102 protein-coding genes (2 of these 102 running past the window's edge) are annotated in these 112,877 nt (G+C 67.3%); 61 read left to right on the top strand and 41 right to left on the bottom strand.

Annotation, left to right across the window (positions count from 1 at the left end; genetic code table 11):
* The 16 genes from ACFJGT_RS20110 to ACFJGT_RS20035 all read left to right on the top strand — a co-directional run.
* Positions 1-854, top strand: partial view of a thiamine pyrophosphate-binding protein gene (locus ACFJGT_RS20110; RefSeq protein ID WP_377841553.1) — the 3' portion only. It extends 802 nt beyond the left edge of the window; 854 of the gene's 1,656 nt are visible here — the last part of the coding sequence; the start codon falls outside the window, past its left edge; it ends in the stop codon at positions 852-854.
* Positions 854-2,050 (top strand): OpgC family protein, encoded by a 1,197-nt coding sequence (locus ACFJGT_RS20105; protein ID WP_377841551.1) that lies wholly within the window; start codon positions 854-856, stop codon positions 2,048-2,050. The genes ACFJGT_RS20110 and ACFJGT_RS20105 overlap by 1 nt, the downstream gene beginning before the upstream one ends.
* Before the next feature lie 69 nt (positions 2,051-2,119).
* Complete coding sequence (locus ACFJGT_RS20100; protein WP_377841549.1) at positions 2,120-3,517, top strand: tetratricopeptide repeat protein; 1,398 nt, start codon at positions 2,120-2,122, stop codon at positions 3,515-3,517.
* A 21-nt stretch (positions 3,518-3,538) separates the two neighbouring features.
* Positions 3,539-4,024 carry a hypothetical protein gene (locus ACFJGT_RS20095; RefSeq protein ID WP_377841547.1) on the top strand — a complete coding sequence of 162 codons (486 nt, stop codon included), beginning with the start codon at positions 3,539-3,541 and terminating at the stop codon, positions 4,022-4,024.
* Positions 4,025-4,038: 14 nt separating this feature from the next.
* Entirely contained in the window at positions 4,039-4,515 is a 477-nt protein-coding gene (locus tag ACFJGT_RS20090) for a YHS domain-containing (seleno)protein (protein WP_377841544.1), read from the top strand.
* 423 nt (positions 4,516-4,938) lie between these two features.
* A complete protein-coding gene (locus tag ACFJGT_RS20085; RefSeq protein ID WP_377841541.1) occupies positions 4,939-6,549 on the top strand; it encodes an AMP-binding protein in 1,611 nt (536 codons plus the stop codon).
* Between the two features lie 14 nt (positions 6,550-6,563).
* Positions 6,564-6,812 (top strand): phosphopantetheine-binding protein, encoded by a 249-nt coding sequence (locus ACFJGT_RS20080; protein WP_377841539.1) that lies wholly within the window; start codon positions 6,564-6,566, stop codon positions 6,810-6,812.
* Entirely contained in the window at positions 6,812-7,723 is a 912-nt protein-coding gene (locus tag ACFJGT_RS20075) for a hypothetical protein (protein ID WP_377841537.1), read from the top strand. Before ACFJGT_RS20080 ends, ACFJGT_RS20075 begins: the two co-directional genes overlap by 1 nt.
* Before the next feature lie 24 nt (positions 7,724-7,747).
* A complete protein-coding gene (locus ACFJGT_RS20070) occupies positions 7,748-9,187 on the top strand; it encodes a lipopolysaccharide biosynthesis protein (protein WP_377841535.1) in 1,440 nt (479 codons plus the stop codon).
* A gap of 309 nt (positions 9,188-9,496) precedes the next feature.
* Entirely contained in the window at positions 9,497-10,390 is an 894-nt protein-coding gene (locus ACFJGT_RS20065) for a hypothetical protein (protein WP_377841533.1), read from the top strand.
* 59 nt (positions 10,391-10,449) lie between these two features.
* Positions 10,450-11,721 (top strand): extracellular solute-binding protein, encoded by a 1,272-nt coding sequence (locus ACFJGT_RS20060; protein ID WP_377841531.1) that lies wholly within the window; start codon positions 10,450-10,452, stop codon positions 11,719-11,721.
* Positions 11,722-11,912: 191 nt separating this feature from the next.
* On the top strand, positions 11,913-12,845 hold the full coding sequence (locus ACFJGT_RS20055; RefSeq protein WP_377841529.1) for a carbohydrate ABC transporter permease: 933 nt from the start codon (positions 11,913-11,915) through the stop codon (positions 12,843-12,845).
* Positions 12,842-13,699 carry a carbohydrate ABC transporter permease gene (locus ACFJGT_RS20050; protein ID WP_377841526.1) on the top strand — a complete coding sequence of 286 codons (858 nt, stop codon included), beginning with the start codon at positions 12,842-12,844 and terminating at the stop codon, positions 13,697-13,699. The genes ACFJGT_RS20055 and ACFJGT_RS20050 overlap by 4 nt, the downstream gene beginning before the upstream one ends.
* Positions 13,696-14,385, top strand: a complete 690-nt coding sequence (locus ACFJGT_RS20045) for an N-acetylmannosamine-6-phosphate 2-epimerase (protein ID WP_377841524.1) — start codon at positions 13,696-13,698, stop codon at positions 14,383-14,385. The genes ACFJGT_RS20050 and ACFJGT_RS20045 overlap by 4 nt, the downstream gene beginning before the upstream one ends.
* Positions 14,372-15,310, top strand: a complete 939-nt coding sequence (locus tag ACFJGT_RS20040) for an N-acetylglucosamine kinase (RefSeq protein WP_377841521.1) — start codon at positions 14,372-14,374, stop codon at positions 15,308-15,310. The genes ACFJGT_RS20045 and ACFJGT_RS20040 overlap by 14 nt, the downstream gene beginning before the upstream one ends.
* Positions 15,311-15,317: 7 nt before the next feature.
* Complete coding sequence (locus ACFJGT_RS20035) at positions 15,318-15,917, top strand: histidine phosphatase family protein (RefSeq protein WP_377841519.1); 600 nt, start codon at positions 15,318-15,320, stop codon at positions 15,915-15,917.
* A gap of 10 nt (positions 15,918-15,927) precedes the next feature.
* Here the strand turns inward: ACFJGT_RS20035 and ACFJGT_RS20030 are convergent, their stop codons facing one another.
* Genes ACFJGT_RS20030 through ACFJGT_RS20005 form a run of 6 tightly spaced genes read right to left on the bottom strand, consistent with a single transcriptional unit; the run spans position 15,928 to position 21,818 of the window.
* Positions 15,928-16,800 (bottom strand): BadF/BadG/BcrA/BcrD ATPase family protein, encoded by an 873-nt coding sequence (locus tag ACFJGT_RS20030; protein WP_377841515.1) that lies wholly within the window; start codon positions 16,798-16,800, stop codon positions 15,928-15,930.
* Entirely contained in the window at positions 16,797-18,056 is a 1,260-nt protein-coding gene (gene murA / locus ACFJGT_RS20025; protein ID WP_377841511.1) for a UDP-N-acetylglucosamine 1-carboxyvinyltransferase, read from the bottom strand. Before murA ends, ACFJGT_RS20030 begins: the two co-directional genes overlap by 4 nt.
* Positions 18,056-18,505 (bottom strand): GNAT family N-acetyltransferase, encoded by a 450-nt coding sequence (locus tag ACFJGT_RS20020; protein ID WP_377841507.1) that lies wholly within the window; start codon positions 18,503-18,505, stop codon positions 18,056-18,058. The genes murA and ACFJGT_RS20020 overlap by 1 nt, the downstream gene beginning before the upstream one ends.
* Positions 18,502-19,320 (bottom strand): ABC transporter permease, encoded by an 819-nt coding sequence (locus tag ACFJGT_RS20015; RefSeq protein WP_377841504.1) that lies wholly within the window; start codon positions 19,318-19,320, stop codon positions 18,502-18,504. Before ACFJGT_RS20015 ends, ACFJGT_RS20020 begins: the two co-directional genes overlap by 4 nt.
* Positions 19,317-20,270: an ABC transporter permease gene (locus tag ACFJGT_RS20010; RefSeq protein ID WP_377841502.1), complete on the bottom strand. Its 954-nt coding sequence runs from the start codon at positions 20,268-20,270 to the stop codon at positions 19,317-19,319. The genes ACFJGT_RS20015 and ACFJGT_RS20010 overlap by 4 nt, the downstream gene beginning before the upstream one ends.
* An 18-nt stretch (positions 20,271-20,288) precedes the next feature.
* Entirely contained in the window at positions 20,289-21,818 is a 1,530-nt protein-coding gene (locus tag ACFJGT_RS20005; RefSeq protein WP_377841499.1) for an ABC transporter substrate-binding protein, read from the bottom strand.
* A 157-nt stretch (positions 21,819-21,975) separates the two neighbouring features.
* Between ACFJGT_RS20005 and ACFJGT_RS20000 the strand changes: the two genes are divergently transcribed.
* Positions 21,976-23,085: an anhydro-N-acetylmuramic acid kinase gene (locus ACFJGT_RS20000; RefSeq protein ID WP_377841497.1), complete on the top strand. Its 1,110-nt coding sequence runs from the start codon at positions 21,976-21,978 to the stop codon at positions 23,083-23,085.
* A 211-nt stretch (positions 23,086-23,296) separates the two neighbouring features.
* Here the strand turns inward: ACFJGT_RS20000 and ACFJGT_RS19995 are convergent, their stop codons facing one another.
* Entirely contained in the window at positions 23,297-24,187 is an 891-nt protein-coding gene (locus ACFJGT_RS19995; protein ID WP_377841495.1) for a DMT family transporter, read from the bottom strand.
* Between the two features lie 74 nt (positions 24,188-24,261).
* Between ACFJGT_RS19995 and ACFJGT_RS19990 the strand changes: the two genes are divergently transcribed.
* The 5 genes from ACFJGT_RS19990 to ACFJGT_RS19970 all read left to right on the top strand — a co-directional run bounded on the left by ACFJGT_RS19990 (position 24,262) and on the right by ACFJGT_RS19970 (position 29,230).
* Positions 24,262-25,188, top strand: coding sequence for an N-acetylmuramic acid 6-phosphate etherase (locus ACFJGT_RS19990; protein WP_377841493.1), 927 nt, complete (start codon positions 24,262-24,264; stop codon positions 25,186-25,188).
* Positions 25,185-26,018 carry a GntR family transcriptional regulator gene (locus tag ACFJGT_RS19985; protein WP_377841491.1) on the top strand — a complete coding sequence of 278 codons (834 nt, stop codon included), beginning with the start codon at positions 25,185-25,187 and terminating at the stop codon, positions 26,016-26,018. Before ACFJGT_RS19990 ends, ACFJGT_RS19985 begins: the two co-directional genes overlap by 4 nt.
* Positions 26,015-27,046, top strand: coding sequence for an SIS domain-containing protein (locus ACFJGT_RS19980; protein ID WP_377841489.1), 1,032 nt, complete (start codon positions 26,015-26,017; stop codon positions 27,044-27,046). Before ACFJGT_RS19985 ends, ACFJGT_RS19980 begins: the two co-directional genes overlap by 4 nt.
* Positions 27,046-28,170: an N-acetylglucosamine-6-phosphate deacetylase gene (gene nagA / locus ACFJGT_RS19975; protein WP_377841486.1), complete on the top strand. Its 1,125-nt coding sequence runs from the start codon at positions 27,046-27,048 to the stop codon at positions 28,168-28,170. Before ACFJGT_RS19980 ends, nagA begins: the two co-directional genes overlap by 1 nt.
* 100 nt (positions 28,171-28,270) lie before the next feature.
* Positions 28,271-29,230, top strand: a complete 960-nt coding sequence (locus tag ACFJGT_RS19970) for a carbohydrate kinase (RefSeq protein ID WP_377841483.1) — start codon at positions 28,271-28,273, stop codon at positions 29,228-29,230.
* A 13-nt stretch (positions 29,231-29,243) separates the two neighbouring features.
* On the opposite strand, the gene ACFJGT_RS19965 is transcribed toward ACFJGT_RS19970, so the two are convergent.
* The 7 genes from ACFJGT_RS19965 to ACFJGT_RS19935 all read right to left on the bottom strand — a co-directional run bounded on the left by ACFJGT_RS19965 (position 29,244) and on the right by ACFJGT_RS19935 (position 38,905).
* Positions 29,244-29,900, bottom strand: a complete 657-nt coding sequence (locus ACFJGT_RS19965; protein WP_377841480.1) for an invasion associated locus B family protein — start codon at positions 29,898-29,900, stop codon at positions 29,244-29,246.
* Complete coding sequence (locus ACFJGT_RS19960; RefSeq protein WP_377841477.1) at positions 29,897-30,325, bottom strand: hypothetical protein; 429 nt, start codon at positions 30,323-30,325, stop codon at positions 29,897-29,899. Before ACFJGT_RS19960 ends, ACFJGT_RS19965 begins: the two co-directional genes overlap by 4 nt.
* Positions 30,326-30,332: 7 nt before the next feature.
* On the bottom strand, positions 30,333-34,682 hold the full coding sequence (locus ACFJGT_RS19955) for an autotransporter domain-containing protein (RefSeq protein ID WP_377841475.1): 4,350 nt from the start codon (positions 34,680-34,682) through the stop codon (positions 30,333-30,335).
* An 81-nt stretch (positions 34,683-34,763) separates the two neighbouring features.
* The gene (locus ACFJGT_RS19950) at positions 34,764-35,324 is read right to left on the bottom strand and encodes a hypothetical protein (protein ID WP_377841473.1); all 561 of its coding nucleotides are present in this window, start codon (positions 35,322-35,324) and stop codon (positions 34,764-34,766) included.
* Between the two features lie 175 nt (positions 35,325-35,499).
* Positions 35,500-36,504 (bottom strand): helix-turn-helix transcriptional regulator, encoded by a 1,005-nt coding sequence (locus ACFJGT_RS19945; RefSeq protein WP_377841471.1) that lies wholly within the window; start codon positions 36,502-36,504, stop codon positions 35,500-35,502.
* A gap of 196 nt (positions 36,505-36,700) precedes the next feature.
* Positions 36,701-37,675: an AraC family transcriptional regulator gene (locus tag ACFJGT_RS19940; protein ID WP_377841468.1), complete on the bottom strand. Its 975-nt coding sequence runs from the start codon at positions 37,673-37,675 to the stop codon at positions 36,701-36,703.
* 159 nt (positions 37,676-37,834) lie between these two features.
* Complete coding sequence (locus tag ACFJGT_RS19935) at positions 37,835-38,905, bottom strand: NAD/NADP octopine/nopaline dehydrogenase family protein (RefSeq protein WP_377841466.1); 1,071 nt, start codon at positions 38,903-38,905, stop codon at positions 37,835-37,837.
* Positions 38,906-39,074: 169 nt separating this feature from the next.
* On the opposite strand from ACFJGT_RS19935, the gene ACFJGT_RS19930 reads away from it, so the two are divergent.
* Positions 39,075-40,001 (top strand): LysR substrate-binding domain-containing protein, encoded by a 927-nt coding sequence (locus ACFJGT_RS19930; protein ID WP_377841464.1) that lies wholly within the window; start codon positions 39,075-39,077, stop codon positions 39,999-40,001.
* Here the strand turns inward: ACFJGT_RS19930 and ACFJGT_RS19925 are convergent.
* From ACFJGT_RS19925 to ACFJGT_RS19915, 3 genes are read right to left on the bottom strand one after another with little or no spacing between them, the layout of a single operon-like run.
* Positions 39,979-41,538: an ABC transporter substrate-binding protein gene (locus ACFJGT_RS19925; protein ID WP_377841461.1), complete on the bottom strand. Its 1,560-nt coding sequence runs from the start codon at positions 41,536-41,538 to the stop codon at positions 39,979-39,981. The two genes, ACFJGT_RS19930 and ACFJGT_RS19925, sit on opposite strands and share 23 nt — an antisense overlap.
* Positions 41,539-41,581: 43 nt before the next feature.
* Positions 41,582-42,451 (bottom strand): ABC transporter permease, encoded by an 870-nt coding sequence (locus ACFJGT_RS19920; protein ID WP_377841459.1) that lies wholly within the window; start codon positions 42,449-42,451, stop codon positions 41,582-41,584.
* Positions 42,448-43,392, bottom strand: coding sequence for an ABC transporter permease (locus ACFJGT_RS19915; protein ID WP_377841456.1), 945 nt, complete (start codon positions 43,390-43,392; stop codon positions 42,448-42,450). The genes ACFJGT_RS19920 and ACFJGT_RS19915 overlap by 4 nt, the downstream gene beginning before the upstream one ends.
* A 135-nt stretch (positions 43,393-43,527) precedes the next feature.
* Here ACFJGT_RS19915 and ACFJGT_RS19910 point away from each other — a divergent pair, with 135 nt between their 5' ends.
* Positions 43,528-43,887 carry a hypothetical protein gene (locus ACFJGT_RS19910; protein WP_377841453.1) on the top strand — a complete coding sequence of 120 codons (360 nt, stop codon included), beginning with the start codon at positions 43,528-43,530 and terminating at the stop codon, positions 43,885-43,887.
* Between the two features lie 295 nt (positions 43,888-44,182).
* Here ACFJGT_RS19910 and ACFJGT_RS19905 read toward each other — a convergent pair whose 3' ends face one another.
* Both ACFJGT_RS19905 and ACFJGT_RS19900 read right to left on the bottom strand, forming a co-directional pair.
* The gene (locus tag ACFJGT_RS19905; protein WP_377841450.1) at positions 44,183-45,367 is read right to left on the bottom strand and encodes a hypothetical protein; all 1,185 of its coding nucleotides are present in this window, start codon (positions 45,365-45,367) and stop codon (positions 44,183-44,185) included.
* 238 nt (positions 45,368-45,605) lie between these two features.
* The gene (locus ACFJGT_RS19900; RefSeq protein ID WP_377841448.1) at positions 45,606-47,228 is read right to left on the bottom strand and encodes a PucR family transcriptional regulator; all 1,623 of its coding nucleotides are present in this window, start codon (positions 47,226-47,228) and stop codon (positions 45,606-45,608) included.
* A gap of 242 nt (positions 47,229-47,470) precedes the next feature.
* Between ACFJGT_RS19900 and ACFJGT_RS19895 the strand changes: the two genes are divergently transcribed.
* The 6 genes from ACFJGT_RS19895 (at position 47,471) to arcC (ending at position 55,360) form a co-directional block, all read left to right on the top strand.
* Positions 47,471-49,045 carry a regulator gene (locus tag ACFJGT_RS19895; protein WP_377841446.1) on the top strand — a complete coding sequence of 525 codons (1,575 nt, stop codon included), beginning with the start codon at positions 47,471-47,473 and terminating at the stop codon, positions 49,043-49,045.
* A 103-nt stretch (positions 49,046-49,148) separates the two neighbouring features.
* On the top strand, positions 49,149-50,381 hold the full coding sequence (locus ACFJGT_RS19890) for a tetratricopeptide repeat protein (protein ID WP_377841443.1): 1,233 nt from the start codon (positions 49,149-49,151) through the stop codon (positions 50,379-50,381).
* Positions 50,382-50,402: 21 nt separating this feature from the next.
* Complete coding sequence (locus ACFJGT_RS19885) at positions 50,403-51,323, top strand: DUF2877 domain-containing protein (protein WP_377841439.1); 921 nt, start codon at positions 50,403-50,405, stop codon at positions 51,321-51,323.
* Positions 51,301-52,845 carry an acyl-CoA synthetase FdrA gene (fdrA, locus tag ACFJGT_RS19880; protein WP_377841437.1) on the top strand — a complete coding sequence of 515 codons (1,545 nt, stop codon included), beginning with the start codon at positions 51,301-51,303 and terminating at the stop codon, positions 52,843-52,845. The genes ACFJGT_RS19885 and fdrA overlap by 23 nt, the downstream gene beginning before the upstream one ends.
* A 2-nt stretch (positions 52,846-52,847) precedes the next feature.
* Positions 52,848-54,278, top strand: coding sequence for a DUF1116 domain-containing protein (locus tag ACFJGT_RS19875; protein WP_377841435.1), 1,431 nt, complete (start codon positions 52,848-52,850; stop codon positions 54,276-54,278).
* A gap of 98 nt (positions 54,279-54,376) precedes the next feature.
* Entirely contained in the window at positions 54,377-55,360 is a 984-nt protein-coding gene (gene arcC / locus ACFJGT_RS19870) for a carbamate kinase (RefSeq protein ID WP_377841433.1), read from the top strand.
* 260 nt (positions 55,361-55,620) lie between these two features.
* Here arcC and ACFJGT_RS19865 read toward each other — a convergent pair whose 3' ends face one another.
* Positions 55,621-56,814, bottom strand: coding sequence for an amidohydrolase family protein (locus ACFJGT_RS19865; RefSeq protein WP_377841430.1), 1,194 nt, complete (start codon positions 56,812-56,814; stop codon positions 55,621-55,623).
* A gap of 143 nt (positions 56,815-56,957) precedes the next feature.
* The gene (locus tag ACFJGT_RS19860) at positions 56,958-57,506 is read right to left on the bottom strand and encodes a cupin domain-containing protein (RefSeq protein ID WP_377841427.1); all 549 of its coding nucleotides are present in this window, start codon (positions 57,504-57,506) and stop codon (positions 56,958-56,960) included.
* 140 nt (positions 57,507-57,646) lie between these two features.
* Here ACFJGT_RS19860 and ACFJGT_RS19855 point away from each other — a divergent pair, with 140 nt between their 5' ends.
* From ACFJGT_RS19855 to ACFJGT_RS19845, 3 genes are all read left to right on the top strand, one after another.
* Positions 57,647-58,996 (top strand): aspartate aminotransferase family protein, encoded by a 1,350-nt coding sequence (locus tag ACFJGT_RS19855; protein WP_377841424.1) that lies wholly within the window; start codon positions 57,647-57,649, stop codon positions 58,994-58,996.
* Between the two features lie 54 nt (positions 58,997-59,050).
* Positions 59,051-59,596, top strand: a complete 546-nt coding sequence (locus ACFJGT_RS19850) for a carboxymuconolactone decarboxylase family protein (RefSeq protein WP_377841422.1) — start codon at positions 59,051-59,053, stop codon at positions 59,594-59,596.
* Positions 59,597-59,682: 86 nt separating this feature from the next.
* The gene (locus tag ACFJGT_RS19845) at positions 59,683-59,982 is read left to right on the top strand and encodes an alkylphosphonate utilization protein (protein WP_377841420.1); all 300 of its coding nucleotides are present in this window, start codon (positions 59,683-59,685) and stop codon (positions 59,980-59,982) included.
* 15 nt (positions 59,983-59,997) lie between these two features.
* Here the strand turns inward: ACFJGT_RS19845 and ACFJGT_RS19840 are convergent, their stop codons facing one another.
* From ACFJGT_RS19840 to ACFJGT_RS19830, 3 genes are all read right to left on the bottom strand, one after another.
* Positions 59,998-60,402: an AtzH-like domain-containing protein gene (locus tag ACFJGT_RS19840; RefSeq protein WP_377841417.1), complete on the bottom strand. Its 405-nt coding sequence runs from the start codon at positions 60,400-60,402 to the stop codon at positions 59,998-60,000.
* Complete coding sequence (locus tag ACFJGT_RS19835) at positions 60,399-61,574, bottom strand: amidase (RefSeq protein WP_377841415.1); 1,176 nt, start codon at positions 61,572-61,574, stop codon at positions 60,399-60,401. Before ACFJGT_RS19835 ends, ACFJGT_RS19840 begins: the two co-directional genes overlap by 4 nt.
* Before the next feature lie 192 nt (positions 61,575-61,766).
* Positions 61,767-62,360: a protein-tyrosine phosphatase family protein gene (locus tag ACFJGT_RS19830; RefSeq protein ID WP_377841413.1), complete on the bottom strand. Its 594-nt coding sequence runs from the start codon at positions 62,358-62,360 to the stop codon at positions 61,767-61,769.
* Between the two features lie 88 nt (positions 62,361-62,448).
* Here ACFJGT_RS19830 and ACFJGT_RS19825 point away from each other — a divergent pair, with 88 nt between their 5' ends.
* The 3 genes from ACFJGT_RS19825 (at position 62,449) to ACFJGT_RS19815 (ending at position 65,578) form a co-directional block, all read left to right on the top strand.
* Positions 62,449-63,717 (top strand): amino acid ABC transporter permease, encoded by a 1,269-nt coding sequence (locus ACFJGT_RS19825; protein WP_377841410.1) that lies wholly within the window; start codon positions 62,449-62,451, stop codon positions 63,715-63,717.
* A 1-nt stretch (position 63,718) separates the two neighbouring features.
* On the top strand, positions 63,719-64,816 hold the full coding sequence (locus ACFJGT_RS19820) for an amino acid ABC transporter permease (protein WP_377841407.1): 1,098 nt from the start codon (positions 63,719-63,721) through the stop codon (positions 64,814-64,816).
* A 75-nt stretch (positions 64,817-64,891) separates the two neighbouring features.
* Entirely contained in the window at positions 64,892-65,578 is a 687-nt protein-coding gene (locus ACFJGT_RS19815; protein WP_377841404.1) for a GntR family transcriptional regulator, read from the top strand.
* Here ACFJGT_RS19815 and ACFJGT_RS19810 read toward each other — a convergent pair.
* Together ACFJGT_RS19810 and ACFJGT_RS19805 are read right to left on the bottom strand one after the other, a co-directional pair.
* A complete protein-coding gene (locus ACFJGT_RS19810; RefSeq protein ID WP_377841401.1) occupies positions 65,554-66,072 on the bottom strand; it encodes a hypothetical protein in 519 nt (172 codons plus the stop codon). The genes ACFJGT_RS19815 and ACFJGT_RS19810 overlap by 25 nt on opposite strands.
* Positions 66,073-66,249: 177 nt before the next feature.
* Complete coding sequence (locus ACFJGT_RS19805; RefSeq protein WP_377841398.1) at positions 66,250-67,293, bottom strand: transporter substrate-binding domain-containing protein; 1,044 nt, start codon at positions 67,291-67,293, stop codon at positions 66,250-66,252.
* 252 nt (positions 67,294-67,545) lie between these two features.
* Here ACFJGT_RS19805 and pip point away from each other — a divergent pair, with 252 nt between their 5' ends.
* From pip to ACFJGT_RS19760, 9 genes are all read left to right on the top strand, one after another.
* A complete protein-coding gene (gene pip / locus ACFJGT_RS19800) occupies positions 67,546-68,523 on the top strand; it encodes a prolyl aminopeptidase (RefSeq protein ID WP_377841396.1) in 978 nt (325 codons plus the stop codon).
* 10 nt (positions 68,524-68,533) lie between these two features.
* Positions 68,534-70,348, top strand: coding sequence for a S9 family peptidase (locus ACFJGT_RS19795; protein WP_377841393.1), 1,815 nt, complete (start codon positions 68,534-68,536; stop codon positions 70,346-70,348).
* A gap of 15 nt (positions 70,349-70,363) precedes the next feature.
* Positions 70,364-71,791 carry a M20 family metallopeptidase gene (locus ACFJGT_RS19790; protein ID WP_377841390.1) on the top strand — a complete coding sequence of 476 codons (1,428 nt, stop codon included), beginning with the start codon at positions 70,364-70,366 and terminating at the stop codon, positions 71,789-71,791.
* A gap of 89 nt (positions 71,792-71,880) precedes the next feature.
* Positions 71,881-73,518, top strand: coding sequence for an ABC transporter substrate-binding protein (locus ACFJGT_RS19785; protein ID WP_377841387.1), 1,638 nt, complete (start codon positions 71,881-71,883; stop codon positions 73,516-73,518).
* 26 nt (positions 73,519-73,544) lie between these two features.
* Positions 73,545-74,615 (top strand): ABC transporter permease, encoded by a 1,071-nt coding sequence (locus tag ACFJGT_RS19780; RefSeq protein WP_377841384.1) that lies wholly within the window; start codon positions 73,545-73,547, stop codon positions 74,613-74,615.
* Between the two features lie 9 nt (positions 74,616-74,624).
* The gene (locus ACFJGT_RS19775) at positions 74,625-75,551 is read left to right on the top strand and encodes an ABC transporter permease (RefSeq protein ID WP_377841382.1); all 927 of its coding nucleotides are present in this window, start codon (positions 74,625-74,627) and stop codon (positions 75,549-75,551) included.
* A complete protein-coding gene (locus ACFJGT_RS19770; protein ID WP_377841378.1) occupies positions 75,544-76,410 on the top strand; it encodes an ABC transporter ATP-binding protein in 867 nt (288 codons plus the stop codon). Before ACFJGT_RS19775 ends, ACFJGT_RS19770 begins: the two co-directional genes overlap by 8 nt.
* Complete coding sequence (locus ACFJGT_RS19765) at positions 76,407-77,201, top strand: ABC transporter ATP-binding protein (protein ID WP_377841375.1); 795 nt, start codon at positions 76,407-76,409, stop codon at positions 77,199-77,201. Before ACFJGT_RS19770 ends, ACFJGT_RS19765 begins: the two co-directional genes overlap by 4 nt.
* A gap of 23 nt (positions 77,202-77,224) precedes the next feature.
* Positions 77,225-78,253: a serine hydrolase domain-containing protein gene (locus tag ACFJGT_RS19760; protein ID WP_377841373.1), complete on the top strand. Its 1,029-nt coding sequence runs from the start codon at positions 77,225-77,227 to the stop codon at positions 78,251-78,253.
* Between the two features lie 7 nt (positions 78,254-78,260).
* On the opposite strand, the gene ACFJGT_RS19755 is transcribed toward ACFJGT_RS19760, so the two are convergent.
* From ACFJGT_RS19755 to argH, 3 genes are all read right to left on the bottom strand, one after another.
* Positions 78,261-79,271: a LysR family transcriptional regulator gene (locus ACFJGT_RS19755; RefSeq protein WP_377841371.1), complete on the bottom strand. Its 1,011-nt coding sequence runs from the start codon at positions 79,269-79,271 to the stop codon at positions 78,261-78,263.
* A 79-nt stretch (positions 79,272-79,350) separates the two neighbouring features.
* A complete protein-coding gene (locus ACFJGT_RS19750; protein ID WP_377841369.1) occupies positions 79,351-82,359 on the bottom strand; it encodes an aminotransferase class III-fold pyridoxal phosphate-dependent enzyme in 3,009 nt (1,002 codons plus the stop codon).
* A gap of 324 nt (positions 82,360-82,683) precedes the next feature.
* Positions 82,684-84,096: an argininosuccinate lyase gene (gene argH, locus ACFJGT_RS19745; protein WP_377841366.1), complete on the bottom strand. Its 1,413-nt coding sequence runs from the start codon at positions 84,094-84,096 to the stop codon at positions 82,684-82,686.
* 150 nt (positions 84,097-84,246) lie between these two features.
* Between argH and ACFJGT_RS19740 the strand changes: the two genes are divergently transcribed.
* From ACFJGT_RS19740 to ACFJGT_RS19730, 3 genes are read left to right on the top strand one after another with little or no spacing between them, the layout of a single operon-like run.
* Positions 84,247-85,362, top strand: coding sequence for an aminotransferase class I/II-fold pyridoxal phosphate-dependent enzyme (locus ACFJGT_RS19740; protein WP_377841364.1), 1,116 nt, complete (start codon positions 84,247-84,249; stop codon positions 85,360-85,362).
* Positions 85,363-85,370: 8 nt separating this feature from the next.
* Positions 85,371-85,988: a transcriptional regulator gene (locus ACFJGT_RS19735; RefSeq protein WP_377841361.1), complete on the top strand. Its 618-nt coding sequence runs from the start codon at positions 85,371-85,373 to the stop codon at positions 85,986-85,988.
* The gene (locus ACFJGT_RS19730; RefSeq protein ID WP_377841358.1) at positions 85,981-86,937 is read left to right on the top strand and encodes an ornithine cyclodeaminase family protein; all 957 of its coding nucleotides are present in this window, start codon (positions 85,981-85,983) and stop codon (positions 86,935-86,937) included. Before ACFJGT_RS19735 ends, ACFJGT_RS19730 begins: the two co-directional genes overlap by 8 nt.
* A gap of 175 nt (positions 86,938-87,112) precedes the next feature.
* Here the strand turns inward: ACFJGT_RS19730 and ACFJGT_RS19725 are convergent, their stop codons facing one another.
* Positions 87,113-88,222 (bottom strand): aminotransferase class I/II-fold pyridoxal phosphate-dependent enzyme, encoded by a 1,110-nt coding sequence (locus tag ACFJGT_RS19725; RefSeq protein ID WP_377841356.1) that lies wholly within the window; start codon positions 88,220-88,222, stop codon positions 87,113-87,115.
* A 278-nt stretch (positions 88,223-88,500) separates the two neighbouring features.
* On the opposite strand from ACFJGT_RS19725, the gene ACFJGT_RS19720 reads away from it, so the two are divergent.
* Positions 88,501-88,779, top strand: a complete 279-nt coding sequence (locus tag ACFJGT_RS19720; RefSeq protein ID WP_377841354.1) for a hypothetical protein — start codon at positions 88,501-88,503, stop codon at positions 88,777-88,779.
* Positions 88,780-88,985: 206 nt separating this feature from the next.
* Here ACFJGT_RS19720 and ACFJGT_RS19715 read toward each other — a convergent pair whose 3' ends face one another.
* Positions 88,986-90,407: an amidohydrolase gene (locus tag ACFJGT_RS19715; protein ID WP_377841352.1), complete on the bottom strand. Its 1,422-nt coding sequence runs from the start codon at positions 90,405-90,407 to the stop codon at positions 88,986-88,988.
* A gap of 386 nt (positions 90,408-90,793) precedes the next feature.
* Here ACFJGT_RS19715 and ACFJGT_RS19710 point away from each other — a divergent pair, with 386 nt between their 5' ends.
* Positions 90,794-93,193, top strand: a complete 2,400-nt coding sequence (locus ACFJGT_RS19710) for a transketolase (protein WP_377841350.1) — start codon at positions 90,794-90,796, stop codon at positions 93,191-93,193.
* Between the two features lie 183 nt (positions 93,194-93,376).
* Here the strand turns inward: ACFJGT_RS19710 and ACFJGT_RS19705 are convergent, their stop codons facing one another.
* Positions 93,377-93,682, bottom strand: coding sequence for a hypothetical protein (locus ACFJGT_RS19705; protein ID WP_377841348.1), 306 nt, complete (start codon positions 93,680-93,682; stop codon positions 93,377-93,379).
* A gap of 89 nt (positions 93,683-93,771) precedes the next feature.
* Positions 93,772-94,860, bottom strand: coding sequence for a hypothetical protein (locus ACFJGT_RS19700; protein WP_377841346.1), 1,089 nt, complete (start codon positions 94,858-94,860; stop codon positions 93,772-93,774).
* 482 nt (positions 94,861-95,342) lie between these two features.
* On the opposite strand from ACFJGT_RS19700, the gene ACFJGT_RS19695 reads away from it, so the two are divergent.
* The 3 genes from ACFJGT_RS19695 (at position 95,343) to ACFJGT_RS19685 (ending at position 98,075) form a co-directional block, all read left to right on the top strand.
* Positions 95,343-96,377: an aspartate-semialdehyde dehydrogenase gene (locus tag ACFJGT_RS19695; RefSeq protein ID WP_377841344.1), complete on the top strand. Its 1,035-nt coding sequence runs from the start codon at positions 95,343-95,345 to the stop codon at positions 96,375-96,377.
* 147 nt (positions 96,378-96,524) lie between these two features.
* Entirely contained in the window at positions 96,525-97,457 is a 933-nt protein-coding gene (locus ACFJGT_RS19690) for a DMT family transporter (protein ID WP_377841340.1), read from the top strand.
* 117 nt (positions 97,458-97,574) lie between these two features.
* Positions 97,575-98,075, top strand: a complete 501-nt coding sequence (locus ACFJGT_RS19685; RefSeq protein ID WP_377841337.1) for a histidine kinase — start codon at positions 97,575-97,577, stop codon at positions 98,073-98,075.
* 10 nt (positions 98,076-98,085) lie between these two features.
* Here ACFJGT_RS19685 and ACFJGT_RS19680 read toward each other — a convergent pair whose 3' ends face one another.
* Positions 98,086-98,769 carry a TetR/AcrR family transcriptional regulator gene (locus ACFJGT_RS19680; protein ID WP_377841335.1) on the bottom strand — a complete coding sequence of 228 codons (684 nt, stop codon included), beginning with the start codon at positions 98,767-98,769 and terminating at the stop codon, positions 98,086-98,088.
* Positions 98,770-98,918: 149 nt separating this feature from the next.
* Here ACFJGT_RS19680 and ACFJGT_RS19675 point away from each other — a divergent pair, with 149 nt between their 5' ends.
* The 5 genes from ACFJGT_RS19675 (at position 98,919) to bfr (ending at position 103,557) form a co-directional block, all read left to right on the top strand.
* Positions 98,919-100,121 (top strand): HlyD family secretion protein, encoded by a 1,203-nt coding sequence (locus tag ACFJGT_RS19675; RefSeq protein WP_377841331.1) that lies wholly within the window; start codon positions 98,919-98,921, stop codon positions 100,119-100,121.
* Positions 100,122-100,308: 187 nt separating this feature from the next.
* The gene (locus ACFJGT_RS19670) at positions 100,309-101,898 is read left to right on the top strand and encodes a DHA2 family efflux MFS transporter permease subunit (RefSeq protein ID WP_377841328.1); all 1,590 of its coding nucleotides are present in this window, start codon (positions 100,309-100,311) and stop codon (positions 101,896-101,898) included.
* A 228-nt stretch (positions 101,899-102,126) separates the two neighbouring features.
* The gene (gene irrA, locus ACFJGT_RS19665; RefSeq protein ID WP_377841326.1) at positions 102,127-102,660 is read left to right on the top strand and encodes an iron response transcriptional regulator IrrA; all 534 of its coding nucleotides are present in this window, start codon (positions 102,127-102,129) and stop codon (positions 102,658-102,660) included.
* Positions 102,657-102,944, top strand: a complete 288-nt coding sequence (locus tag ACFJGT_RS19660) for a bacterioferritin-associated ferredoxin (protein WP_377841324.1) — start codon at positions 102,657-102,659, stop codon at positions 102,942-102,944. The genes irrA and ACFJGT_RS19660 overlap by 4 nt, the downstream gene beginning before the upstream one ends.
* Positions 102,945-103,062: 118 nt before the next feature.
* Entirely contained in the window at positions 103,063-103,557 is a 495-nt protein-coding gene (gene bfr / locus ACFJGT_RS19655; RefSeq protein ID WP_377841322.1) for a bacterioferritin, read from the top strand.
* A gap of 111 nt (positions 103,558-103,668) precedes the next feature.
* Here the strand turns inward: bfr and ACFJGT_RS19650 are convergent, their stop codons facing one another.
* Positions 103,669-104,355, bottom strand: a complete 687-nt coding sequence (locus ACFJGT_RS19650) for a cold-shock protein (protein ID WP_377841318.1) — start codon at positions 104,353-104,355, stop codon at positions 103,669-103,671.
* A gap of 328 nt (positions 104,356-104,683) precedes the next feature.
* Between ACFJGT_RS19650 and ACFJGT_RS19645 the strand changes: the two genes are divergently transcribed.
* Complete coding sequence (locus tag ACFJGT_RS19645) at positions 104,684-105,298, top strand: GNAT family N-acetyltransferase (RefSeq protein WP_377841314.1); 615 nt, start codon at positions 104,684-104,686, stop codon at positions 105,296-105,298.
* Positions 105,299-105,375: 77 nt separating this feature from the next.
* Here ACFJGT_RS19645 and ACFJGT_RS19640 read toward each other — a convergent pair whose 3' ends face one another.
* Both ACFJGT_RS19640 and acs read right to left on the bottom strand, forming a co-directional pair.
* Positions 105,376-106,095 (bottom strand): AprI/Inh family metalloprotease inhibitor, encoded by a 720-nt coding sequence (locus tag ACFJGT_RS19640; protein WP_377841311.1) that lies wholly within the window; start codon positions 106,093-106,095, stop codon positions 105,376-105,378.
* 223 nt (positions 106,096-106,318) lie between these two features.
* A complete protein-coding gene (gene acs / locus ACFJGT_RS19635; RefSeq protein WP_377841309.1) occupies positions 106,319-108,271 on the bottom strand; it encodes an acetate--CoA ligase in 1,953 nt (650 codons plus the stop codon).
* 289 nt (positions 108,272-108,560) lie between these two features.
* Between acs and ACFJGT_RS19630 the strand changes: the two genes are divergently transcribed.
* Positions 108,561-109,634: a DUF2235 domain-containing protein gene (locus tag ACFJGT_RS19630; protein ID WP_377849020.1), complete on the top strand. Its 1,074-nt coding sequence runs from the start codon at positions 108,561-108,563 to the stop codon at positions 109,632-109,634.
* Positions 109,635-109,638: 4 nt separating this feature from the next.
* Here the strand turns inward: ACFJGT_RS19630 and ACFJGT_RS19625 are convergent, their stop codons facing one another.
* The 4 genes from ACFJGT_RS19625 to tsaD are packed head-to-tail and all read right to left on the bottom strand — an operon-like array spanning position 109,639 to position 112,431.
* Positions 109,639-110,046, bottom strand: a complete 408-nt coding sequence (locus tag ACFJGT_RS19625) for an EVE domain-containing protein (protein ID WP_377841306.1) — start codon at positions 110,044-110,046, stop codon at positions 109,639-109,641.
* Complete coding sequence (locus tag ACFJGT_RS19620) at positions 110,046-110,387, bottom strand: hypothetical protein (protein ID WP_377841303.1); 342 nt, start codon at positions 110,385-110,387, stop codon at positions 110,046-110,048. Before ACFJGT_RS19620 ends, ACFJGT_RS19625 begins: the two co-directional genes overlap by 1 nt.
* Positions 110,384-111,379 (bottom strand): NAD(P)H-dependent glycerol-3-phosphate dehydrogenase, encoded by a 996-nt coding sequence (locus ACFJGT_RS19615; protein ID WP_377841301.1) that lies wholly within the window; start codon positions 111,377-111,379, stop codon positions 110,384-110,386. Before ACFJGT_RS19615 ends, ACFJGT_RS19620 begins: the two co-directional genes overlap by 4 nt.
* On the bottom strand, positions 111,376-112,431 hold the full coding sequence (gene tsaD, locus ACFJGT_RS19610; RefSeq protein WP_377841299.1) for a tRNA (adenosine(37)-N6)-threonylcarbamoyltransferase complex transferase subunit TsaD: 1,056 nt from the start codon (positions 112,429-112,431) through the stop codon (positions 111,376-111,378). The genes ACFJGT_RS19615 and tsaD overlap by 4 nt, the downstream gene beginning before the upstream one ends.
* Before the next feature lie 256 nt (positions 112,432-112,687).
* Here tsaD and ACFJGT_RS19605 point away from each other — a divergent pair, with 256 nt between their 5' ends.
* Positions 112,688-112,877: the beginning of a uroporphyrinogen-III synthase gene (locus ACFJGT_RS19605; protein ID WP_377841297.1), read on the top strand. Its footprint extends 1,664 nt past the window's final position; 190 of the gene's 1,854 nt are visible here — the first part of the coding sequence; its start codon is at positions 112,688-112,690; its stop codon lies off the right edge, out of view.

Below are 112,877 nucleotides of genomic sequence, written 5' to 3'. Positions count from 1 at the left end.
GCCTCTCGCCCAAGGCCGACGCGCTCGTTCGTCCGCTGATCGAGGCGGCCGACCTGATCGTGCTCGCCGGCTATGACCCGATCGAGATGCGCCAGGGCTGGCGGAACCCCTGGCCCGCCGGCAAGCCCGTCATCGACATCGTCGCGGAGCCGCTCCAGCACGGCATGCACTCTTCCAGCCTGGTGTTGGAAGGCCATGTCGCCATGACGCTGACGAAGCTCTCGGAAGGGCAGGCGACGAGGACAGGCTGGCCGGGGGGCGAGCCTGCGGCGGTCCGCGAAGCGCTCCACGCCGCCTTTGCCGGTCCCGGCGCATGGGGGCCGCATGCCGTCTTCGAGACGCTGCGCCGCATTGCGCCGGCCGGCACGATCGCGACCGCCGATTCCGGCGCGCATCGCATCCTGCTCAGCCAGATGTGGAATTGCGACGGGCCGCGCCGCCTGCTGCAGTCGAGCGGGCTCTGCACCATGGGCTGCGCCCTGCCGCTGGCGACGGGCGCGGCGCTCGGTTCCGGCCGGCCGACCTTGTGCTTTGTCGGCGATGCCGGGCTCGAGATGGTGTTGGGCGAACTGGCGACGCTGCGCGATCTCGACCTGCCGGTGATCGTCGTCGTGCTCGTGGATCAGGCGCTCGGGCTGATCGCGCTGAAGCAGCGCCAGCTCGGCCTGGCCCGCGCCGGTGTCGATATCGGCGAGACCGATTTTGCCGCCGTCGCTCGCGCGATGGGCGGGCATGGCGCGACGATCGACGACCGCGACACGCTGGCGCGCGAGGCGGAAGCGGCCTCCCGGCGGACGGGTTTCACTGTGCTCGCCTGCCGCATCGATGCTTCCAGCTACGAGGGAGCGTTCTGATGGACGCAGCTTCCACCGCCCCCGCGAAGCGCCCCCGCGACGAGCGGCTCGACCTTTTTCGCGGCCTGACGATGCTGATCATCTTCGTGGCGCATCTGCCGGAAAATAGCTGGAACGCCTGGATTCCCGCCCGCTTCGGCTTTTCGTCCGGCGCCGAGCTCTTCGTCTTCTGCTCCGGCATCGCCAGCGCGCTCGCCTTTGGCAGCGTCTTCTCGCGTCGCGGGCTGTGGCTCGGGACCGCGCGCATCGCCTACCGGATCTGGCAGGTCTATTGGGCGCAGATCGGCCTCGTCCTGGCGCTGATCGCGCTCGCCGCCGCGCTCGACCGGCTCTTCGGCCTCGCCGTGCTGGCGCAGCAGTTCCAGCCGCTGCTCGCCGATCCCGAGAATGCCCTGCTCGGCTTGGCCACGCTCAGCTGGCAGCCCGACTATCTCGACATCCTGCCGATGTATCTCGTCATCCTCGCGCTCGTGCCGGTGATGATGCTGGCGCGCCGGCTCCATGCCGTCTTGCCCTTCCTGATCGCAGGAACGCTCTATGCGGCGGTCTGGGCGAGCGGCCTCAACCTGTCGGGCAATCCCTGGACCGGCGCCGGCTGGTTCCTCAATCCCTTCGCCTGGCAGTTCATCTTCTTCATCGGCTTCTTCATCGCCATGAAATGGCTGCCGGTACCCGCGCTTGGTGACCGGCGATTGATGATCGGAGCCGCGCTCTTCCTCGTGCTCTCGGTGCCGCTGTCCTTCTGGGGCATCCTGGAGCACTGGCCTCTGGCGCAGGCGGCCCGTGATCTCGTCATCCCCGCCAGCGAGAAGACCGATCTGCATATCCTGCGCGTGCTGCACTTCCTGGCGCTCGCCTATCTCGCGCTCAGCCTGATCGAGCCCTGGCGGGACCGGCTTGATCGCGGCGCAGGCCATCTGCTCATCCTGATCGGGCGGCAGTCGCTCGCCTGCTTCCTGGCAAGCGTCGTGCTGGCGCGGCTCCTGGGCACGATCGCCGACATGGCCGGGCGCGGCGAGGTCGTGGTGGCTCTGCTCAATCTCGCGGGCTTCGCGCTGATCCTCGCCACCGCATGCGTGGTCGGTTGGTTCAAGAGCGCGCCCTGGGCCGGCGGGGGGCGTAAGCCCGCAAGCGCGGCGCAGAGCGCGCCGCCCGCAAGCGCTCCGCTGACAACACGGGTCCGTGAAGCGAGTTGAACGCCCCTTGATCGAGCCGTTGCGAACTCCCTGACAAGCGCCCTTCACGGCGCGGCAATGGAGCAGCCCATGTCTTACGCCGTTCATCACGATCTCTCCGGCGACCCGATCACCGCCTCCAGCGATGCCGCGCGCCTCGCCTGGAACGACATGCTCGAGGCGCTGCTGGCCCATGCCGCCGCGACGCCCGAGCATCTCGCCCGGGTGCTCGCCGCCGATCCCGACTTCGCGCTGGCCCATGCCGCCAAGGGGCTGATGCTGCTCTCGCTGGCCCGCGCCGAGCTCGTCGCCCCGGCTCGCGATTGCCTCGCCAAGGCGCGCATGGCCGCGCTGCTGCGGCCGGTGACGCGGCGCGAAGCGATGATCGTCGAAGCCTTGGCGCTCTGGCTCGACGACGCCCCGCGGCGGGCGGCCGAGCGATTGGAGGCGATCCTCCTCGCCCATCCCTTCGATGTTCTGGCGCTCAAGCTCGCACATGGCCTGCGCTTCATGCTCGGTGACCAGGCCGAGATGCTGGCGACGCTCAACCGCTTCGCGCCGGGTTTCGCCGAGAGCCATCCGCTCGCCGGCTTCGTCCATGGCTGCCATGCCTTCGCGCTGGAGGAGCGCGGTTTCTATGCGCAGGCCGAGCGTGTCGGCCGCCGGGCGGTGGCCCTGAGCCCCCGCGACGCCTGGGGCCGCCATGCCGTCGCCCATGTGCTGGAGATGACCGGCCGCACTGAGGAAGGCATCGCCTGGCTTGGCGACGGGCGCGACATCGCCCATGCCAACAACCTGCGCTTCCACATCTTCTGGCACCTCGCGCTGTTCCGGCTGGAGCGCGGCGAGACCGGCGAGGTGCTGCGGCTCTATGACGAGGAGATCCGGGCCGAACCGACCGACGATTACCGCGACATCGCCAATGGCGCCTCGCTGCTGGCGCGGCTCGACTATGCCGGCGTCGATGTCGGCGAGCGCTGGGAAGAGCTCGCCGCCAGGGCCGAGGGGCGCGTCCATGACGGCCGTCTCGTCTTCGCCGATCTGCACTATGCCCTGTCTCTGCTCGGCGCCGGCCATGCCGACGGCGCCGAGGCCATCGCCCGCGGCCTGATCGAGGATGCCAAGGCCCACCCCAGCATCGAGCGGCGCGCCGCCGCCCGCCACGGCGCTTTCGCCGCCTTCGGGCTGATCGCCTTCCACGAGGGCGACTATGACGAGGCCGCCCGCCTGCTCGGCTCGGCCCGCAACGGCTTGATCGCGATCGGCGGCAGCCATGCCCAGCGCGACCTGTTCGAGCAAGCCTATGCCGAGAGCCTGATCCGGGCCGGCGAGCAAGAACGCGCCGCCGAGATTCTCGGCGAAAGGCTGCGGCGGCGCGGCGGCTCCAATCTCTTCGCGGCCCGCCGGCTGGCGCAATTGCGCGGTCGCGGCGCCGGACGGCTCGCCGCGCTCGCCATCGCTTCCACCCCGCTCGCCATTGCCCACTGACATCCGGAAAGGCCCGCTGCCATGACCACCGCGACCATGACCCGCAGCTTCGCGCTGCCTTCCACCCGCACCGTGATCAATCTTGCGCTCGGCGGCTTCGCCGGCCTCGGCTTCTGGGAACTGTTCTCGGCCGTGCCGACCGCCTGGTTCGCCGAATATCCGCTGGAGCCGCCGGAGCTGGTGAAGTCGCTCTTCTACCATCAGCTCGGCCTGACGATCTCGACGCCGACCGCCAAGCTGCTGCATTTCACCACCGGCTTCCTGTTCTATCCCCTCGGCTATTGGGGGCTGACGCGCTGGGTGAAGAGCTTCGGCATGCCGGCCGATGGCTGGATCTGGGGCGTGATCACCTATTTCATCGCGCTCGGCTTTTTCGCACCTCTGGCCGGGCAGCATTTCCTGCTGAACGACGTGCCGCGCCTGTCCTTCATGAGCCTCATCGGTCATGCGATCTACGGCTATCTCGCCGCCTATGTCTTCGAGGCGCTCGAAGCGCGCCAGGCTTGAGCGGGGGATCGGTCATGCTCGACAGACGCGCCTGCATCGGTCTCGCCGCGGCAGCGCTGGCTGCCGGAAACGAGGTCAGGGCCAAGACCGAGGTGCCGCGCCCCGTCAACACGCTTGGCTCGCGCGATGGTCTCGCTATCCGCGGCTATGATCCGGTCGCCTATTTCCGCGACGGTGGCCCGCGGCTGGGCAAGCCCGAGTTCTCGGTTCACCATGGCGGTGCGCTCTGGCGTTTTGCCAGCGCCGAGCACAAGGCGTTGTTCGAGGCCGATCCGGAGCGCTACCTGCCGGCCTATGGCGGCTTCTGCGCCTACGGCACCTCGCGCGGCTACCTCGTGAAGATCGAGCCCGAGGCCTGGTCGATCGTCGACGGCCGGCTCTACCTGAACTACGACCTGGGTGTGCGGGATACCTGGCTTGCCCGGACGAAGACCTATATCGCCCGCGCCGACGGCAGCTGGCCGCGCTTGATGGCGAAGGATATCCGGTAGAAGCGCAGACACTAATCGAGCGCCTCAATCCCTCGCATCCTCCCCTGCGGTGCCGCCGGCGGCCATGGTGCGCGCCATGACGTCGTGCGTGCTCGCTCCGATCTGCAGGATGATATCGGCGGCTGCTTCCGGCTCGGGCGACCTATGGCGACGGCGGAGTTGTTGGCGTCAGGGTCGACAGCCCAGGCGAGGCGGGGCAAACCCCCGGGATGCCGCGCCATTCGTCGCATCAATCCTTGTGGGCCGTCCAGCGAGCGCCTCTGCGGCCTTAAGATTAATTCAGATTATTATTATATTCTGAAGAATAAGATTCCTTGTCCCGATAGGGCTTGTTGAATTAACCAGCAGCTCGATTGCGTTTTGTCGAGATTGCAACAAGATAAGGAAATTCTATTCGCTTTTTGATTGTGGCTGGGGGAAGAGTTGGGGGGCTGTTTCAATCTGGCGCGTGAATTGGCGCGGCAGGCGAGGGTCCGGCCGGACGCATTGGCGCTCCATGCCGGCGGTCGGGAGCTCAGCTATGGCGCGCTCGCGCGACAGGTGGCGGAGCTGGCCGGGCTGTTCGCGAGTCGTCGTCGTTCGCGCCGCGTTGGCGTTCTCGGCACGCGCAGCACCGAAGCCTATATCGGTATCCTTGCAGCCTGCTGGGCCGGCAGCGCCTATGTTCCACTCAACCTCAAATGGCCGGCCGAGCGCCTGATCGCCCTGTTCGGCCAGTTGCAGCTTGATGCCCTGATCACCGACGAGAATGGTGTGGGCCTCCTGACGCCGGAGGTTCTCGCTCACGCACCGGATCTCGTCGTGATTCCGCCCGGACGCGCACTCGTAGCCGTCCGGCCGGCGCAATCCGTGATCCCGCGCGGTACGGTGACGGCCGCGCCGCTCGACGAGCCGGCTCCCGTTGCTTCCGACGATACGGGCTACATCATCTTCACCTCCGGCACGACCGGGTTGCCGAAGGGCGTGATGATCTCGGCCGGTTCGTTGGCTCATTATCTCGACCAGAGCGAGCCCTGGACGCAGTACGGGCCTGCCGACCGGATCGGCGAGGCCTGCGACGTCACCTTCGATCTCTCGGTCCACAACCTGTTCCTCTGCCTGCGCGCCGGCGCGTCGCTGCATGTGATGTCGCAGCTCGAGATGCTGGCTCCGGCGCGCTTCATCCGCGGCCAAGAACTCACGGCCTGGATGTCGGTGCCGACGGTGATCGCGCTGATGCGGCAGAGCGGCGCGCTCAAGCCGGGCATCTTTCCAAGTCTGCGGCTGTCGATCTTCTGCGGCGAGCCGCTGCCGGTCTCGGCTGCGCAGGCCTGGGCGCTGGCAACGCCCAACGGTGTCGTCGAAAATATCTACGGGCCGACCGAGGCGACGGTGATCGGTCTGCGCCAGTCATTGACGGAGCCGCCGGTCGTGACCGAAGGGCGGGATGTCCTCGCCATCGGCCGGCCCTATCCGACCATGAAAGTGGCCATTCTCGATCAGCGGCAGCAGCCGGTCGCGGCGGGCGAGGCCGGCGAGATCGCGCTGGCGGGACCGCAGCTCGGCATCGGGTATTTCGGTCTGCCGGAGCTGACAGACGATCGCTTCCGCACCATTCGCGGCGAGCGCTGGTACCTGACCGGCGACCTCGGACGCATGGATGCGCAAGGGGTTTTCCACCATCTCGGCCGGGTCGACAATCAGGTCAAGCTGAAGGGCAACCGCGTCGAGCTGGAGGAGATCGATACGCATCTGCGCCGGGCGGCCGGCACGGATCTCGTCGCCACCGTGGCCTGGCCGGTCGCCCATGGTTCGGCCGATGGGCTCGTCGCCTTCGTCGGTGGCGGCCATGGCGATGTCGAGGCGATCCGGCAGGATCTGGTGCGTCGGCTGCCGCGCTATCTCGTGCCCGGCCGGATCGTCATCTGCCCGGAGCTGCCGCGCAACATCAACGGCAAGATCGACCGCAGCGCGCTCGCCCGCGGGCTCGATCGAGATGCCCGTCCCGCCCCGGCTCCGTCCGGAGGCATTCGCTCTGCGGAGCCCGTTTCCTGATGCAAGGAGGATCTGTGAACGCCGATACGCAAGGCCTGCGCCGAACCGTTGTCGCATTGCTCGCCGAGGCCGGACATGCCGGCCCGATCGATGACACCGAGTCGCTGTTCCTGAGCGGACGGCTCGATTCCCTCGCGGCGGCCGAAATTCTCGCGCTGCTCGAACGCGATCACGGGCTCGATCTGGCCGATGCCGATTTCGACATCACCCGGATCGATACTCTCGCCCAGCTCGAGGCGCTGGCAGGCCAGCAGCCGGCGTGATGCGGGATACGAGCGCGGAAACCTGTGCGGAAGTCCGGCCCGAGGTTGCGACGCCTGTCCGTACGCGTCCGCGCTTCCTGCGCCCGTTCGGGCCTTCTCGGTGCAACGAGGCCGTGGCGCTGCTGATGGATGGCTTTCCCGCGACCAGCCGCGCCTTCTGGGAGCAGGGGCTGGAGCGACAGGCCCTGCTGCAGGACGACAATCTCGGTTATTTCCTGGAGATGGGCGGCCAGGCCGTCGGCGTCATGTTGACGCTGCGCAGCACGCGCAGCCGTCCTGATGGCATGCTCTACCCGGTGATCAACCTGTCGAGCTGGTACATCCAGCCGGCGCATCGCTGGCGCGCCGTGCCGATGCTGCGCGCCATTGTCGATGAGAGCGATGGGCTGGTCACCGATCTCACCGCGTCCGAGTCGATCTACAGGATGAATGCGGCTGTCGGCCTGTCGCCCTGGAGCAACGGCATGATCCTCGCGGGCATCCTGCCCTGGGCCGCGCTGCCGGCCCGGCGCGGCACCAGCATGCTGTCTCTGGCGCAGGCGGCCGCCCTGCTCGGCCCGGCCGAGGCCGCCATGCTGGAGTGGCATGAGCGGGACGGGCTGATCGCCGCCGTACTCTGCGAGGAAGCCGGGACCTGCCCGCTGCTCTTCCGGCCGATCCGGCGCAAGGGTGTGCGCTTCGCACAGTTGATCTTCGCCGGCAGCCGCAAGGCGGTGATCCGGAACCTGCCGGCGGTGATGCGCTTTCTCGCCGGCCGCGGCATCCTGTTCCTGTCGATCGACGCCTGCCGCGAGGATTGCCCGCGGGGCGCCTTCTTCCGGCCCGGACGGCAGCGCTTCTGGCGTGGCGTGGTCGACCGCGACCGGCTCGACTACGCCTATTCCGAGCTCGTCCTGTTCGGCGTTTCCTAGGCAGCCGCAGACAGGCGCACAGCAATGCTCTTCCGCAAGACGCTGCTCTATATGCCGGCGGGAACACTCGGCCCGCTGATCCAGCTCGCCACCATCGTGGTGCTGACCCATTGGCTGCCGCCGGCCGAGCTCGGCCTCTATGCGCTGGTGGTGGCGCTGCAGGATCTCGCGCAGATCGCGACGCTGTCCTGGTGGTCGCAATATGTGCTGCGCTATCTCGACGAGCATGATCCGGCCCTGCGCGCGCGGCAGGATCGCACCGAGATCGGCGTGATCGCCCTGGCCGGGATCGTGCAGGCCCTGCTGGTTGCGGGCTGCGCCGTGGCGCTGGCGGAGGGACCGGTGGAGCCCGGCCTCGTCGCCAGCGCGGCATTGGCCGGCGTGATGCGCGCGCTCGTCATGCATGCGAGCGTGCGGGCCCGGGCGCAGCAGCAGATCGGTCTGCATGCCTTCGCGCAGATGGCCGCGCCGAGCCTGAGCCTCGGCTTGAGCCTGGCCGGCTTTGCCCTGTTCGGGGCCAATCTGACGGTCGCATTCCTCGCCATGGCGCTCGGCCATTTTCTGGCTGCGCTCCCTCTGGGACTGAAGCTCGATTATCGCCGTGTCTGCGGCGGCATCGACCGTCCCACGCTGCGGAGGGCCTTCCGCTACGGCGTCTTCACCGCGATGGGCGCAGGTCTGGCCTGGGGCTCGATGCAGAGCATGCGGTTCGTGACCGACCTGATGTTCGGCGCGGCGGCGGTGGGACTGATCCATGTCGGCTGGGGCATCGGCCAGCGCATCGCGACCCAGCTCTCGGTGCTGGCGACGACGGCGCTGTTTCCGATGGCGGCCAGCCGGGCCCGGACCGAAGGCATCGCAGCCGGCGTCAGCCAGTTGCTGATTGCCGGGCCGATCCTGCTGGCCGTGCTGGCGCCTGCGACGATCGGGCTCGCCTTCGTCGCGGAGCCGGCCGCGCGGCTCCTGACCGCGCCGGCCTATCAGGAGATGACGGCGGCGATCCTGCCCGTGGCCATGCTGGCCGGCGCGGTGCGGGCCTTCCGCAATCACTATCTCGATGAAATCCTGCAATTGACCGACCGCTCGCGCTTGATGACGGCGCTGGATGGCGTCGAGGCGGTGGCCACGGTGCTGCTGTGTGGCGCCGGTGCACTGCTTCATGGCATCCTGGGCGCCGTGATCGGCTGCCTGGTCGCCGCCATGCTGGCCACGGCACTGGCCGTCGTCCTGGTCGCGCGGCACCATGGGGCCCTGCTGCGAGGGCGTGCCGTGCTCGTGACGGGGGCGGCCTGCCTGGCGATGGCCGCGGTCCTCGCAGCTCTGCCGAAGCCCGAGGGGCTCCTCGGCCTGATCGCCATCTGCTGCGCCGGTGGAATTGCTTATCTCGCAACCTATGCTCTGTTCGAGCACCGCGCGCTCACGCAACTGGCGCGCGACACGTTCTTTCGGAAGCGCGACAGCTAGGCGCGCTTGCGCTGGAAAGCATCCTTCCGGCCGCAGGCGGTGGTGCCGCGCTGCCGACGGTCGCCTTCTTCCCGGTGATCCAGCCCCATGTCGCGTCCGGCCTGACATCCGGCGCCGTCAAGGGGGCTCCATCCGACGACGAGTCGTACCGGCGCGTCGAGGCTGGTCAGCGCCCAGGTTGCTGAAGCGCCAGATTCCGGCTTGTGCCCGCGAAACTGGTTCTATATTGGTCTATGTGGTGATCGCGGCTCACGTAAGGCGCGGCTGATGGGAGCGTCCGGAACGGTGCAAGGCGAGGGGTTCGTTTCAGTGTCGATCGACCGCTCCGCGCCGGCTGCAGGCGAGGCCGGGCCGGGCTGGCGCGTGATCTCGCAGGCCAGCGAGAAGGGCAGCGCCGCTCATAACGAGGACATGTCCGGCGCGACCGGCTCCTGCGCCTGGATCATCGACGGCTCGGCGTTCTTTTCCGGCGCCGCCCGAACCACCGGGGAATCGGAGGGAGCCTGGCTCGTCCGGCGCATCGACGCGATTCTCCGGGCGAACCCGCCTGAGGACCTGGCTTTCACGGCCTGGGCCGAAGGGCTGGAGCGGCAGTTGCACCAGGATTACGCGGCGCTGGGTGAAGGCCATCCGGAGCGCGAGGCGGGCGAGGGGCCTTCCGCCGTGCTCGGCCTCATCCGCCTGCGGTGCGACGGCGATGCTTGTCGCATCGAGGGCGCGGTGATCGGCGACGTCTCGATCCTGATCCAGGATGGAGACCGGGTCGAACGCTGGACCGACCCGTCGAGCAACCCGTTCGAGGCCCGAACCATCGCGGCGGCGACTGCCGACGGACATCTTCCCGGCGAGGTGATCTCGCCGAAGGCGCTGGCGCAGATCCTGAGCAATCGGCGCTGGCTCAATCGGGCGGGCGGCTACTGGGCGGTCAATCCCGGCCTCGCCTGGACGGCCGGCCTGCGCCTGTTTTCCGGAGCCATCTCTCCGACCGCGACCGTTCTGCTCGCATCCGACGGCTTCATGCGCCTTGTCGATGTGATCGCGCATCGTGACGATCGCGGGCTGGTCGAGGAGGCGAAGCGCATCGGAGCCGCAGGCGTCATCACCGAGCTGCGGCGGCTGGAAAGCGCGGACGCGCAGGCGGAGCGCTACAGGCGGGTCAAGATCCATGACGATGCCACGGCGCTGCTGGTGACGCCGGGCTGACGCGACAACCAGATCGAAAAGCCGTCATAAGGCGGCAGGGACAAGCAGGGAGAGTGAAGATGTCTGCGGGAATCGAGACCAAATCCATCGTCAGGCGCACGCTTGGCAAGCTGGCGCTGACGCTGTTCGCCGCCGCGACCGCCTTCGCCGCGCCGGCAAAGGCGGAAGACCTTACGCTGTGGAGCTGGCGCCAGGAGGACAAGGCCGCCTATGCCAAGTTCATCGCCGCCTTCCGCAAGCAGCATCCCGACATCAACGTGAAGTTCGAGGCCTTCGAGGCCGCGAACTACAACACGGTGCTGTCGACCGCGCTTGCCGGCGGCACGGGGCCGGACATCGTCCAGGTGCGCGCCTATGGCACGCTCGGCGTCGGCAAGCCGGATTATCTGGTGCCGCTCGACAAGACGATGGTGCCGGAATTCGCGAACTTCCCGGATTCGGCGATCGCGGCCGAGACAATGCGGGCCGACGGCAAGCTCTATGCCGTGCCGCTCGCCTCGCAGACCATGCTGATCATCTACAACAAGGAGCTGTTCGAGAAGGCCGGCGTCACGCCGCCGAACACCTGGGACGAGCTCGTCGGCGTCTCCAAGACGCTGAAGGAGAAGGGTATCAACCCGTTCGGCAACGGCACGGCGACGGCCTGGCAGAACGAGACCATCGTCGGCTCGCTGCTCTCCTCGCTGATCGGCAAGCAGTTCGAGCAGGACGTGATGGCCGGCAAGGCCGATTTCACCGATGCCCGCTTCGTCGGGGCCCTGACCAAGCTCAACGAGATCAAGGATTATTTCGCGCCGAACTTCTCGGGCGTCGACTATGCGGCCTCGCAGCAGCTCTTCGCCGCCGGCCGGGCCGCGATGTTTGCGGGCGGCTCCTTCGAGATCGCCAACTTCCTGCGCCAGAACCCCAAGCTGAAGCTCGGCCTCTTCCCCTCGCCCGTCGCCAAGGCCGGCGACCAGCGGCTGGTCGCGCTCTATTATGACGGCGGCTTCGCCATCAACGCGGCCTCGAAGAACAAGGACGCAGCGCTGAAGTTCCTGCGCTTCCTCGGCACGCCCGAATTCGGCACGGCCTTCTCGAACGACCTGCAGAACATCTCGCCGGTCAAGGGCGTGGCCTTCGAGAACCCGCTGCTGAAGGAGGTCGCGACGCTGAACCAGAGCGCGATGCCCTACATCATGCTGGTCAATTTCCGTTATCAGGAGCCGACCGGCTCTGTGCTGCTGCAGTCGGGCGTGCAGAAGATGCTCGCCGGCAAGGCGACCCCGGCCGAGATCGGCGCCGAGATCACCAAGGGCATCGCGACCTACTACGCGCCCTTCAAGAAGTAGATCCCGGCGCGTTGATTTAACGCGAACCCGCGCCGTCATCCCGGACAAGCGGCGAAGCTGCGCCGATCCGGGATCCATCGTCAGGCGCGCAGCCTTACGATGGATCCCGGGGCAGGCCCGGGATGACGTTGTGTTTCCGCAGCAGGTTGGCCGCCGCTTGTCTCCCCGGCGCATCCCGAAAGCCAGAGCCGATGCAGACGGACTACAAGAACCGCGAGAAGCGCCGCCGCGCGGCCTGGATCGCTTTCCTGATCCTGCCGCCGCTCGCGATCATGCTGACCTTCGTGGTCTGGCCGCTGCTCTCGGCGCTCAGCTCCGCCTTCTATCGCTGGGACGGCATGGCGCGGGGCGATTTCATCGGCCTGAAGAACTTCGCCGACGTCCTGGTGGGCGATCATTTCGCCGCGCTGACCTGGCGGGCCTTCCGCCATAACCTCTTCGTCTTCTTCGCGCTCTTCGTGGTGCAGAACAGCGTCGGCTTCCTGCTCGCCTGGTTCATCTATCGCGAGCCCTTCGGCTTCCGCTTCCACCGCGTCGCGATCTTCATGCCGGTCATCCTGTCGACCGTGCTGGTCGGCTTCCTCTGGAAGCTGTTCCTCGATCCGAATTTCGGGCTGGTGAACCAGTTGCTCGACATGGCCGGGCTGGGCGGCTGGCGCCAGCCCTGGCTCGGCCAGGAGACGACGGCGCTGCCGGCGCTCGTGCTCGCCAATGCCTGGCACTGGGTCGGCTTTCCCGCGCTGGTCTATCTCGCCGGCATGCAGCGCATCCCCCGCGAGATCCTCGAAGCCGCCAAGCTCGACGGCTGCAACGGCTGGCAGATGCTGACCCGCGTGGTCTGGCCGCTGGTGACGCCGTCGACCACGATCACACTGACGCTGCTCTTCATCGGCGCGTTCAACTGGTTCGAGCTGCCCTACATCATGGCGGGGCTCGACGGCTCGCCCTATGGCTCGACCGACGTGCTCGGCCTGTATTTCTACCGCACGGCCTTCGGCAACCAGAGCGCGGGCATCCAGGATTTCGGGCACGGCAATGCGCTGGCCGTGCTGATGTTCCTGTTCATCGCGGCGGTTGCGACCGTCATGACCCAGTATCTGCGCAAGCGGGAGATCGCGCTGTGACCTCCCACGCCGCAACCAACGACCCGCTCTTCCCGCGCAGCAGCGCCGGCAGCCTGATCGCCGCCGCGCTTCTGATCGGCAACACCGTGCTGATGCTCTACCCGATCGTCATCATGGTGTTCTCGGCCTTCAAGACGACGGCCGAAATCTTCGACGCGCCCTTCGCCCTGCCGGACTTCACCTATGTCGAGAATTTCGCGCGGATCTGGGGCGAGACCAGCCTGCCCGGCTATTTCGTCAACTCCGTCGTCATTACCGGCACCTCGATCCTGCTGACGCTGATCCTCGGCACGATGGGCGCCTATGGGCTGGCGCGCTACTCATTCCCCGGCAATTCGGCGATCTTCATGTTCTTCCTGGCCGGGCTGATGCTGCCGCTGAAGCTCGCGGTGATCCCGCTCTTCCTGCAGATGCGCGATTTCGGCCTGCTCGATACAAGGCTCGGCCTGATCCTGATCTACACCGCGATGGGCCTGCCCTCGACGATCTTCATCATGACCGGCTTCCTGCGCACCTTGCCGGTGGAGCTGGAGGAAGCCGCCCGCATCGACGGCGCCTCGGAACCCCGCATCATGATCTCGATCATGCTGCCGCTCTCGATCCCGCCGATGGTGATCGCCGCGATCCAGAACGCGGTGCCGACCTGGAACGACTTCTTCTTCCCGCTGGTCTTCATTCAGACCGACGCCCGCAAGACCCTGCCGCAGGGCCTCTCGGTGTTCATGGGCGAGTACACCACCGACTGGGGCATGCTCTTCGCCGGCCTCACCATCGCGGCGCTGCCGCTGACCATCGTCTACATCCTGATGTCCAGACAGTTTATTCGCGGCATGACGGCGGGAGCGGTTAAGTGACAGCCTCCGCCCAAGCCTTGATCCCACCGCGCAGCCTCGCCGTCTCCTGTCAGGCGCGCGCCGACAATCCCCTGCACGGCCCGGCCTTCATGGCGGCGATGGCGCAGGCGGCCGAACAGGGCGGCGCGCTCGCCTTGCGCGCCAATGGCCCCGCCGACATCGCCGCGATCCGGGCCGTCAGCCGCCTGCCGATCATCGGCATCCTCAAGCGCTGGGACGACCGCTTCCCGGTCTATATCACACCGGACTTCGCCAGCGCCGAAGCGATCGCCGCGGCCGGCGCCGACATCATCGCCCTCGACGCCACCGACAGGCCCCGCGACGGCGAGCCGCTGGACCGGCTGATCGCGCGCATCCGCGACGAATTGGGCAAGCCGGTCTTCGCCGATTGCGCGACGCTGGAGGACGGCGTGCGCGCCGCCGCACTCGGCGCGAGCTATATCGCGACGACGCTCTCCGGCTATACGCCCGAGACGGAAGCGCGGAAGGCCCTCGGCCCCGACATCGCCCTGATCGAGGCCCTCGCCAAGGCGGTGTCCGTGCCGATCGTCGCCGAGGGGCGCTTCGAGCAGCCGGAGCAACTGGAGTTGGCTTTCGCCGCCGGCGCGCATGCCGTGGTGGTCGGCACGGCGATCACCAATCCCCGCGAGGTCACCCGCCGCTTCGCCCGCCATGCCGGCGCCTGACGACAGGCTCGGCCTCGGCATCGAGACGGGCGGCACCGGCTCGCGCTGGTGCCTGTCCGCCCCCTCGGGCGCGATCGTCGCGCGCGGCGAGATGGAGCCGATGACCGGCCACGTCTTCACGCAGAGCGAACGTGAACGGGTCGCCGGCATCTTCACACGCTTGGCCGGAGAGCTTGGGAATATCGGGCGACCGGGTGCGATCGTCGCGGGCGTCACCGGCCTCGGGCCGGAAAGCGCTGTCAGGGCGGTTTTTTCCGAAATCCTGGCGACGGCTTTTGCCTGCCCCGAGGCGAAAATCCTCGTCGTTGACGACATGTGGCTGGGCTATCGCGCCCGCTTCGCGCCGGGCGAGGGCATCATCGTCTATTCCGGCACAGGCTCGATCGGCTACCACCTCAGCACTGAGGGTGAGATCATCCGCGCCGGTGGGCGCGGCGTTCTCATTGACGATGGCGGCTCCGCCGCCTGGATCGCGGCCGAGGCCTTGCGCCGATTGCTGCGCCGCGAGGACGAGTCTCCCGGCTCCGGCTGGAAGAGTCCGCTCGGCCGCGCTCTCGCAGAGGCGCTCGGAGGAGCCTCCTGGGACGCCGTGCGCACCCATGTCTATGGCGGCGACCGCGGCAGCCTCGGCCTGCTCGCCCGCGCGGTCGCCACGGCGGGAGACGCTGGCGATCCGACAGCCGCAGAAATCTTCATGCAAGCCGGCGAGGAACTGGCACGGCTCGCGCTGGCGCTAAGGGCAAGGGTCGGCGCCAAGCCCGTGGCCCTCTGCGGACGCGCCGCGACCTTGTCACCGCTGATCGCCCAGCGCTTCCAGGCGCTCGTGGCGCCCCCGGTCGCGCTGGACGAGACGCAGGTCGATGTGCCTGGCTGTGCGGCCAGCCTAGCCTGCGAGCTTGCTTATGCAAATGAGACGCGCTTCTAGGAATAGCATGCCGACGGTCTATTTCGTTACCCACCCGGAAGTCGTCGTCGATCCGCAGGTTCCCGTGCCGGATTGGGGGCTGTCTGCTATCGGCTGGCAGCGCATCGAAGCCTTCTGCCAGCGACCGGAGCTGGCTGACGTGACCGACGTCTTCACCAGCGACGAGCGCAAGGCGATGGATTGCGCCGAGGCCTTGCAGCGCGCTCGCGGCCTGCCTTTCACGGCGCGCGAGGACCTGCGCGAGAACGACCGGTCGGCCACCGGCTATGTCGCGCCGCCACGCTTCTGGGAGATCGTCGACCAGTTCTTCGGGCAGCCGGATACCAGCATTCTCGGCTGGGAGACGGCGCGCGACGCACAGGCCCGGATCAAGACCGGCGTCGCCGCCTGCATCGCCGCGAGACGCGGCACAGGCGACCTCGTGATCTTCGCCCATGGCGGCGTCGGCACGCTGCTGCTCAGCGACCTCTTGGGCGAGCCGATCTCGCGCCGGCATGGCCAGCCCATCGCGGGCGGCGGCTGCTATTTCGCCTTCGACATGGAAAGCTGGGCGCTGCGCCATGGCTGGCACGACATCGTTCCTGAAGGGGCACGGACGACGCCTTGACCCCTGACCGTCAGCCCCGCGTCCGCACCAGCGAGAGCGCTCCGGCGATCGCATCGCTCTTCACATGGCTCAGCCGGCGCCGGACATCCGGCGCGAGCCAGGCTTCCATCGCCGATGACAGGCCGCCGATCAGCGCAACCCGCGGCACATCGCGCTCGAACAGCGTGCGCACCATCGCGTCGATCATCGCAGCGGCGTTCTGCATGATCATGCGGGCATGGGAATCGCCGAGATCGGCATGGCGCAGCACGAGCGGCGCGAGCGTCGCGTAATCGGTGGCGTGAGCCTTGTCCATCCAGGCGATGACCTCGAAGGGATCGGCCTGGAAGCGCGCCAGCACGTCCTGGGTGAAGCGCGTCGCCGGCTCGCGCCCGTCATGGGCACGCAGCGAGACGCGGATAGCGGCGAGGCCGAGATCGGCGCCGCTGCCCTCGTCGCCGATCGGAAAGCCGTAGCCGCCGATGCGAAGTTCCTCGCCGTTCACCCGGGCGAGCCCGATCGAGCCCGTGCCGATGATGACGATGCCGCCATCCTCGCCGGCATGCGCGCCGAGGCAGGCCGCCAGCCCGTCGCTCTCGAACACGGTTTGCGCGAAGGGCGTCTCCCAGGCAGCGAGCGCCTCCTGCATGCCCTTGCGCCCGATGCCGGCAAGGCAGATGCCGGCATGGACGCGCGCGAGATCGGCCTCGCTCAGCCCGGCCTCGGTGATGGCGCCACGCGCGGCCTGCATCACGGCGCCAAGCGAGGTTTCGAGCCCGAGCCGGAGCGAGGCCGGGCCGGCGATGCCGGAGCCCAGCACCTCGCCGGCTGCGGTTTCGAGGCGGCAGCGGCAGCCGGTGCCGCCACCATCGACGCCGAGATAGAGATCGGCGGGCGCGCTCATGCCGGAACCCGCTCGATATCGGCGCCGCAGCGCTTGAGCTTGCGGTCGAGCGCCTCATAGCCGCGGTCGAGATGGTAGATGCGGCTGACCACGGTCTCGCCTTCGGCGACGAGGCCGGCGAGCACGAGGCTGACCGAGGCGCGCAGATCGGTCGCCATCACCGGCGCCGCCTTCAGGCTGGCGACACCGCGCACGGTCGCGCTCGTGCCCTTCAGGGTGATGTCGGCGCCGAGCCGGACCAGTTCCGGCACATGCATGAAGCGGTTCTCGAACACCGTCTCGCGGATCAGCGAGGTGCCGTCCGCCACGCTCATCAGCGCCATGAACTGCGCCTGCAGATCGGTCGAGAAGCCGGGATAGGCCTGGGTCATGATGTCGATGCCGGTGAGCCGGCCGGGGCGCGTCACCATCAACCCGCGATCGCTCGGCCAGAGCCGGACGCCGGCTGCTTCCAGCGCCTCGCCGACCGCGGCGAGATGTTCGAGTCGCGCGCCGACCAGCTCGAGCTCGCCGCCGGTGATCGCAGCGGCAACCGCATAGGTGCCGGCCTCGATCCGGTCCGCGACGATCTCGTGGGTCGCGGGCGAGAGGCTCTGCGCGCCCTGGACCAGCAGGCGGTGGCTGCCGATGCCCTCGATCCTGACGCCCATCGCCGTGAGGCAACGCGCGAGATCGAGCACCTCGGGCTCCTTGGCGGCGTTGACGATCTCGGTCTCGCCCTTGGCGAGGCTCGCCGCCAAGAGCGCGGTCTCGGTCGCGCCCACCGAGGAGAAGGGGAAGACGATCCGTGCGCCGGTCAGGCCTCGCGGCGCCTTGGCCTCGATATAGCCGCCGGCCACGGTGATCTCGGCACCGAGTGCTTCCAGCGCCTTGATATGAAGGTCGACTGGCCGCGCCCCGATCGCGCAGCCACCCGGCAGCGAGACGCGCGCCTGGCCGAAGCGCGCCACCAGCGGGCCGAGCACAAGGATGGTCGCGCGCATCTTGCGGACGATGTCGTAGCTCGCCTCGCGCGGCCCGGCCTTGGTGGCATCGAGCGTCAGCGCATCGGCGGCCCGGCCCGAGAACGTCACGCCATAGCCTTCGAGCAGCGCCTGCATCGTCTGGATGTCGACGACATCCGGCAGGTTGCGCAGGGTCAACGGCTTGTCCGAGAGCAGCGCCGCGGCGAAGGCCGGCAGCGCCGCGTTCTTCGCGCCGCGAATCTCGACCGTGCCGGATAGCCTCTGGCCGCCGCGGATCAGGAGTTTGTCCATCAGCCCTGTCTCCGTGCCGGAATCATCGGCTTCTCATAGCGCAGGAAGAGATGCTGCGCCCCAGCGAACTCCCGCTCGCAGTCATCGGCGACCTGCCAGCCGGCCCGCTCATAGAAGCGGCGCGCGCCCTCGTTGGCGGCGAAGACTTCGAGCGACCGGGCGCCATTTGCTTCCGCATAAGCGAGCAGCGCGGCGCCATGGCCTTGGCCGGTCTCGGCGGCGAAGAGCATGGCGATATGCCCGTCCCTGACCAGCAGCACGCCGCGCACGCCATCCGCGTCCAGGACCGTCAGCTCAGCGAGCTCCCGGGCAAAGCGGGCCTCGAAATGCGCCCTGTCGAAATCGAGCGCGGCATCGCCGATGATCGGCCGGAAGTGGGTGGCGTAGGCCCGTGCCATCAGCACGGCGGCCGGGGCGATATCGTTCGCGGCCGCCTTGCGGATGATCACGACTGGCCCCGGAGCCGCGGGTCGAGTTCGTCGCGCAAGGCGTCGCCGAGCAGGTTGAAGCCGAGCGAGAGCAGGAGGATGCCGAACCCGGCGAAGATCGCATTCCAGGGCGAGAGCAGCACGAAATTGCGCCCTTCCGCCAGCATCAAGCCGAGCGAAGGCGTCGGCGGCTGGGTGCCGAGGCCGAGGAAGGAAAGCGAGGCCTCGACCAGGATCGCGGCCGAGAGCAGCAGCGAACTCTGCACCAGGATGACCGAGGCGAGATTGGGCAGGATATGGCGCAGCATGATCCTGATATCCGTCGCGCCGATCGAGCGGATGCCGGCGACGAAATCGCTCTCGACCAACACCATGGCGGGCCCGCGGATCAGGCGCGCGAAGATCGGCACATAGACCACGGCGATGGCGATCGCGGCGCTCTCCGTGCGCGGCCCGAGCATGGCGATGATGCCGATCGCCAGCAGCATCACCGGGAAGGCGAAGAGGATGTCCATCGCCCGCATGATGATGCGATCCCACCATCCCCGATAGAAGGCGGCGAGCAGGCCGAGGCTGCCGCCGATCACGAGCGCGAGCCCGACCGCGATGCCGCAGGCGATCAAGGCCGTGCGGTAGCCGTAGAGGATGCGCGAGAGGATATCGCGGCCGAGATGGTCGGTGCCGAGCCAATGCGCGAGGCTCGGTCCCTTCAGGCGGGCGACGATGTCCTGCGCCAATGGGTCGTAAGGCGCGACCAGCGGAGCGGCGAGCGCGAGCGCCAACTGCAGGACGACGAAGATGCCGGCGACGATGGCGATGCAGCGGCTCTGGCTCATGATGCGGTCCTGAGCCTTGGGTCGATCAGCGCATAGGCGAAATCGACGAGGGCGTTGACCAGAACGAAGCCGATGGTGACGACGAGGATCGTGGCCTGGACGAGCGGATAGTTGCGCTCGGCGATGGCGCCGAGGATCAGGCGGCCGAGGCCGGGGATCGAGAAGACCTGTTCGACCACGATCGCGCCGCCGAGCAGATAGCCGGTCATGATGCCGACGCTGGTGACGAAGGGGATCAGCGCGTTGCGCAGGGCATGCCGGTAGAGCACGGCCCGTTCGCCCAGCCCCTTGGCGCGCGCGGTGCGGATATAATCCTGGCCGAGCGCATCGAGCATGGCGGTGCGCACCAGCCGCGAGAGGTTGGCGAGGATCGGCAGCGCCAGCGCGATCGCCGGCAGCAGGAGACGCTGGAGATTGCCGAGCGGGTCCTCGCTGAACGGGACATAGCCGAGTGAGGCGAAGCTCGGCGCCAGCGTCGCGACCGTGATCAGCATGACGATGCCGAGCCAGAAGGAGGGGATGGTGAGCCCGGCGATGGCACCGACGCGCAGCACGAGGTCGGCCCGTCCGCCGCGCCAATGCGCCATCAGGCAGCCGACCGGGATCGCAAGCCCTGCTCCGAGCACCAGCGCGAACAGCGTGAGCTGGAGCGTCGGCCAGATCTGGGCGGCGATCTCCTGCATCACCGGCCGGCCGGTCCAGATCGAGGTGCCGAAATCGCCGCGCAGGGCATGGCTGAGCCAGACCCAATACTGCTCCAGCAAGGGCCGGTCGAGCCCGAGCGCGCCGCGCATCGCGGCGATACGCTCCGGCGTCACCTCGGTATTGGCGCCGAGCATGATCGCCACCGCGTCGCCCGGGATCAGCCGGATCATCAGGAAGACGATCACGGAGATCCCGAACAGCACGATCACGAGGTCGAGGCTGCGCTGCAGCAGGTGACGGAGCATGCCTCGACGTTGCCCCCGTTAGCGCAGGCTGGCGCGGCCGAGCGAGACCAGCGAGCGGTTGGCGTAGATGTCGTAGCCTTGCAGGGTGCTGCGCACCGCGCTGAACAGCGTGGGATAGGCGATATGCGCCGCAGGCCCGGTGCAGCCCAGGATCTTCTGCGCGTCGCGATAGGCGGCCTGGCGCGCCGGCTTGTCCAGCGTCGCGCGGCCCTTGTCGAGCAGGGCGTCGAGCTCGGGGTTGCTGTACTTGAAGACGTTGGTCGAGCCGCCGGTGCGGAAGGCGCGGTAGAAGTAATCGTCCGGCTCGATGCTGCCGGCATTGGTCGAGGCGAAGAGATCGAAATTCGAGTTGCGCCAGTCCTGCACGAACTGGCCGAGCTCGGGGTTCTTCAGCTCGACCTTGAAGCCGGCCTTGCCGAGCTGCTGCTGCACGACCTGCGCGATGTCGCGGATGTCCTGCCGGGGCAGCACGGTCATGCTGACCGCGACCGGCGTCGCGACACCAGCCTCCTTGAGCAGCGCCTGGGCCTTGGCCGGATCATAGGCGTAGCAAGGCAGGTCCTTTACATCGACGGCCCAGTCCTTCAGCACGGCCGGCAGCGGGGCGGCCGGCGCGCCGCTGCCGAACAGCGCCGCGTCGATGATCTCCTTGCGGTTCAGCGCGTAGTTCAGGGCTTCGCGCACCTTCGCATTGTCGAAGGGCGGCTTCGACGCGTTCATGCCGATCAGCGTGTAGGCGAGCTCGGTCGTTTCCTGCATCGCGACATTCGGCTTGCCCTTGAGCTGGAGCGCGGTCGCCGCATCGATATGCGGCAGCAGCGCGAACTGGCCGTTGCCGATACCGACCTGGCGCGTCGCCGCCTCCGGCACAAAGTTGAACTTCACGCCCGCAAGCTTGACCTCGGCCGCGTTCCAGTAGCCGGCATGCTTGGCGAGACGGATGAAGCCGTTCGGCTGCCATTCCTCGAACTTGAACGGGCCGGTGCCGACGGGCGCGCGCTGCAGCGCGTCCTTGTTGGTCTCCAGCCCACGCGGCACGATGGCGATGCCGGTCAGCGAGGCGAGCAGCGGCGCGGAGGGTTCCTTGAGCTTCAGCTCCAGCGTGGTCGCGTCCACGGCGGTCGCGCTTTCCATCGCGGAGAGGCGGCTGGCGAGCGGCGAGCCGACATCCTTCGACAGCACGCGGCGCAGCGACGAGGCCACGTCTTCCGCCTCCATCGGCTTGCCGTCATGGAAGGTGACGCCGGGGCGCAGCTTGAAGGTCACCGTCTTGCCGTCGGCCGAGGCGGTCCAGGACTGGGCGAGCCCCGGGATGATGTTGAGGTCCTTGTCGAGGGCGGTCAGGCCCTCGTAGATCGGGCCGAGCACGATCTGGGACGAGGCGAAGGCCGTGACGATATGCGGATCGAGCCCGGCGGGCGAAGCCTCGACGGCGACCTCCAACACCTGGGCCGAAGCGGTGCCCGCGAGCAGCGCGAAGGCGGCAGCGGCGACGCTGCAGCGCAGTGCGCGACGCAGCCCGGAACCCTGTTTCACGACATGAAGCATGACACCCCTCCTGATGTGATGGACGGCGCCTGTTCCGACGCTCGTATGAACCGATCGCATATGGACCACTTACGGACCAATCTGGACAAGGCTTAGCCGATCGCCTAGAGCCGGTGCAAGCCTCGAAGCAGCGACTTCGGGGGTTTGCAGGGGCGAAATGACGATGCGTGACCTCGACAAGCCCGTATTGACCGCGATCGGCGTGATCAGCGGTACCTCGATGGACGCGATCGACGTCTCGATCGTCGAGAGCGACGGGCGCGATCAGCTCCGCTTCGGCGCCGGTGCCGGTTACCCTTACCCGCCCGAGACGCGCCGCCAGTTGCAGGCGCTGGTCGCCGAGGCCGAGCGCGCGGTGACCGAGCCGCTGGTCGAGCTCGAAGCCGCCGTCACCGCGGCCCATCTCGACGCGGTCAAGCGCTTCATGGCCGAGCAGGGCATCAAGCCCGAAAGGGTCGATCTCGTCGGCCTCCACGGCCAGACCGTCTATCACCGCCCCGAGATCCGCTTCACCCGCCAGCTCATCGACGGCCCCGCCGTGGCGCAGGCCTTGGGCATCCCGACCGTCGACCGCTTCCGCCATGCCGATGTCGAGGCCGGCGGCGAAGGCGCGCCCTTTGCGCCGCTCTATCACCGCGCGCTCGCTCAGGGGCTGGAGCAGCCGGTGATGGTGCTCAACTTGGGCGGCGTCGGCAATGTCACCTATATCGACGGCGACGACGTGATCGCCTTCGATACCGGTCCGGCCAGCGCGATCCTCGACGATTTCGTCCTGCGCCGCCTCGGCAAGACCTATGATTCCGACGGCACGCTGGCGGCGAGCGGCACGGTCCGCGAGGACCTCGTCGCCGCGTTCATGGTCAATCCCTATTTCGATCGGCCGGCGCCCAAGTCGCTGGACCGCAACGATTTCCACCGCCGCGCCCAGGTGGTCGAGGCGCTCTCGGATGCCGATGGCGCCGCGACGCTCGCGGCCTTCACGGTCGAGAGCGTGGTCGATGCGCTCCGGCATGTGCCGAAGGCGCCGCGGCGCTGGCTGGTCACCGGCGGCGGGCGCCTGAACGGTCATTTCATGCGCCGCCTGCACGAGCACCTTGGCGTGCCCGTCGAGCCGGTCGAGGCAGCCGGCTGGGCCGGCGACGTCATCGAGGCGCAGACCTTCGGCTATCTCGCGATCCGCTCGGTAAAGGGCCTGGCCCTCAGCCTGCCCGGCACGACCGGTGTGCCACAGCCATTGACCGGCGGGCGGCTTAACCTGCCGGGCTAGGCAGGGGGACGGTTGCTGAAGGGGTTCGGAACTACCTTTGTCATTCCGGGGCTTCGCGAAGCGAAGAACCAGGAACCCACGACGGGGTGAGCCACCTACCACGCGGCATCGAATGCCTCACCCCGTCGTGGGTTCCGGGTTCACGCCTGCGGCGCGCCCCGGAATGACAAGGGTGGCTCGCAACCGCTCCGATCGACCGTCAGCACACCACCTAACGCCTGAGCAGCCAGCAGGCGCCGATGATCAGGGCGGCGCCGAGCATGGCCTGCGGCGTCGGCATTTCCGAGAAGAAGACGAGGCCGATCAGGATCGCCCAGATCAACCCGGTATATTCGACCGCGACAAGGCGGCTGGCCTCGCCGCGCGCGAAAGCCAGTGCCAGCGCGATATGGCCAGCCAGCCCCAACGCGCCGATCAGGATGAAGGCCGGCCAATCGGCTGACGCGACCGGCGCCCAGAACAAAGCCGCGGGCAAGGCAAGGATCGCGGCGGGGATTGCCGACTGGAACAGCGCGATCGTCAGGGGCGGATCGCCGCGCTTCGCCCGCTGACGCAGCAGCACGACGGAGAGCGCATAGGCCACCGCGCAGCCGAGCACGGCCGCGATCCCAAGCGCCCGCGCCGGTGCGATCGCGTTGAGGCTGAAGCCGCCGGCCGTGACCATGACGCCGGCAAAACCGAGCACCAGCGCGAGATAGACCATCGGCTTCGGCCGTTCGCCGAGCAGCGGGATGGCGATCAGCGCGACCAGCAGCGGCGCGATGAAGGAGATGATGAAGACCTCCGCCAGCGGCAGAACGGAAAGTCCGTAGAAGAAGCCGAGCGTCGACAGAGCGACCATGACGCCGCGCAGCAGGTTGCCGGTGACGACGCCGCGATCCGGCAACGGCGCGCGCAGAACAAGGAACAGCAAGGCGCCCATCGCCGCAGTCACCGCGAAGCGCAGGAAGGTGAGGTGCAAGGCGCTGTAGCGCGGCGAAAGCTCCTTCACGACGCCGTCCATCACTGTGAGCAGGGCGATGCCGACGAGGCCGAGCAGGAAGGGCGGGACGGCGGCGGTCAGGCGGGCGGGACGGGAAATCTGCGGTTCTGGCTGCGTCATGGCTTCCCTGTCCGCTTCCGGCTTGCTACTGGGCTAAAGTGGACTTAATTTGGTCTGGTCACAAGAGGCTGTTCATGGCGACGGAAGATGTCAGCGCACGCTTTCAGGAGCTCGATGCCTGGGGCGATCTCGATATCCTGAAGGCGCTCTACGAGGGCCAGCTTGCGGCCGTCGCGGCGATCGCGACCTCATTGCCTGCGATCGCCGAGGCCGTCGCCGCCGCCGTGCCGCGGCTCGAGGCCGGCGGGCGCCTGATCTATGCCGGCGCCGGCACCTCCGGGCGCATCGGCGTGCAGGACGGCGCGGAGCTGACCCCGACCTTCGACTGGCCGGAAGAGCGCCTCGGCTTCGCCATCGCCGGCGGCGACGAGGCAATCCTGCACGCGGTCGAGAACGCCGAGGATTCGGTCGATGACGGCACCGAGGCGATGCGCCGGATCAATATCGGTCCCAACGACGTCGTCATCGGCCTCGCCGCCAGCGGCCGCACGCCCTACACGCTCGCGGCGATCGGCGAGGCCAAGGCGCGGGGCGCCCTGACGCTCGGCATCGCCAATAACCGCGGCTCGGCCCTGCTGCGCACCGCCGATCTCGGCATCCTCATCGAGACCGGAGAGGAGGTCGTCGCCGGCTCGACCCGGATGAAGGCAGGCACCGCGCAGAAGATCGTGCTCAACCTGTTCTCGACCCTGCTGATGATCCGGATGGGCCGCGTCTATCGCGGGCTGATGGTCCATATGCGGGCGACCAACGCCAAGCTCAGGCACCGTGCAGCCGAGATGGTGGACATGATCACCGGCTGCGGCATCGAGGCCGCCGCCCGGCATCTCGACCGCGCCCGTGGCGACGTCAAGCGCGCCGCGCTGCTCGCCAGCGGCGCCGATATCGCCCTTGCCGAGACCCTGCTCGCCCGACACCGCGGCAATCTGCGCCTCGCTTTCGTCGATCTCTCTGCTGGGGCGACGGACAAGGCCCCGGCCGCATCCAGGGCGGCGCCGTGAGCGAGACCTCTCCCGGACGCGGCTCGCGGCGTCCGCGTGAGGCCGCCTCCGGGACCGCGCTCGAAGCGATGCCAGCGAAGCAGCAGGCGATCCTGCAAGCCCTGGCCGGCGACGATCCGACACCGCGCTATCTCAGGCTCGCCGGTGCCCTGTCGCGCCTGATCGAGAGCGACGTCTTCCAGCCGGGGGATGCGGTGCCCTCGGAGCGGGACCTGGCGCAGCTCACCGGCTATGCCCGCGTCACCGTGCGCAACGCGATCGACGAGCTCATCCGCAGCGGCACGCTCTCGCGCCGGCATGGCTCGGGCACCTTCGTCGCCTCGCGCATCGAGCAGCCGCTCTCGGTGCTGGCGAGCTTCTCGACCGATATCGAAAACCGCGGCGGCCGGCCCGGTTCAGTCTGGCTCTCGCGGGAGCTGACGCGGCCGAAGCCACAGGAATCGATGGCGCTCGGACTCGGGCCGGGCGACGGCGTCGTGCGCCTCACCCGCGTCAGGACCGCCGATGGCGAACCGCTTGCGATCGAATGCGCGGTCGTGCCCGCCAGCATCCTGCCGTCGCCGGACCTCGTCGAGATGTCGCTCTATGCCGCGCTCGCGCAGCGCGGCGCCGTTCCGGCCCATGGCGTGCAGCGCATCCATGCCGGCCTCGCCACCGCCGACGAGGCCAAACACCTCGGCGTGCCGGCCGGCAGCGCCCTGCTCAGGATCGAGCGGCGCGCCTTCCTCGCCAACGGCAAGCCGGTCGAGTTCACGGTCTCCGCCTATCGCGGCGACCGCTACGACTTCGTCGCGACCCTGAAGGGTGAAGCCATGGGGCCGCAATCATGAGCCTTTCCGAGCTGCCGGTCTCGCGCATGTCGCGCGAGGTCGCGGAAATCCCGCAAGCCGCCGCCCGCCTCCTGGATGAGGTGCGGGAGACGATCGCGCGGGTCGCGGCGGCGCTCGACATGAACAGCATCAGCCATGCCGTGGTCAGCGGCCGCGGCAGCTCCGGCCATGCCGGCACCTATCTGCGCTATCTGATCGAAACCCGCCTCGGCCTTAGCGCCGCACCCGCGGCTCCCTCGGTGGTGACGCGCTACGGCGCGAGCCCGCGTCTCGGCGAGGCGCTCTACATCCTGATCTCGCAATCCGGCCGCAGTCCCGATCTTGTCGCCGCGGCCGAGCAGGCGACGGCCGCTGGCGCGCAGACTATCGCCATCGTCAACGATGCGAACTCGCCCGCCGCCCTTGCCTGTCGCCATGTCATCCCGATTGCCGCCGGTCCCGAGCTCGCCGTGGCCGCGACCAAGACGGTCGTCAACACCATGCTCGCCAGCCTGCTGCTGGTCGGGGGCCTTGCCGAGGACAAGGCGCTCGCCGCTGTGACGAGGATCGCGCCCGAGCGGCTGGCGCAGGCGCTCGCCCTCGACTGGTCGCCCTGGGCGCGCCGACTCTCCTCCGCTCCGGCCGGCTTCGTTATCGGGCGCGGGCTGAGCCTCGGGCCTGCTCGCGAGGCGGCGCTCAAGGCAGCCGAGATACTGGGTGTACCGGTGCTCGCGTATAGTGCCGCCGAGGTCCTGCACGGTCCCAAGGCGGCGATCCGCGGCGAGCATCCTATCCTCGGGCTCAATGCCGGCGGCGAGGTTTCAGACAGTATCGAGGACGCGCTGGCGACGCTTGGCTGCCAGGGCAGCCCGATCTTTGCGGGCTCAGGACCGCAGCCGAGTCTGACGGGCCTCGGCCCGGGCGAACCGGCGCTGGACGCCATTGCTCTGCTGGTGCCGGTCTATCGCGCGCTCGAAGCGGAAGCCGCCCGTCTCGGCCGCAACGTCGACAGCCCGCCCGGACTGCTCAAGGTCACGGAGACGCTCTGATGGTCGCAGCCCGGCAGGCCTGGCGCGCGAAACGCCTGTTCGACGGCGCTGAGATCCTGAGCGATCGGATCGTCGTCGCCGAGGACGGCATCGTCAGCGCGATCCTTCCGGCCGATGCCGCACCCGATTGCGTGGTCGAGGACCTGCCCGAGGATGCCGTCCTGTCTCCCGGCTTCATCGACATCCAGGTCAATGGCGGCGGCGGCGTCATGCTGAACGACAGCCTGAAGGTCGATGGCATCGCCACGATCTCAGCCGCCCATGCCCGCTTCGGCACGCGCTTTCTGCTGCCGACGCTGATCAGCGCCAGCCGCACCGATATCGGCCGCGCGATCGCGGCGGCGCGCGACGCGATCGCGCAGGGCGTGCCGGGCGTCCTCGGCGTGCATATCGAAGGCCCGTTCATCAATCCCGAACGCAACGGCGCGCATCCGCTCGGCAACATGCTGCGGCCGGAGCCGTCGGATGTCGACCTGCTCGCCGGGCTGGGACCGACGGGCGTGACGCTGGTGACGCTTGCTCCCGAAATCGTTCCACCGGGCTTCATCCGTGCGCTGGTCGAACGCGGCGTCAGGGTTTGTGCCGGTCATAGCAACGCCACCGCGGCGGATATGGCGCGCGCCCATGCCGGAGGGCTTTCCGGCGTCACCCATCTGTTCAACGCGATGTCGCAGCTCGGCTCGCGCGAGCCCGGCGTGGTCGGCGCGGCAATGTCCGACCTCGGACTCGCTGCCGGTATCATCGCCGATGGTCACCATGTCGCCTGGCCCTCCTTCCAGGCTGCCTTCCGCGCCATCGGGCCGGAGCGGATGATGCTGGTCACCGACGCCATGGCGACGATCGGCTCGCCACGCGATGCCTTCGAGCTGTTCGGCGAGACGATCCGTGTCAGCGACGGGCGGCTGGTCAATGCCGAGGGCCGGCTGGCGGGAGCCCATCTCGACATGAACACAGCGATCCTCAATGCGCATCGCCATGGCGGTGCGACCCTGGCCGAGGCACTCGCGATGGCGAGCACCGCACCGGCGGCCTATCTCGGCCTCTCCGGCAGCCATGGCCGGATCGCGCCGGGCCGGAAAGCCATCTTTTCGGTGCTGCGGACAGCGGCCGGGTTGTCATCGTAATCATCATATGCCCGCCCGCCTTAGTGTTGGAACGGTGCCGTTCGTCCGATAACCTCGCGCAATGTGCTCGCGCGAGGGCGAGCGGCAAAGGTCTGGCACCATGATCCTGGTCTGCGGCGAAGCGTTGGTCGATCTGTTTGCTGAGGCTGGTCAGGGGGGCGAGATGCCGGCGCGGATCGTGGCCGGCGGCTCGCCGTTCAATGTTGCGATCGGCCTGTCGCGGCTCGGCATCGAGGCGGCCTTCCTCGGCGGCATCTCGCGCGACGGTTTCGGCACCCTGCTCGCCGATCTCCTGGCGCGCGAAGGGGTCGACGATCGCTATCTCGTCCGGACCGACCGGTTCACCACCATCTCGGTCGTGACGACCGGCAGGGACGGGCATCCCGGCTATGCCTTCCACGGCGAAGGCGCAGCCGATCGCTCGCTCACCGCTGCCGATCTGCCGGCGGTTCTGCCGGATGCGATCCAGGCGCTGACCTTCGGCTCCTACACCATGGCGGTGGAGCCCGTCGGCCCCGCCTTCGCGGCGCTGGCCGAACGGGAACGCGGCCGGCGCGTCATCAGCGTCGACCCGAATCTGCGCCCGACCGCGATCGGTGACATGTCGGGCTGGCATCGGGCCGCCGAACGCTTCTATCGCGCGGCGACCATCATCAAGGCCAGCGACGAGGACATCCGGATCGCCTGGGAGGGGCAGGTCACCGTCGCGGAAGCCGCTTCCCATTGGCTCGGTCTGGGAGCCCGTCTCGTCGTCGTCACGCAGGGCGAGCAAGGAGCGACCGCCTTTTCCGCCGCCGGTCCGGTGTCTGCGCCCGGCCACCGGGTCGCGGTGCAGGATACGGTCGGCGCCGGCGACACCTTCCACGCCGCATTGCTTGCACGGCTTGCCCATACCGGCCGACTCAGCCCGGAGGCGATCGCGGCGCTTGACCGCGAGGCCCTTGCCGATCTTCTGGCCTACGCCGCTGCGGCAGCGGCGATCACGGTGACCCGCCGGGGTGCCGATCTGCCGACTGCAGCCGAGGTCGAAGCGATCGGGCGGCGATCCGGAGTGGCTTGACGACCGCGGCGCGTCAGCGCGACAGCATGGCGGCGCGATCGAGAGCGGTCGCAAAGCCCTGGAGCGAGATGGAGAAGGGCGCGGCGGTCCCGCCATCGGCGGTCGCCTTGATCCTGAGTGTGGTGCCTGTTCGCAAGGCCGCGACCATCGGTGCATCGAAACTGACGGCGACGAGGCAACCGCTTGGCAGGCAGGTGCGGAAGCGCATCGGCTGCACCGTCAGTTTCTCGTCGATCTGAAAGGCGACACCGGCATCGAGCGACAGCCCGAAAGGCAGGACCAGCACTCCGGCAACGGCGCCTCCCCCCAGGGCATTGAGCTCGATGGCGAGCACGCGCTGCCCGCTTTCCTGCGTCTGAATCTGGCTGAGCACGCAACGCTTCGCGCCGCCCTGCAGCGCGCAGACGACGCGCCAGTCCTTGTAAGTCTCGTTGAGCGAGGAGGCGCCGCCGGGCAGCGTCGCGCTCGCCGCAGCAGCCTGGCCGACCGCGGGAGCCTGCGCGATCTCGAGCCGCCGCGGCGCCGGAGCGTTGCTTCTGTCGACGGCCGATGCAGCGCGGCCCGAGCCGGCAATTGCCCGTTCCGATGCCAGCCATGCCGCCATGCCGCCAGCGCTGGCGAGTGCTGCAAGGCCGATGGTGCCGAGGAGGCGAATCCGGCGGCCGGTCATGCGATCGCCTTTCGGCCGTCGGCTTCCGACGACATGCGAGCCGGCTGCGGATGTCCGTCCAGCACGCGCTGCCAGGCCCGCTCCGCCTCGATCGTGAAACCGGGGCCGAGACTGCGCCGGAGCGTCCAGAGCAGCGTCTCGGCCAAGGCCCGATAGTGAGGCTCGATCAGGCGGTAGATCCTGTGGGACCGAGCAAGCTCCTGCACGACCGGCAGGAGTTCGCCGAAATGCCGGGAGTTCCCGAACATCAGCCGCAGCGTCAGCACGAGGCTGCGCTCCTGCGGCTCGATCTCCAGGGCGAAGAGCCGATAGACCTCCGGATAGGTTTCCAGCAGCCGATTGGCGAACATCGCATCCGCCTGCTGGGCGATCGGGAACAGCGCCACGATGTTGGTCAGGATGAGGGAGCGGGAACGGGAATCCATCTCGCCCTCAGAACCTGACATTGAAGTTGGCCTTGGCGGAATGGTCGGCGAGACCTGAGCCGAACTGTCCGCCGTAGCTGAGGCCGAGTGTGGCATTGGGCGCGATCGCATAGTCGAGCCCGGCCTCGATCACCGCCGCATTGCGCGCGATCGGCACGCCGGCGATGCCGAAGCCGTTGCCGCCGCCGGCGAAGCGCAGGCTCGCAAGCGGGGTGACGTCACCGAAGGCATGGCGCCAGCCGAGCGTCGCCTTGGCGGTCAGGTTGGCGCCGCCGAGATTGAAGCTGGTCTGGGCCCGCAGGCCCAGCGTCGTGAAGGTCGCGTCGGTATCGGCGGAAGTCCCGATCAGCGCCGCGGCGCCGCCCGTCTCGCGGAAGCCGTCCGTGCGCAGGTTCACGTAAGCCAGGTTGGCAAAGGGCTCGATCCGGGTCGCGCCCATGGTGAAACCATAGGCGAGCTCGCCGAAGATCTGCGCGGTCGCGGCGCCGTAATCGCCGCTCAGCCTGTCGCCCAAGCCGGGGAAGCCGACAGTCCGATTGGTCGCGATGTCGTGCCAAGTATAGGCGGCGCCGGTCCGCAGGGCGAGCGCGCCCCAGGTCGCGCCGCCATAGAGGCCGAGATGATAGTTGTCGCTCGTGCCCGAGGACTGGCGGCCCTTCACGTCGAAATCGGTGCGGCTATAGCCGGCGACCGCGCCGAGGCGCCAGTTGCCGAAGACCGGGGCGTCGGCGCCGATGAAGAAGCCGCCGGTCCTGCGCGTAAGCTTGGCCGCGTTGCCATCGCCATCGGTGCGGCCCCAGGAACCGAAGCCCTGGCCCCAGAGCGCGAGGCGATCGGTCGTGGCGAGCGCCGCGACCGGCTTGCCGTTCTCGTAGGTGACGACGGAATCGCCGGCCGCGCCCGTGCCACCGGCTGCCGCGCGCAGGCGGTCGTTGACGGCGTTGCGCAGGAAGCGGCTATCCTCGATCAGGGCCGTGCGAGCCGAGGCGTGGATCTCGCCCGAGAGCTGGTCGAAGGCGCCGCGCGCCTGTTCGGCCGAGAGGTTGAGCACCGCGTTGTAGACCGGGCTGCCCTGGCCGAGGCTCTCGACGCCGCCGCCGGCGGCGACCTGGTTCGGCGTGATGCCGACATTGCTGAAGGCCAGGGTATTGCGGGTCATCGTCAGATAGACGTTGTTGGCGTCGTAGCCGAGCGCGGGATCGAGAAAGGCGAGGTTCGAGCTGACGCCACCGGTGAAGGTGCCGGCGCGTCCTCCCGCCGCCGTCAGGATGGTGTATTGCGTCTGCGGCGCGTAGTTGCCGGCACCCGCGAGCACCTTGACCGAGCCACCATTGATCGTGGCAGTGCCGGTCGCGACGATCCGATCCGAGGCGCCCGCCGCGTCGATCTCGACCTCGTAGGTCGAGCCGGGATTGAAGGCGATGTTGCCGGCGACGTTGAGCGTGCCGATCGAGTTGCCTGGTGCGACGGTGCCGGCCACCGTCGTGTCGCCGACCGTGCCGCTGCCTTGGAGGCGGCCATCTGCGCTGATTGCGAGCCTGCCGCCGAGCTGCCCGTTCATCGCCAGGGCTCCGGTCTCGACCGTGGTAATGCCGGTGAAGCCGCTGGAATCGCCGGTGAAGGTGATGGTGTTTCCGGTCCCGGCCGCGATCGCCAGCCGGCCGTCGCCATTGCCGCTGCTGCGGACCGCGCCGCCATAGGTGCCCGACGCGTTCTGCTCGAAGCGCATCGTGGCCGCGCCGCGGATATCGAGATTGCCGCGGAAGGCCTCGGTGGTCGAGGACAGCGCGCCGCCCCAGATCGACCAGTCGAGCGTGCTGCGCCCGGTCAATCGCAGCGTGCCTGCTCCGTCCTTGATCATGACGCCGCCTTCGCCGCCAACATTGCCGGAGAAGCTGCCATCCTGCGTCTGGTTGAAGACGACGATGCCGTTATTGACGATGTTGTTGCGGATGCTGTTCGCGTTGCCTTCCAGCGTGCCGTTCTGGATGAAGGTGTCGCCCTGGTAGCTGTTGTTGCCGGTGAGGACGAGCCGGCCCAGATCGGTCTTCAGCAGGCCGCCGGTGCCGGTGATATCGGCACCGATCCGGGCGACGAAATTCGTGCCCTGGTTCGTGCCGTCGCCGACACGGATGACGGTCTGCGGCGCTGCCAGCGTGATCGGGCCGCCGTCCAGGCTGTAGCCGTTCACGGCGAACTGGAGGCCGTTCACCGAGACACCGCCCGGCGCGACCGTGACGGTGCCGGCCGTGCCCTGGAAAGCGGCATATCCGCCGCCCCAGGCTGCGTTGCCCTGGCCGTTCGCGCCGGTCCAGTTAGTCAGGCTGCCCCAATTGCCGGTGCCGCCATCGACCTGGCCGTTGGCCGTGGTCTGGCTGCCGTCCCAGAACTGCCAGGCCGGGCCGCCGCCCGCCCCGACCACGATATTGACCTGGCGCGCGACGCCGGTCTGGACGGTCGCGGTCATGCCGGCCGGCTCGGCGGTGACATCGAGCCCGTTATCGGTGAGCGCTCCGTCATAGTCGAACAGGCGGTAGACGCCGGCGCCGTAATTGCCGGCGCCGGTGATGTTCAGGCCGCCGTCCAGCGTCAAGTTGCCGCCGACGCCGAACAAGGCGCGCGTGCTCGGCGCATCGAGTTCGACCTCGATCGTGGAGCCGCTGTTCAGGACCAGATTGCCGTTGATGGTCAGGGCCTGGTCGGAGCGCCCGTGCAAGGTGCCGCCATTCGCGATCGTGACATTGGCGTTGATGGTGCCGATGCCTGACAGCCCGGCTGCATTCGCCACCTGCAGCGTCTGGGCGGTGATCGCGCCATCGACCTGCAGGAGGCCGCTATTCACATGGGCCTGCGAGACGTCCGAACCGACGCCGCGGAGGATGAGCCGGCCGGGACCGTTCTTGTGGAAGTCTCGCGCATCCGCCGGATTCGCCCTGGCGATCGGCCCGCCAAGCGTTGCCGTGCCGCTCTCCACCTCGACATTGAGATCGCCCTGAGCGAGCGTGATCGCATTGTTGAGCCGGACATTGTCGATGAGCGCAAGCGTGGTGCCCTGGCCGTCGATCGCCAGCCCGCCCGCGCCCAGCGCGCCCGTGATGCCCGCCCGAAGCGTCCCGCCCGCCAGCGAGGTGCCGCCGGAATAGGTATTGGCGCCGCGCAGCGTCAGGTGGTTGGTGCCTTCCTTGCGCAGCGCGCCTGCACCCGAGATCGCGTTCACGGAGGTCGACGCATAATCGGTCCCGCCATCCTGGTCCCGGCCCAGCGTCAGCCGGGCGCCGTCCGCGAGCGTCACCCGCCCGGTGCCGATGACCTCGTAGATTTTCTCGTTGACCTGGACGTTGAAGGTCGTGTTCTGGGAGGCGAGCACCGACGCCGTATCGGCAATATCGCTGCCGGCACCGGAAGTCAGGCTGCCGCGGTTGAGGAAGAAGCGACTGGCATTCACGGCTCCACCGAGCACGAGTTCGCCGGCCCCTTCCTTGAACAGGTCGCCCTCGTTGCTGGAGATGTCGCCCATGAGCCGGCCGGTGCCGCTGCCGACGCTGAAGACGGCGGTGGCGCCCGACGCGAGGCTGATGTCGTTCGCGAGCGAAATGGTATCGTCGAGGGCAAGCGTGCTGCCCAGGCCTTCGAAGCGCAGGATGCCCGTGCCGAGTGCGTTGGCGTGCTTCACGGTCAAGGTCGTGCCGCCGGCCAGGGTCGTGCCGCCGGAATAACTGTTGTTGCCGCCGAGCGTCTGGGTGCCGCTGCCTTGCAGGCGCAGGGCGAGAGCGTTCGTGCCGTCGGTGATCGCGCCATTGAAATCGATGCCGTTGGCGATCGTCAGGACGGAGGCGCCGGGACCGTTATTGGTGATCGTGCCGGCGTTGATGCCCAATTGGCCAAGCCGGTAGACGGTCTGGCTGGCGCCGCCGAGATCGAAGACGCCGCCGGAGACGAACACATGGGTTCCGGATCGGCTGTAGAAACTCCGCGCCACATCGCTGCCGAAGCGGACGACGCCGCCCGAGATACCGAGATGGCTGTAGCCGGGGCTTCCGAGGATGCTGGTCGGCGCGAAGACGATCGTGCCGTTGTTCGGCAGGGTGTCCCCGAGAAACAGGAATCCGCCGGTGGGCTCCCCGTAGGTGAGCGTCCCCGCGAAAACCGCGGTGATGCCGGCCGCGGCATGAATCGTATCCGTCGACCTCACGGTCACGGCATCCGTATAGGTGCCGCTCTGGGTGTAGTTCACGGAATTTGCGCGCGCTGACGGTAGCGACAGCGTGCCGACGGCGACGAGAGCGGTCGCCGACAGGAGGCTCGTCTTCCGGAGAGCATGGCTGCGCGCGACGCGCTTCGAAGGGGCAGTTTTCATCATTGGCCTTTTGGGGATGCGCGATGAGCGTCGGCCGACCGTGATGGCCGGATCAGTCGGAGGTTCTGTCGAGGATCGCCTTCAGGCGCGGCGCGAGCGGGCGCACGGTGTCGGCAAAGCGCGCGCCCTCGGCGCGGAACGCCAGCATCCGGGCGAATTCCGCCGGAGCGCCTCAAGCGCTTCCGCCTTCTGGGCCGCATTCAATGCCACGAGCCCGCTTGCGCCGGCATCGAGCTTGGCCCGCATCGCGTCGATCTCGCTCTGGGGCGCCAGGGCCGCGAGGCCTCGGAAGGTGTCGGCGACCACGATCTTCCAGCTTTCGGCGGTGAACCCTGCCGCCCGGATCAGGCCGCGCTCAGCCGCATCGCGCTCGAACCAGTCGGCGGCGATCTCCTCGTCATAGGCAAAGGGACCAAAGGCGGGCTGAAGCGCGGCGATGAGACCGACGACCTTGGCGGCCTCGTCACGCGTCAGCGCCGCGGCTGGATCGGCGACGAACAGAAGGCCCGTGCAAAGCGCAGCGGCCAGGAGACGACGCCTCCTGCGGTGCACGGCGGCGGCACCGTGCCGGTAGGAGCACATGATCGACAGCACTCGAATTCCCTTCCAAGGCCGAGAATGCAGGCTGTCGGCACGGCCCATTCGGCAAAGCGGAGCGGCGCTTTCGCGCCATTCGGGATGCACCCTAGGAAGAAGGTCGTTCGCCCGTCTGCGCAGCGAGCGAAGGGGCTTTGCAGGGAGCGAACACGGCCCGAGATATTTTTCAGGGCGCGGCAGCGAGGCTTTCGGCAGGGCCGAGGAGCCGCCTTCGTCCGCGTCATTCCCGCCCCTCCGGGCGCGCGGCCCGGCGGCTCAGGAAGTCGGCCCGGAATTCCGAAGGCGTGGCGTCGAAGCGCTTGCGAAACGCCCTGTTGAACGAGGATACGTCCGAAAAGCCGACGTCATAGGCGATCGCCGTGATCGTGCTGGCGGCGAGGTCACGTTCCCGGAGCAGGCGGACGGCGTGTTCGAGCCGCTGCCCGCGGACGAATTCCGAGAAGGTCGTTCCGGCATTCTCGAACAGGCGCTGGACATAGCGCACCGTGACGCCCTGGCGTCTCGCCACCGCCTCGATATCCAGAGCGCGATCGCACAGGCGCTTGAGCACGTCCCTCCGGACGAGCCTGTAACGGGCGGCCGCGATGCTGGTCTCGCTGCGTTCCGTCCCGCCGCGCACGACCCCGCCGAGAACCAGGGCGGTGAGATCATAGACATGGCGGGCGGCGGCCTCGGCGAGCTTGAGCGAGCCCGGCGGATTGCGGCGCAACAATGCGACATAGTCCTTCAGCAGCGACAGGCCTTCCGTCGCGGCCGGGATCACGTAGCTCGGCTCGAGGTCGAGGCGCGGGGCGCGGTCGGCCAGCAAGCGACGGTCGAGCGAGACGAAATCGAAGGAGGTCGGCCTGCCGTGCCGACATTCGTGGCAGATCGCCTCGCTGACGAGGACGAGATCACCGGCGGCTACCCGGATCGGCGGCTTGCCTCCGACCGAGATCTCGCGCTCGTCGTCCTGGACCGTCCAGACATAGTTCTGGCGCCCGTCCTGCAACAGGTCGCGCGCCCGGATGCCACGCATCGGCGTGAAACAGCCCCTGGAGACGACGAGCTCGCTCGGCAGCGCCATCGCCTCCAGATCGACGCGGATCGTGTCGCGGTCGAGCGGGAGCAACCGCCGTCCGCTCCAGACATGCCGGGCCATGAAGTCGTGCAGGAAGGCGATCCGCTCGCCGCGCGGAATCTCTTCCGTGGACAACCGTTGCATCGCAAACGGTGCGGTCGTCATGCGGAGGCTCCGGCTTCGGATGAAGTAGGAGCCAGTCCCCCACCGTTCAGAGGGGGCGGACGCTAGGGTGGGGCGGAGGTGGCGTCTCGGATGCTGGCGAACAGGTTTTGCAGCCGGCGAACGGAAAGGCGATTTTTCGCAGCCTGCAGGAGGCGGATCGACCGGTCGCGGCCGGTCTGGGAACGGCGACCGCGCGTCAGCCCTTCAGGGCGCTTGCCCTGACTTCTGAGGGCGTCGCCTCGAAACGCCGCCGGAAGGCCCGGTTGAATGTGGTGACATCGGAAAAGCCGGCATCATAGGCAATGGTCGTGATCGTGCAGGAGGCGGGATCGCGCTCCTGCAGCATGCGAAAGGCGCGTTCCAGCCGGTGCTCGCGGACGAAATCGGAGAAGGTCGTGTCCTCGGCCTCCAGCAGGCGCTGGATATAGCGCGGCGTGATGCCCTGGCGCCGGGCGACCGCTTCGATCCCGAGATCGGGGTCGGACAGCCGCTGGAGGATATCCTGCCGCACGAGTTTAAGCCGGGCCGCCGCGATGCTGCTGGTATTGCGCTCGGCACCGCCGCGAACGAAGCCGTCCAGCACCAGGGCGGCGAGATCGTAGACATGGCGCGCGGCGATCTCGCTGGCCCTGACCGATGCGGGCGGATTGCGGCGCAGCATCTCGGCATAACCCGACAGGAGCGGCAGCGAAGCGGATGCCGCCGGAATGACATAACTGGCTTCCAGCGCAACGCGTGGGGCGAGGCTCGCGAGCCGCCGCTGATCGAGCGAGAGCACGTCGACGGACATCGGCTTGCCCTGCCAGAACTCGAAGCAGACGGCCTCGTTCAGCAGCAGGAGATCGCCGGCCGAGACCTTGATCGTCCGGCCGCCGCCGACGGCGACCTCATGGTCCTCGTTATGGATCGTCAGCAGGTAGTGCTCGCGGCCGTCCTGCAGCAGGCTGCGCGTGCGGGCGCCACGCATCGGCGCATAGAGGCCGCGGCCGACGGTCAGCCCGCCCGGCAGCATCATGGCTTCCATATCGATCCGGATATTGTCCCGATCGGCCGGGCGGAATTCCAGCCCGCCGACATGGCGCGCGACGAAGTCGTGCACGAAGGCCATCTGTTCCCGGCGCGGGACATCGTCCGTCCGCAGTCGCATCATCGGGAACGGGGCTGCTGTCACGGAGCTCTCCCTTACGATGGACATGGCTCCCACGCGCGATGGCGGGGTCTTTCGGCGATGATGGCTGGTTGGCTTTCTCTATTACAAACCCGGGGTGCGCGCGAGTCCCTCGGTCACGCCTCTGGAGGCAAGGCTCGACAGGATGGTCTCGTCGGAGCCCTATTGGCCCGCCCGCAGCGCCTCGTGCAGCTCCGCCGGGCTCAAGCCTGCGAGGCCGAGCGTCGGGAGCAGGTCGTTCTCGGCATCGAAGTCGCGCGCCATGATCGCGTCGAACAGGGCGATGCCGGCCTGATGGACCGGCATGGGCAGGCCGCAGATCGCGCCGAGGAGGACGAGCGGCACCAGCCCGAAGGGCACGTCCTCGGTGATGAAGCGCGTGTCGAGCGTCTTCGGCCCGGCGAGTTCCGGCCGCGAGCGGTAGACCGCCGCCGCCATCTCCGCGACGGGGCCGGGCTGGACACCGAAGGACAAGGCGTAGTGCTCCTGCACGCTGCGCACGCCGAGGCCAAAGGACTGCGCCAGCGCCAGCCTCTCGCCGTCCAGGGCCTCGATGATGCGCCCGACGCCCGGCGTGATCGAGCCGTAATTCGGCCAATCCTCGCCGCGCTCGGCCCGTGTCAGGTTGCCGAGCATGTTCGCCATATGCGCGGGCGGATTGAGGTTGCTCAGCATGATCGCGAGCATGTCCTCGCGCAATTGGAAGCGATCGCCGAACAGCGTCTGGCAGAGCGCCAGCGCCGCCGCGCCATGGCGGGCGGGCAAGGCGGCGACGTCGAGACGTTGGCGGATGCCTGAGATGTGGACGCTGCGCGGCCCGGTCTTCCGGGCAGTCAGGGCCGTCGTCGCCCAAGCCGCGATCGGCAGCTCCAGACCGCGCTGCTTCAGCAGGCGGTGCAGATAGAGCGCCGCGAAGGAGCAATGGGCGCTGAAGATGACCGCCTGACCCTCCTCCAGATGCAGCGCCAGCGTGTCGCAGATCCTGCGGAAACCATTGGCCTGAACGGCGACGATGACCGCATCCGCCCCGGCGACGGCCTCGGCGCAGGTCTGTGCGACGGCGAGCGGCAATTCTCTTTCGATCTTGCCCGTCACGGACAGGGGCGCGGCCCCGGCGAAATCGGCCATGGCCGCGCCACTCGGCGACCAGAGCATGGGCTGGTGGCCATGCGTCGTCAGATAGGCGGCATAGCCGCGCCCGATTCCGCCCGACCCGATAATGGCAACACGCATCTGACTATCCCGATATGACCGCATGAAACGAAGGAGTCCGGCCCGGCTCCGTGCCGAGGCGAGATGAAAGCCGGCGAACGATCCGGGCGTTGACCTTCACGGTCGAAACCCCTTCTTCTGACGGCCGGGATTCGCGCCGGCCCGCTCCGGACGGATATGAGGCGAGGCGATGAAGCGACCCCTGCAGCTCAGGCAGATCGAGGCGTTCAAGGCCGTGGTCGAGACCGGCTCGGTGACGGCGGCTGCGAATGTGCTGGGGATCTCGCAGCCCTCGGTCAGCAAGCTGATCTCCCATCTCGAGGAGGATGCCGGCCTGCAATTGTTCGAGCGCGTGCGCGGGCGCCTCGTCCCCTCGGAACGAGGCATCCGCCTCTACGAGGAGGTCGACCGGACATTCGCCGGCATCCGGCAGATCGAGCGCGCGATCGACTCCATCCACCGCGAGGATATCGGTCAGCTCTCCGTCGGCGTGCTGCCGGCCCTGACCGGTCACCTGACGCAGCAGGCGACCAGCCGCTTCCTGGCGAAGCACCCGGACGCCTATGTCTCGATCCTCGGCCGCAGCTCGCAGGTCGTGATCGACTGGCTCGTGCGGCGGCAGATCGATGTCGGCATCGTCAATGCGCCGATGGAGAACCCGTATCTGAACGCGGTTCCGCTGGCGACGCATCCGCTCGTCTGCATCATGCCGCGCGGCCATGGCCTCGCCAGCAAGCATGTGATCACTCCTCAGGATATCGCAGGAACGCCGTTCATCGCGCTCGCGTCCGAGAACAAGACGCGGGTGCAGATCGAGGCAAGGCTCGCCGAACACGATGTCCGGCCCCGCATCGTCGCCGATGCGAACCTGACCGGCACGATCTGCGAGTTCGTCGCCTCGGGACTGGGGATCTCGATCCTCGATCCGGTCTTCGTCCACGCGGTCCGGGACCGTGTGGAGATCAGGCGGCTCTCGTTCGCGATCGAGACCGATCTCTGGCTCTGCCACCCGCGCGAGGCGCGCAACAAGGTCTTCGTCGAGACCTTCCTTCGCGTCGCGCAGGAGGCGATCGGGGCGATGATGGACGAGGTCTTCAGCGCTCTGCCAGCGTCGTGACCTCGGTGATCGGCAGCGATAGGTTGAGCGCGCCCTTCAGCGGGTAGCCGTAATCGACCTTGCTGCTGCGGCCCCAGACCTGGAGGATGTCGTTGATCGGGATCGAGCAGACATCGTCGTGGATCTTGCGCTGTGCTTCGTGCCAGAGGGCGATCTGCTTCTTCTGGTCGGGCTCGTGCCGGGCCGCGTCGATCTCGGCATCGGCGACGGCGCAATGCGAGAAATTCGCCACGGCCGTCGGCTTACCGACCGCCGCCTTCGAGGCGTAGAATTCCGAGAGATAGGCATCGGCCACCGGGAAGCGGGCGGCACCGTAGAAGACCAGCGCGCTCGCATTCTTGCGGATCTGGTCGTGATAGGTCGGGTGGTCGACGACGTTGAGCTCGAGCTTGATGCCGACCTTGGCGAGTTGGGCCTGAATGATCTCCATGGCCGGCAGATGGGCCGAGATGTTGGAGGTCGTCGCCTTGATCGTGAAGCCGTTGGGATGCCCGGCATCCTTCATGAGCGCCGTCGCCTTGGCCGGGTCGAACTTGTAGGCACCGTAGGAGCAGTCCGAACCGAGATAGCCGTCCGGCACGACCGAGCAGCCGCGCGGCCCGACATCGACACCGACGAAGCGCTCGATCTGGGCGGTGTCGATGGCATGGGACAGCGCCTGCCGCACGCGCAGATCATCCAGCGGCGCGACGGTGCGGTTGATATGCAGCGTGCGGTATTCGCCGGGGCGGAAGATATCGACGACGACATTGCCGCGGCGGCGGGCCTGATCGACCCATTTCTGCTCGCGCTTGGCATAGAAGATGTCGAGCTCGCCCGAGGAATAGGCGAGTTCCCGGCTGCTGTCGGAGGGAATGAAGCGGTAGTCGATGCCGTCGATCTTCGGCGCGCCGCGGAAATAGGCCTTGTTGGCGTCAAGCTTCACGCGCTGCTGCGTGACATGCTCGACGAAGCTGAACGGCCCGGTGCCGACCGGATTGGTGGCGAAGCGGTTGCCCAGCGCCTCGGCCGCCTTGCGGCTCACGACATAGCCGCCACGATAATTGCTGACGAGATTGAGGAAGGATGCGTCCGGCTCGCGCAGGGTAACCTTCACGGTCAGCGGATCGAGGGCCTCGGCACCCGCCATGTTGCTCAGGCTCGACGCGAAGGTCGAGGTGTCGCGATTGGCGGCGCGCTTCAGCGAGAAGACGACGTCGTCGGCGGTCAGGTCGCCCCAGTCGCCATGGAACTTGACGCCGCGGCGCAGATGGAAGGTCCAGGTCTTCTTGTCGTCCGAAGCGTCCCAGCGCTCGGCGAGATCGGGTTCGAGATCGGCGGAATCGGCGCTGCCGGGCTTGAAGCGGACGAGGCCGTTGAAGACCCAGGCGACGACCGACTGGTCCGTCGTCGAGACGGCACGATGCGGGTCCAGCGTCGCGATATCGGTGCCGTTGGGGCTGATGCGCAGCACGGCGGCCTCGGCCGGTGCCAGCAGGGCGGCGAGCGGGAAGGCGGCGACTGTTGCCAGCATCGCGGCCATGATCCGGGCTTTCATTCCTGTGTCCTCCTTGGTTTCGCCAGATGGGGTGTCGGCTTGGTCAGCGCGACTGGGTTCGGGGGTCGCACGCGTCGCGCAGGGCGTCGCCGAGCAGGTTGAGCGCGAGCACGGTCAAGAGGATCGCGAGGCTCGGGAACACCGCGAGCCACCAGGCGTCGAGGATGTTCTCGAAGCCCTCGCGGATCATGCTGCCCCAGGTCGCGGTCGGTGGGGGAACGCCGAGCCCGATGAAGCTGAGCGAGGCTTCCGTACGGATCGCGGAAGCCAGCCAGAGCGAGCTCATGACGACGACGTCCGACATCATGTTCGGCAGGATGTGGCGCGTCATGATCCGGATGGGTCCGCAGCCATAGGAGCGGCTGGCCTCGACGAAATCGCGCTCGCGCAGCGAGATGGTGGGCGCACGCGCGACGCGGGCGAAGGGCGCGATCTCGGTCACTGCGATGGCGATGATCAGGTTATCCAGGCTCGCGCCCAGCATCGCGGCGATCATCAGGCCGAGCAGCAGGGTCGGGAAGGCGAGCATGACGTCGAGCACGCCCATCACGATCTGGTCGAAAAGCCCGCCGACATAGCCGGCGATCACGCCGATCGTGGTACCGACCAGCATGGCGACGATGATCGCGGCGAAGCCGACGAAGAGCGAGACCCGCGCGCCGTAGATCAGGCGGGAGAGGACATCGCGGCCATAGCTGTCGGTGCCCAGCCAGTATTCGGCGGAGGGTGGCTCGAGACGGGCGGCGATGTTCTGTTCGAGGGGATCATGGGGCGCAAGCCAGGGCGCGAGCGCCGCGACGAGCACGATCAGCGCCAGCAGGGCAAGGCCGATCCAGGCCAGCCTGTTCTGCGTGAGGGCGAGCCAGAGGCGTCCCGGCCGGCTCTCCAGGGTAGGGGCCGCGGCGTCGCTCATGCGTATTTCACCCTGGGATCGACGAGGCCATAAGCCAGGTCCGTCACCGTGTTCACGGCGATGACGCAGATGGCGAAGATGATCATCAGCCCCTGCAGCAGCGTGTAGTCGCGGGAGTTGAGCGCACCGAGGATCAGCTTGCCGAGGCCGGGGCGGTTGAAGATGATCTCGGTCAGGACCGAGTTGCCGATCAGCGTGCCGAAATACAGGCCGACCACGGTGATGATCGGGATCAGGCTGTTGCGCAGCGCGTGCCGGGCGACAAGCCTGGCGGGGCCGACGCCCTTGGCGCGGGCGGTGCGGATGTAATCCTCGGTCAGCACGCCGAGCATCGCGGCCCGCGTCACCCGCATGACATAAGCGGTCATGATCAGGCCGAGATTGAGCGCGGGCAGCGCCAGCCCGCGCATGTGCTCGGCGAAGCCCTGTTTGCCGCCGGCACCGCCGAGCACCGGGAACCAGCCGAGCTGGATCGCGAAGACGATCAGCATCAGGATGCCCGAGACGAAAGCGGGGAAGGACAGCCCGATCAGCGAGACGATGCGCGAGACATAGTCGATCCAGCCGTTGCGGCTGAGCGCCGCCGCCACGCCCAGCGGCAGGCCGAAGAGGAGGCCGATCGCGATCGCGGCGACGGTCAATTCAATCGTCGAGGGCAGGACCTGCCGCACTTCCTCGATGACGCTGCGGCCGCTGCTCAGGGACTGGCCGAGATCGCCGGTGGCGACGTTGAGCAGGAAGGACAGGTACTGGACGTAGACCGGCCGGTCGAGGCCGAGCTTGGTCCGCAGTGCGGCGAGCGAGGCGGCACTCGCCTGGTCGCCGAGGATCACCTGCGCGGCATCGCCTGGAACCATCCGGACGAGGATGAAGATCGCGGTCAGCATGACCAACAGGGTCGGGATGGCGAAGAGCAGCCGCCTGAGGACGAAGCCGGTCATGCCGGGCTCCCCGGCCTATGCCTGTGCGTGAACAGCGATTCCAAGATCGACCTGCACCCAAAATTGCGCCTTGGATGCGACGGTAGGAGTGGCCCTACCCATTCGTCAAAGTCGTTTTTGTGGTTTGGTCATTCCATGAGGCTATGGAATGAGCGGTGGTTCTGCGCCGCGCGCGGACGATCGGCGTTCAAGGTGCAACCGACAGTCGAGGCGTATACGGTCGCGATGCCGTGGTACGAGCGCGATGACTTCACCCGGCTCTGGCAGCTTGCCCACGACTGCGATCAGATGCCCTCGGACGACGACACCTGGCATCGCAATGCGGTCGCGGTGATGAATGCCTGGCTTGCGCGAGGGCGGGCGCTGGAGATCGTCACGATCAAGCCGGCCGCGTTCTCTGCATGGCTGCAGGATAGCGGCCTGCCGAACACCGCGGAAACTTGCCGCAAATATGTCGAGTTCCGCGCCGGTACCCATTGCCACGATGTGGCCTAGGCTTTCGCTTTCGATGCTCTAGCCGGTCCGCGTCCAGCGCAGGAAGGCGGATAGCCGCAGCAGACTGTTGACGATCAGAGCATAGACCACGCCCGTGTCTCCATTCTCAGGAGCCCACGATAACGCGTGGTGCTTTTAGCGTTGTTGACGCGGCGCAAGCTGCTCCGACAAATCCCGCGACCGGATCGCTCCGGCGGATGCGAGCATTCAGGGAATTCCGGGCCGGGTCAATCGCAGGGAATTCCAAGTTTTCGCGGAATTGGAGAACGGTTCTGTCGCGATTGTCGCGCGGCGATCAGGGAATGACGCTCAGCATCATCATGGTCTGGAACATCATCGTGCCGATCTGGCCGTGGATGTCGCCGCGCATGGTATTGACGTTGCGCCAGGCGCTCGGCCCGAGCTGCAGCCAGCCGATGCGCGAGCCGCGCGGCGGCGACTGCGTCACCATCCAGTTGACCGTGCCCGGCAGGCTCGGAGCGTTCTTATGGGCACTGATCATGAAGGCACTGTCGAAATCGATCTGCTCGCGGATGATGCCGGTTCCGCCAAGCTTTTCGGCGAAACGGAAGAGGTGGTTGACGCCGGAGCTGTAACTGGCGACGCCGACCTGCTGGATCGAGCTGCGGACATCCGGCACGCCGAAGGACATCTGGACCGCCGTCAGGATGTCGTTGAGCGTCTCGACGCCGCGATCGGCAAAAAGATTGGTGGTCGAGCTGTTGGCGCGCGAGCCATGGGTCATGAACGGTACGAGAAGCACCATCTGCTTCATGGCGGCCATCTGCAGCCCTTGTCCCGGCACGTAGCGCTTCACCGTCGGCCAGCGTCCGGCGAAGTTCGGATAGGCGGCATCGTCGGAGGCGCCGATCGTGTCGGGATGGAAGAAGATATAGGCGCGCGAGAAATCGACCGTCCCGGCCGGCACGCAGGCGCCGACCCAGAACACCGAGCCGTTTTTCTCGATCTTGAACAGGAATTCGGAGATGGTGCCCGCGGCGGCCCCTTCGACGAGTGCCGCACCCTTTGCCACCGGCGTGAACAGGAATGGCAGGACGCTGGAGGGAACGACCGCCGGGATCGAGAAGGAGCCGGGCGCTCCCAGCAGGGTCTCCCGAAAGCGCAGGACGTTCAGTTCGGTGAAGCTGTTATCGACCGGCTTCGGTGGCGCGGGCGCGGCGCCGCTTGCCAGGGCATCGAGCTTGCGCAGGCTGGCGCCGCCCGGGTCGACCACGCCATCGGCGACCCGCAGCTCGCCGCGCTGGAGCCAGAAGGCCTGGAATGCGGCGATGGCGGCGGCAAGTTGAGCGTTGCAGCGCTTGAAGCCCCCGGCGGAAGGTGGCTCCGACACGCCGCGCATGCCGGCATTACCGGGGTCGATGGCCCAGAGCAGCTTGATGATCTTGCTCTGATCGACCGGAGCGTTCTGCACCTGTGCGGTGCCGTTGCGCACGCCGACAGGCCCGGACAACGTCGTCATCGTACCCACCCCCCGCCATCGCTGTTGTCGATCGGATAGGCGTTATCGAAAGCCGCTGCGTCATCCGCTTGAATGAGGTGCGCGTTCTGGCCGGACGCGACAGGCATCGTCAGCTTGCTCTCCGAACGTAAACCTGGAGATCGACCTTGTGACGCGATGATCTCCGGGATGCTGTCGCAGCGTCAACCAATGGTCGCGGAGCAGTTCCGGTTCCGTCGCGGATGGCTGACCGGTCGCATCACGCGGCCTCCGCCGCATCCTCCATTTTCAGGATCTTGAGGCCGATCTGGACCATCAGCATCTCCTCGGCGTCGTCGAGATCGATGCCGGCCTCGGACCGGATCTTGTCGAGCCGATAGAGAACCGTCTTCGGGTGGACGCCGAGACGGCGCGAGGTTTCCAGCGCGTTGCCGCTGCAGGCGATATAGGCCTCCAGCGTCTCGACGAGATCGGCCCGGGCTCGCGTTTTGACTGAAGCCAGCCGTTGCAACGATGGCGGGATCATCTCCCTGAGCTCGTGCTGCGGCGCAAGCCGGCAGAGCATGCGGTAGATCCCGAGCTCGTGGAAGAAGACGAGGTTCTTCTCGAAGCGGGCGCGGATGCCGATATTGAGGGCGTCGAGCGCCTGCCGATAGCTGCGAGGCAGCCCCTCGACATCGGCCGCGACCTCGCCGATCCCGGCCCGTACGGTCGCGCGCTCCTCGCTTCGTGACCAGAGCGCGCTCAGTTCGGCGAAGCGGCGTTCGAATTGCACACGCCATTCGCGGCCCTCGCCGGCCGGCCAGAACAGCACGATATGGCCGCCCCGGATCTGGGCATGGGCGTTGTCGATCACGCCGGTGAGAAGCTGTGCCAGACGCTCCAGGCTTTGGACCTCGTCGGATGCCGCGCCGGATGATTTCGACGGAGCCTTCAGGCCGAGCACGGCGACCGCATGCCTGCGCCTCAGGTCCCACTGGATCAGGCCGGCGCGGCGATGCAATTCGCTGGAGGGGAGGGCGCTGCCGCCGAGCAGATCGCCGATCAGGTCGAAGCGGAACTGCTTCTCGACCTCGATGACGGCCTGTTGCCTGAGGAAGTCGAGCGCGAGTGCGTTGATCGCGCTCTCGATGGCGATGGACTGAACATCCTCCAGCTCGCCGTTCAGTTCGAGGACGGTGAGATAGAGCCTGACCTCGTCGCCGACCCGCACGGAGAAGACGTGGCGGTTGCAGATGCGGTTGTCGGCCTCGGGCACGGCGACGGTCTGGGTGTAGAAGAGCGCGCCCTCCTGATGGTCCTCGGGCGAGGCGAGGCTGACCGAACTGCCCGTGGTCCCGGCGAGGCATTGCAGCTTCTCGTCATAGAGCCCGACCGGGTTGCCGATGAAGGTCTCCAGCGATTTCAGGATGCGGAAGGCGCCCTGGTTCGCCAAGGAGGCGCTGAGGAAATGGTCGCTGATCTCCTTGAAGCGTTCGAGGACGCCGAGCCGCTCGCTGAGGAGGTGCTCGGAGATGCACAGGACGATGGTCCGGTAGAGCACGTTGCGGGGGATCTCGATGACGGGGAGCCGGTGCCTGCGCGCGGCCTCGACGATCTCCTCCGGGACCTCCTGCACGAAGAGACCGGTCTTGACGATCAGCGCGCTGAGCTTGCGGGCGGCGACCTTCGCGATGAAGGCGTCGAGCGGGCGCAGGCGATCGAGCGAATAGAAATTGGTGAGCAGGACGTCGCCGGGCTGCACCCAGTCGGTGACGTCAGGCGCCTCGATGACGTTGACGCCGCGGACCGGGTTGGAAAGGCCTTCCTCGCCGCAGATCAGGCGGGCCTGCTTGAAGGGCGCGAACTGGAGCAGCTCGGAAATCTTCAATTGATGGGCCATGGCCTGCACTCCCGGCGGCTGCTCCGCGCTATCGCTGTAGTCGCGAAAGGACGGCGCTCGCAAGCGAATCCGGGTTAGAAGGGTTCAATTTTTATCTTCAGAGGATAAAAAATGGCCGGTCAATTTAGGCGGCTTGGCAATGGTTCCCCGCGCGCCGGCTTACTAGGCTCCCCAGCAAAAGAAGATCGTTCGACTGCGGGACCCGCGCCGCTGGAGTGCGCCCGCGAGGATGGGGAAGACCGATGGATAGATCCTTTATCTGGCGAAAGGGCGATTGGGGCGGCTATTTCGGCCTGTTGGCCAACAACCTGACCAATCTCCTGACGATGATCGGCCTGCTGCTCTTCGTCGTCGGTTTTCCCAAGGAGATGGTCTATGGCCGGATCGCCCCGGCCTTCGGCCTCGCCGTCTTCGCCGCGAGCCTGTGGTACACCTATTTCGCCTACAAGCTGGTCAAGGAAACCGGCCGCTCGGACGTGACAGCGCTGCCGTCCGGCCCGAGCGCGCCGTCGATCTTCACGGTGACCTTCCTCGTCATCCTGCCGGTCTATCTCCAGACCAAGGATGCCGAGTTCGCGCTGCAGATCGCGCTGGTCTGGTGCTTCGTCGAGGCGATGATCCTGGTTGGCGGCTCCTTCCTGGGCGAGACGATCCGCAAGACGATCCCGCGTACCGTGCTGCTGTCCTGCCTTGCCGGCCTCGGTCTGTTGCTGCTCGCGATGAATCCGATGCTGCAGTCGTTCGAGACGCCGACCGTCGCCTTCGTCGTGCTGGCGCTGATCTTCCTGAACTGGTTCGGCAAGAAGCCGATCTTCCCGAAGATTCCGACCGGCTTCCTGCTGCTCGCGGCCGGCACGGCGCTGGCCTGGATCTTCGGCCTGCAGAGCCCGGCCGAGATCAAGAACTCGCTGTCGACTTTCGGCTTCAACCCGCCGACGCTGCATATCACGAGCTTCCTCAACGGGCTGCCGCATGCGCTGCCCTATCTCGCCTCGGCCGTTCCGCTCGGCCTCGCCAACTACGTGTTCGACCTCGAGAATATCGAGAGCGCCCATGCCGCGGGTGATCCCTACCCGACGCGCCAGGTGATGATGGCCAACGGCCTGTCCTCGACGCTCGGCGCCATGTTCGGCAACCCGTTCCCGGTCACCGTCTATATCGGCCATGCCGGCTGGAAATCGATCGGCGCCGGCACCGGCTACACCTTCTTCACCGGCCTGAGCATGTTCGTGCTGTCGCTGTTCGGGCTGGGAGCCTTCCTACTGGCGCTGATCCCGATGGTCGCGGTGGTTCCGATCCTCGTCTATATCGGCATCGTCACGGCCAATCAGGTGGTGCGCGAGTCGCCCCGCGACGAGGTGCCGGTGATCTTCGTCACGATGTTCCCGTGGATCGCCAACTGGGCGCTGACGCTGACCAACAACACCCTGGCGGCTGCCGGCACCGCCGCCGAGACCGTCGGCGTCGAGGCGCTCGCCAAGAAGGGCGTCTACTATCAGGGCCTGTCCAATCTCGGGAACGGCGCGCCGCTGAGCAGCATGACCTGGGGCTGCATCACGATCTTCGCGATCACCGACAAGCCGATGCGCGGCGCTGTCGCGGCGCTGGCCGGCGGCTTCCTGACACTGTTCGGCGTGATCCACGCGCCGACAGTCGGCTTCGCCCAGCCGCACGCCATGCCACTGGTCTATGCCTATTGCATGATCGCCGGCGTCTTCGTGCTCAAGCACTATCTCAACCTGCGCGAGGCGGACCGCTCGATGCAGACCGGCTCCGACCAGGCCAGCGCCATGAAACCGGCCACCAGCAAGGCGTGAGCCGGCGAGGCGAGCCCGCCCGTTATGGGCGGCTCGTCTCGCTTCGCATGCCCTCTGCAGCGCCCGCCCGGGGCGCTGCGTCACCGATCGACAGGAAGACCCGATGAACGCCCCGTCCGCCAACCCGCCCCTGATCGCCGCCGCCGACCTCGGTGACATGGCCACGATCGAGCGCCTCCTCGCCGAGGGCGCCAAGGTGGACGCCAAGGACGAGACCGGGCGCACGGCGCTGATGGCGGCAACGCAGAAGAACAACCTGCCGCTGGCGCGGCGCTTGATCGCGGCCGGCAGCGACGTCAATGCCCGCGACATCACCATGCTCTCGCCCTATCTCTGCGCCGGCGCGAACGGCTTCAACGAGATCCTGAAACTGGCGATCGCCTCGGGCGCCGATCGCAACAGCGTCAACCGCTTCGGCGGCACGCCGCTGCTGCCGTCGAGCGAGAAGGGCTTTCTGCGGACCGTGCGGGTCTGTCTGGCGGCCGGCATTCCGGTGGACCGCGCCAATGATCTCGGCTGGTCGGCCTTGCTGGAGGCCGTGATCCTCGGCGACGGCGGCAGGCTCTACGGCGACGTGGTCGAGGCTCTGGTCGAGGCGGGTGCGGACCAGCATCTCAAGGATCGCGACGGCAAGTCCTCGCTGGAGCATGCGCAGGCACTCGGCCAGGAGCGCGTGCTGAAGATATTCCGCGGCGAGGGCGCTGCGGCCGGGCCGGGCTCGGCGGCGATCCGGCAGGCGAAGCAGGCCGAGAAGGCCGAACGCTACGAGGAGGCGCTTGCCATCGTGGAGGCTGGACTGACGCAGCACCCGGGCGATGCCGATCTCGGCTACTACAGGGGCTATTACCTCTACGAGCTCGGGCGCAACGAGGAGGCGATCCGCGCCTTCGAGACGGTGCTCGCGGCGAGCCCCGACGCGATCGAGTTCCATTTCTACATCGCTTATGCCTGGCGGGCGATGAAGCAGCCGGAGGCGGCGCTCGCGGCCTTCGACGCGGGCATCGCGAAGCAGCCGGGAGCCCTGTTCCTGCGCTATCACAAGTCGAACTATCTGCGTGAGCTCGGCAGGCATGAGGCTGCCGTCGCCGTGATGGACGAATTGCTCGCGCTTGATCCCGGCCGCTACGATTTCGCCTTCCACAAGGGCAACAGCCTGCGCTCGCTCGGCCGACACGAGGAGGCGATCACGGCAATCGAGATCGCTATCGCGTCCGATCCCGGCAACCCGCTCTATCGCCAGCACAAGGCGCAGTCGCTCCGGCTGCTCGGCCGTGAGGCCGAGGCGCAGGCCGAGATAGCAGCGGCAGGCCGGCCTCCGGCCGCCCGCGCCAGCTGAACGCCGGCTGGGTCCGCCCCGATGCGTGCGCATGTCACCATGCAGGCCAGGTCCGGCGACGGCGCCTTCCTGGCGCGCGTGAACGGTGCGGCCTTCGCGGGCGTAGTCCACAGCGCTTTTCGTAGGGCAGTGAATATCGCCTGCCTGGGCAATGGCGAACTGCACACGCTCGTCACCGGCGATCTCGATGACGGGCCGAATTCGCTGGTCGTCACGGCCGATGATTTCCTCGCGATCGGTATCTGCCAGGGCGACAGTGTCCGGGCCGGAGGCGGCAGCCTCGCCATTGCCGGGAAGGCGACGGTGAGTGTGGCCGAAGCCTCCGTCTGGCGCACGCCCGTGCCGGAAACGCATTGCGCGCCCGGCCTGTTGCGCCGGCGGCTGGCGGAGGCGGAGGCTGCGATCTGGCGCAACGGCACGCCCGGCGGCTTCATCGAGGGCATGGCCGATACCGAGGTCGCGCGATTGACGACCCGGATGCTGCATGAAGGCGCGGACGGGCTCGCATTCGCGCTGGGACGTGGCGACACGGATGCGGCGCTGGCCCAGGCCCGCCGGTTGCTCGGCCTCGGGCCGGGCCTCACGCCGTCGGGCGATGACTTCCTCACCGGGCTGCTCGCGGCCCGCGCGCTTTGCCGGCGGCAGGTCGATCTCGGCAGCGACGGCTTCGCCCGCGGCGTGGTGCAATCCGCCAAGAGCGCGACCAACCCGATCGCCTACGCGGCCATGGCCAAGGCGGCGCGCGGCGAGGTCCGGGAGCGGGTGGCACGCCTCGTCATCGCGCTCGGCAGCGCGACAGCCGAGCCCTCCTCGCAGGCGCTCGCACAGGTTCTCGCGATCGGTGCCTCATCCGGGACCGAGATCGCTTTCGGCGTCATCCGTGGGCTGGCGTCGCTCATCGACAATGGAGAATGGGATCATGGCCATCAAGACCGCCATTAAGCGGAACACCTATTTCGACTCGGTCTCGCTGATGTCGGTGACCGGGCGGGCGAACGCCGTCGCCGGGGTCGAGCAGGCGATGATCGGCATGGGCACCGCCATGAACAAGGAGGTGCTCAAGAACGTCGGCATGCTGACGCCGGAGGCGGCCGAGGCCCAGAGCGGCGACCTGATGATCGTCGTGCGTACCGCGTCCGACGCGGTCGCCGAGCAGGCGCTGGTCGCAATCGACGAATTGTTCAAGCAGAAGGGCGGCAACGAATCCGGCCGCAAGATGAACTACGCGACGATCGAGTCCGCCGTCGCGCATGTGCCCGGCGCCAATCTCGCGATCATTGCGGTGGCCGGTGAGTTCGCCTCTCGCGAGGCGCGCCGCGCGCTGGAGAGCGGCCTGCACGTCATGATGTTCAGCGACAACGTCTCGATCGAGGACGAGGTCGCACTGAAGACGCTCGCCCATGACAAGGGCCTGCTGATGATGGGGCCGGATTGCGGCACCGCCTATATCGGCGGCATTGGCCTGTGCTTCGCCAATGCGGTGCGCGCCGGCAATATCGGCATCGTCGGCGCCTCCGGCACCGGCAGCCAGGAGGTCGCGGCCCGCATCCACGATTTCGGCGGCGGCATCACCCAGATCATTGGCACCGGCGGGCGCGACCTCAACGAGAAGGTCGGCGGCATCATGATGATCGACGGCATCAACGCGCTCGCCCGCGACCCGGCGACCGAGGTGATCGTGCTGGTCTCCAAGCCCCCGGCGAAATCGGTGCAGGACAAGGTGCTGGCAGCGGCTGCTTCATGCGGCAAGCCGGTCGTCGCCTGCCTGCTCGGCGGCTCGGAAGAGGCCGTCGCCAAGGCCGGCCTGCAATTCGGCAAGACCACCAAGGAGGCCGCGCTGAAGGCGGTCATCCTCGGCGGCAAGAAGGAAGAGGAGATCAACAAGCGGGCGCTCAACCTGCCGTTGATCGCCGAGACCCGCGCCAAGCTGAAGCCCGAGCAGCGCTATATCCGCGCCCTGCTCTGCGGCGGCACGCTCTGCGAGGAGATGATGCTGATCGCCAAGGAGAGCTACGACAACGTCTACAGCAACATCGCCAAGGACCCGGCGCGCAAGCTGAAGGACGTCAACGCCAGCATCGAGCACAGCTTCATCGATTTCGGTGACGACGATTTCACCCGCGGTCGCCCGCACCCGATGATCGACCCCTCCCAGCGGCTCGCGCGATTGGTGCAGGAGGCGCGCGACCCGTCGGTCGGCGTCATCGTGCTCGATTTCATCCTCGGCTACGGCGCCCATGAGGACCCGGCCGGCGTGATGATCCCCGCCCTGGTCGAGGCCAAGCAGATCGCAGCGGCCGAGGGGCGCCATCTCGAGATCCTCGGCTATGTCCTCGGCACGGATCTCGACAGCCAGTCGCTCGCCGAGCAGACGGCCAAGCTTTCGGAAGTGGGCGTCACCATCGCCAGCAGCTGCACCAATGCCGGCCTGCTGGCGCGCGGTTTCGTCTCCAAGGAGAACTGATCATGTCCAGCATCAACGACCTGTTCAGCAAGGTCAGCGTCATCAATATCGGCCTCGAAATGTTCAAGGACGATATCGAGAAGCAGGGCGGCAGCGCCGTCCATCTCGATTGGCGCCCGCCGGCGGGCGGCAAGCCCGAACTGATCGACGCGCTTGAAGCCCTCGCGCGCCCCGAGATCGCGGCGCGCATCGAGAAGGCGAACCAGGAGGCGGTCGAGCGCATCCTGAAATCCCAGCCCGTGCTGGTCGGCTTCGGGCCGGCACTGGAGGTCGTGCCCGGCATGACCAAGACCACCATCCTCCATGCCGGCCCGCCGATCACCTGGGAGCGGATGTCCGGCCCGATGAAGGGCGCCGTCACCGGCGCGCTGGTCTTCGAAGGCCTGGCCAAGAACCTCGACGAGGCGGCGGCGCTCGCGGCGTCGGGCGAGATCACCTTCTCGCCCTGCCACGAGCATAACTGTGTGGGCTCGATGGCGGGCGTGACCTCGGCCTCGATGTTCATGCATGTCGTCAAGAACAAGACCTATGGCAACGTCGCCTACACCAATCTCAGCGAGCAGCTCTCCAAGATCCTGCGCATGGGCGCCAATGACGAGACCGTCATCGCCCGGCTGAACTGGATGCGCGACGTGCTCGGCCCGATCCTGCGCGAAGCGATGCAGATCGCCGGCGAGATCGACCTGCGCCTGCTGCTCTCGCAGGCGCTGCACATGGGCGACGAGTGCCATAACCGCAACGTGGCGGGCACGACGATCCTGATCCAGAAGCTCGCGCCCTTCATCCTGGAGACCTCGTTCACGACGGCCCAGAAGCGCGAGGTCTTCGACTTCGTCGCCAGCAGCGACTATTTCTCCGGCCCGACCTGGATGGCGGTGTGCAAATGCGCGCTCGACGCCGCCCATGGCGTGCCGCACTCGACGATCCTGACGACGATGTGCCGCAACGGCGTCGAGTTCGGCATCCGGATCAGCGGCGTGCCGGGCTTCACCTGGTTCACCGGCCCGGCCCAGAAGGTCATCGGCCCGATGTTCGCCGGCTACAAGCCGGAGGATTCCGGCCTCGATATCGGCGACAGCGCGATCACCGAGACCTATGGCATCGGCGGCTTCGCGATGGCGGCGGCACCGGCCATCGTGCCGCTGGTCGGCGGCACGGTCGACGAGGCCATCGGCTTTTCGGTCCGCATGGCCGAGATCACCACGGCCGAGAACCCGAACGTCACGGTGCCCCTGCTCAACTTCAAGGGCGTGCCGACCGGCATCGACATGCGCAAGGTGCTGCAGACCGGGATCATGCCCGTCATCAACACCGCCATCGCGCATAAGGAAGCCGGCATCGGCATGATAGGCGCCGGCATCACCTATCCGCCGATGGAGGCTTTCGAGAAGGCGCTGCTCGCCTTCGCTGCCCAAGAAGGCGTCGCCGGCTGAAGACTGCCGCGGGCCGCCTCTCGCGGCCCGCGTTCCGCACCAACGAACAATTTCAACATGCGTCGCGACCTGCCGGCCGGCGCGTGGGAGGAGGATTCATGACTTCGATCGACGCCGTTCCGGACCGCCTGATCATCGCCATCGGCGGCAACGCCATCCATCCCGAGGGCATCCGCGGCACGGCCGAGGAGCAGGAGAAGCTCGCGGCCGAGACGGGCGCCGCCCTGCTGCCCTTGATGGAGCTCGGCTCGCAATTGATCATCACCCATGGCAACGGCCCGGTCGTCGGCAAGATGCTGCTGCGCCATGCTATCGCCCGCCATCGCGTCGCGCCGATGCCGCTCGACATCTGCGTCGCCCATAGCCAGGGCGGCATCGCCTATCTCCTGACGCAGGCGCTGGAGAACGCGCTGCGCGCCAAGGGCAATCCGCGCGAGGTGACCTGCGTCCTGACCCAGGTCGAGGTCGATCCGAACGACCCGGCCTTCCAGAACCCGTCCAAGCCGATCGGCTATTTCTACACCGAGGAGGAGGCCAAGGCCCTCAGCGAAGAGATGGGCTGGCTGATGAAGGAGGATTCCGGCCGCGGCTACCGCCATGTCGTGCCCTCGCCGCTGCCGCAGCACATCGTCGATTTCGACCTCGTGCAGATCCTGGCCGAGCGCGGCGCGGTCGTGATCGCGGGCGGCGGCGGCGGCGTGCCGGTGGTGCGCCAGCCCAACGGCCAAAGCCACGGTGTCGAGGCCGTCATCGACAAGGACCGCACCACCGCCAAGATGGCGAACCTGCTCGACATCCCGGACATGATCATCCTGACCGCCGTGCCGCGCGTCGCCGTGCATTTCGGCAAGCCGGAGCAGCGCTTCCTCGATCGCGTCAGTCTGTCCGAGATCAAGCGCCTGCATGAAGAGGGGCATTTCCCGCCCGGCAGCATGGGGCCGAAGATCGACGCGGCCGCGCAGTTCATCGAGGGCGGCGGCCGGCGCTGCATCATCGCGCGCATCGAGGATGCGGTCGCGGCGCTGCGCGGCGAGGCCGGCACGCAGATCGTCTCCGACGCGGCGTTCGCGGCGGCGGCCTGACGTCTCTCCGGGCGTCCTTCGTTTCAGAATAAGGCGGGTCATCCCGGGCGGAGCGTAGCGAAGACCCCGGGATCCATGCCTGAACCTCTATCGGAGAGGTTCCGGCATGGACTCCGGATCAAGTCCGGGATGACGGCGTGTTTCAGAGGGAACGAACAGGCTTTTGTCAGGTGAACTGAAGCGGGCCGCCGGAAGGACCGGCGGCCCGTTTTTCATGTGCCCATGCACGGATAAGGCCGCTGACGATGCCTTGCAGCCGATCAGGCGATCGGCTGGGTCAATTCGCCGTGGCGCGCGACGATCCTGCCGCGCTTGACGACGGTGCGGTCGGCCGGGCGCTCGACGATGGCTTCGCAGATGGTCTCGCCGGGCAGGATCACGAAGTCGGCCGTGCAGCCGACCTCAAGACCGTAGTTCTCGATGCCCATAACCTTGGCGCCCTGATAGGTGCAGACGTCGAGCGCCAGCTCCATCTCCTCGTCGCGGCGGAAATTGTTGCGCAGGCCGACCAGCGTCGCCCGCTCCAGCATGTCGCCCATGCCATAGGGATTCCAGCTGTCGCGCACGCCGTCCGAGCCGCCGGCGATGACGACACCGGCCTTGAGGCAGGCCATGACGGACGGCGCCGGCGAGGAGGCCGGGGCGGTCGTGACCAGCGCGATGCGCTCCCTGGCCAGGTCCTCCATCAGGCGGCGGACATGATCGGCATCCGGCATGCCCAGGCAGAAGGCATGGCTGATCGCGACCTTGCCCTGCATGCCGAGCGCGCGGGTGCGCTCGATGATGAGTTCCATCGAGAAGGCGCCGACCTCGCCGCGCTCATGCAGGTGGATGTCGAGCGGGCGGCCGTATGTCTCGGCGAGGCCGAAGATCGCGTCGAGATGACCCTTGGGGTCGCGGTCGAGCGTGCAGGGATCGAGGCCGCCGACGACATCGGCGCCCATCGCCATCGCCTGGTCGAGCAGTTCGAGCGTGCCGGGCCGGATCAGCATGCCGGATTGCGCGAAGGCGACGATCTCGACATCGATCACGTCCTTGAGCCGCTCGCGCATGGCCATGACGCCTTCGACGCCGGCCAAGCCGACCTCGGTGTCGACATCGACATGGCTGCGGATATGGGTGGTGCCGAGCTTGACCATCTGGGCGACGAGCCGGCCGGACTGGCGGTCGGGTTCGATGCCGAATTCGCGGCGGTTGCGGCGCTCGGTCTCGATCTTGTCGATCAGGGCGGGGCCGGCGGTGTGCTTGTGCCAGCCCATGCCCCAGAAGCTCTTGTCGAGATGGGTGTGGGCCTCGACGAGGCCGGGGATCATCAAGCGGCCGCCGGCATCGAAACTCGCGTCGCCTCCGGTCGCGCCTGCGCCGATCGCCGCGATGCGCCCGTCACGGACCAGCACATCCGTCGCAGCGCCGCCGGCCGGGCGGACATTCCGGATCAAGAGGGTATCGGACACGAGGCATCTCCTTCTTCCAGACCGTTGCGTGCGGGCTTTTTAAAGTCCAGGCGCGGCTCTGGCCCGTTAAATCATCCGATTATTATCATGCAGGAATTGAATGACGCGGCACGGCGGCCGTTGAGGCTTTCTGCAAACGTCACCTAGAAAGTCGGCGGCGTGCAGGCGCTGACGATCTCGCAGGGGACCGGGCCGACGCAGCGGAACCGGTGCGGGCGGTTGCTCTCGAAATAATAGGCGTCGCCGGGGCCGAGGATGCGGCGCTCCTCGCCGACGGTGAGCTCGATCCGGCCGGCGAGCACGATGCCGCCTTCCTCGCCTTCGTGGGTCAGCAGCACGCGGCCGGTATCGGCGCCCGGCTCGTAGCGCTCCCTGAGGATCTGCAGCGCCCGGCCGAACAGGTTTTCGCCGACCTGGCGGAAGGAGATGCCGCCCTTGCCGATCTCGACGAGTTCTTCGGCCTGGTAGAACACCTGCCGCGGCTTCTCCGGCTCGAAGGCGAAGAACTCCGACAGGCTGATCGGGATGCCGTCGAGGATGCGCTTGAGCACGCCGACCGAGGGGTTCACCTCGTTGGCCTCGATCAGCGAGATCGACGAGTTGGTCACGCCGGCCTGCTTGGCGAGCGCGCGCTGCGACAGGCCGCGCTGAATCCGGACATATCTGAGCCGGGCTCCGACATCGATATTCATCGCCGGCCTGTTCCTGCTGTTCTCGATCTTGAACGGTATCCAGATCGAGCAAGCTTTTTCAAGGGATTAGGCCGACACTGAAACAGACTTGTTGCACTGACGAAAACATGAGCACTGACGGGTCTCAAAGGGAGGCCGTCATGACCGTCAACACCAAGCCGTCCACGCTGCAGAACGCCCGCTCGCTCGATGCTTTCTGGATGCCGTTCACCGCGAACCGGCAGTTCAAGCAGGCGCCGCGCCTGCTCGCCAGCGCCAGCGGCATGCATTACGCCACCGAGGACGGCCGCAAGGTCATGGACGGCACGGCGGGCCTGTGGTGCTGCAATGCCGGCCATGGCCGGCGACAGATCAGCGAAGCCGTCTCGCACCAGATTGCCGAGCTCGATTTCGCGCCGGCCTTCCAGATGGGCCACCCCATCGTGTTCGATTTCGCCGAGCGGCTTGCCGCCATCGCGCCGGGCGAGGGCGCGAATAAGCTCGATCGCATCTTCTTCACCGGCTCGGGTTCGGAATCGGTCGATACCGCGCTCAAGATCGCGGTCGCCTATCAGCGCGCCATCGGCCAGGGCACGCGGACCCGCCTGATCGGGCGCGAGCGCGGCTATCACGGCGTCGGCTTCGGCGGCATCTCAGTCGGCGGCCTCGTCAACAACCGCCGCGTCTTCCCGCAACTGCCGGGCACCGACCATCTGCGCCACACCCATGATCCCGCCCGCAACGCCTTCACCCGCGGCCTGCCCGAGCATGGCGCCGAGCTCGCCGACGATCTCGAGCGGCTGGTCGCGCTGCATGGCGCGGAGACGATCGCGGCCGTCATCGTCGAGCCGATGGCCGGCTCCACCGGCGTGCTGCTGCCGCCGAAGGGCTATCTGCAGCGCCTGCGCGAGATCGCGACGAAGCATGGCATCCTGCTGATCTTCGACGAGGTCATCACCGGGTTCGGGCGCCTCGGCACGCCCTTCGCCGCCGATTATTTCGGGGTGATGCCGGACCTGATGACCACCGCCAAGGGCCTGACCAACGGCGCGGTGCCGATGGGCGCGGTCTTTGCCAGCCGCAAGGTGCATGACGGCCTGATGCACGGGCCGGAAGGCATGATCGAGCTCTTCCACGGCTATACCTATTCCGGCCATCCGGTCGCTTGCGCGGCGGGCCTGGCCACGCTCGACATCTATGCGTCCGAGGGGCTGCTGACGCGGGTGGCGAAGCTGGCGCCGGCCTGGGAGAACGCGATGCATTCACTGGGCGATGCGCCGCATGTCATCGATATCCGCAATCTCGGCCTCGTCGCCGGCATCGAGCTGTCCTCGCGCGACGGTGCCGCCGGCGCCCGCGCCTACGAGGTCTTCGTCGACTGTTTCGAGAAGGGCCTCCTGATCCGCGTCACCGGCGACATCATCGCGCTGTCGCCGCCGCTGATCGTCGAGGAGGACCAGATCGGCGAGATGGTCGAGACGCTGCGCGGCGCGCTGAAGCGGGTGGCCTGACGGCGCCCCTCTCTGTGCTAGAGGTCTCGTGTCCTGACCTTCGCGAGATAGCCGATGACGACCTCTCCCTGCCCGCCGATCAGTGATGCCGACTGGCCTGAAGCGATCGCCGAGATGAAGGCCGGCTTTGCCGGCGCGCTCAATGTCTACCGGACGATGGCGCATCACCCGGCGCTGCTGAAGGCCTGGGCGCCGTTGCGCCAGCATGTCGTCAAGGACAGCGCGCTCGGGCCGGTGCGCTCGGAGGTGGTGATCCTGCGGGCGGCGCATCGCATGGGCTCGCCCTATGAATGGGCGCATCATGTCAGCCGGGCGCGGGTGCTCGGCATGAGCGATCAGCGCATCGCGGCGCTGCGCGGCCAGCCGGAGGGCGAGGACGGATTGATCGTGCGGGCGGTCGATTCGCTCTTCGACGACCAGCGCCTGTCGCTCGCGCAGGAGGCCGAGCTCGCCGCGGCGATCGGGCGCGAGGCGGTGTTCGACCTGATGGCGACGGTCGGCTTCTATTCGGTGCTCGGCTACATGCTGATGACCTACGAGACGCCGATCGACGATACGATTGCCAGGGAAATGGCGGAGCACCCGCTCGGCACCGTCTAGCCCCCGATTTGGCGAAGCCGCCGGGCATCGTGTAACCCCGCCGGATCGGGCCGATGGCGAGCGCCCGGCCGCAAGACGGGAACGACATGTCCGACGACGATTACATCTATGACGAGGCGACCGGCGAATGGCGCCCGGCCTCGGACGTGAAACAAGCAGCCGCAACCGCTGCTCCGGTGGTACGCGATGCCGCCGGGAACGTGCTCGCCGACGGCGATTCCGTGGTCCTGGTCAAGGACCTCAAGGTGAAGGGCGCCAATCAGACCTTGAAGCAGGGCACGGTCATCCGCACGATCCGTTTGACGGAGAATGTCGAGGAGATCGACTGCCGCCACGACACGATCAAGGGCCTCGTGCTGCGGACGGAATTCGTCCGCAAGCGTTGAGGCCTTGGGCTGTGCCTACCAGAGGCGCGGCCCCTCCATCGTCGAGACATGGGCCGAGACCACCTTCCAGCCCAGATCGGGAAAGCGCACCCAGCTCTGGCTCTGCCGGCCGATGACGTCGCGCCCGCGCACCTTGAACTCGAGATTTACGGTCGCGATGTCGCGTCCCAGCGTCAGGATCTCCAGCCTGATGCGCTTCTCCTTGATGCCCGGACCCGGCGGGCGCGCGACGCGATGGCCATGGATTTCCTGGAAGCCGTAGCCGTTCTCATGCAGGGCGTAGCGGATCGTGTAGGGGCTGTTCCAGAAGGCTGCATCCAGCACGTCGACATTCTTGTCGATCAGTGCCTGCTCGTAGGCCTCGAACAGGGTGCTGATCTCGGCCACCACTTCCGGAATGTTCGGGGTCAGGTCGGTCATGATGCGGCCTCCATGGCCTGTGCGATGGCAATGAGGCTGGCATCGCTGCCGCGCGCTCCGATGATGGACAACCCGATCGGTGCGCCGTCGACGAGCGCGCCGGGCAGGTTGACCTGTGGATGGCCGGCAAGCCCGCCCTGCGCGCAAAGGCAGGTGATGCGATCCCGCATCGGCCGGAGAACCGGCATCGGCAAACCGCGCAAGGGGGCCGGGAAGGGCGTCGTCGGCAGGCACAGGACGGTGCCTGATGGCAGCAGGTAGCGCAGCCGCGCGCGGGCTTCCTCGCGCATCAGGGCGGCCCAGTTCTGCTCGGATACGGGGACCTGCGAGCCGGCGATCAGCCCGGCCGCGACGCTGAAGGCCATGCGCGGATTGTCCCGCTCGATCCAGGGACGGAAGGTCTGCCAGGCCTCGATCGGCTGCAGGCTGCGCTGCGCCCGCGCCCAGACGGAGAGGCCCTGCGGCGCCATGATCTCGTCGCGGGGCGTGGCGCCCAGCACGCGGGCGAGCCGCTCGACCATCGGACGCAGCGCTTCCGCGACCTCCGGGTCGGCGAAGCCGAAAGCGTCGACTGCGACGAGCAATTTCGTCGGCAGCGGGCCGGGCGCTTCGCCGAGCAGCGCGGTGCCGATGCGGGCGAAGGTCGCGGCGTCGCGGGTGAACCAGCCGGCCGTGTCCGAGCTCGGCGCCTGCGGCATCAGGCCGGTCAGGTCGAGCCGGCCATGGGTCGGGCGGATGCTGTAGAGCCCGCAGAAGCTACCGGGCACGCGCATCGAGCCGCCGGTATCGGTGCCCAAGGCGGTGTCGCAGAGCCCGGCGGCGACGGCTGCGGCCGAGCCGGAGGAGGAGCCGCCCGGCACGCGCTCCGGGGCAGCCGTGTTCAGCGGCGTGCCGTCGAAGGCGTTCTCGCCGAGGATGCCGAGCGAGACCTCGTCGGTGATGGTCTTGCCGACGAGCTCGGCGCCGGCATCGAGCAGGGTCTGCACCGCCCAGGCATGGCGATCCGGGATGGGGTTGGTTCGGGCCCAGTCATGGTTGCCGCCGCCGGTCGGCGTGCCCGCGACATCGAACAGGTCCTTGACGGCGAAGCTCAGCCCCGAAAGCGGACCGCCGGGGCGGCCGGGAATGCGGATGCGCGGGCCGGGCACGAAGGCGTTGACGCGATCCTCCATCACGGCCTCGGCGATCGCGTTTCGCCCAGGGAGATCGGTCGGGTCGGCATCGGCACGGCTTGCATTCCTGTCGGCAGTTCGACTCAGGGTCGAGGGGCAGCCTAACAGGTTTGCCGCCACGGCAAACGGCGGTGTGCGGGCGCGCCTGCGCGCCGGTCAACGAAGGCTTCGGCTCTGGCCTCCGGCTTTGGCTCAGGGGACGCTTCGTGCCGCTGCGGGCTGAACTGCCTGCTGTTCGTGCGCGATCAGGAAATTTTCCTGCGCCTCCGTCTCGACGGCGGCTGCATCATGCTCACGGCGAATCTGCGCGATAGCTTCGGCTGCGCCGGTTCCGTTCTCGACGAGGAGCAGCGCGGCGATGGTGCCGGTGCGGCCGAGGCCGGCACGGCAATGGATTGCCCAGCTCTCGCCCTGCCGCAGGCGATGCGCCAGGTCGAACTTGCGCCAATCGGCCATGAAATCCGCATCCGGCACGCCGTAATCGGGAATGGCGAGATGGGTCCATTCCAGCCCGGCGGCGCGGACGGCCGCAGCGAAGCCGTCGTGGCCGCCGGGGAATTCCTTGGCTTCCACGAGGCTGAGCAGCCCGGTCGCGCCCATCGCGGCCAGCCGCGACAGATCGTCCGTCAGCGCCGCCCGCGATGCGGTGTCGTCCAGTGCTTCCTTGCGCCGGCCGGGGCAGGGCCCGAGCAGGAGCGCACCCGCAAAGCCGGGCAGGTCGAGGCGGGATATGGAAGGCGCCGGGCTGTGCAAACAATCCTCCAGAGGGTGGAGCAGCGGGGACATTCTACCTGCGGCGGGGGCGCGGCGCGAAGCGGCGTCCGCACCGCTCGAACGAGCTTCAGGGCTCGCTGATTGACATGATGATATAGCTGTGTACAGCTATATCATCATGCTGTCCACACGCGACCCTGCCAGCGAGATTGGACCCGTAACCGCGGCGGGCGGCGAGGCCTTCGCGGCCGGTGTGCTCAAGCCGCAAAGTCCTCCACCGCCGGGCGCGCCTTTGCGGGAGCGCCTGCAAGGGCTGATCTGGCCGCTGGCGATGCTGCTCGTGCTCGTCGGATTGGGCGTGCTGGGCGCGCGGAACGTCTCGGCCAATCTCGCGGCGGCCGGGATGGAGATCGATTTCTCCTTCCTCTGGCAGCAGGCCGGTTTCGACGTCAGCGAAAGCCTGATCGCCTATTCCCCGCGCGATACCTATGCCTATGTCCTGCTCGTCGGGATTCTCAACACGCTGGTTGCGGCGGCGGTGACGCTGGTGCTGGCAAGCGCCATCGGCCTCGTCGTCGGCATCGCCATGACCAGTTCGAACTGGCTCGTGCGCAATCTGGCGCGGCTTTATGTCGAGTTGCTGCGCAACCTGCCGAAGCTCCTGATCGTGATCGCGCTCTATGTCGCGCTGGTCCGCGGCCTGCCGCATATCAAGGCGGCCTGGACCGGCCCGTTCGGCGCAATGTTGAGCAATCGCGGGCTCGCCCTGCCGGCGCCGGTGATCGGGCATGGCGGGCTTTTGCTGGCGCTCGCGGCCTGCCTCTGGCTCGTCGGCTCGGTTCTCTGGTCGCGGGCGGTGAAGCGGCATCAGGACGCAACGGGCCAGCGCCGACCAGTTGCTCTGCCGGTGCTGCTGGCGGGCTTCGCGCTCTATGCCGGGCTCACCCTGTCGGGGCTGGTGGAGATCGGTTGGTCGGTGCCGAAGCTGACCGGCTTCAATGTCAGCGGAGGGATGGGGCTTTCGCTGCAATTGGCGGCGCTCGTCCTGGCGCTCTCGGTCTATCATGGCGGGCAGATCGGCGCGATCGTCGAGGGTGGCATCCTGGCCACCTCGCGCGGCCAGCACGAGGCGGCGCTGGCGCTGGGCCTGAGCCGGCTCCGGACGATGCGCCTGATCGTGCTGCCGCAGGCCTTGCGCGTGATCACGCCGCCGCTCGGCAACCAGTATTCCAACCTGCTGAAGAATACCTCGATCGCGCTGGCGATCGGCTACTCGGACCTGCTCAGCGTGGTCAGCACCTCGGTCAACCAGACTTTCCGGCCGATCGAGCTGATGACGCTGGTCGCACTGTTCTTCCTGATCGCCAATCTGCTGATCTCGGCCGGGGTCAACTGGTGCAACCATGTCTTCCGCATCAGGGGGCGCTGAGATGACCACCCTCGCCGAGACGCCTCTCGTTGCCGGGCCGCCGCAGAGCCGCCGCTTCGTCGCCGCCGGGCGCTGGCTGCGGTCGAACCTGTTCTCCAGCTGGTGGAACACGCTGCTCACCGGGCTCGTGCTGTACGGGGTCGTGGCTTTCGTCGCGAAGGCATTCAGCTGGGGCGTGGTCGATGCCGTGCCCTTCTCCGGCAGCCGGGCCGAATGCGCGGCGGCGAGCGGTGCCTGCTGGGCCTTCCTGCGCGAGAAGGCCAATCTCGTCCTGACCGGGACCTATCCCGAGCCCGAGCGCTGGCGCGCCTATCTCGCGAGCGCGGTGATGATCGCGGCGATCCTCGCTTTCGCCAAGGCGCCAATCGGCGTCATCGGGCGGGCCGTGCTCGTCCTCGTTTCCGGCGTAAGTGCCTATCTGCTGCTGCGCGGCGGCGTCGCCGGCCTTCCCGTGGTCGAATCGCATCGCTGGAACGGTCTGCCGCTGATCCTCTTCCTCTCGGCCTTCAGCATGGCCGCTGCCTTTCCGCTCGGCGTCTTGCTGGCGCTGGCGCGCTGGTCGGGACAGCGCGGGCTTTCGCTGTTCGCGGTCGGCTATATCGAGGCCGTCCGGGCGATCCCGATGGTCGCGGTACTGTTCGCCGGCATCTTCATCCTGCCGCTGCTCCTGTCGCGTGGCGCGGCGATCGAGCCTGTCGCGGCGATCCTGATCGTGCTCACCCTGTTCTATGCCGCCTATTTCGCCGAGGACGTGCGGGCGGGTCTGCAATCCCTGCCGAAAGGCCAGACGGAAGCGGCGGCGAGCCTCGGGCTTTCATCGGCGCAGCGCATCCGGTTGATCGTGCTGCCGCAGGCGCTGCGCACGGCGATCCCCGGCATCACAAATTCGATCATCGGCAGCTTCAAGGACACGTCGCTTGTCGCGATCGTCGGCATGCATGACCTGCTCTCGACCGCGCGCATGGCCTATGCGGACCCGCAATGGCAGGCCTATTCGCTGGAGGCGAACCTGGCGATCGGCCTGTTCTACTTCATCTGCTGCTGGCTGATCTCGGAGCGGGCCCGGCGGCTCGGCCACGGCGCCGTCACGGCGCGCTAGAGCCGGCTTTCGACAAAAGAAGTGGCCAGCCGCTCAAGCGATGCTCTAAGCACAAGGCGGGCAGGAAGAGAGACGATGACGGTCGATATCGCCGGTTCGGATACGCGCCAGCTGCGCCAGCTGGTCCGCTCGCGCAACGACGTGATCTTCGAGATCGTGCGCGACCGCATCTGCCTGCGCGAATATGACGAAGGCCATGTCATCCACGAGACGGCGCTGGCGAGCGAATTCCGCGTCAGCCGCACGCCGATCCGGCAGGTGCTGCAGCGGCTGGTCTACGAGCAGTTGGCCGAGACCCGCAACGGCGTCGGCACGATCGTCTCCTATGTCGGCCCGCAATCGGCCGACATGCTGCGCTTCCGCATCGGCCTGACGCGCCTGATCGCCGACCTGATCCCGCTTCAATTGCCTTCGACGCTGGGCTCCGACTATGCCCGGCTGCAGGCGCTGGCGGGGCTGCTCAAGCCGGATTCCGCGCTGAAGGAGGCCTGGGATGTCTGGCGGACGCATCACGAGGTCCGCAATGCCTTGATCGGCGACGAGGCGCTCCGGCAGATGGACGACACCATCTTCTTCCGCACGGCGCGCAGCTGGGTCGGCTGGTTGAAGCAGGAGCCGGCGGCGATGCATGCGCTGCTGGTCGAGGAGATCGCGGCGGTGGCCGGGAAAGCGACGGCTCTGTCGGCGCCGGAGCTGTTTCGCCTGCATGCTGCCCATCTCGAGCGGATGCTGGCGCGCTACGGCGTGCAGGACAGCAAATAGGCGACCTGCTCCTCGCTTTCGATGGCGCCGGGCCTTGCCGCCCGCACGGCCGTGATCGCGGCCTCCGGCATCGAGCCGATGGCGATCAGGAGCCGCGCCGCCATCATGCCCGAGCGGCCATAGCCGGCGAGGCAGCAGAAGGCGATGCGGTGCCCTTGGCGCAGTTCTCCGGTGAGGCGTTCGATCAGGGCGGACCAGTCGAGCCGCTGGTCGGGCGCGGAGAAATCGGCGATCGGGGCGCCGAGCAAGGTGATCGACCGTTCTTTTGCAGCGTGGCCCAAATCCTCGATTTCGTCGGGATCGCATTCGCCGTCTTCGAGCAGGACCACCAATAGCCCCGTCTCCCGCGCCGCGAGCGCATCCAGGGCCTCCTCCTGCAAGGCACCATCGACGAAGCGCTCGCCGCGCCGGGCGATTACGAGGCCGGGCAGCGGCAGCATGCCGATCGCCCCGGTTAGGCCCGGGGGCTCGACCCAGGCAATCCCCTCCGCCATGCGCCCCTCCGCCCGCTCGTCCCGCCATCGGGAGATGCGGTGCTCGTCGTTTCCATGAAGCGGATTGCCGTGGGGATTGTCCACTCTTGAACGCATGCCGGTGTCGAGCCTGTCGTCAACGAAAAGCCCTCCCGGATCGCTCCGGGAGGGCTTGGTTTGGCGGGCCGGTCGTTGGTCTTACCGAACCGGATAGGAGAAGATCAGGCCGCCGTCGCGGGCGAGGCGGTTCGGCGACTGGGCGCGGTCCATCGCCAGTGGCGAGGCCTTGCCGATATGCTTTTCGAAGACCTCGCCGTAATTGCCGACCTGCTTGATGATCTGGAAGGCCCAGTCAGGGCGCAGGCCGATCTTCCTAGCCATGTCGGCGGTCGGGCCGTTCGGCGCGATGAGGCGCTGGGCATCGACCGGCAGGTCCTTGAGCGCGGCGAGCTTGGCCTCGACGTTCTTGGAAGTCAGGCCGAATTCCTCGGCCGCGACCATGACCTGCACGCCCCAGAACAGGGTCTTTTCCAGCTCGGTATCGGGGCGGGAGACCAGCGCCAGCGGCTCGGTCGCCGAACGCTGGGGCACCAGCACGTAGTCGTCCGGCTTCGGCGCCAGCAGGCGGTCGGCGGCGAGCGCCGAGACCGAGCTCGCGACTGCATCGCATTTGCCGGAGAAGAAGGCCTGGAGGCGGGCGGTCTTGTCGGCGATGTTCTCGACCTTGTAGGGCAGCTTCGCCTCGGCGAACCAGTCGGCGAGATAGAGCAGGGTGGTCGAGCCCTCCTCGGCGCAGACCGTCGCGCCCGACAGGTCGGCGAGCTTGGTCATGCCCAGGCTCTTGGGCACCATGAAGCCCTGGCCGTCATAGAAGGTGGTCGTGACGAAGGAGACGCCGGGATCGGCGTCGCGCGTGCCGGTCGCGGTGATGCCGCGCGAGGCGATATGGGCGCTGCCGCTGATGATCGCCTTCAGGCTGTCGGAGAAGCCGATGCCGCGCAATTCCGCCTTGGCGGCATCGCCGAAGATCGCGACGGCGGCCATGCGGCAGAACTCGACATTGAAGCCCTGGAAGCGACCGGCGCTGTCGGGAACCGAAAAGCCGGGCGAATTCGGGTTCACCAGGCAGATGATCTTGCCGTCTTCCTTGACCTTGTCGAGCACCGACCCGGCCTGCGCCGCCGGCGCCATCATGGTCAGGGTTGCCGCGGCCAGGGCCGCACGAACGATGCTGAACGTCATCCCGATCTCTCCCATCTCGATCGTTGTCGAGCTATGGAGCTGTATACAGCAACGCAGACGCAGGTCAAACGCCGGATGTTGCCGTGGGCTTCGCATTTCGGGCAGGATCGGCTTGGAAGCGTCGGAGGGCGCCAATCTATTCCGTCTCGTCATAACAATGCGCCGCGAATGCATTAGCCAGCGGCGCTGCGGGCGTGCCATCCTGCCGGCCTCAAGGGAGCGTCATGACGCTCCGGTTCGGCGGAGACCGGCGTGGCAGACGATTACAGCGCCCTTTACGAGGCGGTTGAACCCTATCAGTCCCTGCGCCTGCCGGTCGGCGACGGACATGAGCTGCATGTCGACCTCAGCGGCAATCCCGACGGCATCCCCGTGGTCTTCCTGCATGGCGGGCCGGGCGGCGGCACCAAGCCGGCCCAGCGCAAGACCTTCGACCCGTCCGCCTTCCGGATCGTGACCTTCGACCAGCGCGGCGCGGGACGCTCCAGCCCGCTGGCGGAGCTGGCCGGCAATACCACGCAGGCGCTGATCGCCGATCTGGAGCGCATCCGCGCGTATCTCGGCATTGAGCGCTGGCTTGTCACCGGTGGTTCCTGGGGGAGCTGCCTCGGCCTCGCCTATGGACAGGCCCATCCCGAACGCTGCCTCGGCTTCCGCCTGCACGGCATCTTCATGGCCGAGCGCGCCGAGATCGACTGGTGGTTCCACGGCTCGCGCACGATCTTCCCGGACCATTGGGAGACTTTCGCCGCCTTCGTGCCAGAGGCGGAGCGTGGCGACCTGCTCGGCGCCTATTATCGCCGGTTGACCGGGCCCGACCCTGAGCAGCAGCTGGGGGCTGCGGTCGCCTTGCGCACCTTCTCGGGGAAGACGCAGACCTTCCTGCCCGATGCCGAGCATGTCGCGGCGCTGACCGAGCCGGATGCCGCGCTGGCGCTCGCCCGCATCTTCACGCATTACTGCGTCAACGGCGCCTTCCTCGACCCGGGCCAGCTGCTGCGCGACGTCTCGCGCATCCGCCACCTGCCGGCCGAGATCGTGCAGGGGCGCTACGATATCGTGACGCCGATGTGCACGGCTTGGCGCCTGAAGACGGCCTGGCCCGAGGCGCGCTTCACCATCGTGACCGAAGCCAACCACGCGGCGACGCCGAGTGCGCCGGCCCTGTCGCTGGCGCTGCGCGACGCGACCGACCGCCTGCGCGATTCGATGCTGGCCATCGCGGCCTGAAGGAACGACCATGTACGAAGCCGCCAGCCAGATCCGCCTGGGTATCGAGCCCTATCTCGAAATCCGCAGCGCCAAGAGCCCGGCGGTGGCGCCGGATGGCGAGCTTCTCGCCTATCTCAGCGACGAGAGCGGCACGCACCAGATCTGGCTCCGGCCGCTCGCCGGCGGGGCGCCCTGGCGCCTGACCGACATGCCGGAGCCGGTCGGTTCGATCGCCTTCAACCCGAAGAGCCGCGACCTGCTCTTCACCATGGATTGCGGCGGCGACGAGCGCCACCAGCTCTGGCTCGTGCCGGGTGCCTCCGGCGTGCCGCAGCCGCTGACCGACGATCCGACCGTGGTGCATGTCTGGGGCTGCTGGGCGCCGGACGGGCAGCGCATCGCCTTCGCCTCGAACGCGCGCGACCGCGAGCATATGGACATCTATGTGATGGACATGACGACGCGGGCGGCGCGGCGCGTGTTCGAAGGCAGCGGCTATCGCGAGGCGCTGGCCTTCTTCCCGGACGGGCGCTCGCTCCTCGTCGCCGATGCCACCCATGCGATGAACGATCAGGATCTCTACCGGCTCGATCTCGAAAGCGGTGCGCGCGAGGCGCTGCTGCCGCATGAGGGCCGGGCTCGCTATGCCGCGAATCGGATGAAGAAGGACGGCAGCGGCTTCTTCACGATCACCGATCAGGGCCGGGAATTTCTCAGCGTCGCCTTCCGCTCGGCGACCGACGGCGCACTGAACTGGGTCGTCGAGCGTAGCGGGCAGGATATCGAGGCGGTGGCGCTGGCGCCGGACCAGAACCGCCTCGCCTATGTCGCGAATGATCGCGGCTGGAACCGCATCTTCGTGCGCGACCTCGCCGGTGGTGCCGAGTTCGAGGTCGAGGGATTTCCGGCCGGCTCGATAGGCTCCGTCGCCTGGCTGCCGGATGGTTCCGGGCTCGTCTTCCCGCTGGATGGTTCGACCTCGTCGCCGGATATCTGGCGCTTCGATATCGCCTCGAAGCAGGTGAAGCGCCTGACCGATGCCTCGAAGGCCGGGCTCGATCCCGCGAGCTTCGTCGAGCCGACGGTGGCGAGCACGAAAAGCTTCGACGGGCTCGACGTGCCGTTCTTCGTCTACCGGCCGCGCGGCAAGGCGCCCGAGGGCGGCTATCCTGCTGTCGTCGTCGTGCATGGCGGTCCGGAGGCGCAGTGGACCCCGATCTTCCGGGCCGACCTGCAGTTCTTCCTGAGCCAGGGCATTATGGTGATCGCGCCGAACGTGCGCGGCTCGACCGGCTACGGCCGCAGCTACCACCATCTCGACGACAAGCACCTGCGCATGGACAGCGTCGCCGATCTCAAGGCGGTCAGGCTCTGGCTGCGCGAGCAGAGCGACGTCAATGATGACCGCGTCGCCGTCTATGGGCGCTCCTATGGCGGCTTCATGGTGCTGGCGGCGCTGACCGAGCAGCCGGATTTGTGGAAGGTCGGCATCGAGTTCTACGGCATCGCCAATTTCCTGACGCTGCTGGAGACGACCGGGCCGTGGCGGCGCTATCTGCGCGCGGTTGAATATGGCGATCCGGTCGCCGATCGCGAGAACCTGATCCGCTTCTCGCCGATCCACAAGCTCGACCAGATCCGCGTGCCGCTCTTCATTGCGCAGGGTTTCGACGACCCCCGCGTGCCGCCGGGCGAGAGCGAGATGGTCTATTCGGTGCTGCGCGGTCTCGGCCGCCCGGTCGAGTATGTGCGCATCCCGCATGAGGGCCATGGCTTCGCCCGGATCGAGAACCGGCGCACCGTCTTCGGCGGGGTGGCCCGTTTCCTGCGAGAGCATCTGTAGAAGGGATAACCAGCCATGCAGAATTCCGAGATCATCTGGGAGCTGGTCGATGCGAAGCGGCAGCCTTTCGAGGCGCTGAGCGACCGCGTCTGGGGCATGCCCGAGATCGCCTATACCGAGTATGGCTCTGTCGCCGAGCATATCGCGATGCTGAAGGAGCAGGGCTTCCGCATCACCGAGAACGTCGCGGGCATCCCGACCGCGGTGATGGGCGAGGCGGGCGAGGGCGGCCCGGTCATCGCCATCCTCGGCGAGTATGACGCGCTACCGGGCCTGAGCCAGGAGGCTGGTATCGCCGAGCCGAAGCCGGTCGAGGCCGGCGGCCACGGCCATGGCTGCGGTCACAACATGCTGGGCTCGGCCGCGCTGCTGGCGGCGACGGCGGTCAAGGACTGGCTCGCCAGGACAGGCCGTCCGGGGCGCGTGCGCTATTTCGGCTGCCCGGCGGAAGAGGGCGGCGCGGCCAAGGCCTTCATGGTGCGGGCCGGCGCCTTCGACGATGTCGATGTCGCAATCAGCTGGCACCCGGCCTCGATGACCAAGGTCGACGATGCCTTGTCGCTGGCCAACACCCGGATGGATTTTCAGTTCACCGGCCGCGCCTCGCATGCCGCCGCGGCGCCCCATCTCGGCCGCTCGGCGCTCGATGCCGTCGAGTTGATGAATGTCGGCGTCAACTACATGCGCGAGCATGCGCCGTCCGACGCGCGCATCCACTATGCCTATCTCGATGCCGGCGGCATCGCGCCGAACGTCGTGCAGGCTTCGGCCAAGGTGCGCTACGCCATCCGGGCGCGCGACCTCGCGGGCATGCTGGAGCTCAACGAGCGCGTGAAGAAGATCGCCGAGGGCGCGGCCTTGATGACCGAGACGACAGTCTCGATCTCGATCATGAGCGCGGTCTCCAACATGCTCGGCAACACGCCGCTGGAAGACGCGATGTTCAAGAACATCGACCGGCTCGGCCCTGTGCCCTTCGATGCGGCCGACAAGGCCTATGCGGCCAAGATCCAGGCGACGCTCGGCCCGGCCGATATCCTCAACGACTATCGCCGCACCGGCATCGCGCCGCGTGAGGACACGCCGCTCTGCGATTTCGTCGTGCCGCAGGGCACGCGCGGCGTGCCGATGATCGGCTCGACCGATGTCGCCGATGTCAGCTGGAAGGTGCCGACCATCCAGGCCAGGGTCGCGACCCATGCGATCGGCACGCCCGGCCATTCCTGGCAGATCACGGCCCAGGGCAAGGCCCCGGCCGCCCATAAGGGCATGGTCCATGCCGCCAAGATCATGGCGGCGACCGCGGTCGACGTGATCAGCGACGAGACGCTGCTGGCGCGCGCCAAGAAGGATCATCAGGAACGGGTGACGCAGACGCCTTATGTCTGCCCGATCCCGGCGGATGTGAAGCCGCCGATCAAGCCGCGGCCCCAGGCCGCCTGAACCGGATAGTCGGGAGCAGCATCAACGGTTGCTCCCGCCGGCCGATGCGTTTTCAATCAAACAATAAACCAAAGAGCGGGACAGAGATCATGACCAACCAGAACCACGAGACCGGAACCAAGCGACGCCTCGCCGGGAACAAGCTCCTCTCGGCCGCTGCGGCTGCCGCCCTCTGCGCCGGCGCGGGAGCCGCCATCGCGGCCACGCCGAAGAATGCGCTGGTGATGGCCTGGAACATCGACGCGATCAGCACCTTCGATCCCGCGCAGGTCGGCGAGGTCGTCACCAACGAAATCCTGCAGAACACCTGCGACACGCTGGCCGATTTCGATCCGGCCGACGAGCGCAAGGTCGTGCCGAGCCTTGCTTCGCGCTGGGACGTCTCGCCGGACCGCAAGGAGATCACCTTCCACCTGCAGAAGGGCGCGAAATTCCCGTCCGGCAATCCGGTCACGGCCGAAGATGTCGCCTGGTCGCTGCATCGCGTCGTCAAGCTGAACTTCGGTAACGCGGCGACGCTGACCGAGTACGGCTTCACCAAGGACAATGTCGAGCAGACCATCGTCGCAGGTGCCGGCGACACGCTCACGCTCAAGCTCGACAAGCCCTATCCGACGACGCTGGTGCTGCAGGCGATCGCCGCTAACCGGGTCTCCATGGTGATGGACAAGAAGACCCTGATGGCAAACGAACAGGGCAGCGATCTCGGCAACAAGTACCTCGCGACGCGCACGGCCTGCGTCGGTCCCTACAAGCTGACCCGCTGGAACGCCGGCGAGTCGATCGTGCTTGAGGCGAACGAGAACTATTGGGGCAAGGCGCCGGCGCTGAAGCGCGTGCTGATCCGCCATGTCGCGGAACCCGGCACCCAGCGCCTGCTGCTCAGCCAGGGCGATGTCGACGTCGCGCGCGACCTGACCCCCGAGGATCTGCGGGATCTCGAAGGCTCGAAGGACATCGCGATCGAGAAGGTCCTGCGGCCGCAATTGTTCTACTGGGGCTTCAATGTCGCGGACGGCCCGTTCTCCAAGGAGAAGGTGCGCCTCGCGATGCGCTACCTGATCGACTATGATGGCCTCGGCAAGACGGTGATGACCCATCTCGGAGTGCCGCGTGCCAGCTTCGCCCAGCTCGGCGCCGTCGGCGCGCTCGACGAGAAGGAGGGGCAGCCCTTCAAGCTCGACCTCGACAAGGCCAAGCAGCTTCTGGCCGAGGCCGGCTATGCCAACGGCTTCGAGGCGAGCGTGCTGTTCGGCACGCTGCCGCATGCGAACCCGATCGCCCAGAGCGTGCAGCAGAACGCCGCCAAGGTCGGCGTCAAGCTCTCGCTGGAGCGCATGGCCAATGCCCAGCTCTTCAGCAAGGTGCGCGGGCGCGAGTACCAGTCGGCGATGCTCGCCTGGCAGACCGGCGTGCCGGATGCCCATGGCAACGCCTCGCGCCTCGTCTTCAACCCTGACAACCGGCTGGAGGCCAAGCAGACCCAGTATCCGAGCTGGCGCTCGGCCTATCAGGACCTCGAACTGAACAAGCAGATCGACGCGGCCCTGCTGGAGCCCGACACGGCCAAGCGCGACGCGCTCTACGCCACGATCCAGAAGGAGGTGATGGCGAAGGGGCCGATGGCCTTCATGTTCCAGATGAACAGCGTCGCCGGCGTGCGCAAGGACCTGAAGTCGTGGACCTGGAACGGCTTCCGGACCTATTACGAGCGCACCGCCAAGTAAGGCCATCTGCAAGTAAGGCCATCGCCATGTCCCGGACCGCCACCACGGCGCCCGGCCTGAGCTCCGATCCAGGACGGACCATCCTTCCGTCCTGGCTCAAGGCCTCGGGTCGAACGCTCGTCTCCTTCGCCGTCACCCTGCTCGGGCTGGCGGCGTTGACCTTCTTCATCGGCCGCCTGCTGCCGCTCGATCCCGTCGTCGCCGTGCTCGGCGACAACGTGACCCAGGAAGCCTATCAGGCGATGTACAAGCAGCTCGGTCTCGACCAGCCGCTCTACGTCCAGTTCGGCCGCTATCTCTGGGGCGTGCTGCATCTCGATTTCGGGATGGCGCTGACCACCGGCAAGCCGGTGATGACGGATATCGCCCGTGTCTTCCCGGCGACGATCGAGCTCGCCAGCGTGGCGATCGTGATCGGCACGAGCCTCGGCATTCCGCTCGGCGTGCTGTCGGCGATGTATCGCGGCTCCTGGCTCGACCAGATCGTCCGGGTCGTCGGCCTGATCGGCTACTCCGCGCCGAATTTCTGGCTCGGCCTGATGGGGCTCGTGCTGTTCTACGCGACGCTGGGCTGGGTCGGCGGCCCCGGCCGCATCGACTTCACCTATGAGTTCGACCTCGAACCGGTCACCGGCTTCCTGCTGATCGACAGCCTGCTCGCCGGCAACTGGGAGATGTTCGGCAATGCCGTGTCGCACATCATCCTGCCGGCCTCGATCCTGGCCTTCAGCTCGCTCGCCTATATCAGCCGGATGACCCGCAGCTTCATGATGGAGCAGCTCAGCCAGGAATATGTCGTGACGGCGCGGGTGAAGGGTCTGTCCTGGGCCCGCACCGTCTGGGGCCATGCCTTCCGCAACATCGCGGTGCAGGTGGTGACGGTGGTGGCGCTGTCCTACGCCTTCCTGCTCGAAGGCGCGGTGCTGACCGAGACCGTCTTCGCCTGGCCGGGTTTCGGCCGCTATCTGACCAATGCGCTGCTCGCCGGCGACATGAACGCCGTCGTCGGCTGCACGCTCCTGGTCGGCGTCATCTTCGTCACGCTCAACCTGTTGTGCGACCTGCTCTACCGGGTCTTCGACCCGCGGACCCGCTGAGGCATGGCCATGACACCACAATCCATCGACCAGGCCGGCGGGCGGGGCCTCAAGGCCTGGCTCGCGGCGTCCGTCCCGTCCTCGCCCTTCCAGGCGCGGATGCAGCAATTGTCGCTGAAATGGTGGCGGCTCAGGGCCAATCCTGCCGCCATGTTCGGCCTCGCCGTCATCGTTCTGATCGTGCTGGTGGCGCTGTTCGCGCCCCTCGTCGCGACCCACGACATCTATGCGCAGGACCTGACCAAGCGCCTGCAACGGCCTTCGGCTGCGCATTGGTTCGGCACCGACGAGCTCGGCCGGGACATCTTCAGCCGGCTGGTCTTCGGCGCGCGGATCACGCTCTACATCGCCATGCTGACGGCGGTGATCGCGGCGCCGCTCGGGCTGATCGTCGGCACCACCTCGGGCTATCTCGGCGGCTGGGTCGACACCGTGCTGATGCGCATCGTCGACATCTTCCTGGCCTTCCCGAGCCTGGTGCTGGCGCTCGCCTTCGTCGCGGCGCTGGGCCCCAGCATCGACCATGCGATCATCGCGATCGCGCTCGCCGCCTGGCCGCCGATCGCGCGGCTGGCGCGGGCCGAGACGCTGTCGATCCGCAAGTCCGACTATATCGCGGCGGTCCGCCTGCAGGGCGCGTCGCCGCTCCGGATCATCCTCGGCCATGTCGTGCCGATGTGCATTCCCTCGGTCGTGGTGCGCATCACGCTGAGCATGGCGTCGATCATCCTGACGGCGGCCGGCCTCGGCTTCCTCGGCCTGGGCGCGCAGCCGCCGAGCCCGGAATGGGGCGCGATGCTGGCATCGGGCCGCGAGTTCATCCTGACCAATGGCTGGATCGCCGGCATTCCCGGCCTCGCCATCCTGATCACCAGCCTGGCCTTCAACCTGTTCGGCGACGGCCTGCGCGACATCCTGGATCCGCGTCATGGATAAGCCGCTGCTCGAGGTCCAGGACCTCTCCGTCACCTTCAAGGGCGCGCATCGCTCGGTCCAGGCGGTGCGCGGCATCTCCTTCAGCGTCGGGCGCGAGAAGGTCGGCATCGTCGGCGAATCCGGCTCGGGCAAGTCGCTGACCGGGCGCACGATCCTGAAGCTGACGCCGAAGGCGGCGACCATCTCCGCCAAGAAGCTGTCCTTCGACGGGATCGACCTGCTCGCCGCCAGCGAACGCCAGATGCGGACCATCCGCGGCAACCGCATCTCGATGATCCTGCAGGACCCGAAATTCTCGCTCAATCCGCTGATGCGGGTGGGCGAGCAGATCACCGAGGCCTACCGGCTGCACCACAAGGTCGGCGGCAAGGAGGCGGAAGCCAAAGCGCTCGCCATGCTGGAGGCGGTGAAGATCCGCGACCCCGCCCGCGTCTTCAAGCTCTTCCCACACGAGGTCTCGGGTGGCATGGGCCAGCGCATCATGATCGCGATGATGCTGATCCCCGAGCCCGACCTGATCATCGCGGACGAGCCGACCTCGGCGCTCGACGTCACGATCCGGCGGCAGGTTCTGAGCATCCTGGACGAGCTGGTGACGCGCCGCGGCGCCGGGCTGATCTTCATCAGCCACGACCTCAATCTGGTGGCGGATTTCTGCGACCGCGTGCTGGTGATGTATGCCGGCCGGATCATGGAGGACATCCCGGCGCGCGAACTGCGCAATGCGCGCCATCCCTACACGCGCGCGCTGCTCGACAGCCTGCCGCGCCTCGACCGGCAGGCCGACATGCTGCAGGTGCCGAGCCGCGACCCGGCCTGGCTGGACGGGCCGACTTTGCAGAGCGGGAGCCGGGCATGAGCGCTGTCGACACGACTCCGGCGGCTAACCGCCCGGCTGCGCTGACGGTCCACCATCTCTCGGTCCTCTTCGGCCGTGGGACCTCGACTCTGAAGGCCGTGGACGATGTCTCCTTCACGCTTGGGCACGGCGAAGCCTTCGGGCTGATAGGCGAATCCGGCTGCGGCAAGTCGACGGTGCTTCGTGCGCTCGCCGGGCTCAACAGCGAGTATGGCGGCACGATCAGCTTCCAGGATCGCGAGGTGCCGCACAAGCGCGACAAGGCCTTCTTCCGGCGCGTGCAGATGGTGTTCCAGGACCCCTATTCCTCGCTGCACCCGCGCAAGATGGTGCAGAACGTGCTGGCCGAGCCGTTGAAGATCCACGGCTTCGACCGGCCGCAGGAGCGCATCGACGAGATCCTGACCGCCGTCGGCCTCGGGCCGTCCTTCCGCTACCGCTTCCCGCATGAGCTCTCGGGCGGGCAGCGCCAGCGCGTCGCGATCGCGCGTGCGCTCATCATCGAGCCCGAGCTGCTGTTGCTGGACGAGCCGACCTCGGCGCTCGACGTCTCCGTGCAGGCGGAAATCCTCAACCTGCTGAAGCAGCTCCGCCGCGACCGCGACCTGACCTATCTCATGGTCAGCCACGATCTCGCGGTCGTGACGCATCTCTGCGAGCGCGTCGCGATGATGAGCGAGGGCCGCATTCTCGAGGAGATGAGCGCTGCCGACGTCAGGGCCGGCCGGGCGCATGAGCCCTATACGCGCGAGTTCCTCGAGGCGAGCGTCGGTTATCGCCCGATCGCGTGAGCGGCCGGGCTGCGGAGGATCAGATGATGGACGAGACAGTGATGAGGGGCGAAGCCCTGGGTGCGGAGCATTGGCCGGCGAAGGGCTGGGAGACCATCGCGCCGGAGGCGGCGGGCTGGTCGCGCGAGGGGCTCGACCGGGCCTGGCGCTTCGCCGATACCATCTCGACGGCGACGCTGATGATCGTGCAGGGCGGGCGCGTGGTGGCGAGCCGCGGCGATCTCGCGCATCGCTACCAGTGCCATTCAGTTCGCAAGAGCTTCCTCAGCGCCCTGATCGGCATCCATGAGGAAGAAGACCGGATCGACCTGTCGCGCACGCTCGCCGATCTCGGCATCGACGACAAGGAAGGCCTGAGCGAGCGCGAGAAGGCGGCGACGATCTATGATCTGCTGACGGCGCGTTCGGGCATCTTCCACCCGGCGGGCTATGAATCGCCCTGGATGAAGTCGATCAAGCCGCCGCGCCATTCGCAGCCGCCGGGCAGCTTCTGGCTGTACAACAACTGGGATTTCAACGCGCTCGGCACGATCTTCACGGCGCTGACCGGCGCCGGCATCCATGACGATTTCCTGGCGCGGATCGGCCGCCCGCTCGGCATGGAGGATTTCCGCCTCGACGGCGAGCGACGTGACGGCTGGCTGGAGCCTGACGATTGCTCGGTTCATCCCGCCTATCCGTTCCGGATGTCGACGCGCGATCTCGCCCGCTTCGGCCTGATGTTCCTGCGTCAGGGCCGCTGGCAAGATGAACAGGTCGTGCCGGCCAACTGGGTCGCGACCAGCGTATTGCCGCTCTCCGATGCCGGGCCGCGCGGTGGCTACGGCTATATGTGGTGGACCGAGCGCTCCGGCGCGGGCTTTCCCGGCGTCGTGCTGCCGGCCGGCAGCTACAGCGCGCAGGGCGTCGGCGGGCAGTATTGCCTTGTGATCCCGTCGCTCGATCTGGTGATAACCCACCGCGTCGATACCGACATCAAGGGCACGGAGGTGAACCGCTTCGCCTTCGGCCGCCTGCTGCGACTGATCCTCGAAGCGCGCCGGCGGGATTGAAGGCGCGTCACGCGACTGCGGATACGCTGGATTTTCGGCTGCCGGAGACCGTCGGGGCTGTTCCTGCAGGGTCGCGACGGGTGAGGGCAGGCTGCGCGGGCTCATCCGCGCGCGCCGGCGGGCTCACGTCTGCGGTGGCGGCCCAGAATTGCTCGACGGGAAGGCGGCTCTGCTGCCTTGCCCGATAGAGCCGGATTTCCGCAGAGACATACCAGGACGTATCAGCGGCTGGCACGAGCTGGCCGCTGCGCAATTCCTCCACCACCAGGCTCTCCGGCACCCAGGCGACGCCGCGCCCGGCCAGAACCATGGCCTTGAGGCCGACCGACATCGGGTTCTCGTAGACCGTGACCAGCGGCGTCGGCCGCTCGGCGAAGAGCAGGGCGAGGCGTCGGGCGAAGAAGGTCGAGCTGCCATAGCTCAGCAGGCGTACCGGCGCATCGCCACAGCGGAAGGCATGGAGGGGCTCGCCATTGCCGTCGGGGATCGAGACGGGAATCGCCCGCTCGGTGCCGAGCCGGCGATAGAGGAAATGCTCGGGGTCGAGTTCCGGCAACACCAAATCATGCGCATAGGTCAGCAAGAAATCGCATTCGCCATGATTGAGCAGCGCGACATTGCCGTCGAAAGATGAGCGCTGATCGCAGAATCGCGTCTTCAGCGGGCCGAGCTTCTCTTCCAGGCGGCGGATGAGGCCGGGAAAATAGGTCAGCGACAGGGTGTTCAGCGTGGAGAAGATGAGCGTCTCCGCGGCGTCTTCATGCTGTTTGCGCAACTCCTGTCGTGCGCCCTGGATCTGCCTCAGGATCTCCTGCGCACGCGGAAGGAAGGTCCGGCCCGCTTCCGTGAGGCGGATCGGATAGCTGCTGCGGTCGAAGAGCGGCGAGCCGAGCCAGTCCTCAAGCTGCTTGACCCGGCGGCTCAGCGCCGATTGCGTGACGTTGCGTTCACGGGCGGCGCGCGAGAAGCTGAGCGTGGTCGACAGGCTCAGCACGTCTTCCAGCCATTTCAGCTCCATCGCCGCTCCTCCAGACCCGCACAGGATGGCATGGCCGCCCCGGCCACGCCAGAAGCGGGCCGGAGCCCTGAAGATCGCGCTATCGCGCGGCTTCCACCTCGCGCAGGCAGATCCTGAGCCGGTCGAGGATCATCTCGACATCGTCGGCGCCGACCGTCAGCGGCGGGCGGATCTTGAGGATGTTGTCGGCCGGCCCCTCGCGTCCGACGAGGATGCGCATGTCGCGCAGGCGGTTCATGACATGGGCCGAAGCATCGGTCGCGGGCTCCAGCGTCTCGCGATCCGTGACCAGCTCCAGCCCGAGGAAGAGGCCGATGCCGCGGACATCGCCGACGCAGGGGTAGTCCGCCATCAGCGCGCGCATGCCGGCGAGCAGCTTGTCGCCCATCGCCTTGGCATTGGCCGAAAGCCCTTCCTCCTCGACGATGTCGAGCACTTCGGCGGCGATGCGGCAGGACAGGTTCGAGCCGCCGAAGGTCGAGAAATACTCAGGCCCCTCCGCGAAGCGCTCGGCGATGGCGCGGGTGGTGATGACCGCGCCGATCGGGTGGCCGTTGCCGAGCGGCTTGCCGAGCACGACGATATCCGGCTGCACACTCTGCTGCTCGAAGCCGAAATAATAGTCGCCGAGGCGACCAAGCCCGGTCTGGACCTCGTCGGCGATGCAGATGCCGCCGGCAGCGCGGATGCGTTCGTAGACCGCGGCGAGATAGCCGGGCGGCGGGATGATCTGGCCGCCGACGCTCGGGAAGGTCTCGGCGATGAAGCCGGCGACCTTGCCGCCGCGTTCCGCGATGGCGTTGAGCGCGCCGTCGACCTGCTCGGCGTAGTGCAGCGCCCGATCGGCATCGTCGCGGCGGAAGCGGCCGCGATAATCATCGGCGACGTCGACGAGCTGCACCCAGGGCTTGCGCCCGCCCATGTTCGGCTTGTTGAACTTGTAGGCGGAGATGTCGATCGCGCCGGTGGTGTTGCCGTGATAGCCGTGATCGGGCGTGACGATGTCATAGCCGCCGCTGGCCGCACGGGCGAGGCGCAGGGCCAGCTCGTTCGCCTCCGAGCCGGAATTCACGAAAAAGCAGACTTCCAGCTCCCGAGGGAGCTTCGCCGTCAAGCGCTCGGCCAGCGCCATCGGCGCGGGGTGGAGATAGCGCGTGTTGGAGTTCATCCGCGCGAGCTGGTCCATCGCCACCTTGCGGATGCGCGGATGGGCGTGGCCGACATGCGGCACGTTGTTATAGGCGTCGAGATAGGGCCGGCCCATCGCGTCGAAGAGATGATGGCGCCAGCCCCGCAGGAAGGTGATCGGGCGCTTGTAGCTCAGCTTCAGATTGGCGCCGAAGCGGGCCTTGCGCTCGGCCAGCAACGCGGCTTCGTCGATTGCCTGATAGGCGACGACATCGTCCGGCAGGTTGAGCAGGGCGGCGGGGTTCGGGCAGATCGCCTGCCAGAGCGCCCAGTCGTCGGGATCGGCGACGCCCGGCCAGTCATGGCCCATGCCGTCGAGCGTCAGCGCGAGCTGGAAATGCAGATGCGGCTCCCAGCCACCATTCTCCTCTGCTGGGCCTAGTTTGGCGAAGGCCTCGCCCGCCGCGATCTCCTGACCCGCCTTCAGCTTGGCCGCGCCGTCCGCCGCGAGATGGCCGTAGAGGGTGTGGAAGACGTCGCCTGCGGGCGTGCGGTGCTCAAGGATGACGACGCCGCCATAGTCGAGATGACCCCTGCGGTTCTCCGCCAGCGCGACACGCCCGGCGAGAGGCGCACGGACCGGCTCGCCGGCCGGGCCGAATACATCGACGGCCATATGGATCGTGCGGCGGTTCGAGGCGAGCCAGCGGCCCTTGCGGAAAGCCTTGTCGGTATAGACCAGCCGCGGCTCGCCATATTGGCCAAGCCACCACTGTGAGGTGATGCCGAGCCCGGTGCCGAGATTGCGGGCCTCGTCGGCACGCAGCTCGAATGGGTTCGCGGGGATCGTCGCCTCGGCGACGCCGAGCGAACCAACGGGCAGGCCATCAAGCGAACGGCCGAGCACGGGCGCGAAGCTGCCGCGCTGACCGGCGATCCAGCTCGCGATGCGGCCGGCGGCATCGGTGACGGGCAGGCCGCAGGCATTGCGCAGGCGCGCGCCCATCAAATCGCCGTCGATGGCGGGGTTTTCGAGGAGGCGCCAGGCCGGGGCCTGCGAGATCGTGACATAGGGATCGTTCGGGCGGCCCTTGGCCTCGATCGTCGAGTTCACGACGCTGACCGCGAGGCGCATCCGGACGAGCGGCCAGATCAGGCCGATCTCCTCGGCGCTCAGCGGCGAGACGCCGTGATAGCCGGCGACGAAGGCCGCGAGCGCCGCTTCCGGCGTCTCGTGGTCGAGGATGGCATAGGCCGCGGCGATGGCGATCTCGCAGACGCGCGGGCCATTGGTCATGTCGCCGAAATCGATCAGACCGCTGATGCGGGCGGGTTCGCCGAGGCGCGGCTCGACGAGGATATTGAAGTCGTTGAGGTCGTTATGGATGGTCTGGCGCGGCAGCTTGTCGAGCGCGGGCTTGAGAGCCTCGAAGGCCGCGACGATGTCGGCCACGAGCGCGCGGCGCGAGCCTTCCAGCACGTCGAGATGCGGCTTGATCCAGCCGGCCTCGGTCAGGTCCCACTTTGCCGCATCCGGTGCTGCTGTGACCTTGAAATCACGGAGCGCAAGGTCGAGCCGCGCGGTCAGCGCGCCGAGCTCGGCGAGGACGGCGGGCGGCTGCGGCCCGGCTTCGCCCATCGGGATGCCCGTGAAGGCGCGCTGGACCCAGACCATGCGCTGCTGGCCCTGGGCGTCGGCCACGTTCTGCCAGAAGCGCTTGCCCTGGGCGGACAGAAGGCGTGGCAGCGGCAGTGTCGGATCGGCCGCGAGCGCATGACTGATCGCGGCGCATTGCTGGTCGACGAGGGCGGGCTCGCCCTGTGGGCGCATCGCCTTGACGATGACGTCGCCCTCGCTGGTCCGGCCGCGGAAGTTGAGGTCGTATTCGCCGCCAAGCTGCCGCAGCCCGCCATCGATGCCGAACTGCTCGGCCACCCCACGCAACCAGACGTGTTCCATCGTCTCTCCCCAGCCGCGGAGCTGCACGGCTCCACGTTCTTTTCCTCAGGCCCGGTCGAATCGACCGGCGCCGTCATCCATAGCCAGAAAGGCGGCCGGTTTGCTCCCGCAAAGTTTGCGGGGCGGCGGCCGCCGGGTTGCGTGGGGCGAGGGCGACTTGGATGCTTTCGATCTGCCGCCCCGTTTGTCATTCCGGGGCGCGCCGGAGGCGTGAACCCGGAACCCACGACCGGGTGAGACATCCTGTGTTCGGCTGCGAGCTACGCACCCAGTCGTAGGTTCCGGGCTCTTCGCTGCGCGAAGCCCCGGAATGACAACCAAGCGTCAGATCGGCTCGCCGGACAGCCAGCGCTGCTTCGCCCGCTCGATCGCCTCGCGCACCGTGTCCGGGGCGGTGCCGCCATAGCTGCGGCGGCTGCGGACCGAATGCTCCGGCGCCAGAACCTCGAAGACCGCGTCGCTGATCCGGGGATCGACCGAGCGCATGGCGTCGAGATCGAGCGCCTGCAGAGTGCAGCCCTTCGCCTCGGCCAGCGCGACGATGCGGGCAGTGATGTGATGGGCGTCGCGGAAGGGGATGCCGGCCTCGCGCACCAGCCAGTCGGCGAGGTCGGTCGCCGTCGGGAAGCCGCGATCGAGGAATGCGCGCATGCCTTCGGGGCGCACGGTTAGGTCGCGGACCATGCCGGTGGTGGCGGCGACGCAGAGCTCGACCGTCTCCAGCGCGTCGAACATCGGCTCCTTGTCCTCCTGCATGTCCTTCATGAAGGTCATCGGCAGGCCCTTGACCATCACCAGCATGGCGGTGAGCGAGCCGACGACGCGGCCGGTCTTGCCGCGCACCAGTTCGGCGGCGTCCGGGTTGCGCTTCTGCGGCATGATCGAGGAGCCGGTGGTGAAGGCGTCCGACAGCGCGATGAAGCGGAAGCCGTCGCTGCACCAGAGCGTGATCTCCTCGTTGAGGCGCGAGAGATGCACGGCCAGCATCGAGCAGCAGAACAGGAGCTCGCAGATATGGTCGCGCGCGCCGACCGAATCCATCGAGTTCTCTGTCGGCCGGGCGAAACCCAGTTCCGTGGCCGTGAACTGCCGGTCGATCGGGAAGGCGGTGCCGGCGAGCGCGGCGGCGCCGAGCGGCGAGACATTGGTGCGCTGGCGCGCGCCGGCCAGGCGCTCCCGGTCCCGGCCGAACATCTCGACATAGGCCATGAGATGATGGCCGAAGGTCACGGGCTGGGCGACCTGCATATGGGTGAAGCCCGGCATGATCGTCCCGGCATGCTCGCTGGCCCGCTCGATCAGCGCCTGCTGCATGTCGCGGATGGCGCCATCGAGCGCATCGATCGCATCGCGCATCCAGAGGCGGACATCGGTGACGGCTTGGTCGTTGCGGCTGCGGGCGGTGTGCAGGCGCCCGGCCGGCTCGCCGATGATCTCCTTGAGGCGGGCTTCCACATTCATATGGATGTCCTCGAGGTCGATGCTGAATTGCAGCTCGCCGCGGTCGATCTCGCCGCGGATCTGGTCGAGCCCGGCCTGGATGCGCTCGTTGTCGGCGCTGGCGATGATGCCCTGGCGGTCGAGCATCGCGGCATGGGTCTTGGACGCTGCGATGTCCTGCCGATAGAGGCGATAGTCGAAGCCGATCGAGGGATTGATCCTGCGCATCACATCGGCCGGAGCCGTCGTGAAGCGGCCGCCCCACATCTTGTTGGCACCGGGGTTCTGGTCGGACATGATGGGCTCTCCGGGAGCGGCTTTGACGTCGCCGACATGGATAGCAATCGCGATTTGGACTGTAAATTCCAAAATCGACCTTGACGTCTAAATCATGCTCATCATACTCGCAGGCAGGTGCGGCGGATCGGCCGCAGCGGGATGGGCAGCATGAAGATCGAAGAATTCACCCTGGAGCGCATCCAGTCGCTCTATGAGAACACCGTCGAGTTCAATCTCTCGGATAGCGGCGTCCATCCCTATTCGCTGAACGAACTGCTCAGCGCCGAGCAGCGCGCCAAGCTGATGGAGGTCGAGCTCGGCTATGGCTGGACCAATGGCGCGGTCGAACTGCGCGAGGACATCGCCAAGCTCTACCGCAACCGGACCTCGGACGAGGTGATCGTCACCAACGGCTCGGCCGAAGCCAATTTCCTGATGGTGATGTCGCTGATCGAGCCGGGCGACGAGATCGTCGTCTTCGTGCCGAACTACCTGCAGATCTGGGGCTGGGCGCGGGCGATCGGCGCCACGGTCAAGGAAGTGAAGCTGCGCGAGGAGCTGGGCTGGACGCCGGATCTCGACGAGGTCCGCAAGGCGATCACGCCGCGCACCAAGCTGATGACCATCTGCAACCCGAACAACCCGACCGGCAGCCTGCTCTCGCGCGAGACGATGGACGCGCTGGTCGAGATCGCCCGGGCGCAGGGCTGCTATCTCCATGCCGACGAGGTCTACAAGGGCGCGGAGCTCGAAACCGACGAGGCGCCCAGCTTCGCCGATCTCTATGAGAAGGCGATCATCACCAGCGGGCTCTCCAAGGCGATGGCGCTGCCCGGCCTGCGCATCGGCTGGCTGGTCGGGCCGGCCAAGGACATCTACACCGCCTGGCAGAACAAGGACTACACTTCGATCACCACGAGCGCGCTGAGCGAGCATATCGCCCGCATCGTCGTGCAGCCGGGCAAGCGCGCCGAAATCCTGCAGCGGAGCAAGACCATCCTGCGTGAGAACCTCGCGCTGCTCGCCAACTGGGTGAAGGCGAATGACGAGTTCTTCTCTTTCGTGCCGCCCAAGGCCGGCGGTATGGCCTTCATCAAGTACAGCCACTCGATGAACTCGACCGAGCTGGTGCATCGGTTGCGCGAGGAGCGCGGGATCATGCTGCTGCCGGGCGATGTCTACGGGATGGACGGTTATATCCGCATCGGCATCGGCGCGCCCGCCGAACATCTCTCGGCGGGGCTGGAGCGCTTGAGCGACTATCTCAAGTCGCAGCCGCGCTAGGCTTACGCATGACGCCGGAACTCGCTCCCTATCTGCCGGTCTGCGATGCGGTGGCGCTGCTGTTCCGGCCGCATGCCGAGGTCGTCCTGCATGATTTGGGCTCGCAGAGCGTCGTGCATATCGCCGGCAATTTTTCGCAGCGCGTGCTGGGCGAGCCGTCCCTGCTCGACGAGATCGGCTTCGATCCGAACGAGACGATCATCGGTCCCTATGAGAAGGTGAACTGGGACGGGCGGCGGCTGAAATCGATCAGCATCGTGCTCTCGGCCGGGGCCAAGGCGATCGGCGTGCTCTGCATCAATGTCGACGTCTCGCAGTTCCATGCGCTGATGCAGACGCTCCAGGCCTTCGCGACCGTGCCGGCCGGTGCCGAGAAGCCGCAGGCCTTGTTCAAGGAAGACTGGCACGAGCGCATCAACGAGTTCGTGCAGCAATGGACGCAAAGCCGCGGCCTCGCAGTGACCAGCCTCAGCCGGGCCGAGAAGCGCGAACTGGTGGCAGACCTTGCCGCGAATGGGGCGTTCGGCGGGCGCAATGCCGCGGCCTATATCTCGCGCATCCTCGGGCTCGCCCGCGCGACCGTCTACAACTACCTCAACCAGGCCAACGAGACCCCGGATGCTTGACCTGTCGCGTGCGGAGATCGAGGCCGCCGTCGATCTCGACCGGGCCTTCGTCGCGCTGGAAGAGGGGTTCAAGGCGGCGGCTGCCGGCCGGGTGCAGATGCCGCCGGTCGGTTATCTCGGCTTCCCCGCGCATAACGGCGATTGCCACATCAAGTTCGGCCATATCGCGGGCGATTCCGTTTTCGTCGTGAAGATCGCGACCGGGTTCTACGACAATCCGGCCAAGGGCCTGCCGACGACGAGCGGCATGATGATCGCGCTCTCGGCCGAGACCGGCGCGGTCGTCGCCATCCTGCGCGACGAGGGCTGGCTCACCGATCTCAGGACGGCTTTGGCCGGCGCCATCGCGACGCGGGCCGGGATGCGGGCCGATGCGCGCCGAATCGGGATCGTGGGCGCCGGCACGCAGGCACGTTTCCAGATCCGTGCCGCCGCGCATCTGCTGCGCGAGCGCGAGCCGCTTTTTGCGGTCTGGGCGCGTTCGCCGGAGAAGCTTGAAGCGCTGAAGAGCGATCTTGCGGGGGAGGGGATCGTTATCGACCCGGTGGCGGAGCTGGAAGCGCTCTGCGCGCAATCGGATGCGCTGATCACCGTGACGCCGGCTGCCGCGCCGATCATCCGCGAGGACTGGATCAAGCCGGGTACGCATATCACGGCGCTCGGGGCCGATGCGCCGGGCAAGCAGGAGCTCGACAGCGCGCTGGTGGCGCTCGCCGATACGCGAATTGCGGATTCGCTGGAGCAGAGCCTCGACCATGGCGAGTTCGCTGCCGCTGCCAAGGTCGGGCTGATCGACGAGGGGGACTGCGTCGAGCTGGGGGCCGTGCTCGCTGGCGACGTGCCGGCGCGGCGCTCGAACGACGACATCACCATCGCCGACCTCACGGGGATTGCGGTGCAGGATATCGCGATCGCGCGGGTGGTGCTCGACGGGATCGGGCGTCGATAGCTCCAGCAGTCTTTGGATGTTTCGCTAGAACCTCACCGTCATCCCGGACAAGCCGCGTCAGCGGCGCCGATCGGGGATCCATCGAAGGGTGTTTCGCTTTATGATGGATTCCGGGGCAAGCCCGGGATGACGGTGTGGTTCCGAAGTGCCGTCGAATGCCGTGAGGGCTCTTCAGTCAGCCCTTGCACCGCGCGAGAAACCGATCCATCCGCGCCAGCCCGTCGCGCAGCACCTCGGTCGGCACGCCGATGCCGATGCGGATGTGGTTCTCGATGCCGAACCAGCTTCCGGCGACGACGAAGACGCTCTCCTCCTCGCGCAGCTTCTGCGAGAAGACTTCGGAGGGCATGTCCAGCGGATAGCGCAGGAAGGCCATGCCGCCGGCCTGCGGGCGACGCCACGACCAGTCGTTATGCTGCGCCATCCATTGCGCCACGAGATCGGCATTGCTGCGCAGCAAATCGCGGCCGCGCGCGAGCAGGCGTCCGCGCGTTTCCGGCCGCATCACCTCTTCTGCGAGGATCTGGCTGAGGATGCCGCTGCCGATCGTGGTGTAGTCCTGCCGCTCGGCGGCTGATGCGACGACTTCGGTGGGCGCCACGATCCAGCCAAGGCGCAAGCCGGGGCAGGCGAAGGATTTCGAGAGACTGCTGGTGACCACGACCTTGGGATAGCTGCCCCACAGCGTCTCCGTCTCGGCGCCGTCGATCTCGCCGCCGCGATAGATCTCGTCCACCATCAGCCAGGCGTCGTTACGCCGGGCGGCCTCGACGAGCGCGGCGCGGCTGGCGGCTGAGAGCACGCTGCCGGTGGGGTTGGCGGGGTTGGTCACGGCGATCGCCTTGGTGCCGGCGGCGACCTTGGCCAATTGGGCGGGGTCGATCTGCCAGTCCGTGTCGCCCGACAATTCGAGCCGGCGGATGTCGAAGCCGAGCGCGCGGCCGAGCCCGTCGATCTGCATGAAGTTCGGCAGGGCGAAGACCAGCGCGTCACCGGGCTCGAACAGCGCCATCAGCGCGATCATCGTCGCCTCGGAGGAGCCGTTGGTGACGAGCACGTTCGCGGCGCTCGCGCCCGGATACCAGGAGGCGATATTGGCGCGCAGGTTCGGCCGGCCATCGGTCCAGCCATAGCCGAGCGGCTGCTTCAGCAGGTCGCGGGCGGCCTCTCCGCCCAGGATATCCTCGATCGACCAGGGATGGACGCCGCTCTCGGTCAGGTTGATCTCGACGTCGTTCTCGAAGAGCGTCTGGTTCCGCTCCATCTGGAAAATGTCGAACTTCACGCGAGCCTCCCGCCTTGCGGCCTGTCGCTTGCCGCCGGGGCGCCAAGGTGTGGCGGCCATCTGTGCAGATGTGAAAGGAGTGGGTCAAGGCAAATTTGGACAGTAAATCCAATTTGGACTGATTGTTTATGTTCGATCGTCGTCGGCTTTCTTTGCGTGCTCGTCACACGGAGTTCTCGAAGGTGAAGGGGCGGTCCGTCCGGCCGCGGATTTTCTCTTAGCCTTGCCGGGAACCGGGGCCGCCCTATATCCGTTGGCCAGCCATGTTTGAATTGCCGATGCCTACTTCGAATTTCCGCTTTCCCGGCGTCCTGAACTCCCAGGAACTGCTCGTCGCAGAAGCCGTCCAGGCCAGAGCCTGGGCCGCGATCGGACATGACAGCAGGCTCGATGCCGAGCTGGAGAGCGAAGCGCGCGACCGGCTGGGTCGCATCATCCTGCGCCTGATGTCTAGCGCGTCCGACTCCGTTTCGGATCTCACCTCGGCTGCCGTCGCCGAGTTCAAGGCGACCCGCCCGGCGATCCGCGTCGAGCTGTCGGGGCCGCAGGGCGGCTAAGCCTTCCAATTCCCAAACGAAACCCGCGGGTCATCCCGGGCGACCGAAGGGAGACCCGGGATCCATTCCGGAACGGTTCAGGCATGGATCCCGGATCTCCGCTTCGCTGCGTCCGGGATGACCCGTGCTTTGGGCTGAGATGGCTGCCAGGATGAGTGAGGTAGGCCTCACTCATTCTCAAGTTGCGTTGTTTCTGGGCCGCCCGCTCAATGCGCGGCCATGTCGAGCGGGGGCTCGACATCGTCCGTGATCGGATTGGCGAAGGGGTTCTTGGCGCGGAAGGCGGCGAACTCGTCCTTGGCCGCCTTGAGCAAAGCGGGATCGTTCAGCACGTCCGAGGCGACGCCGGCCATCGCCTTGGCCGCGAGCGCCAGGCCCTTGTGGGCGGCCGGTGCCAAGCCTTGTGCGACGAGCTGCCAGGAATGGCCGGGCGTGCCGATCGCGTAGCAGGCGGTGCGGCACTGCACGGTCGGGACGACCCAGCTCACCGTGCCGACATCGGTCGAGCCGACGGAGGTGTCGTTGCCGGCGCCGAGCGGATAGATCTCGTCGCTCAGCGCCTCGCTCTCCTTCGGCTTCAGGTCGAAGCGGCCATAGGCAGCGGCGATGTCCTGCGGGCTCAGCGTCTCCTGGAATTTCGCGGCGAAGGCATGGTCGGCCGCGTCGAAACCGGGGCCGCCCAGTGCCAGCAGATTGGCCTGCATCGCCTCTTCCAGCGGCCGGTTGCCGACGAGATTGGCGTCGCCCGAGAGCTGTTTGATCGCGACCGTGGTTTCGCTCATCAGGGCCGCGCCCTCGGCGATCTTCTTCACGCGGGCGACGAGTTCCCACATCTCACTGAGGGTCGCGGCGCGGATCAACTGGCGCGTCGTCGCGGTGGCCTGCACCACGTTGGGGGCGATGCCGCCGGCATTGATGATCGCGTAATGCACGCGCGCGGTCGATGGCATGTGCTCGCGCATGTAGTTGACGCCGATATGCATCAATTCGACCGCGTCAAGCGCCGAGCGGCCGAGATGCGGCGCGGCGGCGGCATGGGAGGCACGGCCGGAGAAGGTGAACTCGATCTCGACGCAGGCCAGCGAGAAGGCGCGGTTGACACCGTTGAACGAGGCCGGGTGCCAGCACAGCGCGATATCGACGTCGTCGAAGGCGCCGGCGCGCACCATGAAGCCCTTGGCCGAGCCGCCTTCCTCCGCCGGGCAGCCGTAATAGCGCACGCGGCCCTTGAGCCCGTTGGCGGCGAGGTAGTCCTTCACCGCGGCGGCGGCGAGGAGCGAGGCCGAGCCCAGCATGTTGTGGCCGCAGCCATGGCCGTTGCCGCCCTTCTCGACCGGGGTCTCGGTCGCATTGCCCGCCTCCTGGCTCAGGCCCGGCAGGGCGTCGAACTCGCCCATGATCGCGATGACCGGGCCGCCCTCACCGGCCTCGCCGATGACCGCGGTGGGGATGCCGGCGACGCCGGTCGTCACGCGAAAGCCCTCGCTTTCCAGCATGGCGCGGTGCTCGGCGGCCGAACGGACCTCCTGATAGTTCAGCTCCGGCATGTGCCAGATGCGGTCGGACAGCCCGAAATAGGCGGGAGCCTTGTCGTCGACCCGACGCCAGACATCCTTGCTGTTGCTCATGGAAGTTTCCTCCTGCGCGGGTCGTGTGGCCCGATTCCGTGCCGGGGGTTCTGGCATGGGGCGGCGGTGGGTCACAAGCGGGGCGCCCTCAGAGCCGCCTGTCATCCCGTGCGCGCTGCAGCGTGTAATGCTGCGGCGCAGACACGGGACCGTCCTCAGGAAAGGGCGCCTCCTCGTCGTACGGTCCCGTGTCTGCGCCGCGGCACTGCGCGCCGCAGCGCGCACGGGATGACGCTCTTCACTTACGCCTTTGGCGGTTTCCCGCGCTCAGCCATGTCGCCGTAGCGGAAACCGCCAAACGCAGCGGTGACGACACGGAAATTTGGCTCGTTCTGCCAGTGCTTCCGTGCATGATCGGTTGCACTGGGGAGTTCGAGCCAAAATCCATGACAACAGATCCGCGCCTGCCGTTTCTCGCCGAGCTGGAGAAGAAGATCCTCTGGCTGGCCTCGTGGACGATCCACAACGCCAACCACATCCGCCAGAACGAGGACGGGATGAAGGTCGGCGGGCACCAGGCCTCCTCGGCCTCGCTCGCGACGATCATGACGGCGCTCTACATGGCCGCGCTGAAGCCGCAGGACCGGGTCGCGGTGAAGCCGCATGCCTCGCCGATCTTCCACGCCATCAACTATCTGATGGGCCTGCAGACCCGCGAAAAGCTCGAGAACTTCCGCGGCTACAAGGGCGCGCAGAGTTATCCCTCGCGCACCAAGGATATCGACGATGTCGATTTCTCGACCGGCTCGGTCGGCCTCGGCGTCGCGCAGACGCTGTTTTCCTCGCTGACGCAGGATTACGTGAAGGCGCATGGCTGGGCGAAGGACAGGCCGGAAGGCCGCATGGTCTCGCTGATCGGTGATGCCGAGCTCGACGAGGGCAATATCTTCGAAGCCCTGATGGAGGGCTGGAAGCACGGCCTGCGCAACACCTGGTGGATCATCGACTATAACCGCCAGTCGCTCGACGCGGTGATCCGCGAGGGGCTCTACGACCGGTTCGAGACGATGTTCCGCAACTTCGGCTGGGATGTCGTCACGCTGAAATATGGCTCGCTGCAGCAGGCCGCCTTCAAGGAGAAGGGCGGCGAGCGGCTGAAGGCCTGGATCGATTCCTGCCCGAACCAGCTCTATTCGGCGCTGACCTTCCAGGGCGGCGCGGCCTGGCGCAAGCGCCTGATGGACGATCTCGGCGACCAGGGGCCGGTGACTAAGCTGATCGAGAAGCGTTCGGATGCCGAGCTCTCGAAGCTGATGTGCAATCTCGGCGGCCACGACCTGCCCTCGATCCTGGAAGCCTTCGAGGCGATCGACCATGACCGGCCGGTTTGTTTCCTCGCCTATACGGTCAAGGGGTTCGGGCTGCCGATCGCCGGGCACAAGGACAACCATGCCGGGCTGATGACCAAGGAGCAGCTCGACGGTTTCCGCAAGGCGAACGACATCCGCCCCGGCCATGAATGGGACCTGTTCGAGGGCCTTGGCCTGCCTGAGGGCGAGATGCGGGCCTTTCTCGACACCGTGCCGTTCTTCTCGCAGGGGCGGCGGCGCTTCTCGGCTCCGAAACTGCCGGTGCCGGACAGGCTGGAGGCTGGCATCCAGCCGTCGATGTCCACCCAGATGGGCTTCGGCAAGGTGCTGGACGATCTGGCCAAGACCGGCGGGCCGCTCGCCGATCGCATCGTGACGACCGCTCCGGACGTCACCGTCTCGACCAATCTCGGACCCTGGGTGAACCGGCGCGGTCTCTTCGCCAAGGCGTCGATGGCCGACACCTTCAAGGACGAGCGCATTCCCTCGATGCAGAAATGGGAGTTCTCGCCGAAGGGACAGCATGTCGAGCTCGGCATCGCCGAGATGAACCTGTTCATCAATCTCTCGGCGCTCGGCCTCTCGCATTCGATCTTCGGCGAGCGCCTGATCCCGATCGGCACGCTCTACGACCCCTTCATCTCGCGCGGTCTCGATGCGCTGAACTATGCCTGCTACCAGGATGCGCGCTTCATGGTCGTGGCGACGCCGTCCGGCGTGACGCTGGCGCCGGAGGGCGGGGCGCATCAGTCGATCGCGACGCCCTTGATCGGCATGAGCCAGGACGGGCTCTGCTCATTCGAGCCGGCCTTCGTCGACGAGCTCGCCGTGATGATGCGCTGGTCCTTCGACTACATGCAGCGCGACGGCGAGGGCGATCCGGACGAACGCACCTGGCTGCGCGACGAGACCGGCGGCTCGGTCTATCTGCGCCTCTCGACCCGGCAGGTCGAGCAGCCAAGCCGGGCGATGACCCCTGAGCTGGAGCGCGCCATCATCGACGGCGCCTATTGGCTCAGGAAACCGGGCCCGAATGCCTCAGTCGTGGTCGCCTATACCGGGGCGGTGGCACCTGAGGCGATCGAGGCGGTGGGGCTGCTCTCCGAGGACCGGCGTGATGTCGGCCTGCTCGCGATAACTTCGGCGGACCGGCTCAATGCCGGCTGGCAGGCGGCCGAGCGGGCGCGTCAGCGCGGCAATCACGAGGCGACGAGCCATGTCGAGCGGCTGCTCGGCGAGCTCTCCCGTGACTGCGGGATCGTCTCGGTGCTGGACGGGCATCCGGCGACGCTGGCTTGGCTCGGCAGCGTCCATGGCCACAAGCAGAAGGCGCTCGGCGTCGAGCATTTCGGCCAGACCGGTACGGTGGCGGATCTCTACCGCCACTTCGGCATCGATGCGAATGCGATCGTGCATGCGGCGAACGCCGCGGCGCCGGGGCGGCCGGTGCGTTATCTCAAGGCGTTGCCGGAGTAAGCAGGCGAAGGAGGCGCGCTTTGATGAAGTGTGTCATCCCGCACGCGCTGCGGCACGCAGTGCTGCTGCGCAGATGCGGGATCGCGCGACGAGAAGGCGCCTTTTCCTGACGACGGTCCCGTGTCTGCGCAGCAGCGTTTCACGCTGCAGCGCGCACGGGATGACAGGCGCCCTTTAAATCTCTCAGAAGCGCGGCGTCGCGAAAGTGTTCGCGAACGGGTTGGAACCCGCGCCGATGCGGCCGGGCAGGGTGCCTTCGCCGTAGAGGTCGCCCGTGCTGGCATAGACCGGCGAAGCGTAGCTGTGCTGGCTGGCATAGCGGTTCAGCGAGCCGACCGGCACGACATTACCCGCGTCGAAATAGCTGCGCTTCTGCACGGTGACGCGCAGCGGGCCACGGCGGCTTTGCGCCTCGGCGATGCTCGCCATCACGGTCGAGGCCGCGACAGCGACGGCGAGGAGGGCGGCAACGCGCTTGAACGACATCATGACGGCAATCTCCGGGAGTGGGTTGTTCCACTCGATGTAAGCATCGAAAAACCGGCGCAAAGATTAGCACCGCGTCGTTAACAACTTTGTTAGCGGGGATTGCGGGGCTTCTTCCCGCGGCGCTGGCGCGGCTCCGCTGCCGGCTTCGCCGGCTCGGCGGTCGCGGTCTTCATGCGCAGGGTCGGCATCGTGCCATCCGCGTCCAGCCAGGAGACCTTGCGCCCGGTTGCGGAAAGGCGCGGCGTGGCACAGCCCGGGTGACGTCGGAGCTCGCTGCGGGCGAAGGCGGCACGCAACTCCGGTTCGGCGCCGGCATTGGCGAGGTCGAGCCGGTCGATCAGGCAGGTCAGTTGCTTGCGGTCGCTGGGCTTGGCGCCGGCACACCACCAGCCGCTCATCGCGAAGGGCGCGTCGGGGCCGACCGTACGGAAGGCGAGACAGGCGCGGCTTTCCGCGCCGTTGCCGAGGACGATGTCGGCGGTTTCGAGCGGGCCGAAGCGGGTCTCGATCACGGCGGTCGTACTGCCGCGCTCGACGGCGAGGCTGCGGAGCGCCGCAGCGTGAACCAGTGCGACTGTGAAGGAAGAGGAACTCGCGGCGATGCCGTCTCCTGTCATCAGGCGCAGCGCGAGATGCGGGTTCGATCCAGTGAAGCCGCCGAAGCTCAGCAGATCCTCGCGCCTCGTGCCGTCCTGGCTGCGGCGTGCCTCGACGGTGGGAGCAGTCCGGCCGAGTTCGGGTGCTTCGAGGTTGAAGATCGCGATCGGGCGGGTGATCGCAACCCAGTCCGCTTCGGCATCAGCGAGGAGCGGCCTGCGCACGATAGCCGCATTCTGGGTCGTGGCAGCCGCCACGGGCGATGTCAGGCTGGCGAGTTGGGTCTGTCCTCCGCCATTCGCCGAGAGACCGGTGACGAGCGCGGCCGTCAGGCTGATGCCGCCGAGCGCGGCGCCGATGCGCCAGGCCAGCGCGCCAGGCAAGCCGAAGCCACCGCGCGGCACGAGGCGATGGCCGGTACGGCAGGCGATCCGGAAACCCGCTTCGATCCGATCGGCGCCGGTGATGAGAAGCGGGACGAGATCGACCTTCGCGGCCCATGCCCATGCCTTGCGGGACAGCGTGCCGGCGCCGAGCCGGCCGCGTCGCAGCTGCAGCAGCACGGGCCGAACCCGCGACATCAATTCGTCCGAACGCAAACGCAACCCGTCACTCCCGCACGGCGAAACAGGGGCCGCGCATTCCTCACTCAGGCGGGCAGGCTGAACCGGCGGAGTCGCCGTCGGGTTACCGAAAGGGCGCGATCGGCAGGCAGCGTGAACAGGAGGTCAACGAGCAGGGTTAACGGGCGGCCGGGATGCGACTATGAGGAGGAGATTGACTTTTCACCGCTCCCGGTGTTCTGACAGGGGCGTGGTGCAAGGTTGCGCCGCCTAGCGACGTTTTCAGCCCTTCGGGATTGGCTCTGTGACTGTCCGTCTGACGACGACGAAACTCACGACCAAAACGACGACCGGGAAAACCGGCCTGTCGCGCTGACGCTTCGCCTCGGTTCCGGGTCCATCTCCCCCCGGCGGGGAGAGATCGCCGAACCCGCCCGAAACCGGTGCGGGGCGGCCCCCAAAGGGAGACCCGTACCGCTTTATCCGCAAAGGATCACATCATGAGCTTCAAGGTCGCAGTCGTCGGAGCAACCGGCAATGTAGGCCGCGAGATGCTGGACATTCTCGCCGAGCGCGCCTTCCCCGTCGGCGAGGTCGTGGCGCTCGCCTCCTCCCGCTCGGTCGGCACCGAGGTTTCCTTCGGCGACAAGACGCTGAAGTGCCGGGCGCTGGAGCATTACGACTTCTCCGACACCGATATCTGCCTGATGTCGGCCGGCGGCGACGTCTCCAAGGTCTGGTCGCCGAAGATCGGCGCGCAGGGCTGCGTCGTCATCGACAATTCCTCGGCCTTCCGCATGCATCCGGACGTGCCGCTGATCGTGCCCGAGGTGAACGCCGCCGCCGCCGCCGGCTTCACCAAGATGAATATCATCGCCAACCCGAACTGCTCGACCGCGCAGCTCGTCGTCGCGCTGAAGCCGCTGCATGACAAGTTCGGCATCAAGCGCGTCGTCGTCTCGACCTATCAGTCGGTTTCCGGCGCGGGCAAGGAAGGCATGGACGAATTGTTCAACCAGACCCGCGCCGTGTTCTCGGCCGGCGAGGTCACCACCAAGAAGTTCCCGAAGCGCATCTCCTTCAACCTCATCCCGCAGATCGACGTCTTCATGGAGGACGGCTTTACCAAGGAAGAGTGGAAGATGATGGTCGAGACCAAGAAGATCCTCGACAAGAAGATCAAGCTGACCGCGACCTGCGTGCGCGTGCCGGTCTTCATCGGCCATTCCGAGAGCGTCAACATCGAGTGCGAGAAGCCGATCACCGCCGACGAGGCGCGCGAGGTGCTGCGCACGGCGCCGGGCATCCTCGTCATCGATAAGCACGAGCCCGGTGGCTACATCACCCCGCATGAGGCGGCCGGCGAGGACGCGACCTATATCTCGCGCATCCGCGAGGATGCGACCGTCGAGAACGGCCTCGCCTTCTGGTGCGTCTCCGACAACCTGCGCAAGGGCGCTGCCCTGAACGCGGTGCAGATCGCCGAGGTCCTCGTCAACCGCAAGCTGATCCAGCCGCGCAAGCAGGCCGCCTGAAGCAGGCTGCGTTATCCGACCCTGTCCGAAAACCGGGCAGGGGTCACCGGCAATGTCCATGCGCATGGGCGGGCGACCGTCTTTGCGTGTGGCTATGCCGGGCAAAACGGCTAAGGCTTGAGCATTCCTCGCGCGCGAACCTTAGCCTTGCCCAACGCTCCCCTTCCTGAACCGCCGGTCGTCCCTCCGCAGGAAGGCAGACCGCTGCGCATCGACAATTCCGCGCGCGGCATCGCGCTGCTGCTGCTCTCATCGATTTTCATGTGCAGCGGCGACATCGCCTCCAAATATCTCGCGACCACCTTGCCCGCGCTCCAGATCAGCTGGATGCGCTACGGCACCTTCGCCGCGATCATGCTGGTCACCATCTGCTTCACCGGCGGCTTCCGCAGGATGCGCACGAGCCGGCCGGGCCTGCAGGTGCTGCGGGCCCTGGGCGTGACGGTCTCCTCGATCCTGTTCGTGGCCGGGCTGCACGACCTGCCGATGGCGGACGCGACCGCCACCTCCTTCGTTTCGCCGCTCTTCGTGACGGCGCTGTCGATTCCGATCCTGGGCGAAATCGTCGGCTGGCGGCGCTGGCTCGCCACCATCGTCGGGCTGATCGGTGTTCTGGTCGTGGTGCGCCCCGGAGGAGACGGCTTTCACAGCGCGTCGTTCTTCGTCCTCGGCTCGTCGTTCTTCTGGGCGTTTTCGTTGATCGTCACCCGGATGATGAGCCGCACCGAGATCCCGGTGGTGACGCTGGCCTATTCCGCCACGATCGGCTTCATCCTGCTTTCGTTGATGGTGCCGTTCAGCTGGCAGGCGCTCGATCTCAAGGCAGTCCTGATCGGCATCTTCGTCGGGGGCATCTCGACGATCGGGCATATCTTCCTCATTCAGGCCTTCCGCTATGCGGATGCCTCGCTGCTGGCGCCCTTCGCCTATTCGCAGCTGCTCTGGTCCTCGATCTTCGGCTATCTGGTTTTCGCGGCGATCCCGGATATCTGGACTTATGTCGGCGCGGCGATCATCGCGGCTTCCGGCCTCTACACGGCCCATCGCGAGCGCATCCGCGCGAAACAGGTCGCTGGCTGACGATTGGTAACCAAGGATCGTGATAGGGACGCGCCTCCTTTTCGCATGCGTGGCATCGGGGTCAGGTTGCTATAGGATGACGTTGCGCCACCCGGCGCCTCCTCCCAGGAACGACCGATGTCGATCCATCTCGCACGCGCGGTTCTCGCCGCCAGCCTTTTCCTGCTGTCCGAGCTCGCAAGCGCCAAGACCTATTCCATTCCCGATCCCAATCCCGTCGCGGTCATCACGATGCCGGACGATTGGGAATCCACCGAGATCGAGAAGGGCGTCGAATCGACCTCCGATGACGAGGCCGTCTACATCTCGGTCGAAGTGACGGAATTGAAGGACGCCGCGCAGGCCATTGCCGAAGCGGTCACCTGGCTGAAGAGCAAGGGCGTCGTCGTCGATCCCGCGACGCAGGAGAAGAAGCCGTTCTCCAGCAATGGCATGGAAGGCGTTCAGGTGCAGTGGACCGGCAAGGACGAGGATGGCCCCACCCATGTCAGCCTGACCCTGCTGCAGGTCACCGAGACCAAGGGGCTCGTCGTGACCTATTGGGCCTCGCCCGAGGGCGAGAAGGAGAACCTCAAGGATCTGGCTTCGATCATCGACAGCCTGAAGGGGCTGAAATAGGGCGCCTCGTTCAGCGTGCGGCTGGCTCCGAGCCAGTCGCGCGTCCATAGCGCGCCATGAACATCGCCATGGCCGAGGCGACGACGCGCTCGATCTCCTCGTCGCTCGGGGGCGTGCGGACGGCGTTGAACAGGCGCGGGCGGGTCAGGGTCGACTGGCAGAGGTCGAGGAACTGGACGGCGGCGAGATAGGTGTCGTCGATCGCGAGCTTGCCCTCGGCGACCATGCGGTCGAGATAGCCAGCGATCAGCTTCGAGCCCAGCATCGGGCCGTTCTCGTAGAAGCCGCGACCAAGGTCCGGCATGCGTTCGGCCACGCCGATGACGACGCGATGGGCGCTGACGGCGAGGTCGCCGTTGATCATCCTGACGATGCAGCGGCCGAAGGTGGTCAGCGCGCGAACGGGATCGGAATCCTCGTTGAGGGCCTCGATCGCGCCGCGCTTCTGGGCCTCGCGCTCGCGCTGGATCAGCGCGACGAAGAGATGCTCCTTGTCCTCGAAATAGACATAGAGCGTGCCCTTCGAGACGTTTGCGGCAGCGGCGATGTCGCTCATGCTGGCGGCGTCGAAGCCGCGCGAGGTGAAGACCTGCAGGGCGCCGTCCAGGATCTGGCGACGCTTGTCGGGATCGGTGCCGGCGATCCGACGATTGCGGGCGCCCGTCTTGACCAGGCTTTCAGAGCTTTCCGACATTTCATTCCGGCCCGGTCTGCGGGCCCTGCATGGCAGCTGCGAAAAAAGAATCGAACCAGCCGGTTCGATTTGACTTGATATGCATCATGCGTCGCGCTATTTCAAGCGCAATCGAACCGGTTGGTTCGAATTGACATGCAGGACGCCCAATGTCTGCTGAAACCGCCACCGAACACCGCCGTGACCGGCTGAAGCTGGTCGATGCCAAGGCCGAGACCGCCCAGCCGGCGGCCGAGCCTGCCACCGCCCGCGAGGCGCAGGCGAAGAACGCCCCGCCCGAAGCTGCCGAGGCCAAGGCCAAATCCGGAAAGAGCCCGCTGAAGCGCGGCGCACTGCTTGTGGTGGCTGCGGCCGTCGTCGGCGCCGGGCTCTGGTACGGCATCGACTGGTGGCGCAATGGCCGCTTCATCGTCTCGACGGATGATGCCTATGTCGGCGCGGAGATGGCAACGATTTCAGCCAAGCTCTCCGCCAATATCGCCACCGTCTCGGTGCGACAGAACCAGGAGGTCAAGGCCGGGCAGCCGCTGGTCGCGCTCGACGATGGCGACTGGCGCATCGCGCTGGATAGTGCCCGTGCCAAGACCGCGACGGCGCAGGCGACGCTGGCCCGCATCGACAGCCAGGTGGAGGCTGCGCGTGCGGCCCAGTTGCAGGCGCAGGCGCAGCAGAACTCGGCCGAGGCCGCGGTGACGCGCACGGCCGCCGATTTCGAACGCGCCAACAGCCTCGCCGCCAAGTCCTATGGCTCGCAGGCGACGCTCGATGCCGCGACGGCCGGACGCGACCAGGCGATCGCTTCGCTGGCGAGTGCCAAGGCCGGCGTGGTGCAGGCGCAGGCGAACATCAAGGTTCTGGAGGCGCAGCGCATCGAGGCGGCCCGCCAGATCGACGAGCTCAAGGTCGCCGAGCAGAAGGCCGAGCGCGATCTCTCCTTCATGAAGATCGCCGCGCCGATCGACGGCATCGTTGCCAACACCAATATGCAGATCGGCGACCTTGTCGGTGCCGGCAAGCGCCTGATGTCGATCGTTCCGCTCGATCAGGTCTATGTCGACGCCAATTTCAAGGAGACGCAGGTCGGCCCCCTGAAGACCGGCGACAAGGCGAACATCACTGTCGATGCGCTGCCGGGGCAGGTCTTCCACGGCACGGTCAGCGGCATCGCCGGCGGCACGGGCTCGGTCTTCACGCTGCTGCCGCCCGACAACGCGACGGGCAACTTCACCAAGATCGTCCAGCGCGTTCCCGTGCGGATCATGCTCGACCGCGAATCGACCGCGAAGCATGTGCTGCGGCCGGGCATGTCGGTCGTGGTCTCGATCGATCCGAGGCCGGCCGCGCAGCATTGATGAAGCGGGTCATCCCGCACGCGCTGCGGCAAGCAGTGCTGCTGCGCAGATGCGGGACCGCGAGACGAGAAGCTACCGATTCCCGGCGCTTTGAGGGCGCCTCGTTCTGATGACGGTCCCGTGTCTGCGCAGCGGCATTCACATGCCGCAGCGCGCACGGGATGACCCCGAGGAAAGGTAGGCCGCCATGGCCACCGCGACCCTGAATGCGCCGGCGGGAGCGCCTCCGGCTTCGGACGCCATCCCCTTGCGCCGGATCTTCGCCTTCATGGCGATGGTCTTCGGCATGTTCATGGCGATCCTCGACATCCAGATCGTTTCGGCCTCGCTGGCGGAGATCCAGGCCGGCCTGTCCGCCTCGTCCGACGAGGTCGCATGGGTCCAGACCGCCTATCTGATCGCCGAAGTCATCATGATCCCGCTCTCCGGTTATCTCAGCCGGGCGCTGTCGACGCGCGTGTTCTTCTCGATCGCGGCAGCGGGCTTCACCATCGCCAGCGTGCTCTGCGCGCAGGCGACCTCGATCAACGAGATGATCCTGTGGCGGGCGGTGCAGGGCTTCATCGGCGGCGGCATGATCCCCGGCGTGTTTGCTGCGGCCTTCACCATTTTTCCGCCGTCGAAGCGGCCGGTGATCTCGCCGCTGATCGGCCTCGTCGCGACGCTCGCGCCGACGATCGGCCCCACCGTCGGCGGTTATCTCAGCCATGCCTTTTCCTGGCACTGGCTCTTCCTCGTCAATGTGGTGCCCGGCATCGGCGTGACCATCGCGGCCTGGACGCTGATCGATTTCGACAAGCCGGACCACAGCCTGATCAAGCGCTTCGACTGGCTGGGGCTCGCCGCCATGGCGGCCTTCCTCGGCAGCCTCGAATACGTGCTCGAGGAAGGGACGCGGCTGGACTGGTTCCAGAGCCACGAGATCCTGTTCTTCACGGTCGTCATGGTCGCCGGCGCGGTATTGTTCTTCTGGCGGGCGCTGACGCGGGACGATCCTCTGGTCGATCTCTACGCGTTCAGGAACCGCAACTTCGCCTTCGGCTCATTGTTCTCCTTCACCATGGGCATCGGTCTTTACGGGCTGACCTATCTCTACCCGGTCTATCTCGGGCGCATCAGGGGCTATGACGCGCTGATGATCGGCGAGACGATGTTCGTCACCGGCCTGTGCATGTTCTTCACAGCACCGATCGCCGGGCGCCTTTCGACCAAGCTCGACCCGCGCGTGATGATGATGGTCGGCTTCGGCGGCTTCGCGGTCGGTACCTGGTGGGCCTCCTTCATCACGTCGGACTGGGACTTCCACGAGCTCCTGGTCCCGCAGATCCTGCGCGGCTGCTCGTTGATGCTGTGCATGGTGCCGATCAACAACATCGCGCTGGGCTCGCTGCCGCCGCATCAGCTCAAGAATGCGTCGGGGCTCTACAACCTGACCCGCAATCTCGGCGGCGCCGTCGGGCTTGCGGTCATCAACACGCTGCTGAACACCCGCACCGACCTGCATATCACCCGGCTGCACGAGATGGTCGTTGCTGGGCGGCAGGTGGCAGAAGAGGCGCTCGCCAATACGGCGCAGCGATTCATCGATTATGGCGATGCCGCGCAGACCATGGCGCTGGCCCTGATCAACCAGCGCGTCCACAAGCAGGCGCTGGTCATGGCCTTCGGCGACGTCTTCCTCGGGCTGACCATGATCTTCGGGAGCCTTGTCCTGATGTCGCTGTTCCTGCGCAAGCCGCCGAAGCCCGCTGCTGGCGGCGGAGGCGGCGGTCACTAGGTCTGCCCTGCGTTTGTCGCAGTTTCTGCCGACCTCGGCCGCGCTCTCATGCGTTCACCGCGTATCGGAGAACGCGGCGCTCACGGCGATGTGCTGTGGGCGCTGCCTGTTGTCGCAGGCGCGAAGATTGACATTCGGTCGATGTTTTGCCAAATATGGTAACAATATCAGTAGTTTAGAGGTTTTCTAAACTACGCTGCCGAGGTTCGGCGTGTGGAAGGCGTTACAATGAGTGTTCTGGCGAGCAAGGATCACGATCACAGGCCGGTGTCGGCCGATCATATCCCGTGGCCGCAGAAAAACCCGTCGAGCTGCCCGATCAGCGCCGTGAAGGCGCGGCTGCGGACGGCGGGCCTGCGTCCCACGCGTCAGCGCATGGCGCTGGGCTGGCTGCTCTTCGCCAAGGGCGACCGCCATGTCAGCGCCGAGATGCTCTACGAGGAAGCACTGCGGGCGCGCGAGCCGCTCTCGCTCGCGACCGTCTACAACACGCTGCGCCAGTTCTCGGAGGCCGGCCTGCTGCGCCAGGTCTCGGTCTCCGGCCCGAAGACCTTCTTCGACACCAACGTGTCCGAGCATCACCATTTCTACAACGAGGACGACGAGACCGTCACCGATATTCCGGGCTCGATGATCCAGGTCGCCGGGCTGCCGGATGCGCCTGAGGGCATGGTGATCTCCTCGGTCGAGGTCATCGTCCGCCTGCGCAGCGCCGATGGCGAGGAAATCGAGACCAAGCGGGTGGTGGGCCACCACGCGTGATCGTCTGCTCCTGCAACGTCCTGTCCTGCGGCCAGATCAAGGGTACCATCGCTGCCGATGGCAGCGGTCCCCGGACGGCCGGCGAGGTCTATGATTGTCTGGGCTGCAGCCCGGATTGCGGGCGTTGTGCACGTGAGGTTCGGGCGCTTCTGGCCGAGGCCCGCGCGGTCTGCGCGACGCAATGCGGCAGCTGCGCCAGCCGCGAGATCGAATGCGCGGTGCATGTCTCGGTTGGGCGCATGTTCGACGGGATCGAGCTCGCCGAGGAAAGCATCGCGGCCTGAGGGCCGGTGCTCCCCCGTGTTTCGATCAAAAGCGCTGGGACCGCTTTTTACCTCTTCACTTCTGGACAGTCCGTGTCTACATTAGGATCATTCTAATGTGGATTGCGGAGTGCACCCCATGAAGGGCGACAAGAAGGTCATCGAGTATCTCAACAAGGGGCTGCGCTCGGAGCTCACCGCCATCAACCAGTACTGGCTGCATTACCGCATGCTGGACAACTGGGGCCTGAAGGACATGGCGAAGACCTGGAAGAAGGAATCGATCGAGGAGATGGTCCATGCTGACCGCTTCGTCGACCGCATCCTCTTCCTCGAGGGCTTCCCGAACCTGCAGACGCTCGACCAGATGCGCATCGGCGAGACCGTCACGGAAGTGATCGAGTGCGACCTCAAGGCCGAGCTTGAAGCACGCACCCTTTATCAGGAGGCGGCGAAGTACTGCCGCGAGGTCGGAGACTTCCCGTCCGAGGACCTGTTCAAGGCCCTGATGAAGGACGAGGAAGGCCATATCGACTTCCTGGAGACGCAGCTCGACCTGATCGGGCGCGTCGGCATCGAACTCTACACGCAGAAGCATATCGGCGGCCTGGAAGGCGACGACCACGGCCACTGAGCCTGTGTCGGGCGTGCCGTCTCGGCGGTACGCCTGCCAGTGATGACCGATGCCAAAAGAAAAGGCCCGCCAGTTGGCGGGCCTTTGCTATTTCAGCAGAGCTGCGTCGCGTCAGATGAAGCTGACGTCGGCGGCTTCCGGACCCTTGCGGCCGGTGCGGATCGAGAAGCGCACGCGCTGCCCGTCCATCGGCGGCTGCAAGCCGCTGCGGCCGAGCGATGAGACGTGCAGGAACACGTCCGGGCCGCCCTTGTCGGGGGCGATGAAGCCGAAGCCGCGATCCGAGTTGAAGAACTTCACGGCACCATCATAGGGGCCTTCGACCGGGCCGCTGTCGCGATCCTGGAAGCCACCGCCACGCGGGCCGCGATCGCCGCCGCCGAAGCCGCCGCGATCACCGCCACGGTCGTTGTAACCGCCGCGGTCGCCACCGAAGCCGCCACGGTCCCGATCGCCATAACCGCCGCCGCCGCCGAAATCATCGCGCGGGGGACGGGGCGAGAAGGCACGAGGGGCCGGCGCGGTCTGCGTCGCCGTGGAGGCGTCGATCTCATGGATCGCGACGACCTGGAGGCCGCGGCGACCTTCGCCGAGATCGGCAACGATCGTGGCGCCGGGCAGCAGGTCCTGCTGATCCAGCGGGCCGATGGCCGAAACATGCAGGAAGACATCGCCCGAACCATCGGAGGGCGATGCGAAACCGAACCCCTTCTCGGGGTCGAACCACTTGACCTTGGCTTCGATGTTTTCGTGCGTGACGAAAGGCTGGGCAGCGGGAGGCTTGCGACGATCGAACATGGATCTTCAAATATGAGTGACCGGGAGCACGCAACTTAGCTCATGCCGGGCGCGCCGTCATCGGGGTCAGTGCGAAATTATTGCACGATATTTTACGTCTTTATAGCGGTTTTCTGCCCCCGTCCCCAGCGTCATCTCTCGTTCACGTCATGCGCTGTATGCATGCGAGACTGGCATTTCGGATCGATTTTATCGCAGGCTCGGCGAAAATGCCGCAGGCCATGCCCTTGCAATCGGTCGGGTTGGGTATGAAGTACAAGGCGAGTTAGGGAAGACAACGCCTCCTGGTCGGTTAGCGCGGCACTTGCGCGGTTCAGGAGATGATAATTTGGTTCGTTCGCGACAATCCGGCAAAACCGCCGGCGATGGCGTGATCCGGCGGCTGTGGCCGACGGAGCGCGATCTTTTCAGAGAGCATCTGCTCAGGCTCGACCCCGTCACGCGGCATCAGCGCTTCGGCACGGTGGTGAACGACGCGTTCCTGGAGAACTATGCCAGGACGACGTTCGGCGTCGGCGGCCTGGTCTATGCCTATATCGTCGATGGGGTGGTGCGCGGCGCGGCCGAACTGCGCGGCCTCGACGACATCATTGCGCCGACCGGCGAGGCCGCCTTCAGCGTCGAGACGCCGTGGCGTCGGCGCGGCGTCGGTGCGCAGCTCTTCGGGCGCTTGATCACGGCCGCGCGCAATCGCGGCGTCAGAACGCTCTATCTGACCTGTTTGCCGGAGAACACGGCAATGCGCCGGCTCGCGGCGAAGTTCGAGGCCGATCTCGTCGGCGGCTATGCCGATGTCGAGGGCGTTATCGCGACCGGCGCGCCGACGCCCTTCACGATCCTCGACGAGGCGCTCGACAATGCGAAGGGCTTCGCCGCGATGGCGCTGTCGGTCCAGAGAAGCTTCTGGCCGAGCACGTTCCTGGCCCGGGCCTTCGGCGCCTGAGATCGCCCAGCTATCAGAGCCCTTCCGCGTTCTCGAAACGTGGAAGGGCTTTGTCTATTTGGGTTTGACGCGCCGGCCTACCGGTTCAGCGACAGCGAAGCGCCCGACTTGGTGACCGCGCCGTCGAGCGCGCCGGAGCCGGAGCTGCGCAGCCGGGCCGCCACCGTGCCGCCCTGCTGGTAGAGATAGACCTCGCCATCCCGGAAATCCCAGGCCGAGATCTTCTGCAGGTCCTTGTTGGCGCAGCCGGACGAGGAGGCGCGGTAGAGATCGAGTGTCGGCGAGCTCGACAATTGCACCCGACAGGTGCCGCCGGTCGCTTCGCGGGCCGTCCAGCCGCCGACGACGCTGTCGCGGCTGGCCGAGGGGCGCGGTGCGGCCGCCGGGCTCTGGCCGAGGCCTGCGACCTGGTTGCTGCTGCCGCGAAGGCCGGGGTCCTGCACCGGCTGGCCGGTCGGGGGCAGGGGCTGGCCCTGCGCCGCACCGCCGGCATTGGGATCGAAGAACGGGTCTTGCGGAGCGGGCAGGGCGCCGCCGCCCTGTGGGCCTCCGGCGACGGGGTAGCCGCCGGCCTGCGGGGGCGCAGCCGGATAGCCGCCGGGTGGCGGCAGAGGCTCCGAAGTGATCGGCGCCGAACTCACCGGCGGCGCGGAGGGCAGGGGCTGGCTGTAGGAGGGCTGGTTCATCACCGGCCCGCTGAAGCGCTGCGAGCCGGCGCAGGCGGTGAGCGCCAGCAAGGGAAGCAGGGCTGCCGCGCGCGTCAGGGCGGCGGTCGATGCGGTCTTGATCATCGTCATGCGGCGCGGGTTCCGATCTCGGTCAGCCGAACGTTGCGTCATTATCAGGGAACGTGATGAACGCGGCATGAGCATGGTCTAACGCAGGCCCGCCTTGTTGCGAACCCTCGATTGCGGTTCCTGTTCCGGCCGATCGGGCCGGTCGCTTGCAAAAATGGCCCGCTCCCGGAGATGAGCAGGCCATTTTCGGTTTCGTTGCCGGACAGGCCGCCTGCTTGTCGGCTCAGCCCGCCTTGCGCTTGTTCTGGCGGTTGGCGACGAGGTCGTCGACCACGGCGGGGTCGGCGAGCGTCGAGGTGTCGCCGAGCGCGCCGAACTCGTCCTCGGCTATCTTGCGCAGGATGCGGCGCATGATCTTGCCGGAGCGGGTCTTGGGCAGGCCCGGCGCGAACTGGATCAGGTCCGGCGAGGCGATCGGGCCGATCTCCTTGCGGACATAGGCGACGAGGTCCTTGCGCAGCGTGTCGCTCGGCTCCTCGCCGGCCATCAGCGTGACATAGGCGTAGATGCCCTGGCCCTTGATGTCGTGGGGGTAGCCGACGACGGCGGCCTCCGAGACCGAAGGATGCGCGACGAGCGCCGATTCGACCTCGGCCGTACCCATGCGGTGGCCGGAGACGTTGATGACGTCGTCCACGCGGCCGGTGATCCAGTAATAGCCGTCGGCATCGCGCCGGCAGCCGTCGCCGGTGAAGTACTTGTTCGGGTAGGTGGCGAAATAGGTTTCCTCGAAGCGCTTGTGGTCGCCATAGACCGTGCGCATCTGGCCGGGCCAGCTCTCGGCGATGACGAGATTGCCCTCGCAGGCGCCTTCCAGGACCTTGCCTTCGGCATCGACGATCTCGGGCTTGACGCCGAAGAAGGGCCGCGTCGCGGAGCCGGGCTTGAGCTGCGTCGCGCCGGGCAGCGGCGTGATCAGGATGCCGCCGGTCTCGGTCTGCCACCAGGTATCGACGATCGGGCAGCGGCGCTCTCCGACGACGCGGTGATACCACTCCCAGGCTTCCGGATTGATCGGCTCGCCGACCGAGCCGAGCAGGCGCAGCGACTTGCGCTTGGTCTTCTTCACCGGCTCCTCGCCGGCGCCCATCAGCGAGCGGATCGCGGTCGGCGCGGTGTAGAAAGTGTTGACCTTGTGCTTGTCGATGACCTCCCAGAAGCGCGAGATCGTCGGATAGGTCGGGATGCCCTCGAACATCAGCGTGGTCGCGCCGTTGGCGAGCGGGCCGTAGAGGATGTAGCTGTGGCCAGTCACCCAGCCCACGTCGGCGGTGCACCAGTAAATGTCGCCGTCATGATAGTCGAAGACATATTGGTGGGTGATCGCGGCATAGACGAGATAGCCGGCCGAGGTGTGCAGCACGCCCTTCGGCTTGCCGGTCGAGCCGGAGGTGTAGAGCAGGAAGAGCGGGTCCTCCGCCTTCATCTCGGCCGGGGGGCAATGGCCGGAGACCTTGGCGGCCTCGTCATGGTACCAGACGTCGCGGCCGTCCTTCATGGTGACGTTGCCGCCGGTGCGTTGGACGACGATGACGGTGCCGATGCCGCCCTTCACCTTGTCGTCGGCGGTGTCGACATTCTTCTTGAGCGGCACGGCGCGGCCACCGCGCAGGCCTTCATCAGCAGTGATGACGATCTTCGAATCGGAATCCTCGATGCGGCTCGCCAGCGAATCCGGCGAGAAGCCGCCGAAGACCACCGAATGCACTGCGCCGATGCGGGCGCAAGCGAGCATCGCGTAGGCGGCTTCCGGGATCATCGGCAGGTAGATGGTGACGCGGTCGCCCTTCTTGACGCCGTTGGCCTTGAGGACGTTCGCGAACTTGCAGACCTCGGTATAGAGCTGGCCGTAGGTGATCTTCTTCGACTCGGAGGGGTCGTCGCCTTCCCAGATGATCGCCGTCTGCTTGGCGCGGGTCGCGAGATGCCGGTCGATGCAGTTATGGGCGACGTTGGTCGTGCCGTCCTCGAACCATTTGATCGAGACCTTGCCCGGCTTGTAGCTGGCGTTCCTGACCTTGGTGTAGGGCTTGAACCAGTCGATGCGCTGCCCGTGCTCGCCCCAGAACTTGTCGGGATCCTTGATCGAGGCCGCGTACATTTTCTTGTACTTGGCGTCGGTCGCCCAGGCTTTTTTCGCCCAGGAGGTCGGGACGTCGTAGATGATCTCGGACATTCGGGCGTCTCCCCAGACTTGGATCGTCTGTGTTGCGCTGGTCCGCCTTACGGGTAGGTGCGGCGGACATCGCTTCTTCGATTTCGACGCATCATAGGTTGCGCGCGCGGCGCGGCAACCCATTGTGCATCGCACTTTCGTGGCAGGGACCGGCGTTTGGGGCATGGCGCGGGGCCAAAACATCCCCGGTTCGCCTCATCCAATGGTAGGATAGGCCTCTGGGAGGCCACATGGCGCGCAATATCGGCATCTTCTCGGATGGGACGGGCAGGCCGGCGGCGCCAACCCGATCAACTGGACGAATGTCTATCGCCTGTTCATGGCGACGCGCGAGGCCGATCCCGCCGGGCAAATCTGCTTCTACGATCCCGGCCTCGGCTCGAATCCGGACGAGGGCGAGATTCGCGGGCCGTTCCGGCGCTTCAAGGATCTGCTGGCGCAGGCGACCGGCTACGGCATCACCGACAACATCATCGATTGCTATGCGGCGCTGCTCTGCGCCTACAGGCCGGGCGACCGGGTCTTCCTGTTCGGCTTCAGCCGCGGGGCCTACACCGTCCGCAGCCTCGGCGGGGTCTTGGCGCTCTGCGGCGTTCCGGGCGGCTTCGCGGAGGTGGCGCGCTGGGACGGGTTCAGCGAGGCGATCAAGGCGGAGGAGGTGCGGGCCCTCGCCACGAGCGCAGTCAAGGACGTCTACATGATCGAGGACGCCGCCGCGCGGGCCGAGGCCGCGGCTGCATTCCGCCAGCGCCATGGCACGCAGCCGGCGCCGCCCTTCTTCGTCGGCGTCTGGGATACGGTGAGGGCGCTCGGATTTCCGGGTATCGGCAGCCTGCCCGGCCGGCACAAGTTCCATGATGCGATCCTCAACCGGCAGGTCGTCCATGGCCGCCATGTGCTGGCGATCGACGAGAACCGGCAGGTCTTCGCGCCCGAGCTATGGGACGAGCGGGAGGCGCCGCCGGGGCAGATCCGGCAGGTCTGGTTCGCCGGTGTGCATACCGATATCGGCGGCGGCTATGGCTTGCAGATGGGGCTTTCCGACCTGTCGCTCGGCTGGATGATCGCGGAGGCGCAGGCCATCGCTCATCCCCTCGTCGTCGAGCCCAGGCTGATCGCGGAATTGCAGCCGGATGCGCTCGGCCGCCAGCATGACGAGCGCCAGACCTCCTGGCTGCCCTGGAGCGAGGGCACGCGGGAGGATTTCGTGCTGCACGGTTTCCAGCCGCAGCCGGCGCGGATGGCGGTCTCGGTTGAACCGCGGCTGCAGGCCGCGGCCGTGCCGATCCTCGACGCGATGCTGCCCTACCGGCCGCGCGCGCTGGCGGACTATCCGCCCTTCGCCGGCTACTATCGCGCTTGAGCGCTCAGAGGCCGCCCATCTTGCAGACGATCGCCCATTCCTCGTCGGTTACGGGCTGCACCGACAAGCGGAAGGACGTCACCAGCGCCATCTTGGCGAGCGTCGGCTCGGCCTTGACGGCGGCAAGCGTGACCGGCTTCGGCAGCGGCTTCACCGCCTTGAAGTCGACGAGGACCCAGGGCTCGCCGGGAATCCAGTTATAGGCTTCCTTGATGACCTCGACGATGCCGACGACCTCCAGCCCCTCGTTGGAATGGTAGAAGAAGACCTGGTCGCCCTGCTTCATCGCCATCAGGTTGAGCTTGGCGGTGTGGTTCTTCACCCCGTCCCAATGCGTGCCCTTGGCGCCGGCCTTGACCTGGTCGTCCCAGGACCAGACGGATGGTTCGGATTTGATCAGCCAGTGAGCCATCAGGCCTCGTCCTCCTTGAGCGGCGCCGGCGGCTGCGAGGCCGCCTCGCCCTGTTCGTTCCAGAACCGCACCATCTCGCGGGTCAGCGCGGCGTAATCCTTGGGGTCGAGCTCGACGCGGACCTCGCCCTCGCCGAAAGGCAGGATCAGCACGAAGCGATGCGTGCCCTCGGCTTTGCGGCGGCGATGCTGGATCACCGGGCTCGCGATACGTCCGGCCAATGGCACGGGGCCGCTTTCGGCGACGAGCTCGGAGCCCGTCGTCTTCTTGACCTCGGCGATCCCGCGCGCGACGCGCTTCGTCAGGTCGGACCAGTCTCCCGCCATGCTCTCCTCCGTCATTCCGCCCGAATCGGCCGTGCCAGCAATGCGGCCACGGCATCGCGCACGCCGACATCGCCGGCGATGATCGCGGCCACGGCCGCGGCGATCGGGGTCTCGACCTGCTTCGCCCGCGCCATCTCGACGAGGACCGGCGCGGTGAAGGCGCCTTCGGCCAGCTTGCCGCCGGCCGCTTCGGCCGGGCTCCTGCCCTGGCCGAGCGCCAGCCCATAGGAAAAATTGCGCGACTGTGGCGAGGCGCAGCTCAGCACGACATCGCCGAGGCCAGAGAGGCCCATCAATGTTTCCGGATCGGCGCCATAGGCCTCGCCGAAGCGGCGCAGTTCGGCGAAGCCGCGCGCCACCAGCGCGGCGCGGGCGCTTTCGCCGAGCCCGAGCCCGACCGCGATGCCGGCGGCGATGGCGAGAACGTTCTTGGCCGCGCCGCCGATCTCGACCCCGCGGATGTCGGTGGAATGGTAGATGCGGAAGGCGGACGAGCTCAGTGCCTCGGCCAAGGCCTGCGCCAGATCGGGATCGCCTGCGGCGAGCGTCACGGCCGTCGGCAGTCCGCGCCCGATATCGGCTGCGAAGCTTGGGCCGGAGAGGATCGCGGCGGCGGCGCCCGGCCAGGCCTCACCGATGATCTCGGTGGCGAAGCGGCCGCTCGCCTGTTCGATGCCCTTGGCGGCGGAGATCACCGGCACGCGCGGCGGCAGGACTTCGGCAAGGTTTTCACAGGCCGATCGCAAGGCCTGCGTCGGCACGGCGGCGATCAGCGCGTCGCAATCGGCGAGGTCCGCGAGGGAGCCGGTCGCGCGGATGCCTTCGGGCAGGTCGATGCCGGGAAGGCGCGGCGCCTGTCGCGTTTGTTCGACAGCCTCAACGGTTGCGGTATCGCGCGCCCAGAGCCGGACCTCGCGACCGGCGCGCGCGGCGGCCAGCGCCAGCGCGGTGCCGTAGGCACCGGTGCCGACGACGCCGACCCTCTGATAGGTCGCGCGAGGACTCATGCGGCGGTCGAGGGTGCGGCCGAGAGTTCGTCCAGCGGCCAGCGCGGGCGGGCGATTGCGCTCATGTCGTCGACGAGGCCGAGCCGCAGGCGCTCGAGCCCGGCCCAGGCGATCATCGCGCCATTGTCGCCGCAGAGCGCGAGCGGCGGGGCGACCATCGGCAGGCCGGCCTCGGTCGCCAGGCGATTGAGCCCGCTGCGGATCGCCTGGTTGGCGGCGACGCCGCCGGCGACGACGAGGGTCGTGGGCGTGATGCCGGCCTCGCGGCAGGCGCGCAGGCCGGCGCGGGTGCGGTCGACCATCACGTCGACGACGGCCGCCTGGAAAGAGGCGCAGAGATCGGCGACGTCATTGTCGGAGAGCGGCGCGATCCGCTCGGCGACGAGGCGCACGGCAGTCTTGAGGCCGGAGAGCGAGAAATCCGGGCTCGGCCTTCCCTGCATCGGGCGTGGGAAATCGAAGCGCTCGGGGTCGCCCTTCGCCGCCTCGCGCTCGACCGAGGGGCCGCCGGGATAGGGCAGGGCGAGCATCTTGGCGATCTTGTCGAAGGCCTCGCCGACGGCATCGTCGATCGTGCCGCCGAGCTTGAGATAATCGCCGACGCCGCGAACGGCCAGCAATTGGGTATGGCCGCCGGAGACGAGCAGCAGCAGATAGGGGAAGGCGAGATCATCGGTGAGGCGGGCGGTCAGCGCGTGAGCCTCGAGATGGTTGATCGCGATGAAGGGCTTGCCGGTCGCGAGCGCGATCGCCTTGCCGGCAGTCAGGCCCACCATGACGCCGCCGACGAGGCCGGGGCCGGCTGCGGCGGCGACCGCATCGATATCGCTGGGCTTCATGTCGGCATTGGCGAAGGCGCGGGCGATGATGCGGTCGATCGCCTCGACATGGGCGCGCGCCGCGATTTCCGGCACCACGCCGCCATAGGCGGCATGTGCGGCGATCTGGCTCAGCACCTCGTTCGACAGGATCTTGCTCTCGCCGGAACGCTCGACGGAGACGATCGCGGCTGCCGTTTCGTCGCAGGTCGTCTCTATCCCCAGTACACGCATGATCGGTCGACTTGTCTCGCGGAATGAGGGATCAGGATCAAGGAACGGCGTCCGGCGGTTTCGTACCGGCAATTCCTTCGTATAGTGCGCGAGGGGGTGCAAGGCCAAGAGGTGCCTTGACCGTCGTGATGGCGGGACGGGAAAAGGAGACGGCATGGGCAGGATCATTGTTCCGCCTCAATGCGGCATGATCGCAAATTGCTGCACGGTTCGCGGATCGTCCTGCGGTCGCCGCCGGTTTTGTCAGGAGCTGTGAATGCGCGTCTTCGTCTTTAGACCCCGCCCCGATGCCGAAAGGACGGCGCGCGCCATCGCCGAGCACGGCTTCGAGCCGGTCGTCGCGCCGCTCTTCGAGGTCGTCCGCCTATCGGACGCCGCGCCCGAGGGCGCCTTCGATGCGCTCGTGCTGACCAGCGGCAACGGCGTGCCGGCGCTGGCGGACGGGC

Source organism: Allobosea sp. UC22_33, from assembly GCF_042700715.1.
Taxonomy (GTDB): domain Bacteria; phylum Pseudomonadota; class Alphaproteobacteria; order Rhizobiales; family Beijerinckiaceae; genus Allobosea.
This window is presented reverse-complemented; position numbering and strand designations above follow the sequence as displayed.

Excerpts from the sequence above, each read along its gene's own strand:
- ACFJGT_RS19965 (WP_377841480.1), bottom strand. The coding sequence starts at position 29,900 with ATGACCGGCCGCCGGATTCGCCTCCTCGGCACCATCGGCCTTGCAGCA.
- ACFJGT_RS19685 (WP_377841337.1), top strand. The coding sequence starts at position 97,575 with ATGTCGATCCATCTCGCACGCGCGGTTCTCGCCGCCAGCCTTTTCCTG.
- ACFJGT_RS19990 (WP_377841493.1), top strand. The coding sequence starts at position 24,262 with ATGGCGACGGAAGATGTCAGCGCACGCTTTCAGGAGCTCGATGCCTGG.
- ACFJGT_RS19925 (WP_377841461.1), bottom strand. The coding sequence starts at position 41,538 with ATGAAAGCCCGGATCATGGCCGCGATGCTGGCAACAGTCGCCGCCTTC.
- ACFJGT_RS19780 (WP_377841384.1), top strand. The coding sequence starts at position 73,545 with ATGTCCCGGACCGCCACCACGGCGCCCGGCCTGAGCTCCGATCCAGGA.
- ACFJGT_RS19750 (WP_377841369.1), bottom strand. The coding sequence starts at position 82,359 with ATGGAACACGTCTGGTTGCGTGGGGTGGCCGAGCAGTTCGGCATCGAT.
- ACFJGT_RS19775 (WP_377841382.1), top strand. The coding sequence starts at position 74,625 with ATGACACCACAATCCATCGACCAGGCCGGCGGGCGGGGCCTCAAGGCC.
- ACFJGT_RS19795 (WP_377841393.1), top strand. The coding sequence starts at position 68,534 with ATGTACGAAGCCGCCAGCCAGATCCGCCTGGGTATCGAGCCCTATCTC.
- ACFJGT_RS19625 (WP_377841306.1), bottom strand. The coding sequence starts at position 110,046 with ATGGCTCACTGGCTGATCAAATCCGAACCATCCGTCTGGTCCTGGGAC.
- ACFJGT_RS19955 (WP_377841475.1), bottom strand. The coding sequence starts at position 34,682 with ATGAAAACTGCCCCTTCGAAGCGCGTCGCGCGCAGCCATGCTCTCCGG.
- ACFJGT_RS19945 (WP_377841471.1), bottom strand. The coding sequence starts at position 36,504 with ATGACGACCGCACCGTTTGCGATGCAACGGTTGTCCACGGAAGAGATT.
- ACFJGT_RS19820 (WP_377841407.1), top strand. The coding sequence starts at position 63,719 with ATGACCACCCTCGCCGAGACGCCTCTCGTTGCCGGGCCGCCGCAGAGC.
- ACFJGT_RS19895 (WP_377841446.1), top strand. The coding sequence starts at position 47,471 with ATGGATAGATCCTTTATCTGGCGAAAGGGCGATTGGGGCGGCTATTTC.
- ACFJGT_RS19650 (WP_377841318.1), bottom strand. The coding sequence starts at position 104,355 with ATGTTCGATCGTCGCAAGCCTCCCGCTGCCCAGCCTTTCGTCACGCAC.
- ACFJGT_RS19915 (WP_377841456.1), bottom strand. The coding sequence starts at position 43,392 with ATGACCGGCTTCGTCCTCAGGCGGCTGCTCTTCGCCATCCCGACCCTG.
- ACFJGT_RS19875 (WP_377841435.1), top strand. The coding sequence starts at position 52,848 with ATGTCCAGCATCAACGACCTGTTCAGCAAGGTCAGCGTCATCAATATC.
- ACFJGT_RS19675 (WP_377841331.1), top strand. The coding sequence starts at position 98,919 with ATGTCTGCTGAAACCGCCACCGAACACCGCCGTGACCGGCTGAAGCTG.
- ACFJGT_RS19790 (WP_377841390.1), top strand. The coding sequence starts at position 70,364 with ATGCAGAATTCCGAGATCATCTGGGAGCTGGTCGATGCGAAGCGGCAG.
- ACFJGT_RS19735 (WP_377841361.1), top strand. The coding sequence starts at position 85,371 with ATGACGCCGGAACTCGCTCCCTATCTGCCGGTCTGCGATGCGGTGGCG.
- ACFJGT_RS19720 (WP_377841354.1), top strand. The coding sequence starts at position 88,501 with ATGCCTACTTCGAATTTCCGCTTTCCCGGCGTCCTGAACTCCCAGGAA.
- ACFJGT_RS20010 (WP_377841502.1), bottom strand. The coding sequence starts at position 20,270 with ATGCTCCGTCACCTGCTGCAGCGCAGCCTCGACCTCGTGATCGTGCTG.
- ACFJGT_RS19765 (WP_377841375.1), top strand. The coding sequence starts at position 76,407 with ATGAGCGCTGTCGACACGACTCCGGCGGCTAACCGCCCGGCTGCGCTG.
- nagA (WP_377841486.1), top strand. The coding sequence starts at position 27,046 with ATGGTCGCAGCCCGGCAGGCCTGGCGCGCGAAACGCCTGTTCGACGGC.
- argH (WP_377841366.1), bottom strand. The coding sequence starts at position 84,096 with ATGTCCGACCAGAACCCCGGTGCCAACAAGATGTGGGGCGGCCGCTTC.
- ACFJGT_RS19805 (WP_377841398.1), bottom strand. The coding sequence starts at position 67,293 with ATGACGTTCAGCATCGTTCGTGCGGCCCTGGCCGCGGCAACCCTGACC.
- ACFJGT_RS20030 (WP_377841515.1), bottom strand. The coding sequence starts at position 16,800 with ATGAGCGCGCCCGCCGATCTCTATCTCGGCGTCGATGGTGGCGGCACC.
- ACFJGT_RS19705 (WP_377841348.1), bottom strand. The coding sequence starts at position 93,682 with ATGATGTCGTTCAAGCGCGTTGCCGCCCTCCTCGCCGTCGCTGTCGCG.
- ACFJGT_RS19860 (WP_377841427.1), bottom strand. The coding sequence starts at position 57,506 with ATGAATATCGATGTCGGAGCCCGGCTCAGATATGTCCGGATTCAGCGC.
- ACFJGT_RS20015 (WP_377841504.1), bottom strand. The coding sequence starts at position 19,320 with ATGAGCCAGAGCCGCTGCATCGCCATCGTCGCCGGCATCTTCGTCGTC.
- bfr (WP_377841322.1), top strand. The coding sequence starts at position 103,063 with ATGAAGGGCGACAAGAAGGTCATCGAGTATCTCAACAAGGGGCTGCGC.
- ACFJGT_RS19855 (WP_377841424.1), top strand. The coding sequence starts at position 57,647 with ATGACCGTCAACACCAAGCCGTCCACGCTGCAGAACGCCCGCTCGCTC.
- ACFJGT_RS19810 (WP_377841401.1), bottom strand. The coding sequence starts at position 66,072 with ATGGCGGAGGGGATTGCCTGGGTCGAGCCCCCGGGCCTAACCGGGGCG.
- ACFJGT_RS19885 (WP_377841439.1), top strand. The coding sequence starts at position 50,403 with ATGCGTGCGCATGTCACCATGCAGGCCAGGTCCGGCGACGGCGCCTTC.
- ACFJGT_RS19970 (WP_377841483.1), top strand. The coding sequence starts at position 28,271 with ATGATCCTGGTCTGCGGCGAAGCGTTGGTCGATCTGTTTGCTGAGGCT.
- ACFJGT_RS19815 (WP_377841404.1), top strand. The coding sequence starts at position 64,892 with ATGACGGTCGATATCGCCGGTTCGGATACGCGCCAGCTGCGCCAGCTG.
- ACFJGT_RS20035 (WP_377841519.1), top strand. The coding sequence starts at position 15,318 with ATGCCGACGGTCTATTTCGTTACCCACCCGGAAGTCGTCGTCGATCCG.
- ACFJGT_RS19845 (WP_377841420.1), top strand. The coding sequence starts at position 59,683 with ATGTCCGACGACGATTACATCTATGACGAGGCGACCGGCGAATGGCGC.
- ACFJGT_RS20090 (WP_377841544.1), top strand. The coding sequence starts at position 4,039 with ATGCTCGACAGACGCGCCTGCATCGGTCTCGCCGCGGCAGCGCTGGCT.
- ACFJGT_RS19615 (WP_377841301.1), bottom strand. The coding sequence starts at position 111,379 with ATGAGTCCTCGCGCGACCTATCAGAGGGTCGGCGTCGTCGGCACCGGT.
- ACFJGT_RS19680 (WP_377841335.1), bottom strand. The coding sequence starts at position 98,769 with ATGTCGGAAAGCTCTGAAAGCCTGGTCAAGACGGGCGCCCGCAATCGT.
- ACFJGT_RS19980 (WP_377841489.1), top strand. The coding sequence starts at position 26,015 with ATGAGCCTTTCCGAGCTGCCGGTCTCGCGCATGTCGCGCGAGGTCGCG.
- ACFJGT_RS19935 (WP_377841466.1), bottom strand. The coding sequence starts at position 38,905 with ATGCGTGTTGCCATTATCGGGTCGGGCGGAATCGGGCGCGGCTATGCC.
- ACFJGT_RS19640 (WP_377841311.1), bottom strand. The coding sequence starts at position 106,095 with ATGACGATGATCAAGACCGCATCGACCGCCGCCCTGACGCGCGCGGCA.
- ACFJGT_RS20075 (WP_377841537.1), top strand. The coding sequence starts at position 6,812 with ATGCGGGATACGAGCGCGGAAACCTGTGCGGAAGTCCGGCCCGAGGTT.
- ACFJGT_RS20005 (WP_377841499.1), bottom strand. The coding sequence starts at position 21,818 with ATGCTTCATGTCGTGAAACAGGGTTCCGGGCTGCGTCGCGCACTGCGC.
- ACFJGT_RS20000 (WP_377841497.1), top strand. The coding sequence starts at position 21,976 with ATGACGATGCGTGACCTCGACAAGCCCGTATTGACCGCGATCGGCGTG.
- ACFJGT_RS19760 (WP_377841373.1), top strand. The coding sequence starts at position 77,225 with ATGATGGACGAGACAGTGATGAGGGGCGAAGCCCTGGGTGCGGAGCAT.
- ACFJGT_RS19755 (WP_377841371.1), bottom strand. The coding sequence starts at position 79,271 with ATGGAGCTGAAATGGCTGGAAGACGTGCTGAGCCTGTCGACCACGCTC.
- ACFJGT_RS19620 (WP_377841303.1), bottom strand. The coding sequence starts at position 110,387 with ATGACGGAGGAGAGCATGGCGGGAGACTGGTCCGACCTGACGAAGCGC.
- fdrA (WP_377841437.1), top strand. The coding sequence starts at position 51,301 with ATGGCCATCAAGACCGCCATTAAGCGGAACACCTATTTCGACTCGGTC.
- ACFJGT_RS19715 (WP_377841352.1), bottom strand. The coding sequence starts at position 90,407 with ATGAGCAACAGCAAGGATGTCTGGCGTCGGGTCGACGACAAGGCTCCC.
- ACFJGT_RS19740 (WP_377841364.1), top strand. The coding sequence starts at position 84,247 with ATGAAGATCGAAGAATTCACCCTGGAGCGCATCCAGTCGCTCTATGAG.
- ACFJGT_RS19905 (WP_377841450.1), bottom strand. The coding sequence starts at position 45,367 with ATGACGACGTTGTCCGGGCCTGTCGGCGTGCGCAACGGCACCGCACAG.
- ACFJGT_RS19900 (WP_377841448.1), bottom strand. The coding sequence starts at position 47,228 with ATGGCCCATCAATTGAAGATTTCCGAGCTGCTCCAGTTCGCGCCCTTC.
- ACFJGT_RS19770 (WP_377841378.1), top strand. The coding sequence starts at position 75,544 with ATGGATAAGCCGCTGCTCGAGGTCCAGGACCTCTCCGTCACCTTCAAG.
- ACFJGT_RS19670 (WP_377841328.1), top strand. The coding sequence starts at position 100,309 with ATGGCCACCGCGACCCTGAATGCGCCGGCGGGAGCGCCTCCGGCTTCG.
- ACFJGT_RS19850 (WP_377841422.1), top strand. The coding sequence starts at position 59,051 with ATGACGACCTCTCCCTGCCCGCCGATCAGTGATGCCGACTGGCCTGAA.
- ACFJGT_RS19910 (WP_377841453.1), top strand. The coding sequence starts at position 43,528 with ATGAGGCTATGGAATGAGCGGTGGTTCTGCGCCGCGCGCGGACGATCG.
- ACFJGT_RS19830 (WP_377841413.1), bottom strand. The coding sequence starts at position 62,360 with ATGTCCCCGCTGCTCCACCCTCTGGAGGATTGTTTGCACAGCCCGGCG.
- murA (WP_377841511.1), bottom strand. The coding sequence starts at position 18,056 with ATGGACAAACTCCTGATCCGCGGCGGCCAGAGGCTATCCGGCACGGTC.
- ACFJGT_RS19960 (WP_377841477.1), bottom strand. The coding sequence starts at position 30,325 with ATGGATTCCCGTTCCCGCTCCCTCATCCTGACCAACATCGTGGCGCTG.
- ACFJGT_RS19890 (WP_377841443.1), top strand. The coding sequence starts at position 49,149 with ATGAACGCCCCGTCCGCCAACCCGCCCCTGATCGCCGCCGCCGACCTC.
- ACFJGT_RS19995 (WP_377841495.1), bottom strand. The coding sequence starts at position 24,187 with ATGACGCAGCCAGAACCGCAGATTTCCCGTCCCGCCCGCCTGACCGCC.
- ACFJGT_RS20070 (WP_377841535.1), top strand. The coding sequence starts at position 7,748 with ATGCTCTTCCGCAAGACGCTGCTCTATATGCCGGCGGGAACACTCGGC.
- ACFJGT_RS20105 (WP_377841551.1), top strand. The coding sequence starts at position 854 with ATGGACGCAGCTTCCACCGCCCCCGCGAAGCGCCCCCGCGACGAGCGG.
- ACFJGT_RS19710 (WP_377841350.1), top strand. The coding sequence starts at position 90,794 with ATGACAACAGATCCGCGCCTGCCGTTTCTCGCCGAGCTGGAGAAGAAG.
- ACFJGT_RS19835 (WP_377841415.1), bottom strand. The coding sequence starts at position 61,574 with ATGGAGGATCGCGTCAACGCCTTCGTGCCCGGCCCGCGCATCCGCATT.
- ACFJGT_RS19920 (WP_377841459.1), bottom strand. The coding sequence starts at position 42,451 with ATGAGCGACGCCGCGGCCCCTACCCTGGAGAGCCGGCCGGGACGCCTC.
- ACFJGT_RS19950 (WP_377841473.1), bottom strand. The coding sequence starts at position 35,324 with ATGGGCCGTGCCGACAGCCTGCATTCTCGGCCTTGGAAGGGAATTCGA.
- ACFJGT_RS20055 (WP_377841529.1), top strand. The coding sequence starts at position 11,913 with ATGCAGACGGACTACAAGAACCGCGAGAAGCGCCGCCGCGCGGCCTGG.
- ACFJGT_RS20100 (WP_377841549.1), top strand. The coding sequence starts at position 2,120 with ATGTCTTACGCCGTTCATCACGATCTCTCCGGCGACCCGATCACCGCC.
- ACFJGT_RS19840 (WP_377841417.1), bottom strand. The coding sequence starts at position 60,402 with ATGACCGACCTGACCCCGAACATTCCGGAAGTGGTGGCCGAGATCAGC.
- ACFJGT_RS19785 (WP_377841387.1), top strand. The coding sequence starts at position 71,881 with ATGACCAACCAGAACCACGAGACCGGAACCAAGCGACGCCTCGCCGGG.
- tsaD (WP_377841299.1), bottom strand. The coding sequence starts at position 112,431 with ATGCGTGTACTGGGGATAGAGACGACCTGCGACGAAACGGCAGCCGCG.
- arcC (WP_377841433.1), top strand. The coding sequence starts at position 54,377 with ATGACTTCGATCGACGCCGTTCCGGACCGCCTGATCATCGCCATCGGC.
- ACFJGT_RS20060 (WP_377841531.1), top strand. The coding sequence starts at position 10,450 with ATGTCTGCGGGAATCGAGACCAAATCCATCGTCAGGCGCACGCTTGGC.
- acs (WP_377841309.1), bottom strand. The coding sequence starts at position 108,271 with ATGTCCGAGATCATCTACGACGTCCCGACCTCCTGGGCGAAAAAAGCC.
- ACFJGT_RS19700 (WP_377841346.1), bottom strand. The coding sequence starts at position 94,860 with ATGTCGCGGGTTCGGCCCGTGCTGCTGCAGCTGCGACGCGGCCGGCTC.
- ACFJGT_RS19730 (WP_377841358.1), top strand. The coding sequence starts at position 85,981 with ATGCTTGACCTGTCGCGTGCGGAGATCGAGGCCGCCGTCGATCTCGAC.
- ACFJGT_RS19695 (WP_377841344.1), top strand. The coding sequence starts at position 95,343 with ATGAGCTTCAAGGTCGCAGTCGTCGGAGCAACCGGCAATGTAGGCCGC.
- ACFJGT_RS19930 (WP_377841464.1), top strand. The coding sequence starts at position 39,075 with ATGAAGCGACCCCTGCAGCTCAGGCAGATCGAGGCGTTCAAGGCCGTG.
- ACFJGT_RS20095 (WP_377841547.1), top strand. The coding sequence starts at position 3,539 with ATGACCACCGCGACCATGACCCGCAGCTTCGCGCTGCCTTCCACCCGC.
- ACFJGT_RS20040 (WP_377841521.1), top strand. The coding sequence starts at position 14,372 with ATGCCGGCGCCTGACGACAGGCTCGGCCTCGGCATCGAGACGGGCGGC.
- irrA (WP_377841326.1), top strand. The coding sequence starts at position 102,127 with ATGAGTGTTCTGGCGAGCAAGGATCACGATCACAGGCCGGTGTCGGCC.